Origin of the sequence: Mesorhizobium sp. C277A (assembly GCF_040324395.1) — a bacterium.
GTDB lineage: Bacteria > Pseudomonadota > Alphaproteobacteria > Rhizobiales > Rhizobiaceae > Mesorhizobium.
On sequence record NZ_JAMYVW010000002.1, the window covers coordinates 3,093,004 to 3,205,778 of the forward strand.

Below are 112,775 nucleotides of genomic sequence, written 5' to 3' on the forward strand. Positions count from 1 at the left end.
AAGCACAGGCAGCCAACCGGAAAATGACGGTCGTTATGGGGTACAGCGCGCGTTGTATGCACCACGCGGATTTCCTCCCCGGCCCGAACCAACTGCGTCCGGCATCAATGATCTAGAGCCCTCGGAGAGCTCGTCAACGAAACCGACGACGAGCCTGTGAGGTCGGCTAGTCAACGTAACAAAACGCTCATCCCGGACAGCCGTGAAAGAGGGAGGCCCGCGCTTCTCTTTGGCGCGGAGAAGCGCGGGAGATCGGGCTGAGGGGATGACCCGATCGCGCAGCATCAACATGGGAGGGCAACAACGCTGCACGGTTCGAACTTCCAACCGAGCCACTTGTTCCAACTTCAACTGATTAGGCTCATTGCCGTTCTGAGTACTCAATCCATGCGTTTGGGGGCCTTTTGAAGGTAGGCCATCGCGAGTTCTCATGGCGAAGAACGGCTTTTGCCCCAACGCTCATCCATGAATGCGCGCAAGGACCGCGACGACGACCGTCGCCTGACCGTCATGACAGCGCACGATCAATCCAGCCCAAACGGCGCGGAACAATTGTGCCCGCTCGTGGTTCCGATGGCACGAAGATGGAGGATATGATGACGGACGCCAAACTCGCTGTGGTGACCGGCGCCTCGAGTGGCATCGGAAGGGAACTCGCAAAGCTGTGCGCTAAAGACGGTTACGACCTGATCATCGCCGCCGACGAGCCGGCTATCCGACAGGCGGCAGAGGCACTTGAGACCCACAATGTAACGGTCGAAGCCATTGAGGCCGATCTGGCGACCGTCGAGGGCGCCGATCGGTTGATCTCCCAGGTCGGCGATCGCGATATCGACCTGTTGTTTCTCAATGCGGGACGCGGGCTCGGCAACGGCTTCGTCGACCAGGACTGGCGAAAAGTCCGCCGGATCATCGACACCAATGTCACCGGAACGGTCTATCTGGCGCATGAACTCGGCGCCAAGATGGCCCGGCGAGGTCGCGGACGCATCCTGTTCACCGGGTCGATCGCCGGCTTCATGCCCGGAACATTCCAGGCCGTCTACAACGGCACGAAGGCATTCATCGATTCCTTCTCGATCGCGCTCCGCCATGAGCTGAAAGATAGCGGCGTGACGGTCACCGTGCTGATGCCTGGCCCCACGCAGACGCGATTCTTCGAGCGCGCTGAAATGATGGATACCAAGGTCGGCTCCGATGAAAAGGACAATCCGGCCGATGTCGCCAAGACGGGTTACGAGGCGATGATGGCCGGTGATGAACAGGTCGTCAGCGGTTGGAAAAACAAGCTGCAGGTCGCCGCCGCGCATGTCACGCCGGCAGGCACCTTGGCCGAACAGCACCGTAGGATGGCCGAGCCGGGGTCGGCGTCCAGCGACTGAGCCAATATTCGCGTCATCAAAAGGGCTGGCATTCCCAAGGCCGCATGTGCTGCGCGAGGCAATCTATCGCTGCCGCAGGGGCGGCACCATCTCGGTTGCCGGCCTCTATGTTGGTCTGGTCGATCACATCCCGTTTGGCGGCGATGAATAAGGGACCGGCTTTCCGGATGGGCCAGACGCATACGCAACGCTACCTGGAACCTTTATTGGCGATGGTCCAGAACGGCGAAATCGATCCCTCCTTTCTGATTACCCACCGGCCGATCTGGAAGCAGGGCCGGTCTGTACAAGACGTTCCGCTACAATCAGGAGGTTCTGTCAAAGTGGTGATGCGGCCTCACAGCTAAGACGGGCAAGGCGACCGACACTCACTGCAATCACAAGGGAACATTCGCGTCGACGGCCGGTTAGGTGCCACTTCCGTAACGGTCACCTGCCGTCAAAGCGAGCCCATGATGAACCACGACCAGCATGACAATGTACCAGACGCAGCGCGTAGACCTGTCGCTGGAAGCATGGCGGGAGGAATTCTCGCCGCTTATGCTTCCACGGCGTCAGCCGATACGGGAACAGTGCCTGCTAAAGCAGGCCCTGCGAGCCCGATGCTCAAACAGAATCCGGTGACGCAATATCCCCAGCCGCCGTTCAAGCCACAGGAACAGAAGTGGCCGGGTTTGGCCAGCAAGATGGTGCCGCGCCCGGATCACGGCGAAACGACCTACAAGGGATCAGGCAGGCTTGCCGGCCGCAAAGCGCTGATAACCGGCGGCGATTCCGGTATTGGTCGTGCGGCGGCGATTGCATTCGCGCGCGAGCGTGCGGACGTTGCTTTCGGCTACCTCCCCGAAGAACAGGAAGACGCCGACGAACTGGTGGACCTAATAAAAGCGGCAGGTCAAAAGGCTTGCCGGCGATATCCGCAATGAGGCCTTTTGCAGAAAGCTGGTCGATGAAGCAGCAACGCCCCTCGGCGGTCTCGACATCCTGGTCAGCAACGCTGCCCGCCTCACTCGAGTCCACGGTCCTCAAAAAGGGCCGCCAAGGCCACCGCTCCTTAGGCGTGGTGGGCTTTCAGACTGTCTACAGGAGGAACCAATGGCTGGCGATGAAATAGAAAGAAGGCGACTGCAGATGTTGATCGAACAATATCTGGAGACCCGTAAGCGACGGCACGATTTCGTGTCGATCGCGAATGCCGAACTCGCGATCAAGGCGGTCATGCCGCATTGCCCGGTGTCAAACGCAGCGTTGGCAGAGATGATTGCCGCTGGCGCCGTCACTTACGGCCTTGGCGTCCTATTCGACGCGAAGCAAACCGAGGGCGAACTGCCCGTTGTTTGCTAGGCTCATCGCCTGACCAATCGTCGCGCGGTCGCGAAGTTTCGCCCAGCTCTGGAATACGCCAGACCGGGAGCATGCCAATCGTGCCGGCCGGATCGCAGGCACTTGCCGGCGACGTCGTCTCGGGCCTGGACCCGAATGTCGTCGCATATCTGATGAAAAACCAGTGTCTTTGTGCAGTTACCGGGCTTCTCGTTGGGTTGGCACCGTTCCGCTGTCCTGGTGTCTTGCCAAAGCTGTCGGTTGAACACCGAGCATATTTCGCACGGCCTCGACCAGCGCAGCAGCCCACACGGGTTTTGACAGCATCTTGTGATGACGCAAATCTTGCGGGATGTCGGATGCCGTGTACCCACTGACGAAAACAAACGGAATTCCGCGTTGCGCTAGAAGAGGGACAAGGGCAGCGCTGGTCTCGCCGCCGAGACCAATGTCCAGGACCGCAGCAGATATGACTTCACTCTCGATCAGCTTTTTCGCGCGAGCAACGGACGGCACTGGCCCGGCGATGGCGAAGCCGGCCTCTTCCAGGATTGCGCGGTGCTCCTCCGCGACCAGCCATTCATCTTCGACGACAAGGATACGAGATGCAGTCACGTTTCGCTCTCCCGATGATCAAACGGAAACTCAATCCGCAAGCTCAAACCATCGGAACCGAAAGATGTTTCAAAATTTCCGCCAAGCCGATACTCAATTTCGCCCTTCACCAGCGAAAGACCAAATCCCGTCTTCTCAGGCGGACTGACAGCGGGACCGCCGCTTTCTAACCATTCGAGCTGAAAACCGTGATCCGACGCCGACCAAGTCACGGACACCACGCCGTTTGGCACGGACAAGGCGCCATATTTTCCAGCATTCGTGGCAAGTTCATGGATCACCATGCCAAGCGACAGGCCCTGCTGAGGCTTGAGCCGAATGTCCTCGCCTGTGGTGTTGATGCGTTCCAGCCCGAACGGCTCGACTTCCTGCCGCACGATTTCCTCGACCGAGACCTCTTTCCAGCTTTCGCGCGAGAGCACTCCGTAGGCCCGCGCCATGGCGCGCAGGCGACCGATGAGCGCTTCGGCGAAAGCCTCCGAAGAGGGAGCATTTTTCAGGGTCTGACTGGCAATGCTGACCGTAACAGCCAGCATGTTCTTGACCCGATGGTTGAGTTCCGAGATCAATACCCGCTGGTGGGCTTCGGCTTCAGCCATGGTCGTCACATCGACAAAGGTCACCACCACGCCCTGGATTTTCCGCGCGCTGTCGCGGTAGGGGATCAGCCGCACGAGATAGTGGATGCCGTTGCTATCGCGCGGCAGCTGGTGCTCGATCATCTCGCCGGCCCTGAAAACCTGGGCAATATGGTCGCGCAGGTGCGGATAATCGAGCCGGCTGGCAAGATCGGTCAGCGGTCTTCCGATGTCGGTCGGCAGCAAGTTGAAGAACGAAGACGCCGCCGGCGTGAAGCTGCGGATAACCAGCTTGGTATCGAGAAAAACAGTCGCGATCTGTGTGCTCTCGAACAGGTTCTTCAGATCGCTGTTGGCACGATCGAGATCCTCGATCTTGGAAACCAGTTCGGCATTGATGGTGTTCAATTCCTCATTGAGGGACTGCATTTCTTCCTTGGAGGCCTCGAGCTCCTCATTGGAGGACTGGGCTTCTTCGTTGACCGAGACGAGTTCCTCATTGGAAGATTTCAACTCCTCCAACGCGGTCTCATATTCTTCGATCGTCGATTGCAGGCGCTCGCGCGTATCGCGGAGCTCGCGTTCGAAATCAGCAATCCCAGATGCCACCGGCTGTCGAACCTTTAGAGCTTCCAGCCGCGGCTGCGGCTGGCCCACCGGCTCGAACAGGACGAGAAACAGCGGCTCGCCGCTGCCGCGATCAGTCAAGGGCTCGATCGTCAATGTGACGAATTGGACACGATCTTCATCTTCTTCAATGGCTATCGCTTCGCGCACAACCGTGCGCCGGCCCTCGGCGGCTTCCCGCAAAGCGCCGCGCAATTCCAGACGCAGGCCGCTGCGTGCCATTGTGAGCAATTGTCTGCTCGGCACCCCTTGCGGCGGCTCGAGATATTTGCCGGTTCGGACCGAGTAATAGACGACATCTCCATCACCATTGACGACGACGTGAGCCGGAGCGAAGCGTTCGAGAACCTGCGCTTCAACGGTTTGCCTTAGGGAATAAGACAAGCCGCGGCGGGCATGTGTGTCATTGGCGCTGGAAAAGTTGCTTGCAGGCGCAGCATTCAACAAGATCGGCAGCCGCGGCGGCGCCGTATGTTCTCGTGCCTTGAATATCCGTTGTTTCTTGTCGACCGGTGCAAACAGATCGGCATGCTGGCTTATGCTCTCGGAGGTGCCAAGGAACAGATAGCCGCCGGGCTTCAGCGAATAGTGGAAGGTCGGAATAACCTGCTTTTGCACATCGGGGCCGAAATAGATCAGCAGGTTCCGGCACGACACCATGTCCATGCGCGAGAAGGGTGGATCGCGGATGACGCTGTGCGCCGAGAAGATGCAGAGATCACGTACGCTCTTGCTCAAGATGAAACTTGTGCCGTCATTGCTGAAGAAGCGTTCGCGACGTTCAGGCGAAACGCCCGCAAGCAATGACTCCGGATAGCGCGCCGAACGTGCGATGCCCAACGCCGCGTCATCGATGTCCGTGGCGAAAATCTGGATGCGCGGCACAGCCGAAAGTGTATCCATATGCTCGCGCATCAGCATTCCGATCGAGAAGACTTCCTCGCCGGTTGCGCAGCCGGGCACCCAGACGCGGATCGTATCGTTGGCGTCCTTGCCTTCGAAAAGTTTGGGGATGACGGTTTCTTCCAGGGTCTTGAAAGCGTCCGTATCGCGGAAGAAATTTGTCACGTTGATCAGCAGGTCGCGAAACAGCGACCGCACTTCCTCCGCATTTGAACGAAGCAACTCTATATAGGCATCGATCGCGGTGTTCTGTGTTATTTGCATGCGTCGCCTGACGCGGCGCAAGAACGTCTTGGCCTTGTAGCCCGAGAAATCATGTCCCGAATGGCTGCGCAGGATCGCGTAGATTTCTTCCTGGCCCTTGCGGAGTTTCAAAGCACTGGCCTTGCCATCGTCAGCTTCAAGCTCGTCGAGCAGTTCAAAGCTGTGGGCAAATTCCATGAGTTTCGCACCCATCTCATCGGCCGGGATGGCGATATCGATCAGACCGGAACTGATCGCGCTGCGCGGCATGTCGGGATTGCTCGGACCCGACTCGTCGGAGAGTTGCGCCAGCGTCAGGCCGCCATGCTCCTTGATTGCCTTGATGCCCAACGTACCGTCGGAATCGCCGCCCGACAGGACGACGCCGACGGCGTATTCGCCCTGATCCTCGGCCAGCGCGCTGAAAAAGATATCGATGGGCTTGCGCTCCCTGGACACCGAATTCGGTTGGCGCAGCTTTAGGCTGGAATTTTCGATGGTGAGGATCGCGTTGTGCGGCATCACATAGACGGTGTCAGGATGGATATCCATTGCATCTTCAGCGACACGAACCGGAATTCCGGTGTAAAGCGCAATCACTTCGTGCAGCAGACTTTCCCGTTCCGGGCTGAGATGCGTGACGATCACGAACGCCATCCCGCTCGAAGACGGCATCCCGCGAAAAAATCCCTCCATGGCGGCAATGCCGCCCGCAGAGGCGCCAATACCGACTATGGGGAACCTCGGCAGCTTTTGCATCAATTGTCCTGCTTCAGTGAAATGCAACGCGGCAGCGCTGATTTCGATCCAATGTGTAAACCGTTCCTGGTCGAATTCCCATCCCGCACCGCCGATAGCCACGGAACCGATGGACGCGACCGCCGTTTAAAGCCCGGAGGGCTGCTATGTTATTAGGCATGCGAATTCTGCTCGTCGAGGACGAATTCTTGCTGGCAAGCGAACTTGCCTCTTATTTCAGCGATTGTGGGGCGACCGTTTTGGGGCCGGTGTCGTCAGTCAGCCGGGCTCGACGATATATCGATTCAGCGGACGGGGCGGTGCTGGACATCGATCTTAACGGTGAGACTGTTTTTCCCCTCGCCGATGAGCTGACGGACAGAGGCATCCCGTTCGTATTCTTCTCCGGAAACGATCAGATCACCCTGCCGGAGCGGTTCCGGTACACCCAAAACCTCTCCAAGCCGGCCGGGTTCAGGACGGTTGCCGGGATCCTCGCCGCGCAATCAACAGCGCTTGGTGAAGACAATGTCTTCCGCGCTCTTCCAAAACTGAGGCTGTCCGCGCGGCTGCTGCTGGGCGACCCACAGGCGGCCGATCGCCTCGTGGAACGCACATTGAAGGCGGCGCTGGAGGAGCGGTTGTCGACGCGGCATGACCTTCCCTTGAGCGAATGGCTCAATACACTCATGGAGGAGGTGCTCCGCAACGACAGGTCTGGCATCATGAATTAAGATTGTCCGATAGTTTGCCGCAGGCCGCCCTGTCGACCGCCCCCGCTACGGTACCCCTCCCCAAGAGCGCTTCGCTTCGTCTTGCAAATACGGCCGCATTCCTGCTAGAAATCCTCGTGGCCAAACCTCCGCAAACCAAACCTGACTCATTCCGCGATCCTGTTGAAGGCGACGCACTCGCAGCGCTGCTCGACGAAATCGCGGAAGAGGAAACACCTGAACGGCTGTTGAAGCTCGCCCTTGAGCTGCAGCAGCAACTGCTGTTGTCAAAGCAGCTGAAAAATCCCAACTGAACGGCCTGCAGCTAGGCATCTTGATTTGCCTCGAGTTCCACGATGGCGTCATCGCCTCGTTCGCCAGACCGATGCTGCTGCGGTAATCTTTCTGCGCTCGATGTGGGCGAAACCCCAGTCTCAATAGCTCAGCGGTTCCTGCGCCCAGAAGGCCCTGATCCCATCATGACGCCGATGAGACGACCAGGAAGATCAGGGCCAACTTGGGTCGCAGCCCAAGGTCGATCACTGCTGCCCTGGCATCTCGGTATTTTCTTGCGGGTTCTTTTTAACGCCGGGCGCGGGTGATGTCTCAGCGGGGGCATTACCGCCTTGGTTCTGTTCCGGGGTGCGCTTTACTGGCGATGTCTGCCACGATCCGCCTGAAAGGGGTATGAACACAAAGAAGGCTAGCAGGGCGACGAAGATCACAGCCGCAATGACGACGCCCCACCCGAGTACATTTCGGGTGCCACGCTGTTCTTCCTTCCGGGACACATGCTCCGTCATCACTGGACTCCTTTGTGTCATTCGACGAGGTACAAATTTATCGTGCAGATCGACCGCACGGTCTGCTCTTCCCCGACGCGTGCCGCCGGCACAGCCGAAGAAGCTGAAGCTAATCTTCTCCAGCTTTTCGGCTGCCTGGTTTGGCGGCCCGCTTTGGGGCTTTCGGCACTGCCGGTTTCCGCTCGGGTGCAGGCGGATTGATCGCCTCGTGCGCCAAACGGGCTTTGCGCAATCGCGCCGTTTTCTCTTCCCGCGCCTTGCGCTCGGCTTCCATTACGCCTTGTGCGTAGAGGGTGGCTCGTGCGTCTCTGTCGTTTGCGGATCCACTGGCCGCCATAGTCAGCCCTCCGCCTTGTAATTTCTTGCTTCCTTCTTGGCGCCGTCTTTGCCGTGCTCGGCTGCAAGCTCTTTGGCCTGCCCGGGTGACACGTCGGTGGCTTCGGCCAACTTGATTGCCTCTTGTTCAGAGAGATCTCTGTCCTTTCGCGTGGGGTTCTTTGTCATCGCAGATCTCCTATCAGAGCCCAAACGACCGGACCGGCGGTGTGTTCCCTGGAGCCTTCGATAGTCCACCGATTGAGGCGGGCTATCGCGCTTCCGTCAATGAGCGAAAAGTTTTGATGCGGACGACAAGATACATGATCAGCTTCAAGGCCTTTCGAACTGCTCCGGCCAGCCGGGTTAGGGCCGGGCTATGGCCGCGTGGGACGCGTGACACACGGACGGATTCAGGCATCGATGCCAGGCGCTAGTTCTCGCCCGCGAGCGTGGCGAGAAATGACCGCCGCCATTCTGCTGCGTCATTGCGCGTGATGCGCTTGAGCAGTGCACTATGCCTTGCAATTCTTTCCTCAAGCGGCATCGCGAGCGCTTTTGCGATCGCGTCAGCAACCTCGTCGACCGCATACGGGTTCACGATCAAGGATTCGGCAAGTTCTTCGGCCGCACCCGCAAAACGCGACAATACCAGCACTCCGGGATCGGCTTCGTCCTGCGCGGCTATGTATTCCTTGGCGACGAGGTTCATTCCGTCACGCAGGGGCGTGACCAATCCGACCTGGCTAGCGCGCAACAGGCCAGCAAGCCGAGAGCGTGATACGGCACGGTGGATGTAGCGGATCGGGGTCCAAGCCAAATCCGCGTATCTTCCGTTGACCGCGCCGGCGGTTGCTTCAAGCTGGGCCCGGATGTCGGCATAGGCGCTGACCTCCTCGCGCGTCGGCGACGCAATCTGCAAATAGGTTGCCGCTCGCTCGTGTTCCGGATGCCTTTCCAAAAGACGAGCGAAAGCCTGCATGCGGCCGGGGAGACCCTTGGAGTAGTCCAGCCGATCGACGCCGATGATTTGCTTGAGGCCCAGAATCTGGCGGCGCATGGAATCGATCTGCACATCCTCCGCCGCCTCATTGGCCATGCGTGCGATTGAATCGACGTCGATGCCTATCGGAAAACACCTCGATAACACCGTGCGGCCGTTCATCTCAGCCGAACCATTGATATCAAAAGTAGTGGAGTTGGCCGCCTGCACTGAGCGCCGGAAATTCCCCACGTCCGTTTCGGTCTGGAACCCCACGACGTCATATTGAAGCAGATCATCGATGAGTTCTTCATGGTCGGGCGTGGCTACAAACAGGTCAGGCGGCGGGAACGGTATGTGAAGAAAGAAACCGATCCGATTCCGGACTCCCAGCCGCCGCAACTGGGCGGCCAAGGGGATAAGGTGGTAGTCGTGAACCCACACCAGGTCGTCGTTGCCCGACAGCAGTCCTGCGAGCGCCCTCGCGAACCGCGCATTGATCTGCCGGTAGGCGTGTAGAAACTCTGCCCGGTGGTTCACCAGGTCGAGTCGGTAATGAAAAAGCGGCCACAGCGTGCTGTTGGCATAGCCATTGTAATAGAGCGAATACTCCTCATAGGGCAGGGTAAGCGCAGCCGTCTCGATCTTTCCCACCCGTTCCAAGCGGATCAGCGGTTCGTCGCTCGCGGCGTAGTCCTGATACTCGGCGCTTGCTCCTAGCCACAGGCCTCCACGCTCGGCCAACGCATCCCCGATGCCTACAGCAAGTCCGCCGGCTTGCGACAGATCGCGAATGTTCCCCAGCCTGTTCGAGACGACAACCAGACGACGCGGGATGGCGCGATCGCCAGTTAGCTCAGCCTCCCCACCTAAGGCGTCGCGCTCAAGGGGATCACCAACCGTTTGCGAGGCCTCGTTGAAAATTTCATCCGGTCGCTGCAACAAGAGCAAATCCTGAGCGTGAAGATCGCTTGGGGAACGGTCCGCGCGTGCGATTGTTCCCGACGTAAGTGTCCAGCCGGACTCGCTGGATCACATTCTCGGCCCGCTCGGCGCCTTTTCAGCGGCTCTCGCAGGATCGTCGTCGGACGCACCGGTGATGAGACCCCGATCCAGCACGCCGAGCAGCCGCTTTGGCGACGGCCGGACTTACCGCTTTGGTATTCATGCTGCCGGATCCCCTGCCCTGTCATATCAACTCCCCACCTTGGCAAAAGCCCCAACTGACCAAACCGTCAGTCCACCTCGATTACCTTGCGCGTCGGCTTTCGTTGGCGGGGCGGCTGCTTTGCGGCTACGGGCGCGGGCGGGGTCTGCGCTATCGATGCCTCCAACAACTGTCGCTGTTCTCTAAGCCGCGCCGTCTTGGCTTCCCTGGCATGCCGCTCCGCTTCCAACAGCAACTTGGCTTCTCGATCCGCCCTCTCGATCTTTTCCCTGTCGACGCGTCGTGTTTTCAAGGTCGCCTCCTTTGGTCAGACGGCGAACAAAGTGCGGACCTGAAAAAATGTTCCCAACAAATTAAGGCCTGATCTGCCTCAAATGATATTGACCAGCAGCCCGCCGGTTGCGCGTCTGCGGCTCTCTGACGTCCAAAGGAACTGCTTGCCGTCCGCGGCGTTACGCCACCACGCTGGCCGGAAGATTACCATGGACGACAAACCCCGAACGACGATCAGAAAACCGGCCCGGATTGATCGAGGGCATTGCTTTTGCGGAGCCATCACAGCTGAATTCAGTGGCGATCCCTTTTGGATTTGTTTCGACCATGACGATGACTGCCGACGAGCGATCGGCAGCCCACTGACGATCTGGATTGGCTATCGTCCAGATCAGGTCGATTGGCTCGGCTCCAAACCAAAAACATTTTCGAAAACCAGGGGGGTCGTGCGCTCCTTCTGTTCGGAATGTGGCACCTCGATTGGGTACACCGATGAAGGCTTGCCAAATGAGTTCTACATCTCGATCGGATTCATGGACGCGCCCGAGAAGTTCCATCCCCAAGCTCAAGCCTATTGGGAAATGCGACTGCCGTTTATCAGGATGGATGACGGTTTGCCTCGCGTCGAGGGCTACACCCGAGCGCGCGACCCCACCCTGGGCAATCCCAGAGACCGGTGAGGCAGGAGGTTGGATCCGGGCGTCAGCGCCAGGGCTGGCGGATCCTGAACGGCGGCCGAACCATTGGAATGAGAGAAATGTCCAAACGGACAAATGCCCGAAACCAATTTCACCGGGGTGGGTTGAAGATGGACATGCGGGACTTGTTTTCACAGTCTGACGACAAAGAAGCGGATGTTTGAAGGATTCAAGCTAGAGACCGTGGATCTGCCCGAGTCCTCACTGAGAGTCAGGTATGGAGGTTCAGGCCCGCCGCTTCTTTTGCTGCATGGCCATCCTCGGACGCACGTTACCTGGCACCGGGTAGCCCCACTTCTCGCCGCCGACCACACAGTTGTCTGCCCCGATCTGAGGGGCTTTGGCCAGTCCTCGGTACCGGCGGACGCCGTGGACCATGCTGGATCCTCCAAGCGTGCCAAAGCCAGGGACTGCATCGCTCTCATGCGACATCTCGGCTTTGGCCGGTTTGCGATCGCAGGCCATGACCGCGGCAGCTACACAGCGTTCCGAGCAGCGATGGATCACCCGTCAGCGATCAGCCATCTGATCGTTATGGATAGCGTCCCTATCCTGGAAGCCCTCGAACGCTGCGACGCCCGCTTTGCGAAGCTCTGGTGGCACTGGTTCTTTTTTGCACAGCCGGACAAGCCCGAACGCGCAATCATGGCCGATCCTGACGCGTGGTATGGCGGCTCAGCCGAGTCCATGGGGGCTGAGGCCTATGTCGACTACAAGGACGCAATCCACGATCCGAATGTTGCACGAAATGCTTGAAGACTATCGGGCAGGTCTGGCCATCGACCAATTGCTCGATGCCGACGACAGGAAAGCTGGTCGCCGGGTCGCGTGCCCGACCTTGGCGCTCTGGTCCGCCCGCGATGACCTTGAGGCACTCTACGGCAACGTGCTCGATGTTTGGCGACCCTGGACCACCGAACTGAAGGGCCAACCGATCGAAAGCGGACATCATATGGCCGAAGAAGCAGCCGAGGCGGTAGCCGCAGCTGTCATGGCGTTCTTGCGCGAACCGACGTCGTCATGCGGCGAGCTTTGCTGAACCAATCCGTTTGATGGCACTGCTGATCGACCGTTCGCCATCGTCGTAGTCAGCCCAGGCGATGGTCTTTTTGAGGTGGCCCGGAACCGTGCGAACGGTGTATTTTTTCGGATCGAGATCCGCCTTCACCTGACTCCAGGTCAGCGGCATGGATACAGTCGCGCCTTCCCTCGCGCGAGGGGAGAGAGGGGCGACGGCTGTCGCCATGCGATCATTCCTGAGATAGTCGAGAAAAATCCGGGATGTCCGCAGCTTCTTGGCCATGTTGACGAGGTAGAGATCGGGGCTGTCTGCCGCCATCTGCATGCAGACGGCCTTTGCGAAGGCCTTGGCCTCGACCCATGTCGTCTTGCTGCGTTGGGCCGTCAATGGCGTCACGACATGCAAGCCTTTGCCGCCCGTGGTTTTGCAGAAGCTCACCAAGCCCAGATCTTCGAGACGATCGCGCATTTCCTTGGCTGCCGCGACCACCTTCGCAAAAGGGACTTCCGGACCGGGGTCAAGGTCGAAGACAAGTCGGCCGGGTATTTCGGGATGACCCGGCTGGCAATTCCAGGGGTGAAGCTCAAGGCCGCCTATCTGGGCGATCGCGGCCAGACCCTCGACGCGGTCGATTTGCAGATACGGTTTGTGATCGCCGAAGACTTTTACCAGTTCCAGCAGATTGGATGTGCCTGGCATTGCGTGGCGCTGGAAAAACTGCTCGCCGGCGTAGCCATCCGGCGCGCGCACGAGTGAACAGGGACGACCTTTAATATGTCTGATCATCCAGGGGCCAACGGTCTCGAAATATTCTGCCAGATCGAGCTTGTCGACGGGCTGACCGTCGCCGGCATTCGGCCAAAGCGGCTTGTCCGGCTTGGAAATGATGACGCCCGTGACAACCGGGCTTTTTCCTGTCTTGCCAGTCACCTTGGCAGGGTCGGCAATCGGCGTCTCTTGAGGATCAGCTGGACGCTCGGCCTCGACGTCTTTTGCGGGCTTGTCTTCACGCAGGCCTTTGAAGGCGGCCTGCCGGATATTGCCACCCCCGGTCCAGCCGGCGAACTCGATTTCCGCGACCAATTCCGGCTTCGTCCAGAAGACGGTTGAATTCCTTTTCGGTGCGCCATCGCCGGTAAACGGCGACGTCGCGGCTTTCATCTCCTGCAGCCTCGGCATCAGCTGCTTGACCTTTGCCTCGCTGAATCCGGTCCCCACACGGCCGATATAGGCGAAATGTTCACCGCGATTGACGCCGACGAGCAATGACCGGAATTTGCCGTTGGTCGTCGACCAGCCGCCGATGACCACCTCATGCCCGGCGCGGCATTTCGATTTGGCCCAGGTGTCGGTCCTCCCCGAAACATAGGTTGCATCGGCCCTCTTGGAGACAATCCCCTCAAGCGAAAGGCGACAGGCAGAACGCAGCACCGCGTCGCCGCCATTGCTGAAGTGCTCGACATAGCGGATGAGATTTTGCGCGCCGCGATCGACTTCGCCGAGCATCTCGCCCAGACGTTCCTTCCGTTGTGAGAGAGGCATCTTTCGCAGATCGACGCCATTTGCGAAGAGCAGGTCAAAGGCAAAGTAGATCAGGTCCTTCGTCCGGCGCTCCGACAGCGCTGCCTGCAGTGCGGCAAAATCGGGCGCCCCGTTCTCGCCAAGCGCTACGATCTCGCCGTCGATGATGACATTGGGAAGGCTGGCGGCCTCCTTTGCGATGGCGCCAAATTTCTCCGTCCAGTCAAGACCCTTGCGGGTCTTAAGGGCGATGTCCTTGTCTTCCACGCGCAACTGGACGCGATAACCGTCAAACTTGATTTCGTGAACCCAGTTCGTCCCGGCCGGCGGCCGGGAGAGCGTCGCGCAAAGCTGTGGTGGGATGAAGTCGGGCATCTTCGCCGCTGAGGCAGGACCGGCTCGCTTCGGCCGCGGAGCAGGCTTTGCCGACCTGGCGGCGCGCTCGTCGGCCGCATGGCCGCGCTTGCTGTCCCAAACGGCATCCGCATCGGCCAACGATGAACCTTTCATCATGAACGGCTTCGGACCTGCCCCCTTCCCCGCTGCAATCCTCTCCATGCTCCGACCCGAGGCGACGGATCGATCCTGAGCCAGCACCGCATCGCCATTGCCCTCTGTCGCGTATTTGTCGCGGTGTTTTATCAGCAGCCAGTTGGTCCGCTTCCCGCCATTGCGGTCATGCTTCATGCGCACGAGGACGAAGCTTCCATGCAGGCGCTTGCCCTGCAGCGTGAATTTCAGGTCGCCTTTTTCCAACGCCTTTTCGGGAGACATGGCGCCTTCCGGTTCCCAATATCCGCGATCCCACAACTGCACCGTGCCGCCACCATATTGTCCTTGGGGAATCGTGCCTTCGAAGTCGCCGTACTCCAGCGGGTGATCCTCAACCTCCACGGCAAGTCGTTTGTCGTGAGGATCCAGTGATGGACCTTTGGTCACAGCCCATGATTTGAAGACCCCGCCAAGCTCGAGGCGAAGATCATAGTGCAGCCGCGTGGCCGCGTGTTTTTGGATGACGAACCGGAGTCGGTTCGAACCCGCAATCGAGCTTTCGCCGCTGGGCTCTTTCGTCTTCGCGAAATCCCTTTTGGCCCGGTAGGTGGAAAGCTCGCCCGTTTTCATGGAAGTGCCCCGACTAATGACGCAACGCCGAACTCAACGCAGTGGGTGAGATTTGGTTCGGTTCATAGCCGAGACGGCGCCGATGCTGCTTTTCCGCTTCAGAGTGGCATCGCCGTCAAATGTAGGCATTCACGGAGATTACACGTGATGTCGTCACCGCTGACGTTAAGGTTCCTTGGTTTGCCCAACCATTTTTGCAAGCTCTGGAAATGGTGGGATGTCCAGTTCGCCTTGCGCGTTGTTTGCGATCTGCAGAAGCCGGATCGGGAAGCAGATCGCGTCACGGTTGGCCGGTGACATATCTTCGTAGGTCCGCTCGTCACTTGTCATGGACGCCTCTGCCTTTCGCAGGGCGGTATCGATCTCGTCAATTGACAGCAGACCTTTGTGAACGAGCAGATTGTTGATTGACGCGACCGCCATCATCAACCCTTCAAGCTGAAGATTGGCAACGTTCATGGCTTGACCGTGTTTCCGCCGCCCGGCCTCGCCGGGGCGTTCTGGCCATCGGATTGGTGCGTCTTGTCATCCACCTCATTGACTGGCCGCGTCAGACCGACCCCACTCTTGGGTTTCTTGTTGCCGGCCGCATCCTGAGAGAACGCATCCGAAGGATCAGGACCTGTTCTAGCCGGGTACTTCGTTGCGCCGGTCTCGCGATGGTTTTCATTATCAGGCATTTTTTGATCACTCCAATCGGATGACCGATAACCATTACGAGCCCGGCGAGTTCCGGCGCCGCATGGAACATTTCTGGCCGTTGGTGCAGAGACAAGCGGGCGTGTCTCGGCAATCGCGCCTCGCGCACTGGCGGCAGGTCTCGCTTTCGTTGCCGACAGCACTAGGTTGCTCGTTGAGGTAAAAGGAATTCCCCATGCGGGTGGCACGCGAAGCCTGGGTTCTTGGCAAGGAGAGCATCCTCGGATTCATCAACGACAATGCCCTCAGCCACGGTGCGGCGATGGCGTTCTATGCCGTTACGTCCCTGGCCCCGATCTTGTTGATCGTTGTTGCGATTGCTGGACTTGTCTTTGGGCATGAAGCAGCTCAACTCGCTCTGTCGGCCGAAATCGCAGGCGTGATGGGATCGCAAACCGGCGACCTTCTGCGCAGCACCATCGAAAGCGCTTCTCACAGAACCGCCGGCACTCTTGCCACCTTGGTGGGCATCGTCACCCTCTTCGTGACAGCCTCCGGGGTGTTTGGCGAAATGCAGCTTTCGCTCAACACAATCTGGAAGATTGACCCACCACCCATGTCTGTGTCGCGATTGGTGCGGGCGCGGGCGGCCAGCCTGGGTCTGGTTGCAGCGTTGGGATTTCTACTGCTTGTGTCGTTGGCGGCGAGTGCCGCCATTTCCGCGCTTGGCGCTGTCATCAACGCCCATCTGCCGTTCGGCACGATCATTCTCGCGTCGATAAACGGCATTGTATCATTCGTGCTGATTTCCGCTCTGTTTGCCGCGATCTTCAAGATCCTGCCGGACCGGTCGCTCGCTTGGCGCGATGTCGCAATTGGCGCGGCAGTGACCGCTTTGCTCTTCACCATCGGCAAGTCGCTGATTGGCTGGTATATCGGAACCAGCGCGATCGCATCCTCCTATGGCGCGGCGGGTGCACTGCTGGTCGTGCTGCTTTGGGTTTACTATTCGTCTGAGATATTCCTGCTCGGCGCCGAGTTCACGCGGGCCTATTCCGTCCGTCTCGGCAGTCGGTCCGACCTTCAACCGATAGTGGAGGCAGAGAGCCCGTCGCGACAGACATCGAACCCTGGGCCAACCATCCAGCGCGAGGTGCAGGCCTGGATTGTGATCACGGGTTTGCTGACCTTCGTGGCGACACGGGTCTGGCCATCGCGGCGATCTTAGCTGCTTCCCACCAATTCTGTTTCTTTGGAACGCAACCCGGACACCGGAATTGCATAGGAACAGGAGGTTGCCCATGCCAAAATTCCGCTTTGAGACGACAGTATCCGGCCAGACTACCGCTCTCGAGGAAGAGCTAGCGAGTGCGGAGATGGCCAGTCCGAGAGCAATAGAGATGGCGCGCGTAGCGGTGGCGGCGGATCCTGGGTCAGGAACCAAGCAATCGGGATCGACTATCAAGGTCTACGATGAAGCCGGATACCTGGTCGCCACAGTCAATTTTTCCGACGTGTTGCCGAGTGATCCGGACGCCGGACAGCATGGGATTGGCGACGCGGTTGTCGAAGAACCGGGTGTGATGCGGTCTGGCTGACCCGTGGTAGATCAGGGTTTCACGTTTCGCTCACGCGATCCCCGGCAGGGCAATTCGCTGAGATCGCGAGGTCCTCGGCCATCATCAGATGCTAGAGCTGAGATTCGATCGGGAGGTGACGGACGAAGACCGCCAGGATACGGCGAAAAAATCCGGCTTCTGGTTCATGCGTATAGTCCTGAATCTTGCCTTCGCCGCATCCGTGCCAATGCAGAACATTGTGCTTCAGTTCGAGCCGATAGCTTGTTTCCGGAGATATTTCCGATTGGAATCGATGCCGCAGCTCGGCGACCAATTTCGGATCCTCAAACAGCACGCCCATTTCCGAGTTCAAGGACACTGACCGTGGATCGAAATTGAAGGAACCAACAAAGCCGATATTGTCGTCGACGGTGAAAGCTTTCGTATGCAGACTGGCGCCCTTCGAGCCAAACACCGAGATTGCCGAGCGCCGGTTGAGCGGCTGAAGCTCGAAAATTTTGACGCCATTCCTCAGCAGCCGCTTGCGATAGTTTGCGTAAGCGCCATGGACTGCGGCCACGTCGGTAGCGGCCAGGGAGTTGGTCAGAACCGAAACGTCAACACCGGCGCCGACAAGGTCCAGCAAGATCGCTGTGCCCCTTTTGCCGGGGATGAAATAGGGCGACACAATTTCCAGACACCCGCGGGTGGATTGGATGATCGGACGCAGCTCTTTCATAAGCCAGCTGCGACGTCTCCAACCACGAACCTTCTCCGGCGGATCGGAAATGACCCGCACGCCATCCACCCAATGAACGTCGTTGCTGGCCGCAATAAACTCCGTGATCGAGCCCCGGTTGCCGATGCCGTTCAGGAATTTGGGATCGGGGCCGGTATCGCTTCCTTCAAGCCATTTGGCATGCTCATGCTCAGCCACTGATCCCAAGGTTTTGATTGGCTTGGCTTCATTGCAAGCCCAGAAGGCATCGAATATCGCCGCGGTTTGCCAAACCGCAGGCCCCAGGAGCAGCAGATCGAGATCCCGGAAATTGGTTTCTGCCGCATCGAAATAGGCATCGCCAACATTCCGACCGCCGACAATGGCAAATTTGTCGTCAACGATCCAAGCCTTGTTGTGCATCCGTCGCGTCAATGCAAAGAGCCGCAACAGCACTTCCACACCACGCATGATCCGGCCGCGCCTGATACCGCTCGGATTGAACAACTTCAGTTCGATGTTTGGATGGTGGTTCAGCGCCAGATATGCCGCATCATTTTTGCGCGGATTGACGTCGTCAAGGAGCATGCGCACCCGAACACCGCGCTCAGCAGCTCGAAAAACCTCGCGAAGCAGCAAGCGGCCGGTGTGGTCATCATGCCAAAGGTAATACATCAGGTCGAGGCTGCGCTCAGCGCTCCTTGCCGCCAGCACGCGCACGGCGAAAGCGTCATAATTGTCCGAGACAAGCAGCAAGCCGCTCTTGCCGGCCTTGATGTTGTCGTCTGCGGTTCGCGAAAGTGATACGTCCATAAAAATTGCCACCTTTGGACGGCGCTCGCTGCCATCCCGCTCAAATCATAGCTAGAACCATTCTGAGGTATTCTGGTTGCATACGCAGCGTCCAATCACCCAATTGCTGGATGCAAGCAGGGCCAGCAATCAAGCGGCTGCAGAGCGGTCAGGAGGCTTGAGAGGCGTTGCCCCGACTGCTCTGCTGCCGCCGCGGAACTTGCTTCTCCTGTAGTCCCAGCCCCTCAGACCGTGAACTGTTGGCGGGAGCCCGATGGCGTGCACCCCGCCGCGGCTCTTCGACGAGAATGACGTGGTCGTTGTTCTCACTGAAGCGCAGGACCCTTTAAATTTAGATATCTCCATTATGCCGGAACCGGGTTCGGGTTTCCGAGTTAAGAAAATGCTCGCGACGGGCAATTTTCAACAGAGGAGACGGCACAATGCCCACTGCCAAGAAAGCCAATGGCAACAACAAGGACCTGGAGGACCTTTTCCTCGATGGCCTCAAAGACATCTACTATGCCGAGAAGAAAATTCTGAAAGCCTTGCCGAAGATGGCCAAAGGCGCATCCGAAGAGCAAGTTTCGGCAGCATTCGAGAAGCACCTCGCTGAAACCGAGGGGCAGGTCGAACGTCTGGAGGAGGTCTTCGAGATTCTCGGCGCGGCCGCGCGCGGCAAAACCTGCCCGGCGATCGACGGCATCCTGGAGGAAGGATCTGAAATCCTTCAGGAGTACAAGGGTTCGACTTCGCTCGATGCAGGGCTCGTCGGTGCCGCGCAAGCCGTGGAGCACTACGAGATCGCCAGGTATGGAACCCTGATTGCCTGGGCTACGACGCTCGGCAAGGATGACGTGGTTGCGCTCCTCAATGCGACACTTGAAGAGGAGAAGGCCACCGACGAGGCGTTGACTGCCCTCGGTGAAGCCGGCGTCAACGAACGAGCGGCAGAACGGAAAGCGGCTTGATTGATCGCCTACCCAACCGCCTCGGCGACCCATGTGCCGAGGCGGTCCCGGGAGATGAAGGACATGATCACGCATATCTACAAAGGACTGGAATGTTTCCTGCTTGAGTGTTCGGCCGCGCTGGTCAGGCGCCGCGCGCTTGGCGGTTCGCGCAGCGATCCTCGGCAGCTGCGAGAACAGCGCAGAGATGAGTTCAGGGCCCGCAAAGTCGCCGAATGAGCGCCAAGATGGAGAGTCGGATGGGCTTCTTTGGAAAATATTTCTCAGGACTGTTGAGCAAGAAATCGACTGACGGCAAGGGGAGCGGCGATATGCGGAAAGCTACCGGCGCGGGTCCGGCAATTGCCGCGCATTCCAAAGATGCAAAGACATCCGCTGCTTCCGGTCAAAGCACCAATGCTTCGAGCAAAAATGCAGATGGACGATGACAAAAGGCAAGATTTGGCTACCGACTCTATGTCGCATCGAAGCGGCGCAAAGACGTTAAATCGTCGAGATGACCCGCATCGCAACCTTCAACGTCAATGGCGTCAACGGCCGACTGCCAGTGCTTCTCAAGTGGCTTGGCGAAACCGGCTATGACATCGTCTGCCTTCAAGAACTGAAGACCTCTGACGAAAAATTTCCCGTCGACGCGATTAGAAACGCCGGCTATGGCGCAATCTGGCACGGACAGAAGTCCTACAATGGCGTGGCAATCCTCGCTCGCGGGATTGAGCCGCTGGAACGTCGTCGAGGTCTGCCGGGCGATCCCGACGATTCGCACAGCCGCTACATCGAGGCAGATGTGAATGGGCTTGTTGTCGGCTGCCTGTATTTGCCCAATGGCAATCCAGCGCCGGGGCCGAAGTTCGACTACAAACTTCGCTGGTTCCGACGCTTGATCACCTATGGCCAGGTGCTGCTCGGCGACAGCTCACCGACAATCCTGTGCGGCGACTATAACGTCGTTCCAGGCCCGATCGACGCGGCGGTGCCGGGGCGCTGGGTTGGCGATGCCGTTTACTACCCCGAGAGCCGGAGCGCATACGCCGAAATGCTTGCTCAGGGCTGGTTCGATGCGGTTCGTCGCATTCATCCAGAAAAAGGAATTTACACCTATTGGAACTTCTCCTACCGCGGCGGGTACGATCGGAGTTCCGGGCTCCGGATGGACCATCTCTTGCTGAGTTCATCCCTATTGGATCGCCTGAAGAATGCCGGAGTAGATGCCGAAACGCGTGCATGGGACAAGCCGAGCGATCATGCGCCAGCCTGGATAGAACTTGATTGAGCTTCCTCGGCAAGGAGCCTGAAGAACCTGGTGGCGCTCCTTCGTGATTACATTTGGCCGCGCATGTCTATCGTCAACAATGAGGACTGCCGGCGCCAAGCGATTCAAAGGACGCAATGATGACAAACACTCAAAAGGAAGCTGAACTGATTGCGCGCCTTGCACGCCAGCAAGGCGTCACTGATGGCGCTGTCATGGCTGTCCTTGAGGCGTTGCGGCGTGGTGGTGGAACCATGGCCCAGTTCAGCCACGTCGACTTCGGAGGAATGTCACAATGGTCCTCCGGCATGACGATGGTCGGCGACATGTTTGATGACAGCCTCAAGGCGAAGCTCAACACTATCGCGGCGGAGCTCTCGGCCTACCTGCGCGATCATCCCGCCAAGCCACAACGCGACGACACGAGCTATCGTTCTGCAGCTATGGCCCACGCCGGCTCATGGTGGCCTGAGGAGTTTGGGAGCCCGTCTGCCGCTGGTTCTCAAAACAATATGCGCTACGCAGCGTTTCCTGAGCGAAGCCGGCTGGTCATCGACGATCATGGAAAGATGGAGATTTATGACACAGGCGACCATCGCATATCCGGTGTTTCGCAGAGCCAGAGCACGGACTCCACCCTGACCTTTGTCAGCCAGCACGGCGTGGTCCGCGTATCTGATCTTAAGCGCGTATCTGCGACGTAGGGCAGGCCGCTTCCATGCAGACAGTCACGCTCATCGGCTATCTCGCGACCGTCTGCTCGATGAGCAGTTTCACGCCGCAAGCCTGGAAAATCATCAGGACACGAGAGACAAGCGGCATCTCCGCACCGACGTATGCCATCACTGTGTTGGGGTTCGCCTTGTGGCTGGCCTTCGGCATCATGAAGGCAGAGTGGCCGATCATAATCACGAATGGCGTTTGTCTCCTGCTGTCAGCGTTCATTCTCACAATGACAGTCCTGCCGCAGGCTGAGAAAGATGCAGTTGCCAAGGCTTTCGACCCCGACGACTAAATTAACGCTTCCAACTTTTCAGAAGCGGACCTTGGCTACCATATGCAGGATCCTTGCGCGGACGCCCCACCTTGGGGATGGTTGCGAGCGCATCGCTATGCTGATCCTTGCTCCTACATTCGTCATAAGTCCCAAATGGAGGATACGCGCCGACAACCAAAAAATCATCGGATGCCGAGAGGCATTGGTGCCCGGTGCCTGCCGGGAGGACCGCGACGTCGCCAGCCTTCAGCGACAGCGTTCGTCCTTTCTTGCCGCCAAACCGGACTTCAGCATTTCCGCGGGCAATGCCCAGAACCTCGTGTATTTGCGAATGATAGTGAACGTAATCATAGATGCCGTTTCGCCAGCTATCGCCCCATCCGTTTGCATCGAAAAGCACCTCCATGACGGCTGCTGGATCAAGTCCTTCGGGCAATTCGACGGCGCCGCGATAAACGACGAGCGGCCATGCTGGATGATTGGGTACAAGTCCATCATCCTTGAACCAGAACTCATTCGACTTTCGCTGCCTCACAAATCCGGCGACAGCTTCCTTGCGCGGTCTTGCGAAACCGGTGACGTTCTCGATCACTTTCTTGCTGGTTTCCAAAATGCTCATCGACGCTGCCTCTGCGGAAAATATCGAACACGTTTTAGTCAACATGCACCAGAAGCGCTCCGTTCCGCAGGGTCAAACAAACCTTGCATGGATACGCGGCCGGAAAGCAGAGGTTAGCCGCTCGCTCAGAGCTCGACCTTTGCGTTGTCGCCCACATTCGGCTTGGCGCCGGTAACGGCCGCAAACACCATCGTTGCGGTAGCCATCATTAGCCCCGGGCTGTCCCACAATTCGCCTTCGTCGGGTTTGACCGTTATCAGACGAATCTCGGGATCATCGGCATTATCCCACCAGGCTGAGTCAGTTTTCTCCCAGAGCTCGGCGATCTGTTCCCTATCATTTGTCACTGTGGCCGGGCCTGACATGGTGACGTATTTGTAGTGGCTGTTGTCACTCCAGGCCAATGTGACCTTTGGATAGGTCGACAGCTGCTTGCTCTTGGCGCTGTCGTCATTGACGAGGAAGTATATGGCGTTTTCTTCACGGACCACACGCGCAGATAGCGGACGGGCTCGATTGTACTCGCCGTCCCAGGTCACAAACATGCAGACGTCGATGTCCTCGGCGAGTTCCCAGATGCGGTCTGTTGCCTCGGCGGGCGTGAGGTCCGTCTGCTGCTCTCGGCGGTTAGCCATAAGCGTCCTCCTGCGGGTGAATATCCTCGCTTACAACTCACGTCCCGCCACGACGTTCCAACTCACTGGGTCCTTCGGCTTGCTAAAGCGGTGGAACTTTCGAAATTGCCGGAAGTTTGGATGGCAAACGCGATGGCGGACAAGACGCTTCGAACATCAAAACGGACACCCGAGCAGGACGCAAAGGGTCAGTCGGAAAAGGACCACAAGGGCGGCGGAAACGACGGCGTCGCCAGCGCCGATCCGCGGGTGATCTCTGGCAAAAAAGACGGCGACGCGACATTCCCTGTCAAGGCACCGAAGAAATAGCTATGAGCTCATTGCGATCGCGGCAATCGTCGATCCGCATCGGCCATGTCGTTTCTCCTGCTGCGTCGGATGACACTTTACTTGCCGTCCCCGACGCGGATCACCTTCACCCTCAGGAGTTTCATGGCCGCATGACGCGCATCCGCCTCAAGGCGCTAATGGCAGCCTGAAGGCGCTAATGGCAGCCTGGAATCACGCGACCTTTGAAAAGAGAGCGACGTCGCATCTGGCCAAACCGTAGCGCCATCGGTGATCGGTTGTGGCAACCCGGCTCTGGTAGAACAGCGAAAGCTGACTTCCTTCGATCATCACTGTCGAGTGGCCGTTCTCGCCCGGTTGACCTGGCTCCAGCACCGGGCCGATCGAAACGTAAGGTCCGCTGACCTCGTCGGCTATGGCAAAAAACACCCGTTGCCGGTTTCCCCGAAGGCCGTCCGGAAGAAAGCACGTGGCATTGAGAAGCACCCGGCCGTCCGGCAATTCGATCAGTTGCGCGCCCTCAATGCCCCATTCGTAGTCGGGATCATCTCTGGTGTTATGGTGGGGAACATCGTTGTGGTCGAGGATTTTGCCGATCCGCTTCCACGGACCGAACCACGAGTCGGACTGGCTACGCGCCAGATAGATGTCGGGCTGAGGCACCCTGGTGAATTTTGGCATAGCCGAATAAACGAGGTAGCGCCCACCGCCAATGACCGCCGGATGCGGATCGTAAATTCCGTCCTCTTCCGTGTCCGGGATGGCCAGAATGGCCGGACTGAGGACTACCCAATGGAACCCGTCGTTGGAAACCGCATGCTCGCAACGGCCACCCGACTTCATGAATTCCGTCTGGATGAACATGTGGAAGACGCCGCACTCGTGGGTCACACCGGGAGCCGCAACACCAGTGCCGTTGATTGGAAGTTCGATCGGCTCATGCTCGGCCCACGGTCCATACAGATCGGGCGCCGTGGCATGCAAGATTCTCCACGTCTCAGTGGTGACCGTGCCGCTTGACCCGAAGACGTGCCAGACACGGCCATCGAAGACAGGACACGGGTCCTTGAGATCATCCACGCTTTGCGGATGAAACAGTGGAAAAACGTTGGTTTCAAAGTTGATGTTCATGTCAGCCCCGGAATTCGCCTCGGCAGTCGGAGACGCGCAGAGATACAGGCGAATCATTGATGTTAGGCACATTCTATAGCCAACGAGTTCAACGCAAATACGGCAATGCCGCTGTCCACCAGCATTCCTCGTTGAACCACGGTTTCAGTGGCGGCCGGGTTCCGACAGCCGCCCTCGCCTCCGCAACCAGATCCCGCTTCGTGCGTGGAACAAGCGGGCGACCGGGCCTTCTTCATTTCAGTTGGAACAACTCACCTGATCGAAAGTTAGGAGCTGGAACTAAGTAGTTCTCTCCATTCGCGATTAACAAATGTTAATCGTAACATAAATAGTGTCACAGAGGGAGTATGTCAATGGATGCGGCCTTTGGCGGGGTAACCGGCAGTCAATATGTTCGTCGCGAAAATATACTGGTCTGCTTCTCCCACTTACGATGGAATTTTGTTCACCAGCGTCCGCAGCATCTCCTCACTCTCGCATCCGCTCAGCAGCGAGTGGTCTACTTTGAAGAACCCCTTTTCGAAGAATTGCCGCAGCCGCTGATGCGGACGAGCGTGGCATCGGAAAACATTCTAATTGTCACACCAGTGCTGCCGCTCGGCACGTCGGCCGCGAAAGCAGATGCCGTCCAGCGGAGATTTGTGCAGCAGACCATCGCTTCTATGCCGCATAGCCGGCTGATCGCCTGGTACTACACCCCAATGGCTCTTCGCTTCACGGAATTCCTCGACCCAGACATATGCGTCTATGACTGCATGGACGAACTCTCTGCGTTCAAGAATGCGCCCCCCGAGCTGGGCCAGATGGAAAAGGCGCTTCTGCGCCGCGCGGATCTGGTTTTCACCGGTGGTCTAAGCTTGTTCGAGACCAAGCGTCACCTCCATCCCGCCATCTTTCCATTTCCGAGCAGCATCGATGTGAGGCACTTTCACACCGCAAGACGGCCAGGAAGGGACCCAGCCGACCAGGCCGGCATTCCTTCCCCGAGGGTTGGATATTTCGGCGTCATCGACGAGCGGCTGGACGTCAATCTCGTGGCGCTAGCGGCAAAGACAATGCCGGACGTGCATTTCGTCATGCTCGGTCCGGTCGTCAAGATCGACCCTGCAAGCCTGCCGCAAGCCGAAAACCTGCATTGGCTTGGCCCGAAAGCCTACTGCGATCTGCCCGACTATTTGCGCCATTGGGACGCCGGATGGATGCCGTTTGCCCTCAACGAGGCGACGCGTTTCATCAGCCCGACCAAGACGCCGGAATTCCTCGCCGCGGGTCTGCCGGTGATCTCGACGGCAATCGTCGACGTGGTGCGCAGTTACGGTGCTGCCGGGCTGGTGGAAATCGCCGACTGTGACGATCTGGAAATCAAGTTGCGCTCCGTTCTTTCGCGACCGCGTCAGATGCTCCTGCAGCAAGTCGATGCCTACCTTGCGGACATGTCCTGGGAACGGACATGGAATGCCATGGCAGCTCACATTGAGCGCGCCTACCAACGCAAGAAGGTCGTGCCCCTTCGCAGGAGTGCATAGCCATGTTCGATTGGCTGATCGTCGGCGCGGGTTTCGCCGGCAGTGTGCTTGCCGAAAGGATAGCGTCGCAGCGTCAAGAAAGCGTTTTGCTGATCGACCGCCGCAGCCATGTGGGAGGCAACGCCTACGACTGCTACAATGAAGCCGGCATCCTCATCCATCGCTACGGCCCGCACATCTTCCACACCAACAGCCAAACGATCGTGGACCACCTTTCGCAGTTCACGCAATGGCGGCCGTACGAGCACAGGGTGTTGGCGGCCGTGGACGGGCAACTGGTTCCCATCCCGATCAATCTCGACACCATCAACCGGCTTTACGGGCTAGACCTGACCTCGGCACAGCTGGAGGATTTCTTCGCGTCGCGACGCGAAACGGTGGAGGATGTCCGAACGGCTGAGGACGTCGTCGTCAGCACCGTGGGGCGCGAGCTCTATGAAAAATTCTTCCGCGGCTACACAAGAAAGCAATGGGGCGTCGATCCCAGTCAGCTGAGCAAATCCGTGACGGCACGAGTGCCGACCAGGACCAACCGTGACGACCGCTATTTCAGCGACAGCTTCCAGAAAATGCCGGCCGGCGGGTACACGCGGATGTTCGAGCGCATGCTCGACCATCCGAATATCAAGATCATGCTGCAGACCGATTTCCGTGAAATTCGTGAGAAGATACCGTTCAGGCGCATGGTTTATACCGGCCCGATCGATGAATATTTCGGCTGGCAGCTCGGGCACCTTCCGTACCGTTCGCTTCGTTTCGAGCACGTTACACTGGATTGCGAGCAATTTCAGCCGGTTGCCGTGGTCAATTATCCCCAGACGGAAGATTACACGCGCATTACCGAGTACAAACATCTGACCGGCCAGCAGAGTTCGCGGACCAGCCTGACCTACGAATACCCCACGGACATCGGGGACCCGTACTATCCCGTGCCCCGGCCCGAAAACGAAGTGCTCTACAAGCGCTATGAAGCGCTCGCGGCAAGCTGCCCAGACGTCTGGTTTGTCGGTCGGCTTGCAACTTACCGCTATTACAACATGGACCAGGTAGTCGGACAGGCTCTGGCCACTTTCGCGCGCATCCAAAAAAGCCTCCCGGCCTGGGCGCGCACGGAGGAGCCGTTGTTGGCAGAGCCGAGAAGATAGTTTCTTCCAAGACGGAAGATCGGGCGGGTATCAGAAGGAGAAACTCGATGGATACAAACTTCAACTCGGAAAGCCGTGAGATATTTATCGTCGGCTTGCGCAACGCGCACGCCATGGAAAATCAAGCGCTGGCGATCATGAACCCTCAGGTCGAGCGTATAGAGAACTATCCTGAGGTGGCCGATCGCTTGCGCCGGCACATTCAGGAAACCGAAGGCCAGATCACGAGACTCGAGTCCGTCCTGGAGGGCCTTGGTGAGGAGCACTCCACCCTCAAGGACACTGCCTTGTCGATGGTTGGCAGCGTGGCCGCCATGGGACATTCGATGGCCGGCGACGAGATCATCAAGAACAGCCTGGCGAATTTCGCATTCGAGAACTACGAGATTGCTGCCTACAATTCGCTGCTGGTACTGGCCGACGCCGGGGGCTTCCAGGATGCTGAAAGGGCCCTCAAGCAGAACCTGAACGAAGAGGAAGCCATGGCCAACTGGCTCAAGGAAAATCTGAGCGACGTTACCATGCGATATGCCAGGCTGCGCGAGGCTGGGGCGACTGCAAAAAGCTGATGCACCGCGCCGGCGCGGGCGGCGTTTCGAAACAGACGCTCGCCCGCCCCTCCCTCGTTTTAGGCCTCTTCAAGGTGTCGTGTCCGCCACGAGAAGACCTTGCTGACGGGCCAGTTCATCTGCTGTGGGTTTGCGCAGGTGTCGCCTGCCGTCAGCCTGGATGACGGAAAACAAACCGACCTCGGCATGTCGCGAATTGTCCCAGCCCGGGTAGGCCGTTATCGGGTACAGGCAAATACCCTCGATCGGCGCTCCGAGACTGATTGCGGAACGCACCTCGTCGCAGACATAATGGAGCCAAGCCGGCCCGCCGGATCCCTCGGAGCCGGTCTCCGCAATGAACATCGGCTTGCCGTATCGATGAGCAACTTCTAGCAACATTTCCGACAGGGCGCGGTACTCGTGGTGTCCCATCGGAATCGTCGGCCCGTTTACGTACCATTGATTGTGCGGGTAAAAATTCAAGCCCACGACATCGACAACATCTTCGCTCCCGCCCAACTCAGGTTCGACGCGGCCCAGCAACATGTCGTAAGCTTCGAACTGCCCCTGTCGGGCGTTTTCGGCCCGGCGCCGTTCGCTGCGGGTTCGGTCGCGAGGGGCGATATGGATAAGCGGCTCGGCCCAGACAAATCTGCAGGCGGGGTCGATCTCCCGCATTGCACGAACACCCGCGATGGCGGCCTTCACGAGGTGCCGCTTGAACCATCCACGTTTGTTCGGCCCCACGCGCGGGAAATAGCCGACCTCGACAGCCCATGCGAAAAAGGAGATTTCGTTGATGGGACACAACAGAGGCGATGTTCCGGTGATCGAACGGTGTACCTTGACGGCTTCTGCCGCGAACGAGGCATAGGCGTCGATGAAATGCAGCGACCCCTGATCGACATGGTCCGGAGATCCGTAGTGGAAGATGTCCCAGATTACCTGAACACCTGCCGATCGGGCTGCCTCGACCATTGGCGCCCAACTTGACCAGTCATAGGCTCCGGGAGCGGTTTCGATCAAATGCCAACGCAGGCCGTCGCGGATGGTGCGAAGGCCGAGTTCGGCGCAGCCGCGGTAGTCGCCCAGGGCATGCAAATTATGCGAGGTCGCACGAATAAGATCGAGGCGAACGCCGTCCTTGCGCCGGTGCGAGGAGCATTCAAAGCCTGCCATGAAAAAACTGGCGAAGCGCGAAGCTTCCGGAACCGAGGCCTCCGTCTGGCGTCCCACTTCGCTCATTTTTCGAAGTCTCCTTTGGGCAATCGGCTTCGAACTCGGCCGCCTTGTCCGGACCGGGAACCGCGTTGGCGAAATACCGAATTCAGTCGGGCGCGCCCCATGTTCGTTGCTCAGTCCAGCTCGTCCTTGCGTGGCCGGGTAGTGCCGAACCCATTGGTAGAGCCTTTGTTCCGGTGGTGAACTGTCCGGGCGCCGCGTGCAAATGAGGAACAAGGAGGCCCGTCCCAAGTTCGGGGCGATGTACAGCCGCCGTCATCCACTCGAGCGGCTGCTCGGCAACAACAGAGGCATGGGATCACATGACCGTTCAGATTCGACTTTCCGAGATCGACCACGCCAGGCGCGAGGATCGTGGCGACGGCGCTTGGAGCATCGCACCGGACCTGGGTTACTTGCGGCTAGCAATCGTCAATGTCGTGTTCTTCGGCGCACCGGGCAGCGGAGATCGGAACTGGGTGCTGATCGATACCGGGTTGCCGACGTCTCGCAGCAGCATTCTAGCGGCCGCGGAAAAGCGGTTCGGCGTCAACGCACGGCCGGCTGCAATCATCCTGACCCATGGCCATTTCGACCATGTGGGAACGGTTCTAGAACTCGCAAATGGCTGGGACGTGCCTGTCTTCGCCCATCCACTCGAGCACCCCTATTTGGACGGCACCACATCCTATCCGCCACCGGATCCCTGGGTTGGGGGTGGACTGATGGCGCTGCTTTCACCGCTTTTTCCACGCGGGCCAATCGATCTTGGCAGCCGTTTGCAACCCTTGCCCGCCGATGGATCGATCCCCGGAATGCCCGGATGGCAATGGCTGCACACACCCGGACATGCCCCTGGGCATATCTCGCTCTGGCGCGAGCAAGACCGCTCGCTCATCGTAGGAGACGCTTTCATCACCACCGGTCAGGAGTCGGTCTATGAAGTCGCCATTCAGGATCTCGAGATGCACGGTCCGCCGCGCTATTTCACGCCAGACTGGGATGCAGCGGAAAGGTCCGTGAAGCATCTGGCTGCCTTGGGCCCCCAGATGGTCATCAGTGGGCACGGCGCGGCTGCTGCGGGAGTGGGCATGCGTCAGGCTCTCGACAACCTGGCTGAGCGGTTCAGGGTATTCGCCGTCCCGCCGAAATTGAAATTCGTGCGCGAGCCAGCGTCGCCGATAGCTAGGCCAATCGAGCCGCCATCGTTCTGAAATTATGGTCGGATTGGCCAACGCGGGACCATCGGACAGAGTAACTCGGTCCAGCGGAACAAACCCGGCCGGCGACAGTTGGGGCACTCGCTCAGGGGGCGACACCCTGCGAAGTGCCGCGAGGTTCCGCGCCATGGGGAGGCTCAGATGGAAACCCGATGAACGCATGCTTCTAACGCGCGTTCCCGCAAAGAGAGATTGCAGAACCGGTGTTGTTGCCATCCAGCCCTAAGTTGACACGCCAACTGCTCTGGATCCTCGGAGGCGCATTCTTGCCCGGTTGCGCGGGGGGAGTGCTCGATCCCCAAGGACCAATTGGCGTCGGCAATCGCACGATCCTTTTGAACTCGCTGGCGGTGATGCTGGTGATCGTTGTTCCCACGCTTGTTGCACTTCTGGCATTCGCCTGGAAGTTCCGCGCCTCGAACAGCAACGCCCGCTATAACCCGGAGTTCACCTATTCGGGACGCGTGGAGTTGATCGTCTGGTCGATCCCGACGCTCACCATCCTGTTCATTGGCGGGCTGATCTACTACGGATCGTATCAGCTCGATCCACGCAAACCGATCCCTTCTAGCCAGCCGCCGCTCGACATTCAGGTGGTGGCGCTCGACTGGAAATGGCTGTTCCTCTATCCCGAGCAGGGCGTGGGCGCTGTCAATCAACTGGTTATCCCCGCCGGTGTTCCAGTGCGTTTCAAGTTGACCTCGGCCAGCGTGATGAACACGTTCTTCGTGCCCCAGCTTGGCAGCATGGTCTACGTCATGAACGGCATGCAGACCGAATTGCATCTGCAGGCCGACCGCGAGGGCAGCTTTTTCGGCCAGTCGGCGCACTTTAGCGGCGACGGCTTCTCGGATATGAATTTCAGTATGAGCGCGGTTTCAGCCGATGCCTTCACCCGCTGGGCGTCATCGCTGCGTGGCGGGGGCGGCGTGCTGAATGCCAACGCCTATCGCGAACTCGCCCGGCAAAGCACAAATGTGGCGCCGGCTTCCTTCGGTCATGTCCAGCCTGGGCTGTTCGAAGCGGTCGTTCAGCAGACGCTCGCACCGGGTCCGGGGCCTGCTGAGAGCGCAGCGAGCGGCGAGCCACAGGTGAGCCCAAGGGCATTACCCGCGGCGGCGGCAACGATGACCCATCATCCACAAGGCGCAGAATGACGATGCTGGGCAAGCTCGACTGGTCGGCCGTTCCTTTCGATCAACCCATCCCCCTCGGCGCAGCCCTTGGCGTCTTTCTGGCAGCAGCCGCCGTGCTTGGCTGGATAACGGTGAAGGGCTACTGGCCATATCTGTGGAGCGAGTGGATAAGCTCGGTCGACCACAAGCGCATCGGCGTGATGTACATTGTGCTGGCGATGCTCATGCTTCTTCGTGGTTTTATCGATGCTATCATGATGCGCACACAACAGGTGCTGGCGATTCACGGGCCGGGCTACCTCCCGCCGGAGCATTACGACCAGATCTTTTCCGCGCACGGCACGATCATGATCTTCTTCGCCGCGATGCCGTTCATGATCGGCCTGATGAATTTCGTCGTGCCGCTGCAGCTTGGCGTACGCGATGTCGCTTTTCCGACGCTCAATTCCGTCAGCTTCTGGCTGACGGCTTCCGGAGCCCTGCTGGTCAACATCTCGCTTGTGGTCGGCGAGTTCGCGCGCACCGGCTGGCTGCCCTATGCCCCTTTGTCGGAAACCGCCTACTCGCCGGGCGTCGGTGTCGATTATTATCTGTGGGCGATCCAGATCTCCGGCGTCGGCACGCTGCTCACCGGTGTCAACCTGGTGACGACCATCCTCAAGATGCGAGCGCCGGGAATGGGCTATCTGCGAATGCCGATGTTCTGTTGGACCTCGCTCGCGTCCAACCTGCTCATTGTCGCAGCCTTCCCGATCCTTACCGCCACGCTCGCAATGCTGACGCTGGACCGGTATCTCGGCTTCCACTTCTTCACCAACGAAGCTGGTGGAAATCAGATGATGTTCGTCAACCTGATCTGGGCGTGGGGCCATCCCGAAGTATACATCCTGGTGCTTCCCGCCTTCGGAATCTTTTCCGAGATTTTCTCGACTTTTTCATCGAAGCCGCTGTTCGGATACCGTTCGATGGTCGCGGCCACGATGTTCATCTGCATCGTCTCGTTCATGGTCTGGCTGCATCACTTCTTCACCATGGGTGCCGGAGCGGACGTTAATGCCGCCTTCGGCATCGCCACGTCGGTCATTGCCGTGGGAACCGGTGTGAAAATCTACAACTGGCTCTTCACCATGTATGGCGGGCGCGTTCGTTTCGACACGCCGATGCTTTGGGCACTGGCTTTCGTGACCACCTTCACCGTCGGCGGCATGACTGGCGTCCTGCTTGCCGTCCCGCCGGCCGACTTCGTGCTACACAATTCCCTTTTCCTCGTCGCGCATTTCCATAACGTCATCATCTCGGGCGTGTTGTTTGGAGCATTCGCCGGCTTCACCTACTGGTTCCCCAAGGCGTTCGGTTTCCGTTTGCACGAAGGCTGGGGAAAAGCGGCATTTTGGGTCACCTTGGCCGGCTACATGCTGGTCTTCGTACCGCTCTATATCGTCGGTCTGCTCGGCATGACGCGGCGCCTGCAACATATCGATATGGACCTTTGGGCACCGTGGCTGGTGGTGGCCGCTTTCGGCGTGGTGGTGATGATCGCCGGCGCGGCGCTGCAGATCACACAGCTTTTCGTTTCGATCCGGCATCGCGACAAGTTTCGCGACGAAACCGGCGACCCGTGGGACGGGCGTTCGCTGGAGTGGTCGACATCTTCCCCTCCTCCTGTCTTCAATTATGCACGGCTGCCTCACGTGGAAGACGAAGAGCCCTACTGGAGCATCAAGCAACGAGGGATCGAACAGAGCTCGGACGAGGAAAAGGCATATGAGCCGATCGAGATGCCTCGCAACAGCCCGACTGGCTTCGTCACCGCCTTCTTCAGCACACTGATCGGCTTCGCGCTGATCTGGCATATATGGTGGCTGGCGATCGTCGGCTTCATCGGCGCCTACGCAACCTTCGTCGTATTCGCCTGGCGCGATCATGGAGACTACGAGATCCCTGTCGACGAGGTCGCCCGCATCGACCATGACCACAAGGCAGCCCAGTTTGCCCGGTTGCGCGGGTGGGAGCGCCCGGCATGAGCGATCACGCATTCTCCGGCGACATCAGCGCCGGCACCCAGGCACGGGACCCGTATCGGCTTAATCACACCGGTCGGCATGCGGTGCGCTCTGCGACGGGCCACGGAGAAGGCGGCCCGGCCTCAAAGTTCGTCACGGTGACCTACGGCTTCTGGATCTTTCTCCTGTCCGACATCATCATGTTCTCGGCATTTTTCGCCGCCTACGCCGTGCTCGCCAAGGCAACCGCCGGCGGACCGACAGGCAAGGATCTGTTCGAACCGACACGGGTTGCGGTCCAGACGGGCCTTCTGCTCACTTCGAGCTTCACCGGCGGCGTGGCAACACTCGCCACCCGTCGCAGATCAATGGCTGCCACGCAGTTCTGGCTTCTCGTCACGGGGTTGCTCGGGGCAGCGTTCCTGTTCCTGGAACTGCAGGAGTTCGCGGCAATGATCGGCGAGCAGGCAGGCCCCTCGCGCAGCGCATTTCTTTCTGCCTTCTTTGCGCTCGTTGGCTGCCACGGTGCCCATGTCGGTCTCGGCCTGCTCTGGCTGGGAACGATGATGGCGCAGCTGTGGGTCAAGGGCTTTCGGCCCGACATTTTGCGGCGGCTCCACTGCTTCGGGCTCTTCTGGCACGCCCTCGACATCATCTGGGTTGCCATCTTCACCCTGGTCTATCTGCTGGGAGCATCGTCATGACCGAGATCGAGAGCAAGACCGGCGAGTTGCAGGACCGCCGCGATTCAGCGCCGGGCGAGGAACACATAAGCGAGCACGAAACGGCTGGGGGCCTCTCGGGCTATGTGCTCGGCTTCGGCCTGGCCATCCTGCTCACGATCGCGACATTCCTGGCGGCGCGAACCGATCTGATTTACCAGCCCGCGGTCATCTCGGCCCTGGTGGTGCTCGCTGTTGCGCAGATGGGCGTGCATCTTGTCTTCTTTCTGCACCTGACCACCGGGCCGGACAACACCAACAACATCCTGGCCCTGGCCTTCGGCGTGCTGATTGTCGCGCTGGTGGTTCTGGGCTCTATCTGGATCATGGCCCATCTGAATGAAAACATGGCTGCCATGACACCCCATCAAGCCGGAACGATGCCTTGAACGCTGCCCTGCGAACGCACGGCCGCCCGCAGCGCCATTCGCACCGATGGCCCCAGGAGACAAAAGGCTAGTCAGATCTCGTGCTTTGGCTGAGCTGCGCGTATGGCATCAAGCGCTAAGCGAACGGCGTCGACGCCAGAGACGCCGGGCGGGATCGGCCTGAAAATCAGGCGGCCGTTCCGGTAGTCCAGGCCCAACGCCTTGCTGTTCCGCCATTGGGACGCCGACGGCTTGTTCCGAGGGGTGATCGCGATGGCCTCGGGACCGACATCGACTTTGCCGACGCCCAATTCCGACGCTGCTATTCGCAACCTGGTAAATTCCAGCAAAAGGGCTACTTCGCCAGGCATGTCTCCAAAGCGGTCCTCGAGCTCTTCGCTGAATGTATCGAGGTCCGGCTCCGAACGGATGCGGGAGAGCCGCGCATAGAGGCCAACGCGCACCGTAGGCTCGTCGACATAGCTCTCGGGAAAAGCCCCCTTTCCCGAACCGTTGATCTCGGCAAGTTGCTTGCTGAAGTTGGCCCCTCCGCCAGCCGCCGAGACCGCCCGCTCCAGCAAGTGCTCGTACAAGCCCACTCCGATCAGCTTCATATGCCCGGCCTGGTCTTCGCCGAAAAGATCTCCGGCGCCACGCAGGTCGAGGTCTCTTTGACTGATTGCCAGGCCGGAGCCGAGCCGATCGAGCGCAAGCATCGTCGAAAGCCGGGCCCTGGTGCCGTCGGCCAGTTCAACGCCAGGCTGGGTCAGAAGAAACGCAACGGCCTGCACCGCCCCCCTTCCGACCCGGCCCCGCAACTGGTGCAACTGCGCCAGACCGAACCGGTCGGGGCGCCAAACGATGATGGTGTTGGCCCGCGGCACATCGAGGCCGCTCTCGATGATGTCGGTGCTCAACAAAATGTCGCCATCACCGTCGGCGAATCCGACCATGACTTCGTCCAGCTGTCTCCCCTTCATTTCACCATGCGCCGTCTTGACCCCGAGTTCCGGCACCAGTCTGTTCAGCTGGTCACAGGCCGGGGCAATATCCTCGATCCGCGGGACCACGAAGAAGCTCTGTCCACCCCGGTGAAATTCACGCAGGAGGGCCGCGCGCACCGATGCTGGATCGAACGCTGCCAAGATCGTGCGAACGGGACGTCGTTTGGCGGGCGGAGAGTTTAGAACGCTGACGTCCTGGATGCCCGACAACGCCGATTGCAGCGTCCGGGGTATCGGTGTGGCGCTCATGCTCAGCGTATGGAGGCGAGGCGTCATGGTCCGCAGGGCCCGCTTCAACTTGACCCCGAACCGGTGCTCCTCGTCGATCACCAGCAGTCCAAGATTGGCGAAGGTGACGCTCCTGGACGCCAGGGCCTGAGTACCCACAACGACCGCAACCTGGCCGCTCCGCAGACCCTCTTTTGCCGCTCTCGCCTCCGCTGCCCCGACCATCCTAGAAAGGTGGGCGACCTGCAGGCCGGTTCCTGCGAAGCGGCGGCTGAACGTCTCATAGTGCTGTCGTGCCAACACCGTTGTCGGCGCTATGATAGCAACCTGTTTCCCGCAGAAAGCCGCGGCGGCGCAAGCACGCAGGGCGACCTCTGTCTTGCCGAAGCCGACATCGCCGCAGACGAGCCGGTTCATTGTTCTTCCCGACGAAAGATCATCGAGCACAGCGCGGATGGCGGCCGCTTGGTCGGGCGTCTCCGTATAGGGAAATCTCGCCGCAAAACGGGCCAAGTCCGTGCGGGAGGGCTTTATGATCTCGGCAGGCTGGCTGGACCTGATTTTGGCAAGACTCAAGAGGCGTTTGGCCAGCCTGTCGATCTCGCGCAACGCAGCTTCGCGTCGCTTCGGCCAGCCCTCGCCTTTGAGGCGATCAAGCGACACTGCCTCCGGTTCCGAGCCGTAGCGCCATATTCGTCCAAAGTCGTCGACCGGAACCAGCAAGGAAGCCCCGCCATGATATTCCAGTCTGACGACATCCTGTTGCTGGCCAGCCAACTCGACCTGTTCGACCGCGGCGAGCACGCCCAGGCCATGGTCTTCATGGACGACGACATCGCCAATGCGCAACTCGGGTTCGAGTATGCCCGTGGTCGCGCTCCCGCTCGCCTTTAACGCGGGCCCAAACAGGTCGGATGCGGCCACCACGGCGATATTGGATTGCGCGTCGACAAACCCTTCGTCGAGGACGAATTCAGCCTTGAGAACAGAGCCCCTCGCGGCCGAAAGGATTTGCGGCAAGTCGGCCGCTTCCTCTGCCCGCCGGCCTAGTCTCCTATCGAGCAGGCGATCTGCTCGCTGCAGTTCAGAGGCATCGCCGGTGAACACTACTCTGACTCCGGCACTCGTCTGCCCTCTGATGAATTCCGCGAAATCATACCCGGGTCGGGCCTGGCGGAAGAATTTGGGAACTCCCACGGCAGAAACGGCTAGTCTCACGCAGCAGCGGTTAAGCAGAGCAGCGTCCCACTCTTCACGGGATAGGTAAAATCGTCCCGGCAAAGGTTTTTTCGTTCCGGCTGCCTCCTGCCTGGCACGACGTGCATCCTCGACCAGATCCAGAATTCTGCCGAGCGGCTGCCCGTCGGTCCCTTCAAGGAAGGAGATCGAAGCGCTGGATGCCGCATCGAAGACGGATGGCATAGCGCCATACGATGCGACCAGGCGCTCCTCCATCGACGTCGCGCGCACCGCTGTCAACTCAGGATGCTCACCAGCTTTAAAGATCAGCTCGGATGCCGGTCCGACCGTAATCGAGTCTCGAACCTGATCGCTGAGCTGACTGAGCGGGTCGTAGGTCTTGAGCTGCCGGATGCAGGCATCGGGATCAACGATGACGCGAACGGGGCCATCCGCGCCAGCAGGGAAAATATCGATGAGATCGCCCCGAAAGGCTATCTCACCCGGTTCGTCGACCCTCTCGTCGACGACATAGCCAATGGCTTCGGACCAGGTTCTAAAATCGTCACGGTCGAGCTTTTGTCCCACCTCCAGAATTGTGAAACCGCCAGCGATGACCGGAGCAGGCGGCACCCGCTGCAGAATGGCTTCGAGCGACATTACAGCGATGCGCGGGCGATCCGGCTTCGTTGCGATCTCACGCAACGCACGAAGCCTTCGCCCCATATTGGCGCGTGTGGGCCACACCCTGTCGTAGGGCAGGCAATCCCAGGACGGCAGCAAGATTATATCCGCGTCAGGCAGGAACTGACGCAAGGCGCCGGTGATCTCCTCGGCACTGCGTTCCGAGGGAGCTATATGGATGATGTGCTTGTCCCGACTGGTCTCCAGGCCACGGGCCAGCGCTACCGCGATTGCTGAGGATGGCGGTCCGCCGTGCTCTATCGCAAACCCGCTGTCATCCGTGTGATCGATTTGTTCGACATCCGTCCGCGAAATATGCCTGTTCACTGAAATCTCACCTTGCCACTGAGACAACGTCAGCGGAGCCACCCCGTTCCTGGCGGCGCATCAAAGAGTTCCAGGACGGGCTGCGGGTGCAGCCCTTGAAATGGGCGGAGCGACAGGGTCAAAGCTGCGCCGTGATCGGCGAACTCCTGGGGCTGGCTGCCCAGCGGGAAAATTTCTAACCGAGCCTATGTCATAGGTTAATGCATTGCTGCCTTGCTCACCTATGGCTGTCCTAAAAAACTGGTGCTTCGATCATTCCGGGATCTTCAACCACGCTCGACGCTGGCAAAACGCTCCAGGCATGGGACCATGCCGCACGGCGGCGCCTTCTGCCGCCGCGCATATGTCCCCATGCCAGTCGGAACTTTTGGCGCGGATAATAGTTCGATCACCAACATCAGCCAGGTAGTCAATTTGTTCCCCACCTCATCCTCGGATGTACTCATTCGCAAGCTTCAGACCATCTCGGATCTTCGAGAGGCCGACATCGGCGTTCTGAAAGGCATTCCGATCCAGGAGAAGGAATATTTGGCCAACCACGATCTGGTGCGTGAGGGCGACCGTCCTGTTTACTCGTTTGTCGTTCTTGATGGCTTGGTCGGTTCGACCAAACATACGGGCGAAGGAAAGCGACAAATCACATCATTCTTCGTCGCCGGCGACATTCCTGATCTGCATGGGCTGCATCTGTCGGTCATGGATTGTAACTTCTCGACCCTTACGCCGGCGCGAATAGGTTTCATGCGGCATGACACCCTGCGTGCCGTTTGCGACCAGCACCCTCGCATCGCCACCGCTTTTTGGCGGTCGACGTTGATAGATGCCGCGATTTACAGGGAGTGGGTCATCAATGTGGGAAGACGCGAGGCATACACCCGCATGGCTCACATCCTGTGCGAACTGATTTTTCGCTTGCGCTCCATGGGGCGCATTGAGGATCACGTGGCGGATATCCCCATTACACAGGCGGCCCTTGGCGATGCACTGGGTTTGTCCACGGTCCACGTCAACCGGATGCTCCAGGAACTACGACGCAGAGGCCTCATTGCCACCTCGGGATCAAAAGTTCACGCACTGGACTGGGCTGGCCTCACTCACGCAGGAGATTTCGACACGACCTACCTGCACCAAAGGAACCCCGCAGATTAGCAGTGACGGAAGCTCTCCGATGGCACGATTTTTCTTCGACAGCGGCGATGGCGATCTCGTCTTCGAGGACGAAATAGGTGTCGAATGCGCTGGCCTCGAGGAGGTCCGCCGCGCGGGATTCGAGGGCCTTGTCGACCTCACGAGAGAGTCACTGAAGAGCGTCGACGGGCAGCAATTGTTTATCGAAGTGCGCGATGAAAATGGCGCCAAGATTTTGCGGCTGAGCCTCTCGCTTCGGGTAAAATCGAACGTATAAATTTGCACTCTACGCGCAGCGTTAGGCGAGCGGACTGGGACTGCAAACATCCACTGGCATGTCGTGTCTCAAAACCAAGGCCACTTTTGAGCGACATGCATTAACCCATAGATTGTGCCTCGATTCGCCTCGATTTGTGTACAGGACGGGGAACCATCAAAGAGCCGCCGAGTTCGTCCAACGGACAAGCTCGGAATCTAACATGGAAGAAATCGGCAAGGCACAACAAAAGGTCATAGCCCGCCTCATACGGGAGTGGATTTCATCGGACGCCAATCGTCGCCAGCTTCGCCAGTTGCTGGATCTGCCGACAGATGCGGACATGCCCAGCGAGCATCGGTCATTGCTTGACGAACTCGACCGAAAGCTCAACCAATGAGCGCCCCTGCTTTCGGGAGGGCTTCCGAGTGGATGCGAGCCGGTGGCGAGGGAAAGGAGCTGAGGTCGACATCTGGTTGAGGCCGCCGACATTTGACCGAAGCAGACGCGAATGCTTTACGCCGGACGGCGCCGATTGGCCGAAGAAAGAATGTTCGGTGGTTTCGTGGAGCCGCGGTCGGATTCCTAGAGGTGAGTTTCTGCACCTTGCTGCGCGTTTAAAAGTTGAGAAACGGCAGTTATGATCTGCGGCAGAAAAAAGGGCTTGGTGATCATTGTGCTGTTGGGCACGCCTTCCGCTCCCCAGTGTACCGCGCTGTCGCCACTGATATAGACAACCGGGATGGTCGAGTTGGACCTTCGCAAGTGCCGAGCGACCTCCCACCCCGACTGTCCTGCTCCCAGACGGATGTCCGTGAGCACGGCCTTGAACTTGGTCGGATCGGGGTCGAAAGCCGCCAGCGCCTCGGCGGCACTCCGAGTGCCGACGACCTGGAAGCCGGCCTCCTCCAAAGCTGACTCGAGGTCGAGCAGGATCATTGTCTCATCTTCGACGATCAGAACAGCACCTTCGCTCATCCGGAATCTCCCCAAGCCGCCACCGCTAATACGAGTTCGGCGTCAACTTGGTTCCATCTGACGCGCAGCAGCCTGTTGGTTATCGAAGCTCTACGCTGCCTCGATTGCGCGGCGGACTTGTGACGTCGGGAAGCCACCCTGGAAAAGGCCGACACCGGCTTAGCTGCTTCGACAGCCTTGGACAATGAGGCTGAATTACAGGTTGTAGCCGACGCTTAACCGTTGCCGACGAGGTCGCTTTGATCAAGCGTTCTCCTGATCTCCAGAAGCTTGCTGGATCTGCGTCATGACCTTTTGGGGATCCACATTCTCGGCGAGTTCCGGCAGCTCTTTGTCGGCCGGGGTCGAGATATTCAGACGCGCCGTCAAGGCAGCCACCATCTCGATCAGCCGCGTGGTTTCATGTTCGTTTAGAAGGCTGATCTGCAAATCCAGTTCGGCTCGGCGCTCGCTGTGGGCGGCCATTCTGTTCTGATTGATCAGCACGAAAGTAGACAGGAAGATTGCCTCAACCGAGGCGACCATGGCCAGGATCACGAAAGTCGGGTCCCAGGCTGGGACGGCTGGTATCGCGCCAAGGTTCGCGAGGACCCAGACGACAAGAATTGCAAGGTGCAGATAGACGAAAGTCATGCTTCCCGCGAAGCGCGAAACAGCGCCGGCGACCCACGCTTGAACGCCTTGGTGCTCCTCTTGCTGTCGCCTGTGCTCGACCAGGGCCTGTATGTTCTGGTGGAGCACCGACTGCATGTCGGCTGGACGTTGGTCGCTCATTTGAAAGCCCCGTTTGGAGATCATTCCGTGCAAGCGGCGTCGCTTATCGCCGGTGGCTCCCCCGAGGCCGGATCTGCCTTGAACTCGTCGGCACACGACTTGGGTCGCTGCCGACGGCCCGCTTGGAACAAAGCGTGCCGTCCTGCAATAGTGTGCACCATGCCCACCACTGCCTGCGGGGCGCTCTGATGAACCATATGGCCGGCGCCCGGAACCACCTCGAGGAGAGACCCACCGACTTCCGCGTGCAAGCGTCGTGCATCGCGTTGCGCGTCGAACAAACGATCCCCGGATCCCGCCATGATGCCGGTGGGCACGGCAATGTCCCTATAGTTGGCTTTTCCCAACAGGGACGCGGCCAGCATCGATGCTGTCTCCAGAGAAACCGCCCGCAGTTGGGAAGGGCGGCTGGCGACATCTTTGGCAAGTGCGGCGAACTCGCCGGCGACGACGGCGGGTTTAAAGATCTTCTCCATTGCCCAATGCCAAGCAAGCCTTACAAGCGGCGGCAGCAAGGTGTGACGAAACGCGGTGCCGATCACAGGCAGTGCAGGGAGTGCGGCCAGTGCAAGATCCAGCCGCGGCGGCGGATAGTAATAGCCCGAGACCAGCACGATGCCGGCGACCGATTGAGAATGCCTGCGCGCCAATTCGAGGGCGATCCAAGCTCCCCAGGAATGTCCAAGCACGAGGTATTTCTCTATACCCAGCCCGCAGGCGGCGGCATGTATAAGGTCGGCTTGGTCGCGAGCGGACCAACGCCGGCCGCGCGGCCGTGAGCTTCGCCCAAAACCGGGACGATCAAATGCAAGCACCCGATAGGTCTTTGCCGCCTCATCGAAGATGCCGCTCGACTTGAAATCCTCCGCCATGGATCCATTGCCATGCAGGAGAAGCAGCGGCATGCCGGTTCCGGCTTCGATAAAATGCAGGCGCACACCATCGATCTCCATCACACGTCCGCATGCCCGGCCGGCAATCGCACGTTTGGCGCGGATGGCATTGTATGCCGCCAGCGCCGCCAACGAGGCCGCGAGCAACCCGGTCGCGAGTTTCGGTCCATCTCTGTCGAACGCCATGCCCGTGCCTGTTGGAAACCATCTGCCGACCCCAACTCTCGGGGCGAAAGCTTGTTCCGCCAGACAAGACAACGCTGTACAACCGGCTCAAGCGGCTAAAGTAGGCCTTCTCCATGGAGTTGGGACCGTTAAGCCTGGGCAGCGCTGCTGCCTCCCATTTTCCAATCACCCTGCCAACGTGCGCGCACGGCAATGATCAGCATGGCCGCTTCCGTCATCCCGGTCTGGAAAAGTCTGACCAGCTCTCTCGCGATGGATTCTGCCGCGGTAGTGTCCGACGAAATCTCAAATTCCTCACACAGCGCGTCGAAAACCGACCGAAGCGTTTTCAGGTCGTCTGGATAGAGAGCGTCCGTATTCGTAAGAATGGGTCGGTCAAGCATCAAAACGTCTCCAAACGAGTGAAGTGCGGTTCGGGCACCCAGCCAGCGGGAGCTCGTCAAGTGCCCGCTGGTTTCCCCTTTATCCGCCACAGCGCGCCAACCTGTCATTAACCTATGACCGGTGCGGCGTGTTCGGCTGACCGGCCCGCCAAAGAAACTGCCGTCCTGCGGGGAACTCTTGGCCCCAGACTGCATTTAAGTCCGGGCAAAACGGGGGCGAAATGGGGGCCACTTCAAGCAATCCGCGATCTGAACTACAGCGCTTCGAGCTTTTGGCAGCGCTGGGCGACCGTATTCGCGAGATTACGGATCCCGTAGAACTGGCCTACGCAGCCGCGGAACTGCTGGGGAACCATTTTGGCATCAGCCGAGCCGGATACGGCACGATCGATCTAGAGAAAGAAACGATCACCATTGACAGGGACTGGAACGCGCCAGGCATCAAAAGCCTGGCTGGGACGCTGAATTTCAGGAACTACGGCTCGTATATCGAGGATTTGAAACGAGGCGAAACCGTTGTCTTTGAAAACGCCGAGACAGATCCGCGAACCAGCAGCCATGCGGAGGCACTCAAAGCCATCAGCGCCCAATCCGTCATCAACATGCCCGTTACCGAGCATGGCGGGCTGGTGGCGCTGTTATACCTGAACCACTCCGCGCCCAGACGCTGGGCGACGGAGGAAGTAGCCCTCATTTCGGCAGTCGCGGACCGGACGCGTACGGCGATAGAACGCCTTCGCGCCGAACTGGCCCTCCGTGAGAACGCCGAACGCCTTGCTTTTCTCGACCGCCTCGGCAGGGAGATAGCCCTCGCGGCCGACGCCGATGCTGTCATGCAGATCACCACTCGGCTCCTCGGCGAACATCTTGGCGTCTCGATCTGTGCCTATGCCGACATGGAGCAGGACCAAGACCATTTCACCATCCGCGGCGATTGGAGCGCACCTGGCTCGCCCAGCATCAGGGGATATTACAGTCTTGCCGATTTCGGTCGCCTGGCTGTCACCAACCTCAGCGCCAACAAGCCGCTTATCATCAACAACAACCTTGAGGAAATTGCTCCCGAGGAAGCGAAGACCTTTCAGGATATCGGGATAACGGCAACCATCTGTATGCCTTTGGTCAAACAAGGCCGACTGACTGCCCTGATGGCCATCCACGACAAGCAGCGCCGCGTCTGGTCGCAACGCGAACTGTCCTTGCTGACCGAGGTGACGGAGCGGTCCTGGGCTCACATCGAGCGCGTTCGCTCGGAACAGGCGGCACGGGCCAGCGAGGAGAGGCTGAGGCTTGCCACCGACGCGGCCGCTATTGGCACCTGGGATTACGATCCCATCAGCGGAGTGCTGCGTTGGGACGACCGGTGCAAAGCCCTTTTTGGTTTGCCGCCGGACGCGGAGGTGACATATGAAAGCGCCTTCCTGGCGGGCCTCCACCCGGAAGATCGCGCACGGGCCGACGAGGCCGTACGCCAGTCGCTCGCGCCGGGCACCCCCTCCCGCTACGACATCGAATACCGGACGATCGGCCTTCGGGATGGCAAGGAGCGCTGGATTGCCGCAACCGGGGAAGCGCTTTTCCAGTCCGGCCGTGCGATCCGCTTCATCGGCACCGTGGTTGATGTCACCGCGCGAAAGCGGGTGGAGCATCAGCTTCAGTTGATGAACGCCACTGCGGCAGCCGTGGCGGCCGAGCTTGACGTGGAGCGAATTGTCCAGACGGTAACCGATGCCGGCGTCGTGCTGTCGGGCGCACAATTTGGAGCTTTCTTCTACAATGTGATCGACGACAAGGGCGACAGCTATGTGCTCTACGCCCTTTCGGGGGCACCTCGTTCTGCTTTCGAAAACTTTCCCATGCCGCGCAACACCGCGGTGTTCGAGCCCACTTTCCGCGGCACAAGCGTGGTGCGTTCCGACGATATCCTCACCGATCCGCGTTACGGAAAGAACTGGCCCCGCAAGGGAATGCCGGAGGGCCATCTGCCGGTGCGTTCCTATCTCGCCGTGCCGGTCGTCTCGCGTTCGGGCGAGGTCCTGGGCGGCCTCTTCCTTGGTCATTCAGAGACCGGCGTGTTCGCCGAACAGCAAGAAGCGGCCTTGCTGGGGCTTGCCGGCCATGCCGCGACGGCCATCGACAACTCCCGGCTGTTCAAGGCGCTGCAGACACTCAACGGCACGCTCGAACAACGTGTCAAAGATGAAGTTGCGGAACGCGCCAGAGCAGAAGAGCACCTGCGCCAAGCCCAGAAGATGGAAGCTGTCGGACAGCTCACCGGTGGCATCGCGCACGACTTCAACAATATGCTGGCCGTCATCATCGGCGGCCTGAACCTTGTGCAGCGCAAGCTCAGAAACGGCGATACCAACGTCCACCAATTCGTAACCGGCGCGATCGATGGAGCACAACGTGCCGCAGAACTTACCAGGCGACTGCTCGCCTTTTCCCGCCAGCAACCACTGGCGCCGAGGCGGCTGAATCCAAATCGCCTCGTCTCCGGTATGAGCGAATTGCTGAACCGGACGCTTGGCGAGACCATTCAGATCGAGACCGTGCTCGCTGCGGGCCTATGGCATGTCGAGGCCGACGCAGGGCAATTGGAAAGCGCGCTGCTCAACCTTTGCGTCAACGCAAGGGATGCCATGCCTGCTGGCGGCAAGCTGACGATCGAGACATCAAACGCCCACGTCGACGATCGCTATGCCAGGGAGAACGCGATCCCCTCCGGCCAGTATGTGATGATAGCGGTCACCGATACAGGAACGGGCATGACTGCTGATGTTGTCGCAAGAGCCTTCGATCCGTTCTTCACCACCAAGGGGGTCGGCAAAGGCACCGGGCTGGGACTCAGCCAAGTCTATGGGTTTGTTCGCCAGTCCGGCGGCAGTGTGAAGATCTATTCCGAGCAGGGCATTGGAACCACCTTGAAAATATATTTGCCGCGCTCGCACCATGGCGTGCTCGACAGCCAAATCGACGTCGTGGCAGGCGAGCACCCCGGCTGTGCAGACGAGATCATCATGGTTGTCGAGGATGAAGATCGCGTCCGGCTGATGGCCGCGGAAGCGCTGCGGGAACTGGGCTACTCTGTGCTGGAAATGCAAGGTCCACGCGAAGCGCTGGTGGCCGTCGAAAGCGGGCAAGTGCCGTCGCTTCTGTTCACCGACGTGGTGATGCCGGAGATGTCGGGCCGGGAGCTGGTGGATCAGGTCAAGACAATGCACCCGTCGCTAAAAGTGCTCTACACCACCGGCTACACACGAAATGCGATTGTCCACAACGGCACGCTCGATTTCGGAACCGAACTTTTGACCAAGCCCTACACGATCGACGAATTGGCAGAGAAAGTCCGGAAGGTGCTGGATCGAAAGTGAACGGGCAACAGCCCGCGACGCTCGCCCCGTGACCGAACACGCCGTTTGCCGCGTGGGTGTGCAGCGAAAAGGGCCGGACACCGACATCATATTGACATGGCCCGGCTTCACTTTTCCGAGCCAGTATCCCTCCAGATTTTGTCGACCTCTTGCCCATCCGCGGCCTTGCTCATTGCCGTGATGGCGCAGCACGATCGAAATCTCGTTGCCGCCGGTCGCCAGTCGGAGAATCCCAGCGAGAAATAAATGCCGCCTCTGGCTCCCTGCGATGCTCAACACTGAAGCTGCCGTAAAAATGCTCGCTGGCCGATGGCCGGATGGAACAATCATCTTGCGGGGATGTTCGGATGATCTAACCGGAGAGATGTCCATGTTCATGCACAACAAGCGCCTGCAGTACACCGTTCGCGTCTCGGAGCCGAATCCTCGCCTGGCCTGCATGATCATGGAACAGTTCGGCGGCGCCGATGGCGAGCTTGCAGCGGCCATGCGCTATTTCACGCAAGGGCTTGGCGAGGACGATCTTGGCCGTCGCGACATGTTGCTCGATATTGCGACCGAAGAACTCAGCCATCTCGAAGTGGTGGGATCAATCGTCACCATGCTCAACAAGGGGCTCAAGGCACAGCTGGCCGAGGGCCAAATGAAGGAAGCCGACCTTTACCTAATGATCGGCGCCAGCGGCACAACAGCCAAGGAATCAATTCTGTTCGGCGGCGCTCCCGCGCTGTGCGACTCAGCCGGCGTTCCCTGGACCGCGGCCTATGTCGACTCGCGCGGTGAACCTACGGTGGATTTGCGGTCGAATATCGCCGCCGAAGCCCGCGCCAAGATCGTTTACGAACGCCTTATCAACATCACCGACGACCCGGGAATCAAGGACGCGCTCGGCTTCCTGATGACGCGCGAGATCGCGCACCAGAAGTCGTTTGAGAAAGCACTTTACGCGATCGAAAACAATTTCCCTTCCGGCAAGCTCCCAGGCGTAGAGAAGTACGCCAGCATGTACGTCAACACCTCTCAAGGCGACGGCGATGTCGCTGGCCCATGGAATTCCGGCGAAGAGTGGGATCGGATCGATGACCTTGAAGAGGTGATGCCCGTCGACGGTGGAGACGGCCTTGCAACTGTCAAGCTGGGGGCCAAAGACATGAAGGTGGTGGCCAGGATGGCCGACCGTACGCTTTCCGATCCGGCTTCCGATCCGACAACAGGCGCTGATCTAGGGGCTGGCCCGGGAGCTGGCCGTACCAAGAACGCCGATTTTGGCGGCGCGGCAAGCATTCAGGAGGCCCCGGCCGTGGCAGAGGCTGCTGTCAAACGCGCACGTAGGCGTTAGCACAGAGCCGACATCATTGCGGGCATCTATGTTCCGCGATGCGGCCGGAAGCTAACACCGACGAAGGCAGGGCATCCGACCAGCAACGGACTGGCCGGAGCGCTCGCATCGACATCTGTGCTGAATGTGGGTGAAGCAACCATGGCCACCGCCGCACCACGATCAGATTCGGAGCGTGCGGGCCAGCCGGATAAGGTCCGTCCCGACGGTTGCGAGAACCGGTGCATCGTGACAATCGGAGCATCGGCCGGCGGCGTCGACGCGCTGAAGAGACTTGTCCGCGATCTTTCGCCGGACATCCCGGCGGCTCTCCTCGTCGTACAGCACGTTGGTCCCACGAGTTACCTCGGCGACATTCTCGGTCGCGCTGCCAACATGCCCGTTGCAAATGCCTCCAACGGCATGAAGGTTAAAAACGGGCACATCTTCGTTGCACCGCCCGGAGCTCACCTTCTGTTACATGACGATCATATGCTGCTGCGGCGCGGGCCGCGCGAGAACCTGGCGCGCCCCGCCATCGACCCCCTGTTTCGATCGGCGGCCTGCAGCTTTGGCGGCAGCGTGATCGGCGTCGTGCTCACAGGCAGCCTCTCCGACGGCACCGCCGGCCTGCACGCAATCAAGATGTGCGGAGGCGTCAGCGTAGTCCAGGACCCCGGCGACGCTGCGGTACCCGACATGCCGCTGAGCGCCTTGCAGAATGTGGAAATCGACCATTGCGTCCCTCTGTCCGAAATGGCTGGCCTGTTGCACAGGCTTGCTTCCGAAATCGCAGGACCGACACCAGAAATCCCGTCCGGCATCCGCCTTGAGGCAGCGATTGCAGCTCAGGAGCACAGCACAATGGAACTGACCGAAGGCCAGCTTGGCGCCCCCTCGACATTTGTCTGCCCCGAATGTCATGGCCCCCTATGGGAGATAGAAGACGGGCCGATTACCCGTTACCGCTGCCACACCGGACATGCGTTCGGAGCGGACGTTTTAATGCAGGCCCAGGCTGACGATGCGGAACAGGCTCTTTGGAGCCTTTTAAGAGCGCACCAGCAGCGGGCTGAGTTGGCGAAACGTACGGCAAAACGCGAAGCCGCGCGGGAAAGACACAGCCTGGCCAGCCAAATGGCTGCGCGGGCCGCGGAGTACGAAGCCGACGCGAAACTTATTGAAGAGATCATCCATCGTCGAACGCCGTGACAAGGCAACAGCGTTTGTCAGGGCGGGTGCGTCTGCGTCCTTCCGATCGCATTTTCCTGGATCAGCCGCGTTGCCTCACCGCTTGGCCTGTGGCCACGGGTATCCAGGTCCCATGCTTTGATTGAACACCTGCACCCAAATCCAACTGCACGAATTTTATGCAAAGCAGGAACATAGAAGCATTACGCGAGTTAGGCACTGACCCATTGGACGTATCCTCGCATTCTGCGGTCTGCCTGGGTGGTCCTTGTTTTGTAAACGAATGCCAGGACAATGTATCGCTCGCAGCTTTTCGTACCTCTTTTTGGCCTGCTGTTGCTGATGGGTGGCCTGTTCCACGGGCACGAGGCCATGGCGCAGGAACCCTGTCCGGCCGATCACGATAAGCTGCTTGCAGCCCTCAAAGCCAACGTGAAGGCAAGCGGCGGACCAGCCAATGGCGGCTTTGAAACCAACGAATGGGCAGCCATCGTTGCCCGTGACGGCACTGTCTGCGCGATTGCGTTCAGCGGCCCCACCCCCGACTCGCAATGGCCGGGAAGTCGGCTCATAGCAGCGGAGAAAGCCAACACGGCCAACGGTCTCAGCCTGGCTCAGATGGCCCTCTCGACGGCCAATCTCTATGCGGGGGTGCAGCCCGGCGGACCGCTATTTGGCCTGCAGGAGACCAATCCCGTCAACCAGGCCGCGGCCTATACGGGCGATCCCAAAACGTTCGGAAGCGCCGGCGACCCGCTCGTCGGCAAGCCGATCGGAGGCGTCGTGGTGTTTGGCGGCGGACTTGCCCTCTACGACGGCAAGAGCATTGTCGGCGGCCTCGGCGTTTCAGGCGATTCCTCATGCGCCGATCACAATGTCGCTTGGCGTATCCGCGCGGCGCTCGGCTTCGACAAGGTCCCGGCAGGCGTCAATCCAAATCGCAAGGATGCCATTGTCTACGATCTGGACCCCGGCGGCAAAAGCGCTTCGGGCTGGGGCCATCCGCTTTGTGCCGGAACGGAGGCCGACATCGCGGCCGAACTCGGCGCCGGCGTGGGAGGCTCGATCAATAAATGAAAGCTATGCCCCAGTTGGCATTGACGCGCGTTGACGTAGAACGCCATACCCGCAAATTGGCTGCCGGGAATTCCTTTGGCGCTATCCTTCTGGTGACGCTGCTCGCCTGCCTGCCGCTTTTGGGCGCTGCGTCCGAGCCACCTAAAACACCAGCGATCGTACCGCCAGCCGCAGCCTCGCCACCCGATGACGGCCAATGGACGATGCCGGCCAAGAACTACGCGTCGACGCGCTTCAGCGAACTCTCCGAGATCAACGAAGGCAACGTCAAGAACCTGCAGGTCGCGTTCACGTTCTCGACAGGCGTGAACAAGGGCCAGGAAGCAGCGCCGCTGGTCGTCGGCAACACCATGTATATCGTGACGCCCTTTCCCAACTTCGTCTATGCGCTCGATCTCTCCAAGCCCGGCGCCCCGATGAAGTGGAAGTACGAACCCAATCCCGAGCCGGCGGCACAGGGGGTGGCCTGCTGCGACGTCGTCAACCGAGGGGTGGCATTCGCCGACGGGCGCATCTTTTTCAATACGCTGGACGGCCACACGATTGCCCTTGATGCGAACACGGGCAAGCCGATCTGGAACACTCATGTCGGCAACATCAACATCGGCGAGACCATCACCATGGCGCCGCTTGTGGTGAAGGGCAAAGTGCTGGTCGGCAATTCCGGCGGCGAGATGGGCGTTCGCGGCTGGGTAAAGGCGCTCGACGCCGGCGACGGTCATGTCGTCTGGATCGCCTATAGCACCGGGCCGGACAAGGACGTGCTGATCGGATCGGACTTCAAGCCGCACTACGACATGGACAAAGGCAAGGATCTTGGCGTCACGACGTGGCCGCCGGAAGCCTGGAAGATCGGCGGCGGCAACATGTGGGGCTGGATTTCCTATGATCCCGATCTGAACCTGATCTTCCACGGCACCGGCAATCCCGGACCATGGAATCCGGATTTGCGGCCGGGCGACAACAAGTGGACGTCTGGCATTTTCGCGCGCGATCCCGACACCGGCGCGGCGAAATGGTTCTATCAGTGGAGCCCGCACGACCTCCACGATTATGACGGCATCAACGAGCAGATCCTGCTCGACATGACCTGGCAGGGCAAGCCGCGCAAGGTGCTGATCCGGCCGGAGCGCAACGGCTATCTCTACATCCTCGACCGGACAACCGGCGAGGTGCTGTCGGCAAAACCGTTTGGTCCGGTCAACTCCAGCAAAGGTGTGGATCTGAAAACCGGTCGGCTGATCGTAAACCCGGACAAGAAGACCGGCACCGGCAAGGTCGTTCGCGATATCTGTCCGACGGCGTCGGGCCTCAAGGACTGGCAGCCTTCCGCGTTCTCGCCGAAGACCGGCCTGCTCTACATCCCGCACAACAATCTGTGCATGGATGAAGAAGGCGTCGAGGTGAACTACATCGCCGGCACGCCCTATGTGGGCATGAACGTCCGCATGATACCAGGGCCTGGCGGTAATCGCGGCGCCTTCACCGCCTGGGACATCGCCGCGGAGAAACCCGCCTGGAGCCTCAAGGAGAATTTCCCGGTGTGGAGCGGCGCGGTAGTGACCGCCGGCGACGTTGTGTTCTATGGCACGATGGAAGGCTGGTTCAAGGCGGTTAGCGCCAAGACCGGAGACCTGCTTTGGCAGTTCAAGACCTCGTCCGGGATCATCGGCCAGCCCATCACCTATCGCGGTCCCGACGGGCACCAATATGTCGCCATCCTCTCAGGCGTCGGCGGCTGGGCCGGCGCCATTGTATCGGGCGATCTTGACCCGCGTGACGCCACCGCCGCGCTCGGTTTCGTCAATGCCATGAAGGATCTGAAGAACGCGACAACCTCGGGAGGCACGCTTTATGTGTTCCGGCTGCCTTGATGGATTGTACTTGACCGTAGGTCCGGCGCGAAAGGCGTGTCAACGGCTGGTGATCGGCATGGCCGCCATCGCCTTCGTGTTCTTGACGGCCACAGCCGACGCACGTGAGCTGAGGGTCTGCGCCGATCCGAACAACATGCCGTTCTCCAACGCGGCCGGTCAGGGCTTCGAGAACAGGATCGCCGAAATCGTTGCGTCCGATCTCGGCGCGAAGCTGACCTATACCTGGTGGGCGCAGCGCCGCGGCTTCATCCGAAACACGCTGAAGGCCGGTCTATGCGATCTCGTGCCGGGCACGCCGAGCAACCTCGAAATGCTGCGCACCACCACGCCCTACTACCGATCGTCTTATGTCTTCGTCACCCGCAGGGACGGCCCCGACGTAGCATCGTTCAATGATCCGCGGCTGCGCGACATGCGGATCGGTGTTCAGCTCATCGGCGACGATGGCGCCAATTCGCCTCCGGTCCAGGCGCTTGGCCGCCGAGGTATCGTCGGGCACCTCGTTGGCTATCCGGTCTATGGCGATTATTCCGCCCCCAACCCGCCGGCGCGCATCGTCGAAGCGGTGGCGAGTGGCGAGATCGACCTTGCCGTGGTCTGGGGCCCCCTCGCCGGCTACTTCGCCGCCAGGCAGAAGGTGCCGCTCCGCATCACGCCGGTTGCGCCCCGCATCGACGGACCGCAACTGCCGATGATCTACGACATCTCGATGGGCGTCCGCCGCGAAGACGATGCGCTGCGCGGCGATGTCAATGGCGCCCTGTCCAGGCACAAGGTCGAGATAGATGCCTTGCTGTCACAGTATGGCGTGCCGCGCCTCGATGCCCCGGGGAGCCCGGTGCGATGAGAGCCGCGGTGGCCATGCTCCTGTTTCCAGTCCTGGCGCTCGCTGCCTGCCAGCGCGAGGAACGTGACACGCGCCCGCAATCGGCGCTCGGATCGGGCGAGCAGCCGACGCCTGTGACCACGCTGGAGCCCGGCGGACAGCGGCCCCCCGCCAGCGACAACAAGGCGGCGAGCTTCGAGGCCAACGCCTTCCACATGAGCGAAGGGAAACGGCTTTTCGGCTGGTTCAACTGTTCGGGATGCCACGCCAATGGCGGCGGCGGCATGGGGCCGGCCCTGATGGACCAAAAGTGGCTCTATGGCAGCTCGATCGAAAGCATCCATGCCACGATCCGCGACGGTCGGCCAAACGGCATGCCGAGCTTCCGCGACAAGATTCCCGACGACCAGATCTGGGAGCTTGCGGCTTTCGTGCGCTCGCTGAGCGGCAACGCGCCGTCTTCCGCCGCGCCGCAACGCAATGACGACATGATGGCGCATCCTTCGGAAAACCGCATGCCCGACGCGGCCACGCTGGGGAAGTCGCCGTGAAACGTCTCGTCTCGATGGCGTTCGCCACCGCCGGGGCTCTGTTGCTCCAGGGATGCGCGGGCTGGCAATCCGCCCTCGACCCGAAAGGTCCCGCGGCGAGCGAACTGGCATGGCTGATCTGGTTCTTCACCGCGCTCTGCGCCGTGGTGTGGGTGCTGGTGATGATCGCCCTTGTCGTGCCTTTGATGATGGGGTCGCGCGCGCAGGCGGAGCCGCTCGCGATCGAGGCCGGCGCCGACGACCGGAAGCTGCGCGCGGTGATGACCGCCGTCGGGTTGACCGCCATTGTCCTGATCGGACTGACCTTGCTGAGCTTCTTCGCCAACAGGACGCTCGCCGCGATCGGCTCGGATGCCGCGCTGACCATTCGGGTCACCGGCCATCAATGGTGGTGGGAGGTGCGCTATGAGGATGCCACGCCAAGCCGCATCCTGACCACGGCGAACGAGATCCATATCCCCGCCGGGGAACCGGTGAAGCTTCTTCTGACCTCGACCGACGTCATCCATTCCTTCTGGATTCCGAGCCTTTCGGGCAAGCTCGACCTCATTCCCGGCCACATGAACGTGCTCGACCTCAAGGCCGACAAGCCTGGTGTTTACCGAGGTCAATGCGCCGAGTTCTGCGGGGCGCAGCACGCAAACATGGGTACCTTCATCATCGCCGAGCCGCGTGCGAAGTTCGACGCCTGGTGGAACGACCAGTTGCAGCCGGCAGCTACTCCGACGGGGGACGAGGCCAAGGCCGGCCAGGATCTGTTTCTGAAGCGCCCTTGCGTGATGTGTCACAGAATAGGCGGCACGCCTGCCGGAGGAACGGTCGCCCCCGACCTCACCCATATAGCCAGCCGGCAGACGCTTGCCGCCGGGACATTGACCATGAGCCGCGGCAATCTCGCCGCCTGGATAGCCGACCCACAGGGCATCAAGCCCGGATCCCACATGCCGGTGGTGGAGCTCAGCGGCGACGAACTCAACGCCATGGTCGCCTATCTCGAGGCGCTTAAATGAGCAGCGCGGATCTCACAAGCGAACGCGACCTGCCGCGCGAAACGCCCGCCACAGGCGACGTCGCACCCGAGCATGACGGACCGCGCGACACCGGCATGGACGATGCCAGCCTGGATCGCTGGCTGGCGCGGACATGGCGCACGCCCCCCGGCATCATCGGCGCGCTGTCGAGCGTCGACCACAAGGTCGTCGCACGGCGCTATCTGATCACCGCCTTCGTGTTTCTGTGCCTGGGCGGGCTCAACGCTGTCGCCATGCGCATCCAGCTCTCAGGGCCGCAGCGCGGTCTGATCGGCCCGGACCTCTACAACCAGCTGTTCACGATGCATGGTGTGACCATGATGTTCCTGTTCGCCGTGCCCATCGTGCAGGCGACAGGCATCTATCTCGTCCCGCTGATGGTCGGCAGCCGCAACATCGCCTTTCCCCGCCTGAACGCGTTCAGCTACTGGATCTATGTTTCGGGCGGCATATTCGCCTGGGTGTCTTTCGCGCTCAACATGGCGCCCGACGTCGGCTGGTTTGCTTATGTGCCGCTGTCAGGCCCCGAATTCGCGCCGGGCAAGCGGGCCGACGTCTGGGCCCAGATGATCACTTATACAGAAGTATCCTCCCTGGCCGTCGCGGTGGCAACCATCGTCACCGTGTTCAAGCAGCGAGCCCCCGGCATGTCGCTGGACAGGATTCCGCTCTACGTCTGGGCAATGCTGGTTACCTCCTTCGTCGTCGTCTTCGCCATGCCCGCGGTGATGATCACCTCGACCTTCCTGATCCTCGACCGGCTGGTCGGCACACATATCTTCAACCCGGCCGAGGGCGGCGACGCACTGCTCTTCCAGCATCTGTTCTGGTTCTTTGGCCATCCCGAGGTCTACATCATCTTCCTGCCGGCGACGGGCATGGTCTCCGCGATCATCCCGGTCTTCGCCCGGCGTCCCGTGTTCGGGCATCTCGGGCTGGTCTTGTCGCTGATCGCCGTCGGCTTCCTTTCGTTCGGCCTCTGGGTCCATCACATGTTCGCGACGGGACTACCCAAGCTCGGCGCCAGCTTCTTCACCGCGTCGAGCATGCTGATCGCCATCCCCAATGGCGTTCAGATCTTCTGCTGGCTGGCGACCTTGTGGGACGGCAGGCCGGTGATCCGCACGCCGCTGCTGTTCGTGTTCGGCTTCTTTTTCATCTTCGTCATCGGCGGCCTCACCGGCGTCATGCTCGCTTCGGTGCCGCTGGACCTCCAGGTGCACGACACCTATTTCGTCGTCGCCCATTTCCATTACGTGCTGATCGGCGGTTCGGTCTTCCCGCTGCTGGGCGCGGCCTATTTCTGGTTCCCCAAGATCAGCGGCCGCATGATGAGCGAGCGTCTCGGGCGCTGGCATTTCTGGCTGGCTTTCATCGGCTTCAACGCGGCTTTTTTCCCAATGCATCTCGTCGGGCTCTGGGGCATGCCACGCAGGGTCTACACCTATCCGGCCGAGCTTGGCTGGGGCAACATCAACCTGTTCATCAGCGCCGGCGCGGTGCTCTTTTTCCTCAGCTTCGTACTGTTCACGTTCAATCTTGTACACGGCGCGTTGAAGGGCGCACTGGCCGGAAACAATCCCTGGGATGCCGGTACGCTCGAATGGGCGACGTCTTCGCCGCCGCCAAGCTATAATTTCGCGCGGATACCGATTGTCACGCATGTCGAGCCGCTCTGGGCCGAACGGGAGGCGCTGCCTGTGGCGACCGGTCTCCGCGTCGATGTCCGTGAGCTGTTGATCTCAACCGTGGCGGAAGCCCACCCCGACATTCGCGAGAAATCGGCGACACCGTCGATCTGGCCGCTGCTGGCGGCAATCGCTGTCGGCGGTACGTTTGTCTATTCGATCTTCACGCCCTGGGCGATCGTCTGGGGCGCCGCGCCGATCGCCATCACCTTGATCGGATGGTTCTGGCCCAAGGACGACCCGGAGGATGAGGGATGAGTGAGCGTCCCAGCTTGGATCTTTCGGACCTCCCAACCTTTGGACATGGTCCGCGCAGCCCGACCTGGTGGGGAACGCTCGGCTTCATGGCGCTGGAAGGCATGGGCTTTGCGTTGGCCGCCGGCGCTTATCTCTATCTCGCCACTTTGTGGCCCAACTGGCGTCTAAGCGCCCCGCACCCCAACCATTGGCCCGGAACGATCGTCACCATCCTGTTCATTATCAGCGTGGTGCCGAATCACATCCTCCACGGCCATGCCAAGCAATGCGCGATCGTGCCGGTGCGGATCGGGCTGGTGGTGATGTCGCTGCTCGGTCTGGCCCCGCTTGTCGTGCGCTGGTTCGAATTCCCGGCGCTGAACATCTACTGGGACACGAACGCCTACGGCTCGATGCTCTGGGTGCTGCTCGGGCTGCACACCACACACCTGATCACCGATGTCGGCGACACCATCGTTTTGACGGTGCTGATGTTCACACGCCATGGCTATAGCGGCCGGCGCTTCGGCGATGTCGGCGACAATGTCTTCTATTGGGATTTCGTGGTGCTGACCTGGATCCCGATCTATCTGCTCATCTACTGGATGCCGAGGCTAGGCTGATGCGTGCGTTGAAAATGGGAACGTCCTGGGGTGGTCTTCTGTCGGGGCCGATGGCTTGGGCAATCTCGACGCAGCTGAACTACGCACTCGTACCATGGCAGTGCAACCGCCAGGTGCCGGTGGTGCTTCCCGTGGCACTGGTGCTCGCCGTGCTTTCGCTGCTCGGCGGTGCCTTGTCATGGCGGGCGAAGCGGCAGGGCGGCGCCGCCTTCAAGCCTGAGCGCACGCGCAGCACCGAGCAGTTCGTCGCCGATCTCGGCATGCTTGCGGCATTGCTGTTTGCCCTCGTCATCATCATGCAAGGCAGCGCGGCTCTCATTCTCGACGAGTGCCTGCGATGAGCTTCGACGCGTTCTTCTCGACCTCGATCTGCTACGGCGCCGGCGCGCCCGAGGCCGGATGGACGCTCGCATTTCCCATCACGTTTCCGCTGGCCGCGATTGCCTTCCTTTATGCCATCGGAGCGACTCGGTTGTGGCGCCGCAGCAGCCGAGGCCGTCCCGAGCGGATGCGGCAGGCGTTGTTGTTCGCCGCCGGTTGGGGCGTGCTGACGGCAGCACTGGTCAGCCCCATCCATGCGCTCGGCGAGCGGGTGTTTGCCGCCCATATGATCGAGCATGAACTGCTGATGGCGGTGGCGGCGCCTCTCCTTGTCGCCGCGTGCCCAGGCGCAGTCCTGCTCTGGTCCTTGCCGGCCTCACTTCGCCGTGGAACGGGCAAGCTCACGCGCGCAAAGACGCTGCAATCGGTTTGGGCCCTGGTGATCCGCCCCCTCAACGCGACGATCATTCACGGCGTCGCCATCTGGATCTGGCACATTCCGGCGTTGTTCCAGGCAGCGCTCCAGCAGGGCTTTCTCCATTATGCCCAGCATGCGAGCTTCCTCGGCACAGCCTTGCTGTTCTGGTGGGCGCTCCTACCGCGCCCCGGTCGACAGCAAACCTATGGCAACTCCGTCATGCATCTTTTCTTCACCTCGCTTCATACCGGCCTGCTCGGTGTCCTGCTGCTGATGTCGCCCAAACTCTGGTATCCGGAGAATGGCGCCGGCGCGGCATTGTGGGGAATGACCGCGATCGAGGACCAGCAGCTCGCCGGATTGGTAATGTGGGTTCCGGCAGGCTTGATCTATGGCGGCGCCGCCTTGCTGCTCGCCGGCCTCTGGATAAGCAGCAGCGCAACCAGGGAGGCAACACATGCGCTCCGACCTGGGTAGGCTGATCGGGGGCGCCCTTGCCGCAATCCTGCTGCTGGCTGCGGCTGTCGCAGCGGCGACTTTGTGGTCCGACAGGCGCGAGCGCGTCCGGCACGAGTCGGATGCGGCGACCGGCGGCGTAGGCGCCCGCGCCATTCCAATCATGACGGCGAATGGCTGCTCCGGCTGCCATACGATACCCGGCGTGCCGGGTGCGCAAGGCCAGGTCGGACCCCGCCTAGACGGTGGCCTTGCCGACAGGGTCTTTATCGGTGGCCTGCTGGCAAACAATCCGGAGAACATGATCCGCTGGATACGCTCGGCGAGGGAAGTCAATCCGCACACGGCCATGCCGTCGACGAGGATCACCGAGCAACAGGCGCGGGACATCGCCGCTTATCTCTATGCGTTGAGGTAATTCATCCCTCGCCGCCGCGCCGGGACCACAAGCCGCGGCCGGGATCGTAGCCGATGACCGCCGCGAGGAAGAAGGCGATGAGGCAGCCAAGGACCACAATCGCCGCGACAGGATCGAACCGCAGATAGAGCGCGAAGCGTATCAGCTCGACCGCCGAGCTGAACGGGTTCCAGGCGGCGATTGTTGCCAGCACCGGTCCCGCCTCGGCAAGCCGCCACAGCGGATAGAGCGCCGTCGAGGCAAAGAACACCGGAAAGATGACGAAATTCATGACACCGGCAAAGTTCTCCATCTGTGTCGAAACCGAGGAGACAAGCAGGCCGAACGCGCCAAGCATCAGGCCCGCCAGCACGAGCGCCGGAAATACCGCGACGTAGCCGAGAACGGGCGGCCGCACATCCCAGAAACGCGCGATCAACAGAAACAAATAGACCAGCGGCACGCCGACGATCACGCTGGCCAGCAGGCGCGCCGCAAGCAGGTACCAGCGCGGCAATGGTGCGGTCAGCAACAAGCGCATGCTGCCCATCTCGCGATCGTAGACCATGGCCAGCGAACTCGCCATGGCATGGAAGAGCAGCATCATGGCCGCTAGCCCGGGCACCACATACACGTCATAGAGAACATAGGTCTGGTAGGGTGGCGTGATCGACAGACCGAGAACGGAGCGGAAGCCAGCGGCAAAGATTGCCAGCCAGACCAGCGGCCGTACCATCGCCGAGAGCAGCCGGCCGCGTTGCCGCAACGTGCGCAGCATCTCCCTGCGCAGGATGCCGTTGAGCGCGCGCACCGCGTGAGACGTTTTCATTCGGACTCCGTCAGCGACGCGAAGGCCTCGCCCGTGCTCGCTACACCGAGATCGGTAGCCAGGCGATCGGCGCGGCCGGCCCACCGCATTGTGCCTCGATGCAGCACCACCACATCGTCATCCGCCGTTAGTTCTTCCAGAAAATGTGTTGCCCACAGGACGGCAATGCCGCGCTCGCGGCAAAGCTCCCGCACGTGCCGCTCGAGCGCGCGGCGGCCAGGCACGTCGAGCCCGGTGGTCGGCTCATCCAGCAGCAAAAGGCGTGGGCTATGCATCAGAGCGCGTGCTATCTCGACACGGCGACGCTGCCCCCCGGAAAGCGCTCGGGCAGGATCGTCGATCCTGTCCAGCACGTCCAGCCGGCCGAGTTCGTGGATGGAGCGCTCCTTGCTCAAGGCCTGGCTAAGCCCATGCAAGGCCGCGTGGTAACGCAGGTTCTCGCCGGCCGTCAGATCGAGATCGAGGGTCGGCAACTGGAAGACGACCCCCATCTGCGTCAACGCGGCGGACGAGTTGACATCCATCGCCTGGTCGAAGACATGCACCGAGCCGGAGCGGGCGTGATAAAGCCCGGTGATCAGCGAGAACAACGTCGTCTTGCCGGCGCCATTGCGGCCTAGCAAGATGCACATCTTGCCTTGGGCCACAGAGAAAGAAACGCCGTCGAGAACCCGCCGGTTTCCGAAACTATGGCCCAGATTCTCGACCGACAAGGCGTTCATGGCCCGATCACGACGCCCCACGGCCCCCGCCCTACCGGCAGCGATTTCACCACCTCCTGGTTTTCCAGATCGATAAACGAGATATCGCCGGAATTCCCGTTTGCGCTGACCAGGCGCTTCTCGTCGCCGGAGAGCGCAACGTGCCAGGGTCGTTGACCAACAAGGTAGAGCCGACGGACCGCCAGCGTTTTCACATCGACTTCCGCAATCCTGTTGGCGGGGCCGAGCGCCACATAGACGGTCGTGCCATCGCGGGACGTCGCCATGCCGACCGCCTGCACACCCTCGCGTCGTATACCCGGCACCTCGAACTCGACTTTGCCAGTCTGCGCGCGCGTTGCCGTGTCGAAGACGGTGACGGTGCCCCGGATCTCCGAGGACACCCAGAATTGCTTCCCGTCCGACGAGAATAAAGCCGCGCGAGGCCGGGTATCGACCAGCAGATTGTCGACGAGTTCAAGCGTGCCTGCGTCGATCAGATGCACCATGCTGGTGGTCTCCGAAGTGCAGGCGACATAGCGGCCGTCGGCGCTGGCCGCCATTCCTTCCGGTTCGACGCCGACATCCACGGTGCCGATGACCTTGGCCGCGGCGATGTCCACCACCGACACCAGATTGTCATTCTCGTTGGCGACGAACAGCCGCTTGCCATCGGGATGGACTGCGAAGAATTCCGGATCGGCTCCCGAAGGCAATTCCCCGACGACCCGCCGCTTCGCGACGTCGACCACGTCGATGCGGTTGTCGTCGCCTTCCGCGACGAACAGCATCTTGTTGTCGATCGACAGTGCCAGCCCGCGCGGACGGCGGCCGACATCGATCGTCGCCAGCAAAGTCATTGTCACGCCGTCGACGACCGCGACGGTATTATCCTGCTCATTGGAAACGTAGATGGTCTCGGCGGCGGCGGGAGCAGCAAGAGCGAACGCCGCCAACAACAGCGTCATCAGAACTTGCATGTGCTCTCCTCCAGGTCGATGCCCAGCGTGTCGAGCGGCGTGCGCTGATGCAGGAAACCCGGTTGCGGTGAGCTGGAAATCAAGAGGCGAGGCCCGGCGATCAAAATGGGCTGGCGCATCTGTCCGTCCCAAGGACGGAAACTAAGCCCCTGCCCCTTGAAGCCAGCGAGAAGAAACGCGTCGCCGCGTATATATCTGCCGATTGCCGCGGGATCGAGACTGTGCAGGCGCGTCGCCGCTTCGCCGATACTGCGCACAGCGAGCCAGGCCGCGTAGTCGCTGGGCAACATCCAGCGCCCTGCCTGCCTGTGGAAACGGTCCTGCAGTTGCGTGGCGCCCCATTCCTCGCTGACAGCGCTCCAGCCTATGGCGACAAGCCCTTGCGTGCCGGCGACGATTCTCGGCAGCGCAGTGCGGCCCTCCAGATAGGCGCCGAATTCATCCGCCTCGTCGGCGACCACGAGCACATCATAGTCGCTGACCTGCGTGACCGCCGGTATTTCGGTCTGCAGCGTGACATGCCCTGTATCGGCACGTCCGTTGGCGGGCCTGAATGTCCACGGCTGGTCGATCGTGATCTCGGCTCCGAAGCGAGCCGCCGCCCGTCGAAAGGCCGCAGCCATCGCCTGATCCTGCGAATGCGGCCCCACAAGCAGGAACCAACGCTGCCAGCGCTTCCAGGCGAGATATTGCGCCAGCCCGTCGGCGAGCATGGCGCGGCTCGGGATCGTGTGCAGCACGTTCCGACGGCAGTCCTGCTGGCGAAGCTCGTCGTCCGGCGCCCGGCTGTTGAACAACGTCATCTGCTCGGCACCGGGCGCGGCACTGGCCTGTAGAAGCTGACGGGCGTCGAGATCGGCGATGACAAAGGCGATGCCGGCATCGGCGAATTGTCTTACCGCGTCGTCCGGCGTTTCGGTTGGTTTCAATATCCTTTCCTCCAGCCGAAATTTCTGCCCAAGAAACCGGCCGGTGCTTTCGTCGTCGGCAATGCCGAGCCGTGCGCCTTGCAGGCCGTCGTCGGTGACGGTTTCATCAAGGGGTCCAAGGGGCAGAGCCGGTTTGCGCTCCTGGCCGATATACCCGATCACCATCGTCTGTTGCTCGGTGGCGCCAGGGCCGGTGATCAGCAAAAGAAAGAGAAGGCCCAGCAACAGTCTCATTGTGTCGCCCCCAGCCCAAAGCGCGACGATCCCGCTTCATGGCCACCAGAGATTGCGACATCGCGCACGATGCGCGCCGGCGATCCCTCCAGAACAATAACCCGATCACCCAGCGACGAGGCATAGGCGAGATCATGCGTAACCAGCAGCGTGGTAGTCCGCCGACTGGCGAAACAATCCTGCAGCAGGCGGCGCATGGCTTGCGCGGTCGCCTCGTCGAGTGAAGCGAATGGCTCGTCGAGGAGCAGGAGCGCAGGCTCCACGGCGAGCGCCCGGGCAAGCGCTACGCGCCGCGCCATGCCGCCCGAGAGTCGCTGCGGATAGCTCTTCTCATTGCCTTTCAGGCCGACAGCGGCAAGCCACCGGGCCGCATCGGGCGCGCGATCCGGGATGGCCATCTCTACATTGCGCAAGGCGGTGAGCCAGGGCAGCAGCCTCGGTGTCTGGAACAGCATGCCTATCGGAAGCGGTCGTCCGCTCACGCTGCCGCGAAATTCGCGGTCGACGCCCGAAACGATCGACAGCAGCGTCGACTTGCCGACACCGGAAGGGCCGGTCAGGACGCAGACCTGTCCGTCGGCTATATCAAGCGACAGCGCGCGAAAGATCGTCCGGCGCTGTCCGTCGTCACCGGGGAAAGTCTTGTCCTCGATCCTGATCCTCAGCATCAGCGTCGCCAGGCGAACAGACGACGTTCCAACGGCACAAGCAGTCCATACTCTATGGCAAGCATCACAACGCCGAAGCTGATCGCATAGGCAAGGATGTGGGTGACGTCGAAGTTCTGAAAATAGACCTGTAGCTGGAACCCGACGCCGTTGGAGCGGCCGAGCAGTTCGGCGAGCAACACGATCTTCCACGTTAGTGCCAGCCCGCTGCGCAGGGTGACGAGAAAGAACGGCGCCAATTGCGGCAGCACGACATGCTGCAGCTTTGCAGCACGCCCGAAGCGATAGAGCTCAGCCATTTCGGCAAAGTCCTTGTCCAGCCGGCTGGCGCCTTCACGAATAGTCACCACGACATTGGGGATCTTGTTGAGCGCGACCGCAAGGACAAGCGCAGTCTCGGCAAGACCAAGCCAGATATAAATTAGAATGACCGTGATCAGCGCCGGCATGTTGAGGAGTAACACGATCCAAGGCCTCATCCATATGTCGGCTCTGTGCGAGCGGCCTGCCGCGTAGCCAAGGGCCGCGCCGATGACGATTGCCGACCCGAGGCTTGCCACGACGCGCGCAAGCGAGATGCCCAAATGGTATGGCAGCTCGCCCCGAACCACTTCGTGCAGGAGAACCGAAACAACCTGGACCGGACCAGGAAACAGGCGATCGGCGGCGATCGATGATGCAATCTGCCAGACGAGCACCATGGTCAGCAATGCCGCAGTGGATTGCGGACGCTGCATTGTGATGTGGAACGCTGGGACATCGGTCATTGGCGCGAGCTCAAGCCGGTATGGCCCGGAAGACACCAGGATCGAGGCTCGTCGCCTTGCCGACCAGATCCTCGCCGCCCAATTCGGCCAGGATTGCAAACAACCGGGCCGCGCCATCACGTTCGTCTTTGCCGAACCGACGAGGGATTCCGGCTCGATAGGCGGCGCGTAACGCCGCCTGTAGGTGAGGATCGTCCGTGCCCAATTGGGGCGCGAGCACCCGCCATTCGTCGTCCGAAGACTCGAGCAGCGACTTCGCTGCCGCGGTCGCGCTCGTGAATCGCGCGAGGGCTATCGGGTTGGCCCGCGCCCAGCTTTCATGGAAGACGTAGCCGAGCATCGGCAAGTCCACTGATACGCCAAGCCCCTGCAGGATTTGCGCGACACTGAGCAGAGGCCTTGCCCCCTCTGACTCGAGACGGGCGGCGAAATTCCAGAACGTCAGCAGTGCATCCAGTCGCCCCGCCAGAAATTCCTGCTCCAACAAAGGCGGCGCGCCGAACACTGGCTCCACCTCTTCAGCAAGATCGCGCTTCACCTGACGGAGGCCGAGCGCGCGCAACAGGATCCAGCTTTTGTCCAGCGGACCACCTGCGATCCCCAGCCTTTTGCCCTTGAGGTCCGCAAGAGTTCGAATGGGCGAGCCTTGCGGCAGTTCCAGCGCGCCGACGGCACGAGAATAGGGATAGAAGACCAGATCAGCGCCTTCGCTGCGCTGGCGCATGACCCACACCCAGTCCGAAACGATGACGTCGACGCTGCCCGCCAGCAATGCGGTCTTACCGGCTTCGGTACCGGCAAGCCGCTGAGCCTCGATTGATACGCCGTGCATGGTGTCCAACGCATGTCGCCGCATGACGTCAACTTCCCACGCGGCGGTGCCAAATCCCAGCACGCCAAATCGCACGAGCGGCGACGGCTGTGACGCGGCTTCTGCGGAAGCACCCAACAGCCAGCAACAAATACCCGCAAGAGCGGCCCGCCGCGAGATGTGACCCTGATCATGCCGGGTCAGCCATTCGCCTGGAAGGGTAGCAGTCAGCACGGGCGCACCGGGTGTGAAGGAACATTCCTAACGCCGTGGCGGCAGGAATGTTCCTCGATGGTGCATGGAACTAACGGGAAAGCACCTAAGATCCGTTTTTCGGCTCGTATGGCAGTCCGGGGGCTTGTTCAGGCGAACAGAAGAAGGTGTCAGGGGCTACGGTCCGCTCTTGGCATCATCGACCTCCAACGCGTCCATTACAGGTGCCGGATCGCTCTTTTCGGAGCTCGGGCTCTGCACCCCGGACCCGGCGTTCTCGATCGCTTGCACGATAGCATCTTCGATGTTTCCGAGTTCGTCCTCCCTTACTTCACGCCCATAACCAGCCACCTCGGCATCCTGCTCGAATTGCTGAGCGAGCACCGCGACGCTGACTTCCTCCCGACCAGGAAGTGTGCCGACATTCTCCTGTAGCCAGTTTTGAAAAAACTCTCTGGTCGCGCTCATCTCAGACCACCCTTTCGGCAAACTAAGCGCGACGGTGAGCCGAAGTTCCATGATGCGTTCACTTTCCCAGCGGCGCTGTACTCACAGCGTTGGGAGCCACCAGGTTTTTGCAGGCTTGATGAGGCAGTGGCCTTTCTCTTCACGACTCGATTGGAGTTCACTCTTATTGCGCAGTGTGCATCCTGATTGCGTCCATTTCGACCCTGTGGAACAAGCTCGTTGAGTTGAAGTTAGGCCCAATGCCAAGCTTTTCGGGCGAACCAGGTTTTTCGGGCGCACAAGTTTTTGACGTTGCCATCGTCGGCGGCGGCCCCGCGGGGCTCGCTGCAGCCATGTATTTAGCCAGGTTTCTGCGTTCGGTGATCTCATTCGACGCGGGGAATGCGCGTGCCAAGCTCATCCCAAAATCCCGTAATTGTCCCGGCTTCCCCGACGGCATCAGCGGGGAAGAACTGCTCGGCCGCCTACGAGCCCAGACACATCTATACGGCGCGAGCCTTGTCCATGGTTGCGTAGGCCACGCCGAAAAACGCGAGGGGTTTTTTGTTCTGACGACCACCTGCGGGATTGTCCAAGCAAGGCGCGTGATTCTGGCAACGGGCATTGTGGACAAGGCTCCTCCTATTGAAAGACTGGAGGAGGCGATCGCAACCGGCATTGTCAGACTGTGCCCGGTTTGCGATGCATATGAGGCCCGGGGTAGCCGCATCGGCGTCGTTGGTCCGGAGCATCTCGCCGTCAGGGAGGCTCTGTTCCTGAAGGGATATGGCAGTCAGGTCGCCTTGCTCGCCAATAACCAGGATGATGTTTCCGAAGCTGCCCGGGGCGCCGCCTTGGCAGGCGGAGTTGAAATCTGGGACGCTGTCGATGCCCTGATCCCTCGACGAACCGGGTTCGATGTCGTCATGGCCGAGGGCGCCCCGATGCGCAACATCGATGTGGTGTACCCTTCGATGGGCAGCGACGTACGCTCCGAACTAGCGGTTGCTCTGGGGGCTGACTGTGACGCAGAAGGTTATGTCCTGGTCAACAGACACCTTGAGACTTCAACGCCAGGACTCTATGCCATTGGCGACGTGGCCGAGGGGCTCAATCAAATTGCTGTTGCGTTCGGAGACGCCGCCAAGGCTGCAACTCACATTCATAACGACCTCCGCGATTGCGCCGAGCCGGCGACGAAATTCCGGCGAAGTTGACCTGCAGATGCGAACGCACCGTACCGGCTCACCTTTGGCTGCGTTGATGCCCGGAACCCGTTCCACCCGGCGTGAGACTACCGGCTTCGGCTTTGCTAGAGTTCTCTCAGGCGCAGCCGCTGGGTTGATGGAAGGGCACGCGCCGGCGAACGGCTGGAGGAAGGAATGAAAATTCTCGTCACCGGCGCGTCAGGTCTGATTGGAGCCGCGCTTTGCGCGCGCCTGGCCGGCGAGAGACATGAAGTGGTTCGCGTGCTTCACCACGCAGACACTGGCGTCCACCCGGAGATCCCAACCGTTTCCCTGGATATGGCGCGGGCCTTGCGACCTCAGGACTGGATCCCCTATCTCGCCGGTGTGGACGCCGTCGTAAACTGTGCCGGCGTCCTGCAGGATAGTGCCCGGGAAAACACCCGGCATGTCCATTCTACCGGCGCCTCGGCTCTCTTCACCGCGTGTGAGCAAGCAGGTGTGAACAAGGTGATTCACTTTTCTGCCATCGGGGTCGATCGCCAGCAGCCGTCCGCCTTTTCCGCTAGCAAGCTCGCTGGCGATGAAGCACTGATGGCACGTAGCCTTGACTGGGTCATCCTGCGCCCCTCCGTAGTGCTGGGAAGGCCGGCCTTCGGCGCAAGCGCACTTTTTCGCGGCCTCGCGGCGTTGCCGCTCTTGCCGTTGATGCCCGACACGGGCCGTCTCCAAGTCGTCCAGCTCGATGACGTCATCTCCACCGTCCTGTTCTTCCTCAAACCCGGCAGCCCATCGCACCTCACGCTGGACCTCGCTGGGCCCGAGGCACTTTCGATGAGCGAGGTCGTGGGTCGCTATCGCCGCTGGTTCGGATGGAGCAGTGCTCGGGAGTTCATCTTGCCGAATTGGGCCGCAGCTATCTTGTACAGGTTCGGGGATGCCGCGGCTCAGCTGGGCTGGCGCCCGCCGATGCGCAGCAATGCAGCAAAAGAGATTGCCCGTGGCGCTGTCGGCGATCCCCAGCCGTGGATGACGGCGACCGGCATTCAACCATCAAGTCTTACATCTGCACTGCGTCTAAATCCTGCGACCGTGCAGGAGCGATGGTTCGCCGGTCTTTACTTTGTCAAGCCGGCGCTCTTTGTCGTCTTGCCGCTCTTCTGGATCATGACCGGCATCATTTCCCTGACCGCCGGCTGGCGCAGCGGAGTTGACTTGCTGATTGGCACTGCCGCCGGCCCCTTGGCCGAACCGGCGGTAGTCGCCGGCGCGTTGGCTGACATCGCCGTCGGGGCGCTTATCGCCTGGCGCCCAACCAGCCAGCTTGGTCTTTTCGGCGCAATCGCGGTATCGCTTTTCTATGCGACCGCTGGGAGCATTCTGCGGCCGGATCTTTGGCTTGAGCCACTCGGGCCGCTGATCAAAATCCTCCCGATCCTCGTTCTGCATTTTGCAGCGCTGGCCATTCTGGAGGAACGCTGATGATGTACTTCGTGCTTAAATACCTGCACGTGATCGGCGCTGCTGTGCTGCTCGGAACTGGTGCCGGCATTGCTTTTTTCATGCTTTTGGCACACCGGACCGGGAATGCCGCGACGATCGCAGCCGTCGCCCGCATTGTCGTGCTGGCTGATTTCCTGTTCACGGCTACGGCCGTTGTCGCACAACCTCTGACCGGACTGGGCCTCGCTAGGGTTGCGGGGTATTCGCTGTCGGAAGGATGGATCGTTCTCTCGATCCTGCTCTACATCTTAACGGGCCTGTTCTGGCTGCCTGTCGTGTGGATGCAGATCGAGATGCGAAATCTAGCCACACAGGCCGCACTCTCCAACCAACCTCCTCCCGAGCGCTACCATCAGCTGTTCAGACGCTGGTTTGTCTTCGGCTTCCCAGCTTTCGGCGCCGTGCTCGCCATTTTCTGGCTGATGATTGCGCGCCCGGCAATCGAGTGGTCATCGTTGTAGCTGCGATCGGCAAGCACTGCGCCGTGAATTCATCCGTCGCGCCTAGCTGGTTCGTGCCGGCGCGATGCACTGCGGTCGGGAACCACGGTCACTGCCGCGAGTTCTTTCGCATGGCCAATCATCCCGTCACCGGCGTGCTTACCTCAATCGGCACATTAACCTCCCGCCCCGCGGCATTCCTGATCCTGTTGGTCTACGCAATCCTTTGGATGATCTTCGAGCGACAGACCCTGGACTGGCATGGAGCGGCTACCTTGTTTACGTGGGCCATGACGCTGTTCATCCAGCGTGCCGAGCACCGCGACACTCAGGCCATTCACGCCAAACTGGATGAGATCCTGCGATCAGACCACAATGCCTCGAACATCACGCGGATCGACGATGAAGAGCCCGAGGAAATCGAAAAACACCGCCACCGCAGGCAGCAGGACGACTGATGAGCGGCGTTTTGGTTTCACGGCAGGACGAGTAGCGGGTTTCCAGCTTTTGACGCCTATCCAGCCCCGCCGCCTCCTGCGCTCAGGCCCAGGCCTTCGATCCTTGCTGCGGCTGTGGTTCAGCGACCGAAGGATCGGAGCCTCTATTGTTCCACCGCATCCAGAAATTGGCCCGAGAACCAGGTCGGGCAAATCGGCCGGCTCGAAATGTGTCATTCGCCTTTCTGGTTGCGCTCGACGAACTTGTTGAAACGGCTGGTTTGTCCGTCACCAGTCTTGGACTGGTAAAGAAAGGCCAGATCGTTCTCGTCGAATATGCGGAAGAACTCGTCCCATTCGACCGGCTCGAATGCTTCCTCGGGTTTGCCGAAGTCGATCCGCAGGATGCCGCCCGCCCCTTTGGTGCGAACCACTGCCGGCCGTCCATCCCGCTCCTCGGCCCATTTGCGGATTTCGTCGTGATTGGTGGTCGTTTGCGACTGGGACATTGAAATCTCCTTTGATCATCGGCGTTGCCAACATCGGGCATCGTCGGGGCTGCCGGCGTCCTAACAGCACAAGGGCGGCAATGTTCCGGCACGGCGCGGCGAGCGCGATGTGGCTGCTTCCGAACGAAGCCGGCCAAAGGAACTTTGTTGAAGCCAAGGGAACAAACCTTTTGCCGAAAAGTTCGGGTCGCCAAGATTACCTGTCTGAGGAGTGGTCGTGAAACGGATATTGGTTACAGGGGGCTGCGGCTTCATTGGCCGGCATGTCGCCCAGGAACTCATCGAGCAGGATTATTCGGTTCGCATTTTGGATGTGCTGCTGGAGCAGGTGCACGCAGGCGAAACAGTCGCCCTTCCCGCCGGGGCCGAGCTGATCAAGGGCGACATTCGGGACCGGGAGGCGGTCGCCAAGGCGCTGGAAGGCGTTGACGCGGTCATTCATCTGGCCGCGGAAGTCGGCGTCGGACAGTCGATGTACGAGATCGCGCGCTATGTCGGCACCAACGATCTCGGCACCGCGACGCTGCTCGAGGCGCTGATCAAACACCCGGTCGAGCGCATTGTCGTCGCCTCATCGATGAGTGTCTATGGCGAGGGCCTCTATGCTACATCGGACGGCCGGCGCATCGACAATGCCCGGCGCAAGGCGAGCGACATCAAAAACGGGCAATGGAATCCGCTGTCGCCGGAAGGCGAGCCCCTCTCCCCCCTGCCGACGGACGAGGAAAAGCCGGTCGATCTCGCCTCTATTTATGCACTGACGAAATACGCCCAGGAACGCGCCGTGCTGATCTTCGGCGAAGCCTATGGCATCGATGCGGTCGCGCTGCGCCTGTTCAACGTCTTCGGCGCCGGCCAGGCGTTATCGAACCCCTATACCGGCGTGTTGGCCAATTTTGCTTCGCGTCTCGCCAACGGCCAACGTCCAATGATCTTCGAGGATGGCGAACAGAAACGCGATTTCGTCCATGTGGATGACGTCGCCCGCGCCTTTCGTCTTGCGCTGCAGCAACGCCAGGCAAGGGGTCACGTCATCAACATCGGCAGCGGCCGAGCCTATGCTATCAGCGACGTCGCGCGGGTACTTGCCGAGGCCATGGGAACGCCGGACCGCTCGCCAGAGTTGCTCGGCAAGGCGCGCTCCGGGGATATCCGCAACTGCTTCGCCGATATTTCCAAGGCCCGTGAGCTGCTCGGTTTCGAGCCGAGGCAACAACTGGAGAATTCGCTCGCCGATTTCGTTTCCTGGGTGCGCAACTCGTCCGCCATCGACCGCGGCGCCGACATGAAACGCGAGCTTGAGGAACGTGGGCTGGTGTCATGAATACGCGCAATCGACGCGACGCGCCCGTCGCCATTGTCGGCGGCAGCGGCTTCATAGGATCGAACCTGGCCGACAGCCTGTTGTCGGATGGCGAGCCGGTGCTGGTGATCGACAATCTCAGCCGCCCCGGCGTCGAACAGAACCTTGAATGGCTGGCGCAGAAACACGGAAGCCGCCTCATGGTCGAAACGATTGACGTGCGCGACGCCAACGCGCTTGCGCCCGTTCTGAAGAGTTCCAAGGCGATCTTCCACCTGGCCGCGCAAACCGCCGTCACAACGAGCCTGGTCCAACCGGACGAGGATTTCGACATCAACCTTCGAGGAACGTTCAATGTCCTCGAGGCGGCGCGGCTGAGCAGTGAGTTTGTTCCGGTGGTCTTCGCCAGCACCAACAAGGTCTATGGCAGCCTGCCCGACGTCGCGGTGCGCGAGGACGGCGATCGTTACCTGCCTTGCGACGGCATCATCCAAGCGAATGGCATCGACGAGACCCACGGCCTGGATTTCTGCACGCCCTATGGCTGCTCCAAAGGCGCGGCGGACCAATATGTGCTCGACTATGCCAAATCCTACGGCATGCCCACGGCGGTGCTGCGGATGAGCTGCATCTACGGGCCGCGCCAGTTCGGAACCGAGGATCAAGGCTGGGTCGCGCACTTCCTGCTGAGTGCGCTGACGGGACGTCCAATCACCATTTACGGCGACGGCAGACAAGTGCGCGATATACTGCATGTCTCCGATGCGGTCGCCGCCTACAGGGCCACGCTCGATCGTATCGAGACGACCAAAGGCCAGGCATTCAATCTTGGCGGCGGCCCCGATAATGCGATCAGCCTGCGCATGCTGTTGAGCGAGATCCGTAGCTTGACCGGCCGTGAGCTTTCGATCCGCCATGATGACGAACGCACCGGCGATCAGCCCTTCTTCGTCGCCGACACCCGCAAGATCAAAGCGATGCTTGGCTGGAAAGCTCGTGTTTCATGGCGCGAAGGCATTCGCGATCTCGCAGACTGGCTGCAACAACACCGGCTCCAGCCTCGCCCCGAAGTCGTGAGGTACGTCGCATGAAAATCGCCCTGGTAAACCCGTTCTGGACCTATGACGACAGCATCTATTTCGGCTGCCGCCAACCACATCTCCCGCTGGAACTCGGCTATTCGAAATCCCTCCTCGAAACAGCCGGCCATGAGGTGTTGATGCTGGATGGGCAATTGCAGAAGCTCGACAACTCGGACCTCTCCGAGCGTGTGGCTGATTTCGCGCCTGCAATGACGGTAGTCACTACCGCCCCGACTTATCTGTTCTGGCGCTGCGCACCACCCGAGTTGCGCGTGCCGGCCGATTTCCTCAACCGTCTCGCCGGGCGCGGTGGACGCACAGTCGCGGTCGGGCCGCATGGCTCGGCTACGCCCGCGCCAACCTTGCGCAAGCTTGGCGTCGACATTGTTGTGCGCGGCGAATGCGAGGAAATCGTCGCGGAACTTGCCCGGCGCGACGACTGGAGCGCGGTCCCCTCGACCGCTTACCTGCGCGACGCCAAGGTGGTTTTGAACGGCGGCGTCCACGCCAGCTCGTTTGTCGATCATCCGCCACTCCAATGGCCATCAGACTGGATCGCAGCCCATTCGCATCACCATCACAGGTTCGATGACAAGCAGGTTGGGTTCGGCGCGGAGGTCGAAGCATCGCGCGGCTGCCCCTACAATTGCAGCTTCTGCGCCAAGATCGATTTCCGCGATGCCTATCGCCGCCGAAACCACGAGGCTGTCATAGCGGAAATCGATGGGCTGATTGCCCAGGGGGTCGGCTACATTTATTTCATCGATGAAATCTTCCTGCCGCAAAAAGCGCTGCTGGAAGCGTTGATCCATCGCGACGTGAAGTTCGGTGTGCAGACCCGCATCGACCTTTGGAAGCCCGAGCTGCTGGAACTGCTCGGTGCGGCTGGCTGTGTCTCCATCGAGGCCGGCCTCGAAAGCCTGACCGTGGAAGGTCGTGCGATGCTGGCGAAACGCTGCCGGCTGGGTACCGAGGAACTTGCCGCGCTGCTCGTCAATGCCAGGCGTCACGTTCCGTTCGTACAGGCCAATCTGATCGGCGTCGTCGAGGATGACCCTGCCCTTGTGGACTACTGGCGAACGCACCTGATCGACAACGGCGTGTGGGCCAATGAACCCGTACCGCTTTATCCATATCCGAGTTCGCCAAGCTATCGCGAGCTTTGGGGCGAACCCGACGACCTCGCCTGGGAGCGCGCCCATGATCACTATCTCGCATCATTCCAGAAGTTCAGCGACATCCAGGAAAGGCGCCCGCGTCCGCTGGCGGAACTGGAGGCGACATGTTGCGGACACTGACGCCGCGCTCGCGGCGCATCCTGATGACGGTCGACGCCGTGGGCGGCGTGTGGCGCTATGCGCTCGACCTGGCCAGGGAACTTGTCAACGGCGGCGATAGCGTGGTGCTTGCCGGCCTCGGTCCGCCACCGTCCAGGCAGCAGGCCGACGAGGCGGAGGCTTTCGCGAAGCTGATCTGGCTGAACACGCCGCCGGATTGGATGACCCGCAACGGCGGTGATCTCGACGCGCTGCCGCGGGAGTTGCATGCGCCCATGCGCGACCACGCCATCGACCTTGTCCATTTCAACGCGCCTTCGCAGGCGGCGGGATTCGACGCGCCATGCCCGGTCGTGGTGGTCTCCCATTCCTGCGTGACGACCTGGTTCCATGCGGTCAGAGGACAGGCGGCGGATGGGGCATGGGCCTGGCAGAAGGAGCGCAACAGACGCGGCATGGATCGGGCCGACGCGGTCATCGCGCCGAGCCGCAGCCATGCCGACATGCTAGAGACCTGCTACGGCCCGATCGCGCGCTTGAGTGTGGTCACAAATGGTGCCCGTCCTCTGCCGAAGGCCGAAAAGCATCAACCGCTCGTCTTCGCCGCTGCCCGCTGGTGGGACGAGGGCAAAAATGCGGCGGTGGTCGATCAGGCGGCGTCCCTGACGCGATGGCCTCTGTTTGCCGCCGGTTCGACGAACGGCCCAAACGGCGAGCATGTCAGCTTCAGCCATGCTGTTCCTCTGGGAGCAGTGCCGTCCGATGAGGTGCGTTCGTTGATGGCTCGCGCGGGTATTTTCGTATCGCCATCGCTCTACGAGCCATTCGGCCTGGCCGCGCTGGAAGCCGCCATGTCGGCTACGCCCCTGGTGCTTTCCGATATCGCCACCTATCGCGAACTATGGGACGGGGCCGCGATATTCTTTGACGCGCGCGATCCGCACGATCTCGCTGCCTGCCTCAACCGTCTCTCCAGCGATGCCGAGCTCCGGCGAGAGCTTGGCCAGGCAGCCATCCGACGCAGCCGCAGGTTTAGGCTGACAAAGCAGACAGCGGCTATGCGCGGCGTCTACGACAAAGCGGCCTTAGCGATGGCGGAGCGCTGATCATGCGCTTTGTGTTTTACACCCACTCGGTCGTTTCCGACTGGAACCATGGCAATGCCCATTTCCTGCGCGGCGTCATGCGAGAGCTGGTCCAGCGCCGGCATCAGACTATTGCGCTGGAGCCGGCGAATGGCTGGAGCCGGTCGAATCTGCTGGCTGAGAAGGGGTCGTTCGCCATCGAACGCTTCCGCAAGGATTTTCCCGAACTGATGCCGGTGACCTACGACGCCGGATTTGATCACGAAGCCTGGATTGCCGAGGCCGACGTTGTGATCGTTCATGAGTGGACGGATCCGGAGCTTGTCGCACGTATTGGCCGTGCCCGGGCCGCCGGCGGCAACTTCATCCTTCTTTTTCACGACACCCACCACCGGGCCGTGTCTGCGACCGAGGCACTCTCGGCGCTCCGGCTGGAGCACTATGACGGCGTTCTCGCCTTTGGCGAAACCTTGCGCGAGAGCTATCTGCGCGCCGGCTGGGGCAAGCGCGTCTTCACTTGGCATGAAGCGGCGGACGATCGCCTGTTCAAGCCGCACCCGGAGATCCACCCCACCTCCGATCTGGTCTGGATCGGCAACTGGGGCGATGATGAGCGGACCGCCGAACTCAAGGAGTTTCTGATCGAGCCGGTGCACGATCTCGGCCTTGATGCCGCTGTTCACGGCGTACGCTACCCCAAGACCGCACTTGCGGATCTGGCCACCGCAGGACTGCGCTATGAGGGGTGGATCGCCAATGCCGACGTGCCGAAGGCCTTCGCCGCGCATCGTGTCACCGTTCACGTTCCACGGCGCCCCTATCGCGAGAGGTTGCCCGGAATCCCGACGATCCGCATGTTCGAGGCACTCGCCTGCGGCATTCCGCTGATTTCAGCGCCATGGTCCGATGTCGAGCAGCTTTTCAGGCCCGGTGTCGACTTCCTGTTTGCCGAGAATGGCTCGCAAATGCGGCAACAGCTTCGGACGGTGTTGTCCGACGAGGACTTTGCGGCCTCCCTGGTGACCTCGGGTCTCGAGACCATCCGCTCGCGGCACACCTGCCGCCACCGCGTCGACGAGTTGCTCGGCGTGCTCACGCAATGCGCGAACCGACACACCGCCGTCCCGACAGCCGCAAAGGAAGCCGTCGCATGAAGATCGCATTCTATGGATCGAGCCTTTTGTCGTCCTACTGGAACGGTGCCGCGACGTACTATCGCGGTTTGCTCAAGGCACTTTCGCAATTGGGTTACGAGATCACGTTCTACGAACCCGATGTCTACGACCGGCAGAAGAACCGCGACATCGAAGCTCCCGACTGGTGCACTGTCGTCGTTTATGAGGCGACCCAGCATGCGCTGATGCAGGTCGCGGCACGTGCCGCCGGCGCCGACATCGTCGTCAAGGCGAGTGGCGTCGGTTTCGAAGACGAGGCGCTGCTTCGCGCCGTTCTCGACCACGCCCGCAGCGACGCGCTTGTCGTATTCTGGGACGTGGATGCGCCAGCCACGCTTGCCCAGTTGCGCGACGAGCCGGACCACCCGCTCCATCGTGCACTGCAGGAGATCGACCTCGTGCTGACCTATGGTGGCGGCGATCCCGTTGTCTGGGCCTATCGTGCCATGGGCGCCAAGGAGTGCGTGCCCATCTACAATGCGCTCGATCCCGAAACGCACCATCCGGTCGCCAGCAAAGCGCGTTTTGCCTGCGACCTGGCGTTCCTCGGAAACCGGCTGCCGGACCGTGAAGCGCGTGTCGAATCGTTTTTCCTCGATCCCGCCAGCCAGCTGCCGAAACAGCGTTTCCTGCTCGGAGGCTCGGGTTGGGGCGACAAGCCGCTCCCCACCAATGTAGGCTGGCTCGGCCATGTCGGCACCCGCGATCACAACGCCTTCAATGTCACCCCAAAAGCCGTGTTGAACATCAGCCGCGACAGCATGGCCGCCAACGGTTTTTCACCGGCCACGCGAGTGTTCGAGGCGGCCGGCGCGGGCGCCTGTCTCATCACGGATGCATGGCTGGGCGTGGAACTGTTCCTGAAACCAGGCGAGGAGATCCTGGTCGCGCGTGACGGCGGCGATGTCGCCGAAATAATGCGCTCGCTGACCCCCGGGCGGGCCAAGGCAATCGGCCAAGCCGCACTTCACCGCGTGCTGGCGGACCATACCTACGCGCTTCGGGCGGATGTGGCGGATGCCGTCTTCAAACGTCATTTCGAGCACGGGGCCGTGGAGGCAGCGGAATGACCAAGAAACTGGACATCGTCTTTCTCGGCCTGTCGCTGTCCTCATCCTGGGGAAACGGCCACGCCACGACTTTCCGGGGTCTTTTGAAAGGCTTGCACGGACTCGGTCACCGGGTGACTTTTCTGGAGCGCAACGTGCCCTGGTACGCCAATCACCGCGATCTGCGCGATCCGGAGTTCTGCGCCTTGCGCTACTACGAAACCACTGCGGAGCTGCAACGCGACTACGCACAGTGCCTGGAGCAGGCCGACATCATCGTCATCGGATCCTTTGTTCCAGAAGGACGCCAGGTCATCGACATCGTCGCCTCGCTTTGCAAGGGGCAGCTCTGCTTTTACGACATCGACACCCCGGTGACCCTGGCCAAGCTTTCAGCCGACGATTGCGATTATCTGAGTTCGCGGCAAATTCCGTATTTCGATGTCTATTTCTCCTTCACTGGCGGCCCAACGCTCAACCATCTGGCGCAAGACTTCGGCGCGCGCCATGCCGAACCTCTCTATTGTTCGGTCGATCCGGAACGGCATCACCCGACAGGAGATCCGATCCGCTGGGATCTCGGCTATCTCGGCACCTACAGCATGGACCGGCAGACAACGCTGAACGCTCTGCTGCTCGAGCCCGCACGGCATATGCCGAACCTCCGTTTCGTCGTGGCCGGCTCCCAATATCCATCCGACATCATCTGGCCGGACAATGTCGAACGCATCGAACATTTGCCGCCAGCCGATCACGCCGCGTTCTATAGCCGTCAGCGCTACACGCTGAATGTCACACGCAGTTCCATGATCACCGCAGGATGGTCGCCCAGCGTGCGCCTGTTCGAAGCGGCGGCTTGCGGCACGCCCATCGTCAGCGACCACTGGCCAGGGCTCGACAGCTTCTTTCCCGCATCGGCGATCCACACCGCCGCGGAGACGGACGAAGTCATCGATATCCTCGTTGGCGAGTCCGAGCGCGCACGCCTGGCCATGGCCGGCCGGGCTCGCAAACTCGTCCTCGCTTCCCACACCGGTGGGGCCAGGGCTCGCGAATTCGTGGCGGCGCTGACCCAACCAACGGCGACGGCCCTCGATCTCGACATTGGAAGTGCAGCATGAACGGCAGACAGGAGAAAACAGCGATGCGACAGACAAGAAAGGCGCACAGGGCAAAGACGGTGCTTGTTGCCGGCGGCGCGGGTTTCCTCGGTTCGCATCTTTGCGAAGTATTGCTCCGCAACGGCTGGCGCGTGATCTGCGTCGACAATTTTCTGACCGGGCGCATGGAAAACATCATCTCGATCATGGACCGGCCGGGTTTCCGGTTGATCGAGCAGGACATCTGCCGGCCATTGGATCTCGGCGAGCCCGTGGATCACATCTTCAACCTGGCCTGCGCCGCCTCACCGCCGCGTTATCAGGCCGACCCGATACACACCACGCGTACCTGCGTGATCGGAACCCTCAACCTGCTCGAACTCGCTGTCCGCAATGACGCGCGACTGCTGCAGGCCTCGACGAGCGAAGTGTATGGCGATCCGGAACAACACCCGCAAAGGGAGGATTATGTCGGCCATGTGAACTGCACCGGCCCACGCGCCTGCTACGACGAGGGCAAGCGCACCGCCGAAACGCTTTGCTTCGACTATCTAAGGGCCGGCAAGGCCGACGTCCGCGTCGCGCGCATCTTCAACACCTACGGTCCGAGAATGGATCCGGCCGACGGTCGCATCGTCTCGAATTTGATCATGCAGGCGCTCGAGAAGCGTCCGCTGACGATATTCGGCGACGGCCAGCAGACGCGATCCTTCTGCTATGTCTCCGACTTGATTGATGGATTGATGCGCCTGATGAACATCGACCCCAATCCGGGCAAGCCGGTCAATCTGGGCAATCCCGGAGAATTCACCATCGTGCGACTGGCGGCATTGGTGAAGGCGATGACCGGCACCAAGTCGGATCTGAAATTTCTGCCCCTGCCGCAAGACGATCCTCGGCGCAGGCAGCCTGATATTTCGCGTGCGAAAACGCTGCTCGGCTGGTCGCCGAGAGTGCCGCTCAACGAAGGGCTCAAGCTGACGATCGATTATTTCGCGGCGCTCGAAGGCACCGGCATCGGCGATCAGATGACAGGCCTTGCCAAAAGGAGACCCGCAGGCGGGCTGCAGAACCTTCCTGCATGACGCGGGCCGCGGACGGACCTGCCCGGAGATCGTTCGGAACATCCATCCAACCTTGTAGTTTGGCGGGAGGGACCCGATACGGAGGATCATCCTCATGCAACCCAAGCGACCCGCGAAGGATGTCGACAAGATTGCCGAACGCGAGGCGGCTGCCTATCTGCGGCGCTCCTCGATCACCTATCTCGAGTGCTGCGTCAGCCTGATGATGACGCATCTGCAGCGCGAGGAAGTGGCCGCTATTCTCGAGCAGGAAGCAGACATGCTACGAAGGCTGGATTGATCGAAACGCTACACCTGAGATTCGTCCAGGAATCGTATCAGCCCCGCCCTGTATCGGTCTGCGGTCGCGGCCAGCCTTGCTTTTTCCTGGCCATTTTCGGATTGCGCAGCCGTGCTCCAGAGCCCGATTTGGAACGCCAAATAGCAGGGTTCGAAAAAATCGATGTGGCCATTGTCAATATCGAGCCCCATCCCCTCGACCAATGTCGTCACATCGCTGTCGGATAGTCCATATTCGACACGGGCGCCGGCAATGTCCCACTCTATCGGCTGGCAGCCAATCAAATCGTGTGCCCGGCAATGGTCGACGGCATCTGTCTTGAGCACCGTGCCGTCGGCACAAACGAGAAACTCCCACGCGTGAAGCTTTCCGTCGATTTCCACCCGCTGCAGAACATACGCAGGGGTTTTTTTCGAGAGCCAACCGCGCAACGTCGCCGCTCGGTTCTCGCCCAAGGCTTCAGATGTATTGGAAGCAGCCATTTCCGCGAGTGCGAGCAATGATGCACCCGGTTCGCAGGTTCGGAGATTGAGCGCCCGCCAGGTTAGATAGCGCGTCAACTCCGCGACCAGCCTTCCTCTGGGCAGCGGCGCCTGGTCCATCGTGGTGCCGTCAATCCACCGTTCGACCAGAAAGCCGTGGCAAAGCCCGACCACTTGCGATCCCAACCCGGCTTTCCCCAACATTTCCGCGGCTCGTCTCTTACGCCGTCCGGTTTCGCCGAGGCCGGCGAATTTGACGAGCCAGCGACCACACCCCGCGGACGCCAGGAATTTACGCCGCTCGATGCCGCGCGGGCTCGGCGGCCAATGCTTTTCGTCGACGTAGTGGACGCTCCTCCATTCGCCACCAGACAGTTCGGTCAGGCGTAATTCGGGGCTGCCGACCGCCTCGGCCACCCAGTCGCGCAGCGTGGGAATGTTCGAGCTTTCGGGGAAGGTGCATTCGAGCGCCGTCGCCACATGTTTCGGACAGCGCGACCATGTCTCCCTGGCCTCCCGTGACGCTTCGATGCCCGGGTCGCCAGGATGGCTGGGAAACAGGTGAATGCGGTCCATACCAATACCCAGTTCCCGCAGCCACGCGACGACGGCGTGCATCGAACTGCCGGACAGACCGGGACCCTCGTCTACAACGGCGAAGCATGCCGATGGATTGTTCTTCCAGGAAGCGATCGAGCGCGGATCGGCATTGATGTGCCTGCGGAAAGGATGGCCGACCGGACGAACGCTGAACGGCGCCGGCGCGCCAATCGCGGCAGCCACTATGGCGGCAAGCCCCAGGCCGATGCTGCGGATGCCGATCACGCATGTGTTCGCATCGAGACCTGACTCCTGCGCCGCTCCCAAATAGCTTTCGGGATAAAGCGCGTAATGCGCGTAACCCTCGGCCGAACCGGTCAGAACCTCAGCCTCGCAATCCAACCCGTCCAGCAGTTGGAGAAGTCCCGGGTCGATGCCACCGCCCACGGCGAAACCGCTTCGCCACGACTTCGCCACCTCTGCCGCAACACCAACCAGCAATCTGGCGCCTTGCTGTTGCCGCGGCGAAAAGATGTCGATGCCCCTGTTCTCGAAATCGACATCGGCAAGCGCGCGAACCAGTTCCGATACGCTGATGAATAGCCCGACCAACGCGGCATGGCGTCGGACGCCATGAGCCATGCGGTCCAGACTTTGAGCAATTTCGCTCGCAGCATCGCGAAGCCGTTCTGCGCTCTGCCTCCGCTTCTGGTCGCCGTAAACGATCATCGATCGGTTTTCCAATGCTTTGCCTTGCGGCAACGCAGCGAGCGCTGCTTCGATCCATGCTGTCTTGCGCAATTTTTCGGCAGGCCAAGGAACATTCCGGCACGCTGGTGGTTCGGCGGCAGGAACTTACCTTTGAACAGCATAGGGCGGCAGTTTCGTGGGATCGAAAAAGGTTCGTGTCGGTATCGTCGGGGTCGGCAATTGCGCATCCTCCCTGGTGCAGGGCCTCTCCTATTATCGTCACGCAAAAAGCAACGAACCAATCCCAGGGCTGATGCATGCCGACCTCGGCGGTTACCATGTCGACGACATCGAGATTGTCTGCGCATTCGACGTCGCCAGGAGCAAGGTTGGCCTCGACGTCGCTGAAGCAATCTACGCCGCCCCGAACAACACGTTCCGCTTTGCCGATGCGGCGGCAAACGGCGTTCGCGTCGAGCGCGGACCGACACTTGACGGCATCGGAAAATACTTGCGCGACGAAATCGAGGAGGCGCCGGAGCCGGTTGCCGACGTCAGCGAAATCCTGCGCAACAGCGGCGCCGACGTGCTGGTCTCTTACCTGCCGGTGGGCTCCGAGGAGGCGACGCGCTTCTACGCCGAATGCGCGCTTGAGGCCGGCTGCGCCTTCGTCAACTGCATACCCGTTTTCATCGCCTCACGTCCAGAATGGCGCCGGCGCTTCGAGCAGCGAGGGCTGCCGCTGGTCGGCGATGATATCAAGAGCCAGGTCGGGGCGACCATCGTTCACCGCCTGCTGGCCAATCTCTTCCGCGAGCGCGGCGTGCGCATCGATCGCACTTATCAGCTGAATTTCGGCGGCAACACCGACTTCCTCAACATGCTGGAACGCGAGCGGCTGGAATCAAAGAAAATTTCCAAGACCCAGTCCGTGGCCAGCCAGTTCGATGTTCCCCTGGAGCCGGGCAATATTCATGTAGGACCCAGCGACCACGTACCGTGGCTGACTGATCGCAAATGGGCCTATATCCGAGTGGAAGGGACGACCTTCGGCGGCGTGCCGCTCAACGCCGAGCTCAAGCTGGAAGTCTGGGATTCTCCAAATTCAGCCGGCGTGGTGATCGATGCGATACGCTGCGCCAAGCTTGCGCTCGATCGCGGCATAGCGGGAGCACTGACCGGTCCCTGCAGCTATTTCATGAAGTCGCCTCCCGAACAGTTCACCGACGCCGAAGCGCGGCAGCGCACGCTCGCCTTCATCGCCGGCAAGGACGAGCCTTTGCTGGATGCCGCGGAATGACGACAACGTTCTTTTTGATCCGTCATGCAGCGCACGACAATGTCGGCTCCTATCTTGCAGGACGGATGGATGGCGTTTGCCTTGGCGAGGCTGGGAAGGCGCAGGCCGCGCATCTTGGTGGCCGCATGGCCCGGGAGCCGATTGAAGCCATCTTGTGCAGCCCGCGTGAGCGTACGCAAGAGACGGCCGTGCCGATCGCGCTTGCCTGCGGCGTCGGTGAAATCGCGATCTGCGCCGAACTCGACGAGATCGATTTCGGCGATTGGTCGGGAAAGACCTTCGACGAGTTGAATGGCGATGCCGGTTGGCGGGCGTGGAACGACCAGCGGCAGGAGGCCAGGACACCGAGCGGCGAGACCATGCTGGATGTGCAGGAGCGGATCGTCGCACTGATGAACGCAGTGCGCGAGCGGCATCCGAACCAGTGTGTCGCCCTGGTCAGCCACGCCGACGTCATCAAGGCCGCCGTCTGCAAGGTGCTTGGCTTGCCGGTCGGCGACTGCTTCCGCTTCGACATCGATCCAGCCTCGATCACGACGATCGTGTCGGGTGACTGGGGCTCCAAGCTCCTGCGAATGAACGAAGCTGCCTGACGAGGACTTTCCGGATGCAGATGGTCATTTTCGGTCTCACCGTTACATCATCATGGGGCAACGGCCATGCCACGCTCTGGCGCGGTCTGATCCGCGCCCTGGGTCGGCTGGGATGGTCCATCACCTTCTTCGAACGCGATACCCCCTACTATGCCGGGACGCGTGATCTCGATCGGCTCGATGGCGGCAACGTCGTCATTTATCCGGACTGGGAGGACATCCGTCGCGTTGCGGAGCGGGCAATGAAGCAAGCGGATGTCGTCGTCGTCACCTCCTACTGTGCCGACGCCGTGGAGGCCTCGCGGCTGGCGCAGCAGACAGGTCGCGGATTGCGTGTCTTCTACGATCTCGACACTCCGGTCACGCTTGCCCGCATCGAGCAAGGCGAGCGTCCGCCCTATTTCGGACCTGAGGGTCTCGCCGATTTCGACCTCGTTTTGAGTTACACCGGCGGCTCTGCGATCGAGGCGCTTAAGTCGGTTTTGGGCGCGCGTCACGTGGTGCCGCTCTATGGGCATGTCGATCCCGACCAACACCGGCCGGCAGAGAAGCGGGCCGAATTCGCCGGTGATCTGTCCTATCTCGGAACTTACGCGGCGGATCGCCAGGCCGGCGTCGAAAAGCTGCTGGTCCGCCCGGCCGCGCGCCTGCCTGACCACCGTTTCATCATTGGCGGCGCGCAATATCCGCAGGAATTCCCATGGAGCGACAACATCTTCTTTGTCAGGCATCTTCCGCCAGCCGACCATCCGGCTTTCTTCTCATCATCTCGCCTGACACTGAACGTCACCCGGGAGGCGATGGCGCAAAAGGGCTGGTGCCCGTCGGGACGGCTCTTCGAAGCGGCCGCGTGTGGGGCTGCCATCGTCACCGATGCATGGCCGGGCCTGACCGAATTTTTCGAACCCGGCCGCGAAATCTTGTTGGCGCATGACACCGATGATGTGGTCGCCGCATTGCGATTGCCGGAGCGCGAGCTCGACGGCATTCGAAGGCGTGCCCGCGACCGGGTCTTGGGCGAACACACTTCGGCACGGCGCGCGGCGGAACTGGATCGCATCCTGAACGAGGCCTTTCAAAGATCTCCCGGCGAACCGATGAGGGAAGCGGTCTGATGTTGGGCATCGTACCCGCTGCCGGGCGCGGCAGCCGCATTCAGCCGCTCGGCTTCTCGAAAGAGCTGCTGCCGGTCGGTAGCCGGATCGATGGACAGACCGAGCGTCCATGCGCCGTGAGCGAGTATCTGGTACGGCGCATGGTGCAGGCCGGCGTCGACAAGATTTGCTTCATCATCGGATCGGGCAAATCCGACATCCTTGAATACTACGCCGCCGGCTACGGTGACGCGGCGGCTCTCTTCGTGGTGCAGCCGAACCCCGTCGGTCTGTGCGATGCGATCTTCCGGGCGGCGCCCCTCGTCGCGCCCGACGAGGTCGTCCTGGTCGGCCTTCCCGATACGATCTGGTTTCCCGAGGACGGTTTCCGCCATTTGCCCGACGATCAGCTCTCATTTCTGCTTTTCCCGGTGGATCAGCCGGAATTCTTCGACGCCGTCGTCACCGACGTCCACGAGCGCGTGATCGAAATCCAGGTCAAACGACAGGATGCCGCCACGAACTGGGTCTGGGGTGCGTTCAAGATGCCGGGCCATATCCTGCATCAGCTTGCGGCACTCTGGCGTGAGCGCGAGCGCAGTGACGAATATATCGGCACTTTGGTCAACGCCTATATTGCGGCCGGCGGTACAGCTTTTGGTGTCAGGGCTGGGTCGGACTATGTCGATGTCGGCACTTTCAACGGCTATCGAACAGCTCTGCGGTTGCTTGAAAACGACGCCTCATCCGCGCAGCGCCGGCCCACCATGATCATGCCCGGCGCGCAGTCGCATGTACCCGTCGTTCCTGGCGAAGGAGCCTGAGCCATGCTGCATTCCCATGCCGAAATCCGCCGCCGCATCGATGCGCTCGGCCCATGGTTCCACAACATGGAACTTGCCGGCGTCCAAACCGCTCCCAACCATTTTCTGGGCAACTACCCGCTGATCAAATGGCGCAAATTTGCCAATGCCATTCCCGCTGATCTGACGGGCAAGGCGGTACTCGATATCGGCTGCAATGCAGGATTTTACTCCATCGAGATGAAACGGCGAGGTGCTGACCGTGTCCTCGGCATCGATTTCGATGACGCCTATCTGGCCCAAGCTCGCTTTGCGGCCGAGGTTGCCGATTGCGAGATCGAATTCCAGAAGCTTTCGGTCTACGACGTCGGTTCGCTGCGCGAGACGTTCGATGTCGTGCTGTTCATGGGGGTGCTTTACCATTTGCGCCACCCCTTGCTCGCGCTCGACCTGATCCGCGAACATGTCGCCCGTGACCTGATGATCTTCCAGTCCATGCAGCGCGGCAGCGCGGATCTGCCCGAGTTGGAAGAAAACTATCATTTCTGGACGCATGACCTGTTCGACCAGCCGCAGTTTCCCAAGCTGCATTTTATCGAGCACCGCTATGCCGACGATCCCACCAACTGGTGGATTCCAAACCGCGCCTGCACCGAAGCGATGCTGCGCAGCGCCGGTTTCGAGATCGTTCTGCACCCCGAGCAGGAGGTCTATTTCTGCCGCGCAGCCGGGGACCCGGCCGGCGGCGGCGCCATCTACCCCTCGAAAGGACAGCTCCATGATTGAAGCCGCCATGATCTGGAACGAGCCCAACAACAAATCGCATTGGGACCCAGAGCTCGATCCCGATTGGAGCCGCTTTGCCAGGATGGCGATCTTGTCGGCTGACGCAATCGCGTCGGAGAACCCGTCTTTGACGAAAGTACTCGGTGGCATCTCGCCGATAGATCCGGGCTTTATCACCCGCATGAAGGAATTCGGCGTGCTGGACCATGTCGATGCCGTCGCCGTGCACGGCTTTCCGCTCGACTGGAACCTGTGGCAGATCCACGAATGGCCACAGAAGATCGGCGAGATCGCGACCGTCACCAACCTTCCGATCTGGGTCAGCGAAGTCGGCGTATCAACCTTCGGCGCGGAAGAAATCCAGGTTTGGGGGCTCAAGCGCACCGCTGAGTTGCTGATTGGCAACGCACCACGCATCCAGTGGTACAGCCTCTACGATCTTCCGCGCGAATGGGAAGCAACGACGCGGCATCGCGAGGCGGAGGGCTCTTCTTACTATCGACATTTCCACATGGGGCTGCTGCGCCAGGACGGCACGCCAAAACCAGCGCTGGAGGAGTTCCTGCGCTACTCGCCCGCAATGGGGCTGGTGCAGTGGTTTCATTTCGAGGACCCCCGGCTGGACGATGCCGTCGCCTGGATGAAGCGGCTGGGCGTCACCAATATGCGCACGGGGCTTTCCTGGGCAGACAGCTTCCGGCCGAACGCGCTGGACTGGTTCGACCGGCAGATGGAGGCACTCGCCGATTTCGACGTGACGGTCACCTTTTGCTTTACACCGCAGCATCGGGGAATGATGCCCCACCACACCAGCCCGCCACTGGTGCCGGAGGAGTTCGCGGAATTCTGCGCAACCATGATCCGCCGCTATGCGCCCGGCATGACGTCCGCTTCGCTCCCGACGCGGCGGGCCTCGGCAGCGTGAAGTGTCATGCTGCCATGCATCAGACGCCTGACACATTGGACGAATTAGCGGCATCATCGACAGGTGGTGCGGCATACGGGACCGAGGCGCAACCAGCCGCGGCGCTCACTATCCTCAATGTCGCCTACCCTCTCGCACCCGTCGGACCCGATGCTGTCGGCGGTGCCGAACAGGTTCTGTCGATTCTCGATCGGGGGCTGGTTCGCGCCGGCCACCGCTCTATCGTCATTGGCTGCCGCGGCTCCAGCGCGAGCGGTACCCTTGTGGAAATACCGGCTGAAAACGGCGTGCTCGACGAGGCGGCGAAGAGCCGCGCGCAGCAGGCTCATCGCAAAGCGATCGCCGCTGCCCGCGCCCGATGGCCGATCGATGTGGTTCATCTGCACGGCATCGATTTTCATGCCTATCTGCCCGACGATGGTCCGACCCTGGTGAGCCTCCACCTGCCCTTGGACTGGTATCCGGCCGAGGCTCTGCGACCGACGCGCGACGACCTGTGGCTCCATGCGGTCTCGCCCACCCAGCAGCAAACGGCGCCACCAGGGGCCAGACTGGTGGCGCCGATTCCCAACGGCGTTGACATCGAAGCACTGAGCCTGGTGCAGCCGAAGCGAGACTTTGCCCTGGTTCTCAGCCGAGTCTGCCCGGAAAAGGGCATTCACCTGGCCCTGGACGCGGCCAAACAGGCGGGCGTGCCCCTGATCATCGGCGGCAAGGTCTACCCCTACGAAACACATACGCGCTACTTTCGCGACGAGGTCCAATCCCGTCTTGATGCTCGCCGCCGCTTCCTGGGCCCGCTCGGTTTTAACGCCAAGAGGCGCTTTCTCAACGCAGCCCGCTGTCTGGTCATTCCGAGCCTCGCCGCCGAGACAAGCTCGCTTGTCGCCATGGAGGCCCTCGCCTGCGGTACCCCGGTGGTCGCATTCCCGAATGGCGCGCTTGCGGATGTCATCGAGCACGGCAGGACGGGCTTTCTCGTCAACACAGTCGACGAAATGGCCCAAGCCATTCTTGCGGCGCCCAGCCTGGACGCCGAGGCGTGCCGGGTGGAGGCGCGACGGCGGTTTTCGCTGGAACGGATGATCTCGTCGTATATGGCTGCCTATCAGGCGCTGGCACAACTTGGCACAGATTGCCGGCGCTTCGCTGCGGCACCGTGAGAAAAGCAGTGTTGCGCAGCGAAATCATCGATGACCCCGTAAAATTCGATGCCTTGACGCCGCACTGGTGGAAACTATGGGAGCAGAGCTCCTCTGCGACGCCGTTCCAATCCCCCGCTTGGCTGGTGCCATGGTGGCGCGCATTCGCACCCGGTGAACTGGCGACAGTCGCGGTCTGGCGTGGCGGCGATCTGGTCGGGCTGGCGCCACTCTATCTCGAGCATGGAACGGCCGGTTCGAAGCTGCTTCCGGTCGGTATTTCGCTCAGCGATTATCTGGACATCCTGGCTGTCCGAGATATCGAGGCGGCGGTCGTGTCCACAATTGCCGAAACGATCTGCTCCGTCGGGTGGTCACAATGGATCTTGTCTGATCTGCCGCAAAACAGTGCCGGTCTTACGATCGCGCATCCCGGTTTAACGGTCGAGAGGCCGGCAATTCATGCAGCCTGCCCCGTGCTTGCTGTTGCCGGCGACGAAACATTGGCCGGCTGCGTTCCCGCTCGGCGCAGGCGCCAGTTGCGCCGGGCGCGCCAAGCGGCGTGCAGACGCGGCCGGCTCGCGTTGGCGTCAGCCCGGGGCGACCAGAACTTCCTGAACCAATTGATCCGCCTGCACCATGCACGCTGGGTTGGACATGGAGGTGGTGTATTGGCCGACCCCGCCGTGCAGCACTTCCATGGGCTTTCACTTCCCTTGCTCGATGCTCACGGTCTGGTCCGATGCTGGTTGCTCGCGATCGATGGCACGACTGTCGCCGCCTATTACGGATTTCACCACCGCGGCCGCGCCTATGCCTATCTCGGCGGCCTCGATCCTGCTTATGCCGAGGAGAGCCCAGGTGCGATCCTGATCGGCCACGCGATCGCGGAGTCGATCCGCGAGGATGCGCGCGAGTTCGACTTCCTGCGCGGCCAGGAAGCCTACAAATATGGCTGGGGCGCCGTCGACAGGTGGACGATGCGGAGGATCTGGACGCGGAGTTGATGTCATGAGTGTGCTCGCGCAGCGCCGGACATCGGTCAGACGGGCGGTCGAAGGTTGTGTGGCCGGTGGTGCCTGCGCCGAAGCTGTTCTCGTCAGGCTGGCGCTTCACCTGCCGCCCACAATTGAAGCGGCGGAATTGGCGGAGGTCGTGCTGAAAGTCCGTCCGGCGGATACCGGCGATGCTGAAAGACTGCGAAAGGTCGCTGGACTGCTGCGCCACAAACCGGGCGTCCTTGCCACTTTGCGAGCGACAGGCGGCGCCGTTCGGCATGAACGCGGTAACGGCGAGACGGATGTCGCCGTGGTCAGGAGGCTGGCCTCGAGTTTTGATGCCGCGGCAGCAATTTCGACAGCCGCAAGTGTCCAGTTAGGATCCCTTGGCGATGACGAGCGGCTGACAGCCATGACCGACGAAATCGTTGAATGGCTCGAGGCGCGAGAATTCACCGGAATTGAACGAGACATTCTCGACATCGGTTGCGGCATCGGACGTTTCGAGCGCGCGCTGTCCAATTCCTTCAAGCGGATGGTCGGCATCGACATATCATCGCGGATGATCTCTATCGCCTCCGAGCAATGCGAAGCGCTCGGCAATGTCGAACTGCGCCAAACCTCCGGTCTCGATCTGGCCGACTTCGACGACGACAGTTTCGATTGCGTGTTGGCGGTCGACAGCTTTCCCTACCTGGTCCTGGCCGGCATGGCTGAGCGGCTTTTCGATGAAATTGCGCGCGTTCTCAAACGGCCGGGCCGGCTCGCATTGCTGAACTATTCTTATCGCGGATCGCTTTCTTTGGACCGGGCCGACATCGGCCGTCTTGCGCAAGCTCACCAATTGCGGGTCGTCATCGACGGCGAGAAGCCGTTTCGGTCATGGGATGGCGACGCCTTCCTGCTTGCTGGGTGAGACGGAACATTACAGCGCGATGCCGGTTCGGGCGTCGGCACCGATCGGTGTCCTGGATTCGAAGGAGGAGATCATGGCATCCGGCGGCAAAAAGCATTTCGGCCAAGGCAGCCAAGGCAAAGGTGCCGGCGCCGGCGCAATGACCACCTTGGACAAGGACAAGATCGAGGAAAACGCGGTTTTGTCCAACCGCGACAGGAAGCAACATGGCCGAGAGCGCGGGCTGGACGGCAATCGAATCAAGTCCGATCAATTTCAGGATCACGCCGCAAACCGGTTGCTGAAGGACTGACGCCACCGCGCCGCGTCTTGCCGCGGCACGGAGGAAAAACTGTGCAAGGGCCGCCGGTGAGCCTCTCGGCGGTCGACAACGCCTTGTAGTGCCGAGCGCTCATCATCAGACTTGGATCTAGGGATGCTATCAAGAGAACGTGATGTCTCATTCGAGCGACGATACCACGGATCTGCGTGTCGAGATGGCAGTGGATCAGGAGATTGCTTCCCTCCTGGCCGCCATAGAGCAGGAAAAGATACCGGACCGCCTCTCCAAGCTGGCGATCGAATTGCAAAACGCTCTCGTCGAGAAGCGTCGGCGAGACGTGAAGAGCTGACTATCTGCGGTTGTCGACCTCTATATCGAGCTGACCATCCGACAGCTGATTTCGTCTCTCTATCAATGTCTGCAGAGAGCTCTCCCCGAGTAGCTCAAGGATGTTGGCGCGGGCACGGTTCAGCCGGCTCTTGACCGTCCCTACCGCGCAGCCGCAGATTTCGGCGGTTTCCTCGTAGCCCACTCCTAAAACGCCGATCAGCATCAGCACCTCGCGCTGATGTTCGGGCAGCTTTTGGATGGCGCCGTGAACTTCCTTGCTCTGAACGGTCCATTCCTGGGTAGCTTCCGAAATCGGTCTCGAAGACGCGCAGTCGAGAAGGCCTGGCGCTTCCCGTGCAGCGATCTTGATCCGGGTGTAGTAGGTGTTGCGCATGATGGTGAAGAGCCACGACTTCATGCGTGTACCGGGTTCGAACTTGTCGATGTTGGCGAGCCCTTTGGTCAACGTTTCCTGCACCAGATCGTCGGCATCGTCTGGAACGCGGCAGAAGGTGCGCGCGAAAGCCCGCAGGGCAGGTATCAGATCAACGATGGAAACGTCATTGGTTTGTTGGTCGGCCAAGAGATAGCCTCCGGATGACAATGGTCCAGCTCCCAGAAGAAAGAGTGAATGAACGAAGCCAGAGCTAAATGCATGGAAGTTTGGTTCGTTCCCGCCGTTGGAAACAACTCTTCGAAAATTCCATCGGGCGCGAACGCGCCGACTACGGTCTTCCCCCAAACACGCCCACTTCAAGGGAACGAAACACCATGCTGAGCTTCATTCCCGGGAAGCCTCGCCGGTGCGTTTGGCTGTGCAGGGCATGGACCGAGTCGTGCGGCTGGTAACGCGCAAACCACTGCCTGACAAACCTATTGGCGAACCACGTGGCGAACTCGGCTACCATCGATACATAGCGATAATGGTTGGCCCGGAGGACATGTTAAAGTCGTTGATTTTATCGATTTGTTGGCGCGGGTGAAATCCAGCAATCGGTCGAAGTTGCCGGGCAGTCGGCCAACGAACATGCTCGTCCAGCACTTGCTCTATTCTGCCCTCCGATCAGGCTAAGCCGATGAAATACCGGGTTGATTCACCCTTGACGGCGTCGCCGAACGGCGTGCTGTGGCGTACAATCTGCAGCTGCTCTCCGAAGCTGGCTGTTGCGGTGCTGTGCAACTCGCTTTGGCGAAAATCACGGATGACGATCAGCGCTTGAGTGAGCGCCCGAACCGGTCTTCGATCCGCGACTGCAGGAACTCGAGCCCCATCGAGAGCAGCCAATAGATCATCGAGGCGGTGATGAGCATCTCGATGTGGCGGAACTCGGTCTGGCCCTGCGTGCGTGCGAGATACATGATCTCCCAGACCCCGACCACCGAGACCAGCGAAGAATCCTTCAGCATCGCAATGAACTGGTTGCCGGTCGGCGGCACGATGACCCGCATCGCCTGCGGCAGGATGACCAGGAACATCGTCTGGTTAGCGCTAAGGCCGAGTGCCGTAGCACCCTCGGTCTGGCCGCGCGAGATGCTTTCGATGCCGGCCCGGAAGATCTCGGTCATGTACGCGCCGTAGCAGAGCGACAGCGCCATGATACCGGCCGGCACGGCGCCGATCACGTAGCCAATCTGCGGCAGGCCGAGATAGATGATGTAGATCTGCATCAGCAACGGCAAGCCACGAAACAGAGAGGTATAGAAGGTCGCCAAGCCATAGACCACGCCGTTGCGGGAAAGTTTGGCGATGGCGCCAACGAAGGCGACGAGGGTGGCGATGGCGATCGAAATGGCCGAAATGTAGAGGGTCGTCACCACACCCTTCGAGACGAGGAAGCCGATCTTCTTGGCGATGAACGCGAAGGACAAGTCGAAGGAATAGAAAAACAACATTAGCATCACGAACAGCTCTATCCAGACTGCCACAATCTGCTGTTTGCGGCTGAGATACCGCAGCGCGTTCCAGTTCGCCACCAAGATCAATGCGATCAGCACCGCCGAGACCGCCCGCCCGACGTCCGGGTTGGCGGCGAGCCACTCGACCGACCCCGGAACGAGCTTGCCGAGCCAACTGGCTTTGATGCCGAGCCCATACAGGCCGGCGGCGATGGCGGCGAGCACGAAGAACACGCCAACGCGGCGCGCCGCGTCCGGGTGGTTGAGCAATAGTCGGCCGATCACGTCTTCGATCTCCCTGCGGTCAGCGGGCCCGCTCGCGCCACCAATCCTGCGCCTGCAGCTTCCAGTAGGTGAGTTGCGCAACCGCAAGTCCAGCCGGGCCGCCCGCCCAGGCAAGGCCGAATGGTGCAAACAGCCGGTAACGGTCCGATTGTCCCAGTATGGCTTCGGCGATCAACTTGCCGGCGATCGCCGTGGTGTTGATGCCATGGCCACCAAAAGCCGTGAGGTACCAGACGCCCGGCTGCAACGGGCCTATCTGGGGCATCATGTGCCGGGCATAAGACATGAGCCCGGACCAGGCGAGTTCGGTCTTGAGGTGTTCGAGCTGCGGATAAGTAGTGACCATCTCACGGCGCAATTGCCTCGCCAACACGCCCGATGAGGCTGCCCGGGTGGTGATGCGCCCTCCCCAGAGCAGCCGCCTGCCGCCTTCGACAACACGGTAATAATCGCCTGCGCGACGGTTATCGCCGACGGCGTCGGTCGTCGTAATCGCCTTGGCGATGAGGTCAGGCGCCTCCTCGCTCACCATAACGTAAGTGGCGATAGGCAGGAATGCCCGCTGCAGCCGGCCGACCAGTGGGCCCGTATATCCGCCGGTGGCAACTACGGCCTGGCGGGCGCGCACTTCGCCGCTGTCGGTGCGCAAGACCTTTTCGGCGCCGTCAAGGTTGGCTTCAACGGCAGCCGTTCTCTCGTATATCCTGCCGCCCAGCCGTTCGATCTCGCCCGCAACGGCGCGCAGATAGTTAAGCGGATGCATGTGGAAGGCGCTGGGATCGCGCAGGCCTTGGTGGTAGCGATCCGAATGCAGCACCGCTCGCACCTGGTCGCGATCGAGATAGTCGAGCCGATAGTCGAAATCCCGCGCCAGTTGCTCGGCATATGCCTTGAGCGCGGCGCCACCATCGTGGCGAAGCACGCTCGATATACCGGAGCGCGGCTCTGCCGCCTTGATGTCGAGATCGCGGATCGTCTGCCGCACGAAGTCGACGCCTTCGATGGACAGGCGGTGCAGTTTTTGTGCCGCGTCGACGCCGGCCATCGCGGCGATGTTGTCGGTGCCGGTGGCGAAACCGGGATTGACGAAGCCGCCATTGCGACCGGAAGCGCCGAAGCCTATCCGCTGCGCCTCAAGCACGACGACCTGCTGGCCGGCGCGAGCCAGCTGCAACGCCGTCGTCAGGCCGGCCAGTCCGCCGCCGACAACGACTGTCTCGCACTCGGAAACGCCGCTCAGCGGCGGTCTGATGGTGTTGTCAGCAAGCGTGCGTCGGTAATAGGTGTCAGGACATGTCATGATCAATACGATGAGGTGGCGGCACTAGAGCATTTTGCAGGCAGGCGGAGCCGCCCGGTGTCGTGGAAATGGGGCTGAAACAAAACAGATGGAGCGGGATGTTCAATTGAATGCATCCCGCTCAAGCTTTATCCACGACGCTCCTCAGTCGGCGCTGTAATCCTTGCCGTACCACTTGGTGGTCAGTTTCGCGAGGGTACCGTCCTTCTTCATCTCGTCGAGAATGCCGCCGATCTTGGCATTCCACTCGGCATCACCTTTTTCCGCGATCACCACCAGCGGCTCACGGAAGGCATAGCCGCCTTCCAGGACACGCAACGGGTAGCCGTTCTTTATCGCGTTCTGAGCCGTCTGTTCTGGTGCGATGACCGCGTTGAGGCGCACGCCGTCGCCAAGCCTCAAATCGTCGAACGGCAGCATTGAGTCGGCGAAAGTCCTGATCTCACCGGGCTTCAGCTTGTATTCGATGGGCGGCAGGCCGGGAGCATCGATCTCGAGTTGTCTGCGGATGAAATCCTCCGACGTGGTGGCGGTCTCGACGCCGATGATCTTGCCGTTCAGGTCGGCGACCGATTTGGCCGGGCTGTCCTTGTGAACCACGTAAACGTAGGGGCTATAATAATAGATGCCTTCGAAATCGATCACCTTGGCCCGCGCTTTGGTCGGCGTCACCGAGCCGACACCCAGATCGTAGCGTCCCTGCCAATGGCCGCCCGTCATCGTCGCCCAGTCCGGCGTGTCGAAACTGACCTCCACACCGAGGCGCCTTGCGATCTCCTTCGAGACGTCGATATCGAAGCCGACCAACTGATTACTGTCGTCGAGGAAACTCTGCGGCGGCCAACCGCTGTTTGTGGCGACCACCATTGCCTTCTTCGAGGTAACCCGGTCGATGGTTTCACCCGCCGACGCCGCAGACGCGAACGCGAGCGTGGTAGTGGCCAAGGCCAGCCACGCGATCAATTTCCTCACTTGAACCTCCCTCTTCATCGTCATTCAGACATGCTTCCCAGAGCGCGCTCCCGTAGAGAAACAGCAATTGAGAGCGCAGCATGAGATCGATCTCATATCAGCACACATATCAACGAGGGGATCAAGTCCTTTTTCAAGTAGCCAGTTGTCCTCCGGGGGCGCAAAGCATCGGCACCGCACGGTGCGGCGGAACCCGCGTTTGATGTGACGCGCGTGACTTTCAAGACAGAGGAACGAAGGTCTACTTCAACCTACACAGCATCATAGACAGATGGCGGCACAGGATGGCTTGCTGTCTACGAGTTTCCGATGTTCCGGTTAAGTATGGGTGCGCGGCACACCGGCAGCAGCACCAGCAGGAGGATGGCGGAATCGACCCAGAGGACCCTGTTCACGCCCATCGTGTCGACGATCTGACTGGTCGCTAGGGTACCCACGGAGATGGCAAGATTGAAAGTGAAGCAGTAGATGGCCGTCGCGGTCTCCGCGCTTTCTGGTGCTGCACTCAGCACCCACGTCTGCAGCGTGATGGGCGCCGCGCCATACGCGAAGCCCCACACCAGCAGCAGGATGGTTCCTGTGAGCGGCGTGACCCCGAGCAACGGGAAGAGAGCCAGCGTGGCGCCGAGCCCAATGACGATGCAGGCCAATGTGCGACCGACGGATTTGGCGGCCCAGACGCCTGCGACGGCGTTGCCAATCATTCCGAGAATGCCATACCCCAACAGTAACCAACCTATGCTCCCTGCAGTGACGCCCGAGACCTCCAGCAACACCGGGCTCACGAAAGTGTAGGCACCGTAGTGGGCAGCCACCAGCAGTGCGGTCGCAACCACGCCCGACAGGAGGGCGGGATTGCGCAATTGCGCACGCAGGGCTTTCACCTCCACAGGCTGCGCCGCCTCCAGCTTCGGAAGCACAAGCAGGGCGGCGAGCAGTATGGCAAAGCTCAGGCCGGCGAGAGACCAGAACGCGCCGCGCCAGCCGACTAGATCACCGATGATCGTGCCGGCCGGCACGCCCAGCACCGCAGCGGCACTTACACCGCCGAATACAATAGTCATGGCGCGCGGCACGGACGGTCCAGGAACAAGGCGTACTGCGATGCTTCCGGCTATCGCCCAAAAGCCACCGATGGTGATCCCGACGAGCAGCCTGGACGCGAGCAGAACGGGAAAGTTCGTTGCGAGCGCTGAAATCACGCTCGCCGCAGCCATTACCGCGAGCAGGCCCGCCATCAGAATACGCCGGTCGAGCCTCCCCACTGCCAACGGCAAACCGATAGAAGCGAACGCCGCAATTACGCCGGGTATCGTCACCGTGAGACCGCCACTCCCAATAGAGACATTCAACTCGGAAGAAATTGCCGGAATCAGCCCCACAGGGAGTTGCTCCGCAGTGATCATCGAAAAAATACCCAGCGATACAGTGAGCACGGAGAGCCACATGCGAAAAGTGGCTCCCTCTTTCTCCCGAAGGGCTGCTTTGGTCAGAGACATGATCACCTCCAGCCCGCGAGAAGGCACTCGACGCCAACGTTTCGGGCAAACGTTAGAGAGACGGATCGGGCAATTGATCCCGGCCTGGTTTCAGATAATCTGTCCACTGCGGATTGATAATCGAGGGAGATATGGATGGTGAATTCACGAAACGTGAATGAAAGAGGTGATTGCAGTTGGACCGGCTGACCAGCATGACCGTGTTTGCCAACGTCGTCGGTGAAGGCAGCTTCGCTGGAGCGGCCAAGCGGATGCGACTATCGCCAGCGGCCGTGAGCAAGCATGTCCAAATGCTGGAAGAGTGGCTTGGCGCACGCCTTCTCAACCGGACGACCCGGCGCATCAGCCTGACAGAGCTCGGCGCCTCCGTCTACGAGCGCAGTCTGCGCATAATCGAGGATGTCGAGGAAGTTCGTACGAGCGCGGCCGAGAGCAAGACACGTCCGACCGGCTCACTGCGTGTCAGCGCGCCGATCTCCTTCGGCGCGATGCACCTTGGGAGAGTCGTTGCAGAATATCTCGCGGTCTACCCGGAGGTGTCGGTTGAGTTGGTGTTGGACGACCGTGTGGTTGACATCGTGGAAGAGGGCCTGGATGTCGCGGTACGCATCGCTCCACTCACGGTTTCCAATCTGGTTGCTCGCCGAATCGCGCCGTCACGCGAGGTGGTCTGCGCTTCGCGCGATTATCTGGACAGACGCGGGCGTCCCACAAAGCCGTCGGATCTCCACGACCATGATTGTCTGGACTACGCGTTGCGCGCCAGCCGCGGAAAATGGCGGTTCGACGGACCAAAGGGGCAAGTGGCGGTAAAAATCACTGCACGGATGACGGCAACGAACGGGCAGCTCCTGCGCGATGCGGCGCTGGGTGGAGCAGGCATAGTACTTTGCCCCACTTTCCTTGTTGGAGAAGCCATTCGTTCGGGCCAGCTGGAGACAGTGATGCCCCAGTTCAAGCCGGTAAGCCGGTCGATCTACGCGATGTACCCGTCAAGAAGGCATCTTTCCGCCAAAGTTCAAAGCTTCGTGACGCTTCTCGCCGCCCACTTTGGTGAGAACCCACCTTGGGACAACTTCGGACCATGACGACTGGAATGTTGAGCCCAGAGGCCGCGCGCACTTGCACGGCCTTACTGTGCATGGGACCAGCACCCAGGGCCAAGGGCCGGTGCATATCGAGCCGTCCAGCACCTTTTCGAGACTGAAGCATCCGCTATTTGCCGACGGTCAGTCGCTGAGGCTCAATCCACCGCCCATCCTAAGCGCCGCCACAGCGCGAGTTGTAGCATCTGCGGTGTCTCTGGTTCTCTGCGGCTACCGGCGGAACGGGTTGTAAGCAGGCGCGTTCCTCCAGCGTCAAGCTTGGAGAGCATACATGGATGACGAACTGCGCCTGAAGTTACAAGAGCTGAGCCAAAGCATGCAAACGCGAGCGGCCGAACTTTCGACGCTCGGCGGCAGCGCAGACATAAGTACGGTGATGTCGGGGATCGCCGTCGCTCTGGAGGCGCTACTGGTGATTGCCGAAGAGATGAAAACGCCACGTTCCGGCCCTTCGGTCCTGCCCGACGCTACATGAACATCTCCGATCGTTTGGGAGAGGCTCCTGAGCGAGAGCGCCTACCGCTCACCAGCAAATCGCTCGCCGAGGAACTCGGCTTTAATCGACATTCCGGGTTGGAGAGTGGAGAGCGCAATCTACTCGGTGGAGTACTCTAGTGGGGTGAGCGTCGGTAGAATGGATTTTGCACTCGACGATGCCTTTTGGGTAATCGAGGACGGCCTTAGGACGGAGGACCATGATGGCTTGGATGGCCGCAATTTGCCCTATCACAGATGAGCAGGCACTCGTTAATTCGGAGACAGTTGGCGACATCCGGGAGTTTCGCTGTCCGAGTTGCGGCGACTTCAAAATCACGAACTCGGCCACCGCGATGTTCAAAGGCCTGTCGGCAGAACAGAAGTTGGAGCGCTTCGAATACGCTAGGGCAATCGCGGGCGACAACGCGATCACAGTGACGACGGAACATGGATCTGTCGATACCGAAGATCAATAGAATACCCGCCCGACGAGCCGGGTTCCCAGCGCATCTCCTCATTGCTGGCCTGAGACCATTTGACTGCCGGTCCAGGTAATTGGGCAGTTTTGAAGGTAGAAGCTCACGTCAAGATGGCCAGACCATTTTTACACTGCCGATCTGCGCGGCCAGCAACGCCTCTCGTGAGGGGCAAGGCATGGGCATCGAACGTCGCGGACCGGTCGGCGGCGTAAGGCTGGTTGCCTATGATCCTCCTACCGGCGAATGGAACCAGATCTGCCACAGCGCGTCATAGAAGCAGATCAGGTGCGATTTAACGTAAGGAGTGACATCGATGATCAGGCTCCTTCTCCTCCTCGCCATTGCACTCGCCTTCGCATGCGGCGGGACGGAGGCGGCCAAGCTGGATCTAGCCGCGGTAAATCAGGCGCAATTCTCCGCCGGCGATCCGAAAGGGCTCGATCCTGCCGTGCTGAAGGCGCAAATTTTTTTGGATCGTGCGCGCTTCTCACCGGGGCTCATCGACGGCCGCCTTGGAGAGAACTTCGCCAAGGCGGTCAAGGCCTTCCAGGCGTCGAACGGACTGGCGCCAGATGGCAAGCTCACCCAAGCGACTTGGGACAAGCTGATGGCAACCTCCACCAGCCCAGCTCTGGTCACCTATGAACTGACCCGCAAAGATGTACGCGGCCCCTTCACCAAACGCATTCCGGGGCGCATGGAGAGGATGGCTCGCCTGAGAAGGCTTGGCTATCACGACTCGATCGAGAAGCTGGCGGAGCGCTTCCATGTGAGCGAACCATTGCTCAGGAGGCTAAACCCAGGCACCGGATTCAGGAAAGCTGGAACCACGCTGCTGGTACCAGATGTTGGCCGGGGTGAACCTCCCGCCACCATTGCCGGCGTGGAAGTCGACAAAGGCGCTCATCAGGTGCGCGTGCTCGACCCCTCCAATAAAGCGCTTGCCGTCTACCCTGCCTCGATCGGGAGCGACGAGAAGCCGGCACCAAGTGGGCAGGCAGAGATCCAAAGGGTGGTGCACAACCCGACCTATCACTACGATCCCGATTTTGCATTCAAGGGAGTCAAAACCAAGCGGCCCTTCACCATTGCTGCCGGCCCTAACAATCCCGTGGGATCAGTCTGGATCGACCTCTCCATCGAAAGCTACGGCATTCACGGCACGCCCGAACCCGGCAAGATCGGGAAGACCTTCTCTCACGGCTGCATCAGGCTCACGAACTGGGATGCCGAGGACCTCGCCTCGATGGTCCAAAAACATATGAAGGTGACTTTCAAGGACGAGTGACGCAAGCCGTCGCATCCCTCGATGGTCGCCGAAACAAGATGTCCGTCTGTGCCCGTGACAATTGCATCTTGCGATCCGCTGGATCCGATCAGCGGATGCTCCGGGTTCGGGGTGTCAGGTCAAGCGGCGCCATTTGCACGGATGGCGGCGAACCAACCACCATGGCGGGGGCGCCAGATTGCTCACCACGTTGGCTCTCTACTTCGCGGCTCATACCTTGTTGAGCAGCTTGCATCTCCGGAACGGTGAAAACCGGCACCTCGCCCTTGAAACCCTGGAGCTCAAAGGCGCCCGCCTGGACGACCGGCATCGATGCTGCTGCCGCAAAGCCGGGTCCAAGCACCAGGGGGATGCCCAGCTTCTTGGTCGTCGATTCGAGCCGTGCCGCGCGGTTCACGGGGGAGCCGATCGCGGTGTAATCGAAGCGCCGTTCGGAGCCGAAATTGCCTACCGAGCAGATGCCGGTCTCGATGGCGACGCCGATTTCGATGGATCGATGGCCATCCGCGGTGAAGGCGGCGTCTTCGCGCCTCACCCGCTCGATAAGGGCAAGGCCCGCGTCCAGCGCACGCTCACGATGATCGGGTTGATCTAGCGGTGCGTTCCAGAAGGCCAGTACCGCATCGCCCATGAACTTGTCGATGGTGCCGTCGCGCTTGAGGATCTCATCGGTCGCAATGCCGAGGAAATGGTTGACCACCTTGGCGATCTCTTGGGTGTCGAGCTGTTCGCTCATGGTCGTGAAGCCACGTATGTCGCTGATCAAAATGGTGATCTCGCGCTTCTCGCCGGACAGGATTGCCTCGGTGTCCGAGCTTGCGAGGCGCTGCACCACGGAGGGCGACAGATATTGGGAGAACTGTCGCGTCAGGGTGGACCGGCGCTGCTCGCTGCGCCTGTAGAGGACATAGCCTTCGAAGCCCGCAACCATGATGGTTGCAAGCGCCGGCTGCAGCGGGTCATAGAGTGCACCCTGCAGGCTGTACTCGAGAGCGCCGAACACGAACGGCGTGACGGCCAGCAGCGCCAGGGAGAGGGCGCCAAGCACGACACGCCCGGCGAGCACTCCGGAAACCCCGATGAAAACGACGGCACTGAGGAGAAACCAGAGCCGCTCGAGCATACGCGCGTGCGCTGGCTCTGCCAGGAAGCGCCCGGCAAGCATCTGGCCGATCGCATCGGCGTGGATCTCCGCTCCTGGTCGCGCTGGACTCGTCGGCGTGGGCAGGTACTGCGTCAGGCCCACAGCCGACAGGTCGACAATGGCGATGGCGTCCCGCAGCCGCGGATCGCCATGGCCCGAAAGGATAGTGCTGGCAGACAGGCGAGGCGTGTCCGTGGCGGTTTCCCAGAGGCGGATGCTCCCCTCCGGCTCGAGCGGCACAATGGCGCCTGCCATCCTGAGTGCGTCGAACCCGGCTGCATTCATCCGGGCTGTGTAACCGTCCTGTCCAGCGTAAAGGCGCAGGAGCTCGAGTGCGAAAGACGGCCACAGCTGCGCGCGTTGAGGGGTATTGCGAAGCCAGAGCAGCGGCACATGGCGCAGTACGCCGTCGGGATCGGGCAAGGTGCGAATCACGCCGAGGCCTGCGGCGGCGTTCGAGAATTCGGCAAGCGAGCCGGTAAGACCGGTGAAGCCGGGAAGTGTATCGGGCACTTGCCCGACGATCGACCAGCCGGCTTTGGGTTCTGCTTCTGATACCGTCGCTTCATTGCCCAGGCTGACGGCAAGCGCCGTTCGACTTTTGGACAGCGCCGCTGCCAGGCGCTTGTCTCCGGCGATGCCCTCAGGCGAGGTGTCAGCCTCGGGGAGTACCAGCGCAAGCCCGACCACCGCCGCACCGGATTGCGTGATGCCATCGACCAGATCGGCCAAGAGGCCACGGTTCCAGGGCCATCGCCCATGTGCCTTGAGGCTGGCGTCGTCTATCGAGACGATCACGACAGGATTGCTCGTCGCCTGACGTGGGGCGAGAAACTGATAGAAGTCGTACGTCCGCTCACGCAGGCGCGACAACGGCCCGTCAAAAGCCAAATGGCAAGCGAGCAGCAGGAGCACGACCAAAAGGCCGGATATTTTGCGCCTGCCGGCTTGCCGCCAATCAGCCCAGCGCCTACCGACCGAGTGGCTCATCTCGTGCAGCCAGGCCTAATCGCAGTTGTAGTAGTAGCAGCAACCCTCACCCTCACACTCGCCCCGCCGGCCCCCGCTGCCCGCAGGTGGCGTTGGGCTGTCAGGGAATTCCATGACCACTCCTGGCAGTGCGCCGTCCCTGGACCCGCAGACTTTGAGCGAGGAGCCTAGAGCCGACGCACAAATTGCGCTTACGTCCAACCCAGGACCCGGTGCGCCCGGCAGGCCGGTTCCCGCTATCCGGTCGATACTGTCCAAGATCGGGAAGGCGTCGATGCCGCCGTAGCCGGCCAGAAGCTTGCCATCGTCCGACGTGCAGGCGTAGCCCGGGTTCGTGATGACCAGCCGTTTGCCACTGATCGTGCAGGTCATGCGGCCGGCGCGCAATATGCCGACGGTCTGGCCGGCTGCCACCAGCACTTCGATGATGCCGCCTCTCGCTCCGAGCACCATGTGCGGCGTCGCAACCTGCATGACGCCCCCTTTCGAAACCTGGCCGCCATAAAAACGGGCCAGGCCGCTGTTCATCCCGATGTCGATCTTTCCCGACCCGGAGCCCGGATTGTAGACGAACTCATCGATCGTCAGGCTGGTGTTTGGACCAATTTTGGCGCTCGATTCATCCCGGAACACCAGCATTCCGAGACCGGTGGGATTGCTGCGCAACTGGTCGCCGAGTTCGACGCCGGCGCCAACGTTCATCGTCCCGCCGTTATTGCGGACGATGATGGTCTGATAGGCCGTCATCGACCCGACCGTCTCAGCAGCGGATGGTGCCGCGAAGGCGAGGCAGGCGACAAAAATGACGATCTGAAGATACCTCATCGCGGCCTCTTTCAATTGAGCGTCAACGTATAGCTCATGAGCATTTCGAACGATTTTCGGTCGCGGTTGGCGAGGGCGAAGTTGGTTTTGCGGTAGGCGAGATCGACGCTGATCTTCTGCGCTTCCGTCAGCTGAAAATCGCTTTCCGAGGCAATGCGCCAGAAGTCGCTCTTGATATTTGTGCCGATGCCGACGGACAGATCGGGAGTGTCGCTGTGGCCGGCCGATAAGGCGATCTGGTGCGACCATGCGAAAAGATCCGGTACCTTCATCAACAGGCCGCCATAGCGGACCTCGCCCGTATAGCTGCGGCTGATTTCGCCCGATCCGGAAGCGAAGTCATTCGAGCCGACAAAGCGCAAGCCGAGCGCCTGGCCATTGCGGAAGCGGTAGCTGCCGCCTGCCTCATAGAAGACCCTGCTATCGGCGAAAATGCCTTGCGAGGCGCTTAGATCGATGTAGCCGCCACCGGCGAAGAGCGTCGTCTCGACCGTCGGGCGAACGACGAAACGTCCACTGAGGCCGATACCGGTTTCGTAAATATCGCTGTCGAAACGATCCGTAACGGTGAACGCGGAAAGCAGCAGGCGCAGCGAATCGATCCCGCTGTTGGGCAGTCCCTTGTCCCAGGTAATTGCTGCGTTGCCGTGAATAAAAGTCTTCTCGCCACCCGGAACCGACAGGTCTTCCGTGAAGAGACGCTCTGTCGCGGTCAACGACCCCGAAAGAACGAGCGCGTCGGCACTTGGCGTGCCGAGGTCCCACCGCACAAAACCTTCCGCCTGCCCGTAAGGCGAGACGAAGCTGTCGTCGTCCTGCGCCCCGCCTGGCTCAAAATCGGTGAATGCGCTGAATACCCCGCCGGTCAGGGCGAGTTCCCAGGTGACGCCACGCAACGCGCGCTCGATGTGGGCGAGCAGGCGAACAGCTTCCTGTTGCTCACTTGCGGTCAGACCTCCGACTTCGATGCCGTACTGCACCTGCCGCCGGGCCAATTCATAGGACCCTACATGATAATACAACCGGCTGGCCGCAAGCCGGGCGCGCGCATCGCGCGGGTATTGGATCAGATACTGCTCGATCGAGGAGATCGCCTGATCGTATTGCCCAGCATTGACCGCAACCGTGACGAATTGGGCGAGCGTTCCATTGTCGGCCGGACTGGCGATGCGGGCCGCAAACGCATCGTCATAGGCCCCAAAAAGACCTTGTGCGCCGGCCGGCAACACGCCGGCACAAAGCAGCGCTGCGGCGACGCCGAAGATCGTTCGAAACGAAGATTGCATGCCGAGAACCCACCCCAAACCCGACTAGTGCGAGAGATTTAGCACGACCGCAAGAAAAAGGCGACTGAACGGTCGCCGGACTTATGCGAGTCCTCAGCAGCTGTTGCAGCTGCGCAACAAGATATCGGGTTTATTCCTATTTCGGCTGCGCTGATTGTCAAAAACTCTTCTCGACATTGCTGCACGTGATTGAAGTATTTGGCCCAAGGCTTAACAAACTCAAATCTCATCAGTAGTGGATCGCCCAGCCGAGAAGATTAATATTGGGTGGGCGATTCTGCGTATCTGGTCACCATGCTTCAAGGTGACCCACGGCTTCTCCAAAGGCCTTCCGTCGCGTTTCGCAAGGGGCCGGAGAGCTGCCGAAAGGTGTTCTCACGACGCGTGTGCGATTCGGCCTGGGTCTTGCAATTTCTTTAAACGCGACGAGGTCAGCTTGTTGCCTCCGACTCCAGGGGACGGGTCAGCGGACGCAGCTTGCTAGAGCACGAGCATGGTTGCCAGCCCCAGCATCAGGCCCATGCCTACAATATCGGTCACGGTGGTGAGGAAGATCGCCGAGGCGACCGCCGGATCGGCGCCTACCCGGCGCAGGCTCAACGGGATCAGCACGCCGGAGATGCCGGACATGAGGCACGATCCGGACATGGCAAGCAGGATCACAAGTGCCAGCATCGGCGCCTGCGCCGCCGACGCCGGTTGCATCGAGGCATAGAACCACATCGCCGCAGCCGCAACAACGCCGACGAGCGCGCCGTTGGCGGCCGCGAGCGCGCCCTCTCTCATCACCAAGTGCAGCTTCGGTCGTTTGTCCACATCCCCCAGGGCAAGGCCACGCAGCGTCATAGCCAGTGCCTGGCAGCCGGTGTTTCCGCTCTGCCCGGCCAAGACTGGGAGAAACGCCGCCAGAGCGACGATCTTCTCGATCGTGCCTGTGAACGAACTGACCACGAATGCGGCCATGAAGGCCGTCAGGAGATTCAACTGCAGCCACGGATGACGCTTCAGGAAGGCTGAAAACAGCGGCGTAAAAGAGCGCTCCTCCTTCTGGAGGCCTACCATCTGTCCAGACTGGGCGGAAATCTCGATGATTTGCTGCTCGAACAATCGCCAGCCGCGAACCTGCCCGAGCAGCCGGTTCTCCGCATCCACCACCGGATAGACAGGATAGTGACGCCGTACCGCCGCCTTGCATGCGTTACTCAAAGAGAGACCGACATCAAGAGCGAACGGCCTGGGCAGCATGATGTGATCGACAATCGCGTCGGGTTCGCTCAGCATCAGATCGCGCAGGACCGCCAGGCCAACCAGTTTATTGCCCTTGTCCGTGACGTAGAGATAAGTGAGCTCGGTCGGCACCAGGGCGCCTCTGACAGCTTCCACCGCGGCAGCAACCGTCGTCCCGACAGGAACGCTGGCGGGGATCGGGTCCATCACCTCGACGAGCGACTCGGGGATCGCGAAACCCATGTCACCATCATGAGAGCTGATGGGCCGCATATGCAGTGGCAAATGCTCGGCCACCTTACGGGCGTGCCCGTCAGGCAACAGCTTTAGTGTGTCGCGGATGAACTCGGGAGACTCTCTAGCGAGCAATTCAGCTGCGTCATCAGGTGCTCGAGCACGCAGCGTGCGCACCAACTTCTGAACGCCGGTCTCTTCGTTCATATGATATGGCCCCCCAATTGAAAGTGAAAAAGTTGTGAAGTGTCGGATCGCACCGGGGCGGAAATACGACAGTTCTTCCGGCCCAGCAGTCCGCCTTGTGGTTCTCGCAAGCGCCGCCTGCACGCTCCTAGCTTGAGAAGGCAAAGCAGACGTCTACATTTTGGGCGTGCCCTCGTCAGGTCAGCATGCGAGTGTCCGCGCTATTTCCCTCGCTTTTCAACCTTTAGATTTGGGAGGTCGGGTCGCTTGGATACCACACCGGCCTCCTTCAAGGCGGTGTATCCAACCTTTTTGAGGAGCTTCTCTGTTTTGGCGCGCTCCTTGTCCAGAGCGGTATCACCTTTGACCTTGGGCATCCGTCCTCTATTTGGCCGTTGTCGTCCGCCGGTAAATGAGATTGCCGGAAATGTCCCGCAGTGTCGTGCTTTGACCCGCGGCCGAGGACTGATTGAGGCGCTTTGCCGCCCGGCAGCCTTTGGGCGGGAAGCGGACGGGCGGGCTATTCCTGCTGGAATTGACAGGGCCAATTTTCTGGCCTCGTCATGCCAGAAGGCAACTCGGTCCGGGCGTCCCCGCAAGCCATGTTGAGCTGCCACTGGGACAGACCCGCCGAATTGGATAGATCGAGGCCCTCGATACGGGTCAGAAAGAAAAAAGCGCCCTCAAAGTCTATCGGTGCGGTGAACTTCGCTCCTCGGAAGTCCGCCCGCGCGAGATTGGCAAACGAAAAGTGGCTGCCGCTGATATCGGCGTCATGGAACTGCGCACGCCCCAATTCCGCCTTTGTGAAATCAACATTGACCAGATTGGCGTTCTGGAAATTCGAGCGCTGCACTTCCGCGCCCGTAAACACAGCGCCCTGCGCGTCCATCTGGCTGAAGTCGGTCCTGTACGCCTCGATTTTGTCGAACCGGGCGCCTTTGGCGGTCGAGCCGGCCAGGGAAGCGCGCACAAGCGTTGCCTTCTCAAAATTTGCCGCAAGGAGATTGCTGTTCCTGAGGTCGGTCGAAGTGAAATCAACACCGAACAGGTTTGCCCCGCTCAGGTCCTGTCCTTCCAGGATGAGAAGCTTTTTGTCACACTCCTGCCAATTGACGCCAGGCGTCGCGGCTGCGTAGCAATCTTGAGCGGCGGTGGCGTTTTGCCAAGCCAATACAGTGCAAACCGCCAGACCCAAGCCGGATCCGCCGTAAGCTCTGGTTCGTCTCAAAGTCATTGTTGCTGGACCCCTCTGCTACTCGTCGACAATCAGCCTTACCACATCTGCTGACACTCGAGCCACGGTAACGACCACCGTCACAGTTGCGCATCAACGATCCGCCGATAGCCAGCAGCAGCTTGCGAAATTATCGAGAGGTGGGGAAAGGCTTTGACGGTAGAGTGAGTCGAGGCGCCGGACCAGGACGGGCTCACTTGCCTCGAAGTTCAGCCTGTTGGAATGGCGCGGAGGAACGAGTAGTGGTATCTAGCGAGCCGGCGGCCTTGATGTTTGACCGCTCGTCCTGCAACTCTCGTATGTCGTCCCGCAAAGTGGTGGCGCAACCGACCACTTCGTTCCGCATTGTTTAAACAGCGTATGACTCAATTACAGTCAAATTTTTTTCTGAGCTGCGAAAAGGCGGACACTAACCGTCAAAAAAAAGTTGCGCTTTTGATTTTAACGGGAAATCGCCGCAAGAAATATTTTGAGGTTTCACCAGCTATGGGATCAATCGAGCGATTTTTGGACCTTGCGGCATTCGATGGCCTACCGAACCGCCTCAAAAAGTACCGTCACCTCTTCGGTTGACCCAGTCGTTGATCGGCCGTCATACGAGCCCTATGCTGGCACGCTGGCCAGTGAAGCAGTCGTCGGCGTTTATTCGCCGGCTCAGGGATTTATGCCCACGCTTCAGGTCGAAGAAAGGCAGGGGTGTCCGTTCCAGGCTTCTTGGCAAGCGGGCTAAGATTATCCTGCCGATTGTAGCTGCCAACCAAGATGTTGTCGGTCACCTCGCTGAAAAGTACACCCAGAAATAGTCAAGCCATCAGGAGCAAATAGGTCATAAGGTGGCCTTGCGGTCCTCCTTCCCGGAGCGGTTTCGCTCGCCTGTTCAAACTCGGACGGCTGTTACCCAAAAACCGCAGTGGGTATTTTATGTGCCATTTTTGCGACATTCTATAGAATTTTGCTTGAATTCAGCGTTTTAGCGGTCACTAAATCAATAAGTGCTCCCATATTTTGCAAATTTGTGAACAATCACGGTTGAGTTGTAACGCCTGGCAATAATGGCGCAGGGGAACGTTGGGGTGGGGTGAAATGAATACGACATCTATGTCGGCGATAGGCAAGCGCCTCGGCCTGCTGACGACGGTCGCCATATTGAGTTGTGGGAATGCTCACGCGCTCACTCTCCAGGAGGCGATGGCAGTTGCGGTGGAGTCCAATCCCGAAATTGGCCAAGCGATCGAAAACCGCGAAGCAATCGAATTCGAGCTACGCCAAGCGAAGGGACTTTATCTTCCCAGCGTCGATGTCGAGGCGTCGGCGGGGGTTCGTCGTCTCGACAATTCCTCCCGGCGTTCGCTGTCCATAGAGGATGACGCGCTCTATCCGGCGGAAGCCGATGTCGTTGTCACGCAGACGCTTTATGACAGCGGCGCAAGGCGGGCGGAACTGAACCGTCAGGCGTCGCGGGTCGACGGCGCATCGTTCCGGGTGCTGGAACGGTCTGAATTCATTGGACTGTCTGTCGTCCAGGACTATCTCGAATACATGCTGCAGGCTTCGATCGTTTCAGAAGCGAAGAAGAATCTTGGCTTTCACCAGGCAATCCTCGGCGACATCCGGCAAGGTATTGCAGGCGGGGCGTTGAACGAGGCTGATCGCCAGCAGGCCGAGGAGCGGCTGTTCGCTGCCAAGGCACGTATGCAGGAGGCGACCGAAGAACTGGAGGCTTCCAAGATACGGTTCTTCAAGACGGTCGGTAAGCCGCTGACCAACGCGTCAAGGCCAGGCGATGTCTCGAGCGCGCTGCCAAGGTCGCTCGACGACGCGCTAGGGCTGGCGCGACAGAACAATCCGCGCGTCCACATGGCCAACAGCGATATCGACGCCGCCGCCTCCCTGGTGGATGCGGCGCGGGCGAAATTCGGGCCCTCCGTCATCGCCGAAGGCCGCGCCCGCGGCGGCTATGACATCGACGGCGACGATGGCGACGCTAGCGACCTGCAGGCGCGGCTGGTGCTGCGCTGGAACCTCTATCGCGGCGGCATCGACAAAGCCAACGAGCAAGAGCAGGTCCGCCGCACCAGCGAGCAGCGCCTTGTGCTGCACCAGGTTCTGCGCGAGATCGAGGAAGCCGTCCGTACGTCATGGGATCGCCGCTTCCGGCAGGCCGATCTGGCAAAGACATTGAAGCTTCAGGCTGCCGCCAACGAAAGGCTGGTGGCGTCCTATCGCGAGCAGTTCAAGGTCGGACAGCGCTCGCTGCTCGACGTGCTCGACGCGCAGAACACGCGGTTCAACACAGCTACGCTTGCCGACACCGCATCCTACGCGTCGCTTTTCGCGCAGTACCGGCTGCTGGCGGCAACCGGGCAGTTGCTGAAGACCATGAATCTTCAGCCGGCAAAACAGGCCACCGCCTATGCCAAGGCCGAGTTCAATGCGCCTGAAACGGCCGACACCGAAACGTATGCGCGCACGCCGTCGGAGCAGACGAACGATCTGCCTTTCGACATCCTCGCACCGGTAAGAAAGAAGTAGGAAGGTCAAGGACGAACGATAGTCCTGCGGGCCGATCGTGAACCCACAACCCAAAATCCTCTCCCCAAAAGAGGCGTTCAAGGCCTGCTTCTCCGCTGTTGCCGGGTACCTCGGCAGGCCGAGTTCCGAGACCGTGCTGTTTGCCGGCGTGCCGCTGTCAGACACCCGCATCGATATCGACGCCATCCGGCATCTTGCCGAACGCATCGGTCTTGAAATCACGGAATTCAGCCATCGCGACTTTCTTCGCGGACGCATCGACCTTCCCGCCATTCTGTTTCGCGTCAGCCAGTTGCCGGTTGCGCTGCTTGCCCAGACCGAGGACGGTGGATTTACGACCGCTCCCCAGGAAGACGGGCGCACGACAATTAGCAAATCCGAGTTTTCCGGAAGTTATATTAGTGGCGGCGTTTCCTTCTCGATAACCTATGCCAACGCAGTAGAGGCGATGAGCGTCGGTTCGGCGGCCAAGATCGAGCGGCGACATTGGCTGACCGGCACGATGGGGCCGTTCTGGCGCACCTATTCGAAGGTCATCCTGTCGGCGGTATTCATCAATCTGCTGGCTCTTGCCTCACCGATCTTCACCATGAACGTCTACGACAGGATCTTGCCGAACAAGGCGATATCGACGCTCTGGGTGCTGTCGATCGGGATCGGCGCGGTCATTCTGTTCGACCTGCTCTTGAAGACCGCCAGAGCGTCACTGATCGACTATGCCGGGCGCAAGGCCGATCTTCGCATCTCCTATATGCTTTTCGAGAAGGTGCTGAACTCGTCCTTGTCGGCAAGGCCCGGCTCAACCGGCGAATATGCAAATCGGGTGACCCAGTACGAGTTCGTGCGCGAGTTTTTCACGTCGAACACCATCAGCGTCTTCATCGACACAGCCTTCGTCTTCGTCTTTCTTCTTGTCATCTATGCGATAGGCGGTTGGCTGGTCGTCATACCGGCCATTGCCTTTGTCGCCTCGGTGATCGTCGGGCTGATCACGCAACGGCGCATCGGCAAACGCGTTGCCGCTTCCATGAACGAGGCTTCGCAGCGCCAGGCCCTGCTGGTGGAATCCATCTCCACGCTGGAAACGATCAAATCGCTGCGGGCAGAGGCGTACCTTCTGCGAAAATGGGCGGAGCATTCCAAGAACGCATCCAACACGTCCGAGAAGATCAAACAGCTTTCGGCTGCCGCCGGCAACATAACGCAAGCCATCCAGCAGATGGTCACCGTCGCTTTGATCGTGGCCGGCGCCTATGCCTTTTCGGAAGGGCATGTCTCGACCGGCGCCATCATCGGCACCGTCATGCTGGCGGGCCGGGCGGTGGCCCCGCTTGGGCAGATTGCGATCACCTTGTCCAGACTTCGCCAGGCGATGCTGTCCCTGCGAATGGTGAATTCGATCATGGCGCAGCCTGAGGATCGGCCGGACACGGTTGGTTTCGTCAACCGCCCCATTCGCAACGGTGCAATGGCATTCAGGAATGTCGGCTTTGTCTACCCGGGTTCCGAAAACGAAGTGCTGACCGGCCTGAATTTCTCGGTGGAGCCCGGTGAGCGGATTGGCATCATCGGCCGCATAGGCTCGGGAAAGACGACCATGGGGAGGCTGATCGGCAGGCTTTTCCTGCCGACCTCCGGCGAGCTGCTGCTGGACGGGATCGACATCCGCCAATACCACCCATCGGAGGTTCGCGCCGCGGTCGGGATCGTCGCGCAAGCCAACGATCTATTTTCCGGCACCATCAAGGAAAATCTCCTGATGGCGTGCCCGGAGGCGACCGATGAGCAGATCGTCGAGGCGGCCAAGGCTGCCGGCGTCGACGACTTCGTCTCCCGCCATCCGCGAGGCTACGACATGAATGTCGGCGAGCGCGGCACCAATCTCTCGGGCGGTCAGAGGCAGACAATGGCAATTGCCCGCCTGTTGCTGACCAAACCGAAAATCGTGTTCCTGGACGAGCCGTCCGGCTCGATGGATCTGGCTTCCGAGCGCCAGCTGATCAAGCAGCTCAAAGTGGCTTTCGATCGCAACACGACCCTGATCGTATCGACGCACCGCTTCAGCATGCTCGAGCTGGCCGACCGCCTGATCGTCATCGAGCAGGGCAAGATCGTTGCCGATGGACCGAAAGACCAAGTGATACAAGCGCTCCAGAAAACAAGCGCCTGACGAACAGAATTATGCGTGAACACAGCAGGTTGGGACGTGGTAGATGCTAGCCAGGGAAGACCGTCCGCCGCTTTTTGCGTCGGCTTCGATATTCATTATCGGAGCGCTTTTTGCGAGTTCGGTGGCCTGGGCATCCTTCGCCGAGGTCGATGAAATCGCACGCGGCGACGGCAAGATCATACCGGCGTCGAAGACCCAGATCATCCAGGCCAGCGAGCCGGGCGTGGTTCAGGAAATCGCCGTGACGATCGGTCAGGTCGTCAAGAAGAATGACCTCATCATCCGTCTCGACAACACCTTCAACACTTCCAGCCTTGGCGAGCAGCAGGCCAAGGCGCGGGCGCTGCAGACGCGCATTGCACGGCTCCAATTCGAACAGACCGGCAGCCTCGAGGGCGCGTTTCCCTGTCCGTCCGAGATCCAGAAGGTGGCGCCGGAAATCTGCGACAACGAGCAGAAGCTGCTAATCGCGCGGCGCGACAACTTCGAAGTCAAACTGTCGGTTCTAAAGTCGCGGCTCGATCAGCGTGAGAAGGAACTCGACGAAGCCAACGCCAATGCCGATCGCCTCACCAAGAACCTGGCCGTCAGCGACCAGGAGGCGAAGCTGGTCGAAGCGATGGTCAAGAAAGGCCTGATGGCGCGAACCGAGCAGCTCCGCGTCGAGCGCGAGCAGACCGAGCTCAATGGTCAGCTGACGCTTGCCGGAGAGACCATCAAGAAAGCCAGGTCTGCCATCACGGAAGCCAAGCTTCAGGTCGACGAACTTGGCCTGCAGCTGCAACAGGAAGCGCTCAGCGATCTGACGCAGGCGCTGGCCGATCTCTCGGTGGTGGACGAGACGATACGCGGTGCCACCGACAAGGTGGCGCGTACCGATATCCGTTCGCCTGTCGATGGTATCGTCAACACGCTTGACATCAACACGGTCGGCGCCTTCGTCCAGCCCGGCGCGGTCGTCGCGGGTATCGTGCCGACGTCCGAGACCCTGCTGGTCGAAGCCCGGGTCTCACCGCGGGACGTCGCCTTCATCCGGCCGGGCCAGGATGCCCTGATCAAGGTGACCGCCTATGACTTCTCGATTTTCGGCGGCATCGAAGGCAAGGTCTCGAACATCACTGCCGACAGCCTGGTCGACCAGAAGACCGGCGAACCCTATTATCAGGTCCGTGTCGCCACCGACAAATCGACGCTGACACGCGACGGCAAGACCTATTCGATCATCCCCGGCATGATCTGTTCGGTCGACATCAAGACCGGACGCAAAACGATTCTCACCTACCTTATGAAGCCGATCAACAAGGCGCGAGAGGAGGCAATGAGTGAGCGATAGCGCGGTCTCCCTTCCTGCCGATCGCGACCGGCTGCTGCCACCGCTGGCGGCAGAGGATTTCGGACTGGAGTTCCGGGTTGTGGCGCGTGGCGGCATGCGCCGCGGCATTCGTCTGGAACGGGCGTTCTGGACATCGCTGAAGCAGATGGCGGAAAGCCGCAAATGCACCATCGGCACACTGATCGAGGAAATTGCAGAGAGCCACGCCAACGCCGGAAACCTGACATCGGCAATTCGCGTAGCCTGCATGCGTGGATTGGCCGACCAAAACCTCACCTTGCAGAGGCTCGCGTCGATCAAGACCATCAGCGCCATTCTCGTCGCCTGTCCCTCGCCGGCCTTTGCCCTGGCATCGTCGAAGAAGATCCTGACCTTCAATGCGCCGTTCCAGCAACTGGTGCGGCGGCAATTGCCGGTGGCGCCGAACGAGGACGCGCGCCAGGATCTCAAGCTGGCGCTGGACCTCAATGTCGCCGACATATTCGCCAGGCTCGACGCCAATGGCGAGACGCCGGTCGCGACCGGTTTCGTCATAGGCGCCGGCGACCGCCGCTACCGCGGTCAACTGAGCGCGGTGCGGGCGCCGGTGGTCGAGCCGGAACTGCTGATGGCGTTCGTCTTCGGCGGCTAGAGCAATTCCGGGAAAAGTGTGAGCGGTTTTCGTGGAAAATTGCGTCAAACAAGAGATAGAGCGCTCAAGACTCTCTGATGGGAGCTTACGGCTGCACACCTTCACCAGGCGCGACCGTCGAAAGGCCGCCCTTGATATCGGCTATTTGAGCAGAACCGGTCTTCGCGCCATGGATCCACGCGCGATCGGTGCTGAACGAATAGAGCGGTACGTAGGTCGGCAGGTCTGTGTCGCGGGAAACTACATTGCTCAAACTGTCGAGGATGAAGACGCCGCTGCCGGTGCTGACCGACAGCACGGCATGAAAGAAACCGCGCTTGCGATCCTGCAAGACGACCAGCGACATGCTCTGCGCCGGGATGCCTGCATGCAGCAGCGCGGCCATCTTGAGGATGGCGAAATCCTCGCAGTCCCCTGCCCGCCGCTCAAGGATTTCCCGGGGCTTGGCCCAGTAGTCGAGCTTGCCGTAAACCACGCTGTCCTTCTTGTAGGCGATGGCGCGATTTATACTTGAGTTGACGAAGGACAACTTGTCGATGAAGCTCTTGTTCCCGGCTGCCTTGACTATCTCGGCAAAGGCGCTGTTCTTGCGTTCGCACGCGCTGCTCGCGGTACAGTCGACAATTGCCTTGTAGACCGGCGCCCAGCGCGCCGAAACCGGGAAATTGCGCATCGACAGGGCAACAGAACCGAACACGCCGGGAATGATCGCCGCCGTCTGGATCAGGTCGATCCCGGCGGCGGGCGGCGCTATCGAAGAACCACGCTTTTCATCAACGGCAACAGAGCTGCTGAAAATCATG

At 60.6% G+C, this 112,775-nt stretch carries 110 protein-coding genes and 2 pseudogenes (2 of these 112 only partly in view); 71 read left to right on the forward strand and 41 right to left on the reverse strand.

Translation table 11 applies throughout. From position 1 onward, the window contains the following. On the reverse strand, positions 1–65 hold the beginning of the coding sequence (locus tag NKK52_RS15330; RefSeq protein ID WP_245263030.1) for a hypothetical protein. The gene continues 397 nt to the left of window position 1, outside the view; the window shows 65 of its 462 coding nt (coding positions 1–65); it begins with the start codon at positions 63–65; its stop codon lies beyond the left edge, outside the window. A 531-nt stretch (positions 66–596) separates the two neighbouring features. On the opposite strand from NKK52_RS15330, the gene NKK52_RS15335 reads away from it, so the two are divergent. From NKK52_RS15335 to NKK52_RS15345, 3 genes and pseudogenes are all read left to right on the forward strand, one after another. Further along, on the forward strand, positions 597–1,382 hold the full coding sequence (locus NKK52_RS15335; RefSeq protein WP_031201470.1) for an SDR family NAD(P)-dependent oxidoreductase: 786 nt from the start codon (positions 597–599) through the stop codon (positions 1,380–1,382). A 602-nt stretch (positions 1,383–1,984) separates the two neighbouring features. Beyond that, positions 1,985–2,387: pseudogene (locus tag NKK52_RS15340) on the forward strand (SDR family NAD(P)-dependent oxidoreductase); the annotation flags it as partial. 90 nt (positions 2,388–2,477) lie between these two features. Then, positions 2,478–2,726: a hypothetical protein gene (locus NKK52_RS15345; RefSeq protein ID WP_023681163.1), complete on the forward strand. Its 249-nt coding sequence runs from the start codon at positions 2,478–2,480 to the stop codon at positions 2,724–2,726. Between the two features lie 177 nt (positions 2,727–2,903). Here the strand turns inward: NKK52_RS15345 and NKK52_RS15350 are convergent, their stop codons facing one another. After that, positions 2,904–3,320 (reverse strand): response regulator, encoded by a 417-nt coding sequence (locus tag NKK52_RS15350; protein WP_023700039.1) that lies wholly within the window; start codon positions 3,318–3,320, stop codon positions 2,904–2,906. Further along, entirely contained in the window at positions 3,317–6,430 is a 3,114-nt protein-coding gene (locus tag NKK52_RS15355; RefSeq protein WP_023681161.1) for a CheR family methyltransferase, read from the reverse strand. The genes NKK52_RS15350 and NKK52_RS15355 overlap by 4 nt, the downstream gene beginning before the upstream one ends. A 158-nt stretch (positions 6,431–6,588) precedes the next feature. Between NKK52_RS15355 and NKK52_RS15360 the strand changes: the two genes are divergently transcribed. Both NKK52_RS15360 and NKK52_RS15365 read left to right on the forward strand, forming a co-directional pair. Further along, complete coding sequence (locus NKK52_RS15360) at positions 6,589–7,143, forward strand: response regulator (RefSeq protein WP_050588792.1); 555 nt, start codon at positions 6,589–6,591, stop codon at positions 7,141–7,143. Between the two features lie 2 nt (positions 7,144–7,145). Then, entirely contained in the window at positions 7,146–7,436 is a 291-nt protein-coding gene (locus tag NKK52_RS15365; protein ID WP_031197822.1) for a hypothetical protein, read from the forward strand. A 225-nt stretch (positions 7,437–7,661) separates the two neighbouring features. On the opposite strand, the gene NKK52_RS15370 is transcribed toward NKK52_RS15365, so the two are convergent. From NKK52_RS15370 to NKK52_RS15385, 4 genes are all read right to left on the reverse strand, one after another. After that, entirely contained in the window at positions 7,662–7,925 is a 264-nt protein-coding gene (locus tag NKK52_RS15370) for a hypothetical protein (RefSeq protein WP_023681159.1), read from the reverse strand. A 339-nt stretch (positions 7,926–8,264) separates the two neighbouring features. Next, complete coding sequence (locus NKK52_RS15375; protein WP_023681158.1) at positions 8,265–8,429, reverse strand: hypothetical protein; 165 nt, start codon at positions 8,427–8,429, stop codon at positions 8,265–8,267. Positions 8,430–8,673: 244 nt separating this feature from the next. Beyond that, positions 8,674–10,167: an alpha,alpha-trehalose-phosphate synthase (UDP-forming) gene (locus NKK52_RS15380; RefSeq protein WP_023681157.1), complete on the reverse strand. Its 1,494-nt coding sequence runs from the start codon at positions 10,165–10,167 to the stop codon at positions 8,674–8,676. A 290-nt stretch (positions 10,168–10,457) separates the two neighbouring features. Continuing rightward, positions 10,458–10,682, reverse strand: coding sequence for a hypothetical protein (locus tag NKK52_RS15385; RefSeq protein ID WP_023681156.1), 225 nt, complete (start codon positions 10,680–10,682; stop codon positions 10,458–10,460). Positions 10,683–10,872: 190 nt separating this feature from the next. Here NKK52_RS15385 and NKK52_RS15390 point away from each other — a divergent pair, with 190 nt between their 5' ends. Next, positions 10,873–11,343 (forward strand): GFA family protein, encoded by a 471-nt coding sequence (locus tag NKK52_RS15390; protein ID WP_050588111.1) that lies wholly within the window; start codon positions 10,873–10,875, stop codon positions 11,341–11,343. Positions 11,344–11,517: 174 nt separating this feature from the next. Further along, a pseudogene (locus tag NKK52_RS15395) lies at positions 11,518–12,400 on the forward strand (alpha/beta fold hydrolase). Here the strand turns inward: NKK52_RS15395 and ligD are convergent. From ligD to NKK52_RS15410, 3 genes are all read right to left on the reverse strand, one after another. Continuing rightward, on the reverse strand, positions 12,380–15,025 hold the full coding sequence (gene ligD, locus NKK52_RS15400; protein ID WP_023681154.1) for a DNA ligase D: 2,646 nt from the start codon (positions 15,023–15,025) through the stop codon (positions 12,380–12,382). The pseudogene NKK52_RS15395 and the gene ligD overlap by 21 nt on opposite strands. A 165-nt stretch (positions 15,026–15,190) precedes the next feature. Then, on the reverse strand, positions 15,191–15,484 hold the full coding sequence (locus NKK52_RS15405; RefSeq protein ID WP_023681153.1) for a hypothetical protein: 294 nt from the start codon (positions 15,482–15,484) through the stop codon (positions 15,191–15,193). Then, positions 15,481–15,705 carry a hypothetical protein gene (locus tag NKK52_RS15410; protein ID WP_156933724.1) on the reverse strand — a complete coding sequence of 75 codons (225 nt, stop codon included), beginning with the start codon at positions 15,703–15,705 and terminating at the stop codon, positions 15,481–15,483. Before NKK52_RS15410 ends, NKK52_RS15405 begins: the two co-directional genes overlap by 4 nt. 194 nt (positions 15,706–15,899) lie before the next feature. On the opposite strand from NKK52_RS15410, the gene NKK52_RS15415 reads away from it, so the two are divergent. Both NKK52_RS15415 and NKK52_RS15420 read left to right on the forward strand, forming a co-directional pair. Further along, the gene (locus NKK52_RS15415; RefSeq protein WP_023681152.1) at positions 15,900–16,892 is read left to right on the forward strand and encodes a YihY/virulence factor BrkB family protein; all 993 of its coding nucleotides are present in this window, start codon (positions 15,900–15,902) and stop codon (positions 16,890–16,892) included. 73 nt (positions 16,893–16,965) lie between these two features. Next, positions 16,966–17,262, forward strand: a complete 297-nt coding sequence (locus NKK52_RS15420; RefSeq protein ID WP_023668045.1) for a hypothetical protein — start codon at positions 16,966–16,968, stop codon at positions 17,260–17,262. A 91-nt stretch (positions 17,263–17,353) separates the two neighbouring features. Here NKK52_RS15420 and NKK52_RS15425 read toward each other — a convergent pair whose 3' ends face one another. Next, complete coding sequence (locus NKK52_RS15425) at positions 17,354–18,754, reverse strand: phospholipase D family protein (RefSeq protein WP_023681151.1); 1,401 nt, start codon at positions 18,752–18,754, stop codon at positions 17,354–17,356. A 422-nt stretch (positions 18,755–19,176) separates the two neighbouring features. On the opposite strand from NKK52_RS15425, the gene NKK52_RS15430 reads away from it, so the two are divergent. From NKK52_RS15430 to NKK52_RS15450, 5 genes are all read left to right on the forward strand, one after another. Beyond that, positions 19,177–19,704: a YciE/YciF ferroxidase family protein gene (locus tag NKK52_RS15430; RefSeq protein WP_023681150.1), complete on the forward strand. Its 528-nt coding sequence runs from the start codon at positions 19,177–19,179 to the stop codon at positions 19,702–19,704. Between the two features lie 215 nt (positions 19,705–19,919). After that, positions 19,920–20,132: a hypothetical protein gene (locus NKK52_RS15435; protein WP_245259911.1), complete on the forward strand. Its 213-nt coding sequence runs from the start codon at positions 19,920–19,922 to the stop codon at positions 20,130–20,132. Between the two features lie 68 nt (positions 20,133–20,200). Beyond that, positions 20,201–20,977 (forward strand): exodeoxyribonuclease III, encoded by a 777-nt coding sequence (xth, locus tag NKK52_RS15440; RefSeq protein ID WP_023681148.1) that lies wholly within the window; start codon positions 20,201–20,203, stop codon positions 20,975–20,977. A gap of 119 nt (positions 20,978–21,096) precedes the next feature. Next, complete coding sequence (locus NKK52_RS15445) at positions 21,097–21,660, forward strand: hypothetical protein (protein ID WP_033000226.1); 564 nt, start codon at positions 21,097–21,099, stop codon at positions 21,658–21,660. A gap of 14 nt (positions 21,661–21,674) precedes the next feature. Further along, the gene (locus NKK52_RS15450) at positions 21,675–21,971 is read left to right on the forward strand and encodes a SemiSWEET family sugar transporter (protein WP_023681146.1); all 297 of its coding nucleotides are present in this window, start codon (positions 21,675–21,677) and stop codon (positions 21,969–21,971) included. A gap of 1 nt (position 21,972) precedes the next feature. Here the strand turns inward: NKK52_RS15450 and NKK52_RS15455 are convergent, their stop codons facing one another. Both NKK52_RS15455 and NKK52_RS15460 read right to left on the reverse strand, forming a co-directional pair. Further along, positions 21,973–22,572, reverse strand: a complete 600-nt coding sequence (locus tag NKK52_RS15455) for a cupin (protein ID WP_023681145.1) — start codon at positions 22,570–22,572, stop codon at positions 21,973–21,975. Positions 22,573–22,697: 125 nt separating this feature from the next. Next, on the reverse strand, positions 22,698–23,207 hold the full coding sequence (locus NKK52_RS15460) for a pyridoxamine 5'-phosphate oxidase family protein (RefSeq protein WP_023681144.1): 510 nt from the start codon (positions 23,205–23,207) through the stop codon (positions 22,698–22,700). A gap of 120 nt (positions 23,208–23,327) precedes the next feature. On the opposite strand from NKK52_RS15460, the gene NKK52_RS15465 reads away from it, so the two are divergent. Beyond that, positions 23,328–23,516 carry a hypothetical protein gene (locus tag NKK52_RS15465; protein ID WP_023681143.1) on the forward strand — a complete coding sequence of 63 codons (189 nt, stop codon included), beginning with the start codon at positions 23,328–23,330 and terminating at the stop codon, positions 23,514–23,516. A gap of 192 nt (positions 23,517–23,708) precedes the next feature. On the opposite strand, the gene NKK52_RS15470 is transcribed toward NKK52_RS15465, so the two are convergent. After that, positions 23,709–24,626 (reverse strand): glycoside hydrolase family protein, encoded by a 918-nt coding sequence (locus NKK52_RS15470; RefSeq protein ID WP_023681142.1) that lies wholly within the window; start codon positions 24,624–24,626, stop codon positions 23,709–23,711. A 353-nt stretch (positions 24,627–24,979) separates the two neighbouring features. On the opposite strand from NKK52_RS15470, the gene NKK52_RS15475 reads away from it, so the two are divergent. From NKK52_RS15475 to NKK52_RS15485, 3 genes are read left to right on the forward strand one after another with little or no spacing between them, the layout of a single operon-like run. Beyond that, entirely contained in the window at positions 24,980–26,152 is a 1,173-nt protein-coding gene (locus NKK52_RS15475; protein WP_023681141.1) for a glycosyltransferase family protein, read from the forward strand. Positions 26,153–26,154: 2 nt separating this feature from the next. Then, positions 26,155–27,297, forward strand: a complete 1,143-nt coding sequence (gene glf / locus NKK52_RS15480; RefSeq protein WP_023681140.1) for a UDP-galactopyranose mutase — start codon at positions 26,155–26,157, stop codon at positions 27,295–27,297. 47 nt (positions 27,298–27,344) lie between these two features. Beyond that, positions 27,345–27,866, forward strand: a complete 522-nt coding sequence (locus tag NKK52_RS15485; RefSeq protein WP_023681139.1) for a ferritin-like domain-containing protein — start codon at positions 27,345–27,347, stop codon at positions 27,864–27,866. A 69-nt stretch (positions 27,867–27,935) separates the two neighbouring features. Here the strand turns inward: NKK52_RS15485 and NKK52_RS15490 are convergent, their stop codons facing one another. Next, positions 27,936–29,093, reverse strand: coding sequence for a hypothetical protein (locus NKK52_RS15490; RefSeq protein WP_023681138.1), 1,158 nt, complete (start codon positions 29,091–29,093; stop codon positions 27,936–27,938). 299 nt (positions 29,094–29,392) lie between these two features. Between NKK52_RS15490 and NKK52_RS15495 the strand changes: the two genes are divergently transcribed. The 5 genes from NKK52_RS15495 (at position 29,393) to cyoD (ending at position 34,539) form a co-directional block, all read left to right on the forward strand. Beyond that, positions 29,393–30,283 carry an MBL fold metallo-hydrolase gene (locus tag NKK52_RS15495; protein ID WP_023681137.1) on the forward strand — a complete coding sequence of 297 codons (891 nt, stop codon included), beginning with the start codon at positions 29,393–29,395 and terminating at the stop codon, positions 30,281–30,283. A gap of 197 nt (positions 30,284–30,480) precedes the next feature. Then, positions 30,481–31,446 (forward strand): ubiquinol oxidase subunit II, encoded by a 966-nt coding sequence (gene cyoA / locus NKK52_RS15500; RefSeq protein WP_023681136.1) that lies wholly within the window; start codon positions 30,481–30,483, stop codon positions 31,444–31,446. 2 nt (positions 31,447–31,448) lie between these two features. Next, complete coding sequence (gene cyoB / locus NKK52_RS15505) at positions 31,449–33,449, forward strand: cytochrome o ubiquinol oxidase subunit I (protein WP_023681135.1); 2,001 nt, start codon at positions 31,449–31,451, stop codon at positions 33,447–33,449. Beyond that, a complete protein-coding gene (locus NKK52_RS15510; RefSeq protein WP_023681134.1) occupies positions 33,446–34,132 on the forward strand; it encodes a cytochrome (ubi)quinol oxidase subunit III in 687 nt (228 codons plus the stop codon). Before cyoB ends, NKK52_RS15510 begins: the two co-directional genes overlap by 4 nt. After that, positions 34,129–34,539, forward strand: coding sequence for a cytochrome o ubiquinol oxidase subunit IV (cyoD, locus tag NKK52_RS15515; RefSeq protein ID WP_023681133.1), 411 nt, complete (start codon positions 34,129–34,131; stop codon positions 34,537–34,539). The genes NKK52_RS15510 and cyoD overlap by 4 nt, the downstream gene beginning before the upstream one ends. A 71-nt stretch (positions 34,540–34,610) precedes the next feature. Here the strand turns inward: cyoD and NKK52_RS15520 are convergent, their stop codons facing one another. Beyond that, positions 34,611–37,940, reverse strand: a complete 3,330-nt coding sequence (locus tag NKK52_RS15520; RefSeq protein ID WP_023681132.1) for a DEAD/DEAH box helicase — start codon at positions 37,938–37,940, stop codon at positions 34,611–34,613. Between the two features lie 213 nt (positions 37,941–38,153). Here NKK52_RS15520 and NKK52_RS15525 point away from each other — a divergent pair, with 213 nt between their 5' ends. From NKK52_RS15525 to NKK52_RS15535, 3 genes are all read left to right on the forward strand, one after another. After that, entirely contained in the window at positions 38,154–39,089 is a 936-nt protein-coding gene (locus NKK52_RS15525) for a Crp/Fnr family transcriptional regulator (protein ID WP_245260109.1), read from the forward strand. A gap of 19 nt (positions 39,090–39,108) precedes the next feature. Next, the gene (locus NKK52_RS15530) at positions 39,109–39,345 is read left to right on the forward strand and encodes a DUF6894 family protein (protein ID WP_023681130.1); all 237 of its coding nucleotides are present in this window, start codon (positions 39,109–39,111) and stop codon (positions 39,343–39,345) included. Between the two features lie 202 nt (positions 39,346–39,547). Beyond that, on the forward strand, positions 39,548–39,724 hold the full coding sequence (locus NKK52_RS15535; RefSeq protein ID WP_023687819.1) for a hypothetical protein: 177 nt from the start codon (positions 39,548–39,550) through the stop codon (positions 39,722–39,724). Positions 39,725–39,909: 185 nt separating this feature from the next. Here the strand turns inward: NKK52_RS15535 and NKK52_RS15540 are convergent, their stop codons facing one another. The 4 genes from NKK52_RS15540 to NKK52_RS15555 all read right to left on the reverse strand — a co-directional run bounded on the left by NKK52_RS15540 (position 39,910) and on the right by NKK52_RS15555 (position 42,538). Further along, positions 39,910–40,302 carry a response regulator gene (locus NKK52_RS15540; protein WP_023681129.1) on the reverse strand — a complete coding sequence of 131 codons (393 nt, stop codon included), beginning with the start codon at positions 40,300–40,302 and terminating at the stop codon, positions 39,910–39,912. Between the two features lie 243 nt (positions 40,303–40,545). Then, positions 40,546–41,076: a DUF1003 domain-containing protein gene (locus NKK52_RS15545; RefSeq protein WP_023681128.1), complete on the reverse strand. Its 531-nt coding sequence runs from the start codon at positions 41,074–41,076 to the stop codon at positions 40,546–40,548. A 20-nt stretch (positions 41,077–41,096) separates the two neighbouring features. Continuing rightward, positions 41,097–42,155 (reverse strand): alpha/beta fold hydrolase, encoded by a 1,059-nt coding sequence (locus NKK52_RS15550; protein WP_023681127.1) that lies wholly within the window; start codon positions 42,153–42,155, stop codon positions 41,097–41,099. 128 nt (positions 42,156–42,283) lie between these two features. Then, entirely contained in the window at positions 42,284–42,538 is a 255-nt protein-coding gene (locus tag NKK52_RS15555) for a hypothetical protein (protein WP_023681126.1), read from the reverse strand. A 221-nt stretch (positions 42,539–42,759) separates the two neighbouring features. Here NKK52_RS15555 and NKK52_RS15560 point away from each other — a divergent pair, with 221 nt between their 5' ends. The 13 genes from NKK52_RS15560 (at position 42,760) to NKK52_RS15620 (ending at position 57,944) form a co-directional block, all read left to right on the forward strand. Then, on the forward strand, positions 42,760–45,912 hold the full coding sequence (locus NKK52_RS15560) for a GAF domain-containing protein (protein WP_023681125.1): 3,153 nt from the start codon (positions 42,760–42,762) through the stop codon (positions 45,910–45,912). Between the two features lie 370 nt (positions 45,913–46,282). Continuing rightward, positions 46,283–47,251, forward strand: a complete 969-nt coding sequence (locus tag NKK52_RS15565; protein WP_023681124.1) for a manganese catalase family protein — start codon at positions 46,283–46,285, stop codon at positions 47,249–47,251. 141 nt (positions 47,252–47,392) lie between these two features. Beyond that, a complete protein-coding gene (locus tag NKK52_RS15570; RefSeq protein WP_023681123.1) occupies positions 47,393–48,442 on the forward strand; it encodes a chemotaxis protein CheB in 1,050 nt (349 codons plus the stop codon). 273 nt (positions 48,443–48,715) lie between these two features. After that, positions 48,716–49,498, forward strand: coding sequence for a heme-binding protein (locus NKK52_RS15575; protein WP_023712209.1), 783 nt, complete (start codon positions 48,716–48,718; stop codon positions 49,496–49,498). Then, a complete protein-coding gene (locus NKK52_RS15580; RefSeq protein ID WP_023681121.1) occupies positions 49,495–51,372 on the forward strand; it encodes a methanol/ethanol family PQQ-dependent dehydrogenase in 1,878 nt (625 codons plus the stop codon). Before NKK52_RS15575 ends, NKK52_RS15580 begins: the two co-directional genes overlap by 4 nt. A gap of 58 nt (positions 51,373–51,430) precedes the next feature. Next, entirely contained in the window at positions 51,431–52,222 is a 792-nt protein-coding gene (locus NKK52_RS15585; RefSeq protein ID WP_023668012.1) for a substrate-binding domain-containing protein, read from the forward strand. Continuing rightward, entirely contained in the window at positions 52,219–52,752 is a 534-nt protein-coding gene (locus NKK52_RS15590; RefSeq protein WP_023681119.1) for a c-type cytochrome, read from the forward strand. Before NKK52_RS15585 ends, NKK52_RS15590 begins: the two co-directional genes overlap by 4 nt. Continuing rightward, positions 52,749–53,762 (forward strand): cytochrome c oxidase subunit II, encoded by a 1,014-nt coding sequence (gene coxB / locus NKK52_RS15595; protein ID WP_023681118.1) that lies wholly within the window; start codon positions 52,749–52,751, stop codon positions 53,760–53,762. The genes NKK52_RS15590 and coxB overlap by 4 nt, the downstream gene beginning before the upstream one ends. Further along, positions 53,759–55,729 carry a cytochrome c oxidase subunit I gene (gene ctaD, locus NKK52_RS15600; RefSeq protein WP_023681117.1) on the forward strand — a complete coding sequence of 657 codons (1,971 nt, stop codon included), beginning with the start codon at positions 53,759–53,761 and terminating at the stop codon, positions 55,727–55,729. Before coxB ends, ctaD begins: the two co-directional genes overlap by 4 nt. Continuing rightward, the gene (locus tag NKK52_RS15605; RefSeq protein WP_023681116.1) at positions 55,726–56,331 is read left to right on the forward strand and encodes a cytochrome c oxidase subunit 3; all 606 of its coding nucleotides are present in this window, start codon (positions 55,726–55,728) and stop codon (positions 56,329–56,331) included. Before ctaD ends, NKK52_RS15605 begins: the two co-directional genes overlap by 4 nt. Further along, positions 56,331–56,672 carry a hypothetical protein gene (locus tag NKK52_RS15610; RefSeq protein ID WP_023681115.1) on the forward strand — a complete coding sequence of 114 codons (342 nt, stop codon included), beginning with the start codon at positions 56,331–56,333 and terminating at the stop codon, positions 56,670–56,672. Before NKK52_RS15605 ends, NKK52_RS15610 begins: the two co-directional genes overlap by 1 nt. Continuing rightward, positions 56,669–57,547 carry a cytochrome c oxidase assembly protein gene (locus tag NKK52_RS15615; protein WP_023681114.1) on the forward strand — a complete coding sequence of 293 codons (879 nt, stop codon included), beginning with the start codon at positions 56,669–56,671 and terminating at the stop codon, positions 57,545–57,547. Before NKK52_RS15610 ends, NKK52_RS15615 begins: the two co-directional genes overlap by 4 nt. After that, a complete protein-coding gene (locus tag NKK52_RS15620; protein ID WP_023681113.1) occupies positions 57,528–57,944 on the forward strand; it encodes a c-type cytochrome in 417 nt (138 codons plus the stop codon). Before NKK52_RS15615 ends, NKK52_RS15620 begins: the two co-directional genes overlap by 20 nt. Before the next feature lies 1 nt (position 57,945). On the opposite strand, the gene NKK52_RS15625 is transcribed toward NKK52_RS15620, so the two are convergent. From NKK52_RS15625 to NKK52_RS15660, 8 genes are all read right to left on the reverse strand, one after another. Then, complete coding sequence (locus tag NKK52_RS15625; RefSeq protein WP_023681112.1) at positions 57,946–58,752, reverse strand: lanthanide ABC transporter permease protein PedC; 807 nt, start codon at positions 58,750–58,752, stop codon at positions 57,946–57,948. Next, entirely contained in the window at positions 58,749–59,474 is a 726-nt protein-coding gene (locus NKK52_RS15630) for a lanthanide ABC transporter ATP-binding protein PedB/LutE (protein WP_023681111.1), read from the reverse strand. Before NKK52_RS15630 ends, NKK52_RS15625 begins: the two co-directional genes overlap by 4 nt. Continuing rightward, positions 59,471–60,433 (reverse strand): PQQ-dependent catabolism-associated beta-propeller protein, encoded by a 963-nt coding sequence (locus NKK52_RS15635; protein ID WP_023681110.1) that lies wholly within the window; start codon positions 60,431–60,433, stop codon positions 59,471–59,473. Before NKK52_RS15635 ends, NKK52_RS15630 begins: the two co-directional genes overlap by 4 nt. Continuing rightward, on the reverse strand, positions 60,421–61,596 hold the full coding sequence (locus tag NKK52_RS15640; protein WP_023668001.1) for a lanthanide ABC transporter ABC transporter substrate-binding protein PedA1: 1,176 nt from the start codon (positions 61,594–61,596) through the stop codon (positions 60,421–60,423). Before NKK52_RS15640 ends, NKK52_RS15635 begins: the two co-directional genes overlap by 13 nt. Then, entirely contained in the window at positions 61,593–62,264 is a 672-nt protein-coding gene (locus NKK52_RS15645) for an ABC transporter ATP-binding protein (protein ID WP_023668000.1), read from the reverse strand. The genes NKK52_RS15640 and NKK52_RS15645 overlap by 4 nt, the downstream gene beginning before the upstream one ends. After that, entirely contained in the window at positions 62,264–63,031 is a 768-nt protein-coding gene (locus tag NKK52_RS15650; RefSeq protein WP_023681108.1) for an ABC transporter permease, read from the reverse strand. Before NKK52_RS15650 ends, NKK52_RS15645 begins: the two co-directional genes overlap by 1 nt. A 10-nt stretch (positions 63,032–63,041) precedes the next feature. After that, the gene (locus NKK52_RS15655) at positions 63,042–64,076 is read right to left on the reverse strand and encodes an ABC transporter substrate-binding protein (RefSeq protein WP_031203619.1); all 1,035 of its coding nucleotides are present in this window, start codon (positions 64,074–64,076) and stop codon (positions 63,042–63,044) included. Positions 64,077–64,232: 156 nt separating this feature from the next. Further along, the gene (locus tag NKK52_RS15660; protein WP_084633782.1) at positions 64,233–64,574 is read right to left on the reverse strand and encodes a DUF768 domain-containing protein; all 342 of its coding nucleotides are present in this window, start codon (positions 64,572–64,574) and stop codon (positions 64,233–64,235) included. Between the two features lie 188 nt (positions 64,575–64,762). Between NKK52_RS15660 and NKK52_RS15665 the strand changes: the two genes are divergently transcribed. The 4 genes from NKK52_RS15665 to NKK52_RS15680 all read left to right on the forward strand — a co-directional run bounded on the left by NKK52_RS15665 (position 64,763) and on the right by NKK52_RS15680 (position 68,090). Continuing rightward, on the forward strand, positions 64,763–65,719 hold the full coding sequence (locus NKK52_RS15665; RefSeq protein ID WP_031203617.1) for an NAD(P)/FAD-dependent oxidoreductase: 957 nt from the start codon (positions 64,763–64,765) through the stop codon (positions 65,717–65,719). A 165-nt stretch (positions 65,720–65,884) separates the two neighbouring features. Then, positions 65,885–67,171 (forward strand): SDR family oxidoreductase, encoded by a 1,287-nt coding sequence (locus NKK52_RS15670; protein ID WP_352629306.1) that lies wholly within the window; start codon positions 65,885–65,887, stop codon positions 67,169–67,171. Next, on the forward strand, positions 67,171–67,653 hold the full coding sequence (locus tag NKK52_RS15675) for a DUF2269 family protein (RefSeq protein WP_023681104.1): 483 nt from the start codon (positions 67,171–67,173) through the stop codon (positions 67,651–67,653). The genes NKK52_RS15670 and NKK52_RS15675 overlap by 1 nt, the downstream gene beginning before the upstream one ends. A 110-nt stretch (positions 67,654–67,763) precedes the next feature. Further along, positions 67,764–68,090, forward strand: a complete 327-nt coding sequence (locus NKK52_RS15680) for a low affinity iron permease family protein (protein WP_023681103.1) — start codon at positions 67,764–67,766, stop codon at positions 68,088–68,090. 212 nt (positions 68,091–68,302) lie between these two features. On the opposite strand, the gene NKK52_RS15685 is transcribed toward NKK52_RS15680, so the two are convergent. Then, the gene (locus NKK52_RS15685; RefSeq protein WP_023667991.1) at positions 68,303–68,578 is read right to left on the reverse strand and encodes a hypothetical protein; all 276 of its coding nucleotides are present in this window, start codon (positions 68,576–68,578) and stop codon (positions 68,303–68,305) included. Positions 68,579–68,795: 217 nt separating this feature from the next. Here NKK52_RS15685 and NKK52_RS15690 point away from each other — a divergent pair, with 217 nt between their 5' ends. The 9 genes from NKK52_RS15690 (at position 68,796) to NKK52_RS15730 (ending at position 78,014) form a co-directional block, all read left to right on the forward strand. After that, the gene (locus NKK52_RS15690) at positions 68,796–69,902 is read left to right on the forward strand and encodes an NAD-dependent epimerase/dehydratase family protein (RefSeq protein WP_023681102.1); all 1,107 of its coding nucleotides are present in this window, start codon (positions 68,796–68,798) and stop codon (positions 69,900–69,902) included. Further along, positions 69,899–70,972, forward strand: coding sequence for a GDP-mannose 4,6-dehydratase (locus tag NKK52_RS15695; RefSeq protein ID WP_023681101.1), 1,074 nt, complete (start codon positions 69,899–69,901; stop codon positions 70,970–70,972). Before NKK52_RS15690 ends, NKK52_RS15695 begins: the two co-directional genes overlap by 4 nt. Then, the gene (locus NKK52_RS15700) at positions 70,969–72,261 is read left to right on the forward strand and encodes a TIGR04295 family B12-binding domain-containing radical SAM protein (RefSeq protein ID WP_023681100.1); all 1,293 of its coding nucleotides are present in this window, start codon (positions 70,969–70,971) and stop codon (positions 72,259–72,261) included. Before NKK52_RS15695 ends, NKK52_RS15700 begins: the two co-directional genes overlap by 4 nt. Next, positions 72,246–73,346, forward strand: coding sequence for a glycosyltransferase family 4 protein (locus NKK52_RS15705; RefSeq protein ID WP_023681099.1), 1,101 nt, complete (start codon positions 72,246–72,248; stop codon positions 73,344–73,346). Before NKK52_RS15700 ends, NKK52_RS15705 begins: the two co-directional genes overlap by 16 nt. 2 nt (positions 73,347–73,348) lie before the next feature. Then, positions 73,349–74,479, forward strand: a complete 1,131-nt coding sequence (locus NKK52_RS15710; protein WP_023681098.1) for a CgeB family protein — start codon at positions 73,349–73,351, stop codon at positions 74,477–74,479. Next, positions 74,476–75,570: a CgeB family protein gene (locus NKK52_RS15715; protein WP_023667985.1), complete on the forward strand. Its 1,095-nt coding sequence runs from the start codon at positions 74,476–74,478 to the stop codon at positions 75,568–75,570. Before NKK52_RS15710 ends, NKK52_RS15715 begins: the two co-directional genes overlap by 4 nt. Further along, a complete protein-coding gene (locus tag NKK52_RS15720) occupies positions 75,567–76,670 on the forward strand; it encodes a CgeB family protein (protein WP_023681097.1) in 1,104 nt (367 codons plus the stop codon). The genes NKK52_RS15715 and NKK52_RS15720 overlap by 4 nt, the downstream gene beginning before the upstream one ends. A gap of 23 nt (positions 76,671–76,693) precedes the next feature. Then, a complete protein-coding gene (locus NKK52_RS15725) occupies positions 76,694–77,734 on the forward strand; it encodes a UDP-glucuronic acid decarboxylase family protein (RefSeq protein ID WP_023681096.1) in 1,041 nt (346 codons plus the stop codon). A gap of 94 nt (positions 77,735–77,828) precedes the next feature. Then, positions 77,829–78,014, forward strand: coding sequence for a hypothetical protein (locus NKK52_RS15730; RefSeq protein WP_023667982.1), 186 nt, complete (start codon positions 77,829–77,831; stop codon positions 78,012–78,014). Positions 78,015–78,022: 8 nt separating this feature from the next. On the opposite strand, the gene NKK52_RS15735 is transcribed toward NKK52_RS15730, so the two are convergent. Then, the gene (locus NKK52_RS15735; RefSeq protein ID WP_245263028.1) at positions 78,023–79,837 is read right to left on the reverse strand and encodes a hypothetical protein; all 1,815 of its coding nucleotides are present in this window, start codon (positions 79,835–79,837) and stop codon (positions 78,023–78,025) included. Positions 79,838–79,922: 85 nt separating this feature from the next. Between NKK52_RS15735 and NKK52_RS15740 the strand changes: the two genes are divergently transcribed. The 11 genes from NKK52_RS15740 to NKK52_RS15790 all read left to right on the forward strand — a co-directional run bounded on the left by NKK52_RS15740 (position 79,923) and on the right by NKK52_RS15790 (position 88,894). Next, positions 79,923–81,026, forward strand: coding sequence for an inositol-3-phosphate synthase (locus NKK52_RS15740; RefSeq protein WP_023681094.1), 1,104 nt, complete (start codon positions 79,923–79,925; stop codon positions 81,024–81,026). Further along, positions 81,023–81,619, forward strand: a complete 597-nt coding sequence (locus NKK52_RS15745) for a histidine phosphatase family protein (RefSeq protein WP_023667978.1) — start codon at positions 81,023–81,025, stop codon at positions 81,617–81,619. The genes NKK52_RS15740 and NKK52_RS15745 overlap by 4 nt, the downstream gene beginning before the upstream one ends. A 14-nt stretch (positions 81,620–81,633) precedes the next feature. After that, positions 81,634–82,734 (forward strand): CgeB family protein, encoded by a 1,101-nt coding sequence (locus tag NKK52_RS15750; RefSeq protein WP_023667977.1) that lies wholly within the window; start codon positions 81,634–81,636, stop codon positions 82,732–82,734. Continuing rightward, a complete protein-coding gene (locus tag NKK52_RS15755) occupies positions 82,734–83,537 on the forward strand; it encodes a sugar phosphate nucleotidyltransferase (protein ID WP_023667976.1) in 804 nt (267 codons plus the stop codon). Before NKK52_RS15750 ends, NKK52_RS15755 begins: the two co-directional genes overlap by 1 nt. 3 nt (positions 83,538–83,540) lie before the next feature. After that, a complete protein-coding gene (locus NKK52_RS15760) occupies positions 83,541–84,302 on the forward strand; it encodes a TIGR04290 family methyltransferase (RefSeq protein ID WP_023681093.1) in 762 nt (253 codons plus the stop codon). Further along, the gene (locus NKK52_RS15765) at positions 84,295–85,227 is read left to right on the forward strand and encodes a glycoside hydrolase 5 family protein (protein WP_023681092.1); all 933 of its coding nucleotides are present in this window, start codon (positions 84,295–84,297) and stop codon (positions 85,225–85,227) included. Before NKK52_RS15760 ends, NKK52_RS15765 begins: the two co-directional genes overlap by 8 nt. A 14-nt stretch (positions 85,228–85,241) precedes the next feature. Continuing rightward, complete coding sequence (locus tag NKK52_RS15770) at positions 85,242–86,390, forward strand: glycosyltransferase (protein ID WP_023714678.1); 1,149 nt, start codon at positions 85,242–85,244, stop codon at positions 86,388–86,390. A gap of 8 nt (positions 86,391–86,398) precedes the next feature. Next, positions 86,399–87,376: a GNAT family N-acetyltransferase gene (locus NKK52_RS15775; protein ID WP_023714679.1), complete on the forward strand. Its 978-nt coding sequence runs from the start codon at positions 86,399–86,401 to the stop codon at positions 87,374–87,376. Positions 87,377–87,380: 4 nt separating this feature from the next. Beyond that, the gene (locus tag NKK52_RS15780; protein WP_023681090.1) at positions 87,381–88,283 is read left to right on the forward strand and encodes a class I SAM-dependent methyltransferase; all 903 of its coding nucleotides are present in this window, start codon (positions 87,381–87,383) and stop codon (positions 88,281–88,283) included. A gap of 73 nt (positions 88,284–88,356) precedes the next feature. Continuing rightward, complete coding sequence (locus NKK52_RS15785) at positions 88,357–88,575, forward strand: hypothetical protein (RefSeq protein ID WP_023681089.1); 219 nt, start codon at positions 88,357–88,359, stop codon at positions 88,573–88,575. Positions 88,576–88,717: 142 nt separating this feature from the next. Beyond that, positions 88,718–88,894: a hypothetical protein gene (locus tag NKK52_RS15790; RefSeq protein ID WP_023681088.1), complete on the forward strand. Its 177-nt coding sequence runs from the start codon at positions 88,718–88,720 to the stop codon at positions 88,892–88,894. On the opposite strand, the gene NKK52_RS15795 is transcribed toward NKK52_RS15790, so the two are convergent. The 5 genes from NKK52_RS15795 to NKK52_RS15815 form a co-directional block, all read right to left on the reverse strand. Beyond that, positions 88,895–89,458: a sigma-70 family RNA polymerase sigma factor gene (locus tag NKK52_RS15795; RefSeq protein ID WP_023681087.1), complete on the reverse strand. Its 564-nt coding sequence runs from the start codon at positions 89,456–89,458 to the stop codon at positions 88,895–88,897. Between the two features lie 626 nt (positions 89,459–90,084). After that, positions 90,085–91,056 (reverse strand): amino acid ABC transporter permease, encoded by a 972-nt coding sequence (locus NKK52_RS15800; protein ID WP_023681085.1) that lies wholly within the window; start codon positions 91,054–91,056, stop codon positions 90,085–90,087. Between the two features lie 19 nt (positions 91,057–91,075). Continuing rightward, positions 91,076–92,356, reverse strand: coding sequence for an NAD(P)/FAD-dependent oxidoreductase (locus tag NKK52_RS15805; protein ID WP_023681084.1), 1,281 nt, complete (start codon positions 92,354–92,356; stop codon positions 91,076–91,078). Between the two features lie 144 nt (positions 92,357–92,500). Beyond that, positions 92,501–93,328 (reverse strand): transporter substrate-binding domain-containing protein, encoded by an 828-nt coding sequence (locus NKK52_RS15810; RefSeq protein WP_023681083.1) that lies wholly within the window; start codon positions 93,326–93,328, stop codon positions 92,501–92,503. 296 nt (positions 93,329–93,624) lie between these two features. Beyond that, positions 93,625–94,827, reverse strand: a complete 1,203-nt coding sequence (locus tag NKK52_RS15815) for an MFS transporter (protein WP_023681082.1) — start codon at positions 94,825–94,827, stop codon at positions 93,625–93,627. 176 nt (positions 94,828–95,003) lie between these two features. Between NKK52_RS15815 and NKK52_RS15820 the strand changes: the two genes are divergently transcribed. The 4 genes from NKK52_RS15820 (at position 95,004) to NKK52_RS15835 (ending at position 98,177) form a co-directional block, all read left to right on the forward strand. Further along, positions 95,004–95,915: a LysR family transcriptional regulator gene (locus tag NKK52_RS15820; protein WP_023681081.1), complete on the forward strand. Its 912-nt coding sequence runs from the start codon at positions 95,004–95,006 to the stop codon at positions 95,913–95,915. Positions 95,916–96,204: 289 nt separating this feature from the next. Beyond that, the gene (locus tag NKK52_RS15825; RefSeq protein ID WP_023667962.1) at positions 96,205–96,408 is read left to right on the forward strand and encodes a hypothetical protein; all 204 of its coding nucleotides are present in this window, start codon (positions 96,205–96,207) and stop codon (positions 96,406–96,408) included. A 220-nt stretch (positions 96,409–96,628) separates the two neighbouring features. Next, complete coding sequence (locus NKK52_RS15830; protein ID WP_023681080.1) at positions 96,629–96,886, forward strand: hypothetical protein; 258 nt, start codon at positions 96,629–96,631, stop codon at positions 96,884–96,886. Between the two features lie 316 nt (positions 96,887–97,202). After that, positions 97,203–98,177: a L,D-transpeptidase family protein gene (locus NKK52_RS15835; protein ID WP_023681079.1), complete on the forward strand. Its 975-nt coding sequence runs from the start codon at positions 97,203–97,205 to the stop codon at positions 98,175–98,177. Positions 98,178–98,265: 88 nt separating this feature from the next. On the opposite strand, the gene NKK52_RS15840 is transcribed toward NKK52_RS15835, so the two are convergent. From NKK52_RS15840 to NKK52_RS15860, 5 genes are all read right to left on the reverse strand, one after another. Continuing rightward, complete coding sequence (locus tag NKK52_RS15840) at positions 98,266–100,311, reverse strand: CHASE2 domain-containing protein (protein ID WP_084023710.1); 2,046 nt, start codon at positions 100,309–100,311, stop codon at positions 98,266–98,268. 15 nt (positions 100,312–100,326) lie between these two features. Continuing rightward, on the reverse strand, positions 100,327–101,151 hold the full coding sequence (locus NKK52_RS15845; protein ID WP_023681077.1) for a FecR family protein: 825 nt from the start codon (positions 101,149–101,151) through the stop codon (positions 100,327–100,329). Then, positions 101,148–102,365 carry a tetratricopeptide repeat protein gene (locus tag NKK52_RS15850; protein ID WP_198031467.1) on the reverse strand — a complete coding sequence of 406 codons (1,218 nt, stop codon included), beginning with the start codon at positions 102,363–102,365 and terminating at the stop codon, positions 101,148–101,150. The genes NKK52_RS15845 and NKK52_RS15850 overlap by 4 nt, the downstream gene beginning before the upstream one ends. Before the next feature lie 537 nt (positions 102,366–102,902). Then, entirely contained in the window at positions 102,903–104,090 is a 1,188-nt protein-coding gene (locus tag NKK52_RS15855) for a magnesium transporter (protein ID WP_023733226.1), read from the reverse strand. 499 nt (positions 104,091–104,589) lie between these two features. Next, a complete protein-coding gene (locus NKK52_RS15860) occupies positions 104,590–105,306 on the reverse strand; it encodes a pentapeptide repeat-containing protein (RefSeq protein ID WP_023681073.1) in 717 nt (238 codons plus the stop codon). 1,083 nt (positions 105,307–106,389) lie between these two features. On the opposite strand from NKK52_RS15860, the gene NKK52_RS15865 reads away from it, so the two are divergent. The 4 genes from NKK52_RS15865 to NKK52_RS15880 are packed head-to-tail and all read left to right on the forward strand — an operon-like array spanning position 106,390 to position 111,972. Then, a complete protein-coding gene (locus NKK52_RS15865) occupies positions 106,390–107,838 on the forward strand; it encodes a TolC family protein (RefSeq protein WP_023681072.1) in 1,449 nt (482 codons plus the stop codon). Positions 107,839–107,875: 37 nt separating this feature from the next. Further along, entirely contained in the window at positions 107,876–110,008 is a 2,133-nt protein-coding gene (locus NKK52_RS15870) for a type I secretion system permease/ATPase (protein ID WP_023681071.1), read from the forward strand. Between the two features lie 43 nt (positions 110,009–110,051). After that, positions 110,052–111,341, forward strand: coding sequence for an HlyD family type I secretion periplasmic adaptor subunit (locus NKK52_RS15875; RefSeq protein ID WP_023681070.1), 1,290 nt, complete (start codon positions 110,052–110,054; stop codon positions 111,339–111,341). Beyond that, positions 111,331–111,972: a ribbon-helix-helix domain-containing protein gene (locus tag NKK52_RS15880; RefSeq protein ID WP_023681069.1), complete on the forward strand. Its 642-nt coding sequence runs from the start codon at positions 111,331–111,333 to the stop codon at positions 111,970–111,972. Before NKK52_RS15875 ends, NKK52_RS15880 begins: the two co-directional genes overlap by 11 nt. An 85-nt stretch (positions 111,973–112,057) precedes the next feature. On the opposite strand, the gene NKK52_RS15885 is transcribed toward NKK52_RS15880, so the two are convergent. After that, on the reverse strand, positions 112,058–112,775 hold the 3' portion of the coding sequence (locus NKK52_RS15885) for a transglutaminase-like cysteine peptidase (protein WP_023681068.1). It continues 221 nt past the right edge of the window; the window shows 718 of its 939 coding nt (coding positions 222–939); its start codon lies off the right edge, out of view — the gene reads right to left on this strand; its stop codon occupies positions 112,058–112,060.

What these genes read in the sequence shown, in the direction of transcription:
- NKK52_RS15830 (WP_023681080.1), top strand. Translation starts at nt 96,629, where the DNA reads ATGATGGCTTGGATGGCCGCAATTTGCCCTATCACAGATGAGCAGGCA.
- NKK52_RS15745 (WP_023667978.1), top strand. Translation starts at nt 81,023, where the DNA reads ATGACGACAACGTTCTTTTTGATCCGTCATGCAGCGCACGACAATGTC.
- NKK52_RS15435 (WP_245259911.1), top strand. Translation starts at nt 19,920, where the DNA reads ATGAGCGCCAAGATGGAGAGTCGGATGGGCTTCTTTGGAAAATATTTC.
- NKK52_RS15575 (WP_023712209.1), top strand. Translation starts at nt 48,716, where the DNA reads ATGTATCGCTCGCAGCTTTTCGTACCTCTTTTTGGCCTGCTGTTGCTG.
- NKK52_RS15730 (WP_023667982.1), top strand. Translation starts at nt 77,829, where the DNA reads ATGCAACCCAAGCGACCCGCGAAGGATGTCGACAAGATTGCCGAACGC.
- NKK52_RS15430 (WP_023681150.1), top strand. Translation starts at nt 19,177, where the DNA reads ATGCCCACTGCCAAGAAAGCCAATGGCAACAACAAGGACCTGGAGGAC.
- xth (WP_023681148.1), top strand. Translation starts at nt 20,201, where the DNA reads ATGACCCGCATCGCAACCTTCAACGTCAATGGCGTCAACGGCCGACTG.
- NKK52_RS15700 (WP_023681100.1), top strand. Translation starts at nt 70,969, where the DNA reads ATGAAAATCGCCCTGGTAAACCCGTTCTGGACCTATGACGACAGCATC.
- NKK52_RS15790 (WP_023681088.1), top strand. Translation starts at nt 88,718, where the DNA reads ATGTCTCATTCGAGCGACGATACCACGGATCTGCGTGTCGAGATGGCA.
- NKK52_RS15685 (WP_023667991.1), bottom strand. Translation starts at nt 68,578, where the DNA reads ATGTCCCAGTCGCAAACGACCACCAATCACGACGAAATCCGCAAATGG.
- NKK52_RS15610 (WP_023681115.1), top strand. Translation starts at nt 56,331, where the DNA reads ATGCGTGCGTTGAAAATGGGAACGTCCTGGGGTGGTCTTCTGTCGGGG.
- ligD (WP_023681154.1), bottom strand. Translation starts at nt 15,025, where the DNA reads ATGAAAACGGGCGAGCTTTCCACCTACCGGGCCAAAAGGGATTTCGCG.
- NKK52_RS15750 (WP_023667977.1), top strand. Translation starts at nt 81,634, where the DNA reads ATGCAGATGGTCATTTTCGGTCTCACCGTTACATCATCATGGGGCAAC.
- NKK52_RS15605 (WP_023681116.1), top strand. Translation starts at nt 55,726, where the DNA reads ATGAGTGAGCGTCCCAGCTTGGATCTTTCGGACCTCCCAACCTTTGGA.
- NKK52_RS15585 (WP_023668012.1), top strand. Translation starts at nt 51,431, where the DNA reads ATGGCCGCCATCGCCTTCGTGTTCTTGACGGCCACAGCCGACGCACGT.
- NKK52_RS15420 (WP_023668045.1), top strand. Translation starts at nt 16,966, where the DNA reads ATGCCAAAATTCCGCTTTGAGACGACAGTATCCGGCCAGACTACCGCT.
- NKK52_RS15570 (WP_023681123.1), top strand. Translation starts at nt 47,393, where the DNA reads ATGGCCACCGCCGCACCACGATCAGATTCGGAGCGTGCGGGCCAGCCG.
- NKK52_RS15855 (WP_023733226.1), bottom strand. Translation starts at nt 104,090, where the DNA reads ATGAACGAAGAGACCGGCGTTCAGAAGTTGGTGCGCACGCTGCGTGCT.
- NKK52_RS15635 (WP_023681110.1), bottom strand. Translation starts at nt 60,433, where the DNA reads ATGCAAGTTCTGATGACGCTGTTGTTGGCGGCGTTCGCTCTTGCTGCT.
- NKK52_RS15375 (WP_023681158.1), bottom strand. Translation starts at nt 8,429, where the DNA reads ATGACAAAGAACCCCACGCGAAAGGACAGAGATCTCTCTGAACAAGAG.
- NKK52_RS15530 (WP_023681130.1), top strand. Translation starts at nt 39,109, where the DNA reads ATGGCACGATTTTTCTTCGACAGCGGCGATGGCGATCTCGTCTTCGAG.
- NKK52_RS15680 (WP_023681103.1), top strand. Translation starts at nt 67,764, where the DNA reads ATGGCCAATCATCCCGTCACCGGCGTGCTTACCTCAATCGGCACATTA.
- NKK52_RS15760 (WP_023681093.1), top strand. Translation starts at nt 83,541, where the DNA reads ATGCTGCATTCCCATGCCGAAATCCGCCGCCGCATCGATGCGCTCGGC.
- NKK52_RS15450 (WP_023681146.1), top strand. Translation starts at nt 21,675, where the DNA reads ATGCAGACAGTCACGCTCATCGGCTATCTCGCGACCGTCTGCTCGATG.
- NKK52_RS15660 (WP_084633782.1), bottom strand. Translation starts at nt 64,574, where the DNA reads ATGGAACTTCGGCTCACCGTCGCGCTTAGTTTGCCGAAAGGGTGGTCT.
- cyoD (WP_023681133.1), top strand. Translation starts at nt 34,129, where the DNA reads ATGACCGAGATCGAGAGCAAGACCGGCGAGTTGCAGGACCGCCGCGAT.
- NKK52_RS15645 (WP_023668000.1), bottom strand. Translation starts at nt 62,264, where the DNA reads ATGCTGAGGATCAGGATCGAGGACAAGACTTTCCCCGGTGACGACGGA.
- NKK52_RS15345 (WP_023681163.1), top strand. Translation starts at nt 2,478, where the DNA reads ATGGCTGGCGATGAAATAGAAAGAAGGCGACTGCAGATGTTGATCGAA.
- NKK52_RS15840 (WP_084023710.1), bottom strand. Translation starts at nt 100,311, where the DNA reads ATGAGCCACTCGGTCGGTAGGCGCTGGGCTGATTGGCGGCAAGCCGGC.
- NKK52_RS15540 (WP_023681129.1), bottom strand. Translation starts at nt 40,302, where the DNA reads ATGAGCGAAGGTGCTGTTCTGATCGTCGAAGATGAGACAATGATCCTG.
- NKK52_RS15705 (WP_023681099.1), top strand. Translation starts at nt 72,246, where the DNA reads ATGTTGCGGACACTGACGCCGCGCTCGCGGCGCATCCTGATGACGGTC.
- NKK52_RS15815 (WP_023681082.1), bottom strand. Translation starts at nt 94,827, where the DNA reads ATGTCTCTGACCAAAGCAGCCCTTCGGGAGAAAGAGGGAGCCACTTTT.
- NKK52_RS15535 (WP_023687819.1), top strand. Translation starts at nt 39,548, where the DNA reads ATGGAAGAAATCGGCAAGGCACAACAAAAGGTCATAGCCCGCCTCATA.
- NKK52_RS15725 (WP_023681096.1), top strand. Translation starts at nt 76,694, where the DNA reads ATGCGACAGACAAGAAAGGCGCACAGGGCAAAGACGGTGCTTGTTGCC.
- NKK52_RS15460 (WP_023681144.1), bottom strand. Translation starts at nt 23,207, where the DNA reads ATGGCTAACCGCCGAGAGCAGCAGACGGACCTCACGCCCGCCGAGGCA.
- NKK52_RS15470 (WP_023681142.1), bottom strand. Translation starts at nt 24,626, where the DNA reads ATGAACATCAACTTTGAAACCAACGTTTTTCCACTGTTTCATCCGCAA.
- NKK52_RS15860 (WP_023681073.1), bottom strand. Translation starts at nt 105,306, where the DNA reads ATGACTTTGAGACGAACCAGAGCTTACGGCGGATCCGGCTTGGGTCTG.
- NKK52_RS15765 (WP_023681092.1), top strand. Translation starts at nt 84,295, where the DNA reads ATGATTGAAGCCGCCATGATCTGGAACGAGCCCAACAACAAATCGCAT.
- NKK52_RS15590 (WP_023681119.1), top strand. Translation starts at nt 52,219, where the DNA reads ATGAGAGCCGCGGTGGCCATGCTCCTGTTTCCAGTCCTGGCGCTCGCT.
- NKK52_RS15625 (WP_023681112.1), bottom strand. Translation starts at nt 58,752, where the DNA reads ATGAAAACGTCTCACGCGGTGCGCGCGCTCAACGGCATCCTGCGCAGG.
- NKK52_RS15550 (WP_023681127.1), bottom strand. Translation starts at nt 42,155, where the DNA reads ATGGCGTTCGACAGAGATGGACCGAAACTCGCGACCGGGTTGCTCGCG.
- NKK52_RS15835 (WP_023681079.1), top strand. Translation starts at nt 97,203, where the DNA reads ATGATCAGGCTCCTTCTCCTCCTCGCCATTGCACTCGCCTTCGCATGC.
- NKK52_RS15770 (WP_023714678.1), top strand. Translation starts at nt 85,242, where the DNA reads ATGCATCAGACGCCTGACACATTGGACGAATTAGCGGCATCATCGACA.
- NKK52_RS15555 (WP_023681126.1), bottom strand. Translation starts at nt 42,538, where the DNA reads ATGCTTGACCGACCCATTCTTACGAATACGGACGCTCTCTATCCAGAC.
- NKK52_RS15755 (WP_023667976.1), top strand. Translation starts at nt 82,734, where the DNA reads ATGTTGGGCATCGTACCCGCTGCCGGGCGCGGCAGCCGCATTCAGCCG.
- NKK52_RS15390 (WP_050588111.1), top strand. Translation starts at nt 10,873, where the DNA reads ATGGACGACAAACCCCGAACGACGATCAGAAAACCGGCCCGGATTGAT.
- NKK52_RS15405 (WP_023681153.1), bottom strand. Translation starts at nt 15,484, where the DNA reads ATGAACGTTGCCAATCTTCAGCTTGAAGGGTTGATGATGGCGGTCGCG.
- NKK52_RS15825 (WP_023667962.1), top strand. Translation starts at nt 96,205, where the DNA reads ATGGATGACGAACTGCGCCTGAAGTTACAAGAGCTGAGCCAAAGCATG.
- NKK52_RS15640 (WP_023668001.1), bottom strand. Translation starts at nt 61,596, where the DNA reads ATGAGACTGTTGCTGGGCCTTCTCTTTCTTTTGCTGATCACCGGCCCT.
- NKK52_RS15495 (WP_023681137.1), top strand. Translation starts at nt 29,393, where the DNA reads ATGACCGTTCAGATTCGACTTTCCGAGATCGACCACGCCAGGCGCGAG.
- NKK52_RS15875 (WP_023681070.1), top strand. Translation starts at nt 110,052, where the DNA reads ATGCTAGCCAGGGAAGACCGTCCGCCGCTTTTTGCGTCGGCTTCGATA.
- NKK52_RS15675 (WP_023681104.1), top strand. Translation starts at nt 67,171, where the DNA reads ATGATGTACTTCGTGCTTAAATACCTGCACGTGATCGGCGCTGCTGTG.
- NKK52_RS15560 (WP_023681125.1), top strand. Translation starts at nt 42,760, where the DNA reads ATGGGGGCCACTTCAAGCAATCCGCGATCTGAACTACAGCGCTTCGAG.
- NKK52_RS15510 (WP_023681134.1), top strand. Translation starts at nt 33,446, where the DNA reads ATGAGCGATCACGCATTCTCCGGCGACATCAGCGCCGGCACCCAGGCA.
- glf (WP_023681140.1), top strand. Translation starts at nt 26,155, where the DNA reads ATGTTCGATTGGCTGATCGTCGGCGCGGGTTTCGCCGGCAGTGTGCTT.
- NKK52_RS15720 (WP_023681097.1), top strand. Translation starts at nt 75,567, where the DNA reads ATGACCAAGAAACTGGACATCGTCTTTCTCGGCCTGTCGCTGTCCTCA.
- NKK52_RS15565 (WP_023681124.1), top strand. Translation starts at nt 46,283, where the DNA reads ATGTTCATGCACAACAAGCGCCTGCAGTACACCGTTCGCGTCTCGGAG.
- NKK52_RS15780 (WP_023681090.1), top strand. Translation starts at nt 87,381, where the DNA reads ATGAGTGTGCTCGCGCAGCGCCGGACATCGGTCAGACGGGCGGTCGAA.
- NKK52_RS15475 (WP_023681141.1), top strand. Translation starts at nt 24,980, where the DNA reads ATGGATGCGGCCTTTGGCGGGGTAACCGGCAGTCAATATGTTCGTCGC.
- NKK52_RS15695 (WP_023681101.1), top strand. Translation starts at nt 69,899, where the DNA reads ATGAATACGCGCAATCGACGCGACGCGCCCGTCGCCATTGTCGGCGGC.
- ctaD (WP_023681117.1), top strand. Translation starts at nt 53,759, where the DNA reads ATGAGCAGCGCGGATCTCACAAGCGAACGCGACCTGCCGCGCGAAACG.
- NKK52_RS15370 (WP_023681159.1), bottom strand. Translation starts at nt 7,925, where the DNA reads ATGACGGAGCATGTGTCCCGGAAGGAAGAACAGCGTGGCACCCGAAAT.
- NKK52_RS15650 (WP_023681108.1), bottom strand. Translation starts at nt 63,031, where the DNA reads ATGACCGATGTCCCAGCGTTCCACATCACAATGCAGCGTCCGCAATCC.
- NKK52_RS15445 (WP_033000226.1), top strand. Translation starts at nt 21,097, where the DNA reads ATGACAAACACTCAAAAGGAAGCTGAACTGATTGCGCGCCTTGCACGC.
- NKK52_RS15490 (WP_023681138.1), bottom strand. Translation starts at nt 29,093, where the DNA reads ATGAGCGAAGTGGGACGCCAGACGGAGGCCTCGGTTCCGGAAGCTTCG.
- NKK52_RS15630 (WP_023681111.1), bottom strand. Translation starts at nt 59,474, where the DNA reads ATGAACGCCTTGTCGGTCGAGAATCTGGGCCATAGTTTCGGAAACCGG.
- NKK52_RS15335 (WP_031201470.1), top strand. Translation starts at nt 597, where the DNA reads ATGACGGACGCCAAACTCGCTGTGGTGACCGGCGCCTCGAGTGGCATC.
- NKK52_RS15710 (WP_023681098.1), top strand. Translation starts at nt 73,349, where the DNA reads ATGCGCTTTGTGTTTTACACCCACTCGGTCGTTTCCGACTGGAACCAT.
- NKK52_RS15425 (WP_023681151.1), bottom strand. Translation starts at nt 18,754, where the DNA reads ATGGACGTATCACTTTCGCGAACCGCAGACGACAACATCAAGGCCGGC.
- NKK52_RS15670 (WP_352629306.1), top strand. Translation starts at nt 65,885, where the DNA reads ATGAAAATTCTCGTCACCGGCGCGTCAGGTCTGATTGGAGCCGCGCTT.
- NKK52_RS15545 (WP_023681128.1), bottom strand. Translation starts at nt 41,076, where the DNA reads ATGAGCGACCAACGTCCAGCCGACATGCAGTCGGTGCTCCACCAGAAC.
- NKK52_RS15410 (WP_156933724.1), bottom strand. Translation starts at nt 15,705, where the DNA reads ATGCCTGATAATGAAAACCATCGCGAGACCGGCGCAACGAAGTACCCG.
- NKK52_RS15455 (WP_023681145.1), bottom strand. Translation starts at nt 22,572, where the DNA reads ATGAGCATTTTGGAAACCAGCAAGAAAGTGATCGAGAACGTCACCGGT.
- NKK52_RS15465 (WP_023681143.1), top strand. Translation starts at nt 23,328, where the DNA reads ATGGCAAACGCGATGGCGGACAAGACGCTTCGAACATCAAAACGGACA.
- NKK52_RS15805 (WP_023681084.1), bottom strand. Translation starts at nt 92,356, where the DNA reads ATGACATGTCCTGACACCTATTACCGACGCACGCTTGCTGACAACACC.
- NKK52_RS15615 (WP_023681114.1), top strand. Translation starts at nt 56,669, where the DNA reads ATGAGCTTCGACGCGTTCTTCTCGACCTCGATCTGCTACGGCGCCGGC.
- NKK52_RS15715 (WP_023667985.1), top strand. Translation starts at nt 74,476, where the DNA reads ATGAAGATCGCATTCTATGGATCGAGCCTTTTGTCGTCCTACTGGAAC.
- NKK52_RS15360 (WP_050588792.1), top strand. Translation starts at nt 6,589, where the DNA reads ATGCGAATTCTGCTCGTCGAGGACGAATTCTTGCTGGCAAGCGAACTT.
- cyoB (WP_023681135.1), top strand. Translation starts at nt 31,449, where the DNA reads ATGCTGGGCAAGCTCGACTGGTCGGCCGTTCCTTTCGATCAACCCATC.
- NKK52_RS15485 (WP_023681139.1), top strand. Translation starts at nt 27,345, where the DNA reads ATGGATACAAACTTCAACTCGGAAAGCCGTGAGATATTTATCGTCGGC.
- NKK52_RS15620 (WP_023681113.1), top strand. Translation starts at nt 57,528, where the DNA reads ATGCGCTCCGACCTGGGTAGGCTGATCGGGGGCGCCCTTGCCGCAATC.
- NKK52_RS15665 (WP_031203617.1), top strand. Translation starts at nt 64,763, where the DNA reads ATGCCAAGCTTTTCGGGCGAACCAGGTTTTTCGGGCGCACAAGTTTTT.
- NKK52_RS15865 (WP_023681072.1), top strand. Translation starts at nt 106,390, where the DNA reads ATGAATACGACATCTATGTCGGCGATAGGCAAGCGCCTCGGCCTGCTG.
- NKK52_RS15785 (WP_023681089.1), top strand. Translation starts at nt 88,357, where the DNA reads ATGGCATCCGGCGGCAAAAAGCATTTCGGCCAAGGCAGCCAAGGCAAA.
- NKK52_RS15355 (WP_023681161.1), bottom strand. Translation starts at nt 6,430, where the DNA reads ATGCAAAAGCTGCCGAGGTTCCCCATAGTCGGTATTGGCGCCTCTGCG.
- NKK52_RS15415 (WP_023681152.1), top strand. Translation starts at nt 15,900, where the DNA reads ATGCGGGTGGCACGCGAAGCCTGGGTTCTTGGCAAGGAGAGCATCCTC.
- NKK52_RS15580 (WP_023681121.1), top strand. Translation starts at nt 49,495, where the DNA reads ATGAAAGCTATGCCCCAGTTGGCATTGACGCGCGTTGACGTAGAACGC.